The following is a 109872-nucleotide window of genomic DNA, read 5'->3' as shown; positions in this document are numbered from 1 at the left end:
CTGATATCGCCATTCGTGCCGACGCTTCGCGAAGTGTTCAAGATGAAATATCTTTGGGATCGGCCAGTCAGGCTCGTCAACGGCCGTCTACGGGCTATGCTGGGACACGAACCGCGCACGTCGTTGGACGATGCCGTTCGCACGACGCTCCGGGGAATGGGATGTCTTTAGACGGCTTCCCCCCGGCCTTGGCCGGGGGGTTGGACCGGACGTCAGCGCTTCGTCAGTTGGCGGCGCCCGTTTGCGCGTTCATCGTTCCGCGATCGGAGACCAGCGACGGCGCGGGGCCAGTTGCCGGACGCAGCGCCTCGCGCTCCGCTGCAGTCATCGGTGCGGACATGTCGGGGCGGAAATCGGCGACCGCACGGTCATCCGCATTGCGCTTTGGATCGAGCAGATCGGTCGGCACATGGCCCTCGGTTGCCGATCCCGACAATAAAGCCGCAATCCGTCCGCGGGACAGGAACGCCGCGATACCGGCGCCCGCGGCCAGGGCGAAAGCGCCGATCGACCACGCCTTCCCGGTGCTCATCGGCTTCGCGGCCTTGGGCGCAGGCTTGGCGTGCGGCTTGGGCGGGGCTTTGGGATGATGCTTGTGCGTCTTGCTCATGATGAACCTCTGTAAATCTGGAGGTCCGTCAACGGTTCATGACCGGGAGCGTTCCGGTCTGGCCGGAACGCGGCCCCCGTAAGGGGACCGCGTCCGTCCTGTCGTCAGCGGCAGCGCGTGTCGCCGCGATCCTTGTCGATCGCCTTGCCCGCAAGCGCACCACCGACGCCGCCGATCAGCGCGCCGAGCAGGCCCGAGCCGCCCGGTGCGATCGCTGCGCCCAGCGCGCCACCTGCGACGCCCCCGACGACCAGCCCGGTCGTGCCGTCGTTGCGGCGGCAGTAATAGCGGCCGTCGCTGCCACGATAGACGCGGTCGTTGTTGGCGAGACGACGCTCCTGATAGCGACGGCGATCATCGCGATAATAGCGCGACGCGTCATAGCCGTTATACGCCGGATCGGGCCGGTCATAATCATATTGGGCATAGCGATTATCGCCATAATAGCCCGGGCGACCACCACCATATTCGTCGCAGCCGGCGATCAGCGTGGAAGCAGCCAATAGGCCGAGGGTGAGTGCGCGCATCAGAGAGCCTCCTGTTCGTTACGCTACAGGAATGCACGGCCGCACGAATGGTTGCCGCGCCATCCTTTCGTGCGATAAAACGCGGGCGGTGGCGGTGGCGGACTCGCGCCCCCACATGGGTGGGATGGCAAAGCTCGGCGACTGGATCGATCCGCAACCCCATGGCATTCTGGTCAAGCCCGCCGACGTGTGGGTCGACCCGTCACGCCCCACCCCGCGCGCGCTGGTGACGCACGGCCACGCCGATCATGCGCGCGGCGGACATGGCGCGGTGTGGGCGACCCCCGAGACGCTCGCGATCATGGACGCACGCTATGGCGAACAGGCCGGGCACCCGGTCGCCTACGGCGAAAGCCACCAGTTCGGCGATGTCCGCGCGACCTTCGTCCCCGCTGGGCACGTGCTTGGGTCGGCGCAGATCCTGCTCGAATATCGCGGCGAGCGGATCGTCGTCTCGGGCGATTACAAGCGCCGCCCCGATCCGACCTGCACGCCGTTCGAGCCAGTGAAGTGCGACGTGTTCATCACCGAAGCCACCTTCGGGCTCCCGGTGTTCCGCCACCCCGACACCGGCGACGAGATCGACAAATTGATCGCAGCGCTCCACGCCAATCCGGACCGGTGCGTGCTGGTCGGTGCCTATGCGCTGGGCAAGGCGCAGCGCGTGATCGCCGAACTGCGGCTGCGCGGGCATGCGGCGCCGATCTACATTCACGGTGCGCTGGAGCGGTTGTGCGCCTTGTACCAGACGCACGGCGTCGATCTGGGCGAGCTGCGCCCTGCGACGACCGCCGCCAAGGCGGAGATGATGGGGCACGTCGTAATTGCGCCGCCGGGCGCGATGGCGGATCGCTGGTCACGCCGCCTGCCCGACCCGATCACCGCGATGGCGTCGGGCTGGATGCGGGTGCGCCAGCGCGCGGTCCAGCGCGGGGTCGAGCTGCCGCTGATCCTGAGCGATCACGCCGACTGGGACGAACTGACCGACACGCTGACCGAGATCGCGCCGAAGGAAGTATGGGTCACGCATGGCCGCGAGGACGCGCTGGTCCATTGGTGCGCCACCCGCCAGATGAAGGCGCGCGCGCTGGCGCTGGTGGGGTATGAAGACGAGGACGACTGAGCGCGCTCAGCATTCACCCGTCATCGCACCACGGTTGCACGAACCCCAGCCAGGCATAGAATGCCGCGGTCGCGTCGAACTGTCGTGACGGCAGGTTGGGGTGGCGAGATCCGCCGCCTGCAAGGCGCCCTTCATCCGGGAATGTGCGGGACGGGGTTGGGCGAACACCAGAGCGCATGCGCGATCAAGCGCGGCTGCGTGCACCCGCCGGCTGGCAGCGGGAGCGGCGATCCGGGATGCCACAGTGCGAGCCGCCGCTGGATCTCGGGCATTTCCGAATCGATCACGGCTAGGGCATTGCCGTCGCCATAGCGTGTCGCGCTGCGATAGCGCAGCACCTGCCGATAGGCATTGGTCGGATCGGGCCGGTCGACCGTCATCCAGAAGCCGAAGGGCGCATCGTCGGTCGGCTCGGCGGCGATGATCGCGCCCCGCAGCGGTCCGGCTGCAACGTACCGGATTTCCTGGTTGTTGTTGCGGCGAGTCTGCCTGGCATAGGCGGGCACGAAGCGATCCCGCGCCCGATCATAGCGCAGCGCGATCGTGGCGACGCGCTGATCCCCATTCCCGCCGTGCAGGCTGGCGACCTGGATCAGCAGCAGCGCGCGCCCCGGTGTGGGCTGAACGATGCGTGCATCGTTCAGAAAATGCGGTTGCGTAAACAGGTCACCGGGGACGCTGCTGGTGAGCATCCGGTCGAGCCCCGGACGACACGTCCGTCCATTGTCGGAACTGAGACAGAGCCGGATCGCGCCGGGGACGGTGTCGCTCGGTTCGCCGAACGGATCGGCCACGGTGCCGTCTTGCGTCACCTTCAGCTGCCACCCGGGATGCGCACCGAACGGCGCGGACAGCGCGATCGACGTCAGCAGATGCCCCGTCGACGGAAAGCTTGGCGTAGCAAAGGCGGACGTACCCGCCAGCGCCGACGACACCATCCCGAAAAGCCCGATCGCGACCCGCACCGTCATCGTCCCTTCTGCCCGACTCTCCAACCGGAAGCGCCGCTCTACCCCGCCCCCAGCGCCCGCGCCCGCCGACGCTGGACCGAGCTGCCGATCCCCAGCGCCTCGCGATATTTGGCGACGGTGCGCCGCGCGATATCGAAGCCCTTCGCTTTCAGCTGCTCGACCAGCGTATCGTCCGAGAGGATCGCATCCCCCTCCGCCGAGATCAGCGCCTTGATCGCAGATTTTACCGCCTGCGCCGAGACCGCGTCGCCACCGTCGGAGGACTGGATCGCGGAGGTGAAGAAGTACTTCAGCTCGTACAGCCCGCGCGCGCACGACAGATATTTGTTGCTGGTCACGCGGCTGACGGTCGATTCGTGCATCTCGATCGCTTCGGCGACCTGGCGTAGCGTCATCGGTTTGAGGTGCGCGACACCGTGGAGGAAGAACGCCTCCTGCTGCTTCACGATCTCGCCCGCGACCTTGATGATCGTGCGCTGGCGCTGGTCTAGCGCCTTGACCAGCCAGTTCGCGCTGGCGAGCATGTCACCGAGCCACGCCTTGGACGCCTTGTCGTTCTTCCCCGAAGACAGCTCGACGTAATAGGTCCGGTTGACCAGCACGCGCGGCAAGGTCGCGGCGTTGATCTCGATCCCCCAGCCGTCCTTGCGTTTGGCAACATACAGGTCGGGCACCACCGGCTGCGACGGCTCGCCGCCGAAACGCAGGCCGGGCTTGGGATCATAGCCGCGCAGTTCGCGGATCATGTCGGCCAGGTCTTCCTCGTCGACCTGACAGATCCGCCGCAGCCGCGACAGATCGCCGCGTGCCAGCAGATCGAGGTGATCGAGCAGTTTCTCCATGCACGGATCGTAGCGATCCGCCTCGCGCGCCTGGAGCGCGAGGCATTCCGCTAGGTCGCGCGCACCGACGCCGGTCGGATCGAAGGTCTGGATCGTCGCGAGCACTGCCTCGACCTGCTCGAGCGTAACGCCCAGTCGGCCCGCGATGTCGGGCAGCGGGGCGGCGAGATAGCCGCACTCGTCGATCTGGTCGATCAGATGCGCGGCGATAAACAGGTCGGCCCCGTCCACCGCGGTTCCCGCCTGCGCCAGCAGATGATCGGTCAGGCTGAGCGTGGCGCTGGTAAACGCATCGAGGTCGGGACCGTCCTCGCTGCCCGCGCCACCGCTGGTCGCGCCGTTGAGGCCGAGCGCGCCATCCATCCCCGCCCCGCCGGGCTGATCCGACACGCTGTCGTGGTGAAAGCTCTCGGCGGTGAAATCGACATCGAGCGAGGCTTCGCCGGTGTCGCCGCCCTGCATCAACAATTCGTCGGCGGGCGCGGGTTCGTCGCGCGGGGCGACATCGGCTTCGCGCTCCTGCGTGGGGCCGTCGTCGGTCGAATCACCGGTTTCGAGCAGCGGGTTGCGCTCGATTTCCTCGGCGAGAAACCCCTCGATCTCGAGATTCGACAGCGCGAGCAGGCGAATCGCCTGCTGCAACTGTGGCGTCATCACCAGCGATTGCGACTGGCGCAGGTCGAGGCGTGGCGCGAGCGACATCGCTAGCGGGCAGCGCTCGTGCGGATCACAGCGAGAAGCCCTCGCCGAGATACAGACGACGGACGTTGGCATCCGCCACCAGTTCCTCGGGCGAACCCGTGAACAGCACGCGGCCGTCGTAGATGATGTACGCGCGATCGACGATTTCGAGCGTCTCGCGGACGTTGTGGTCGGTGATCAGCACGCCGATCCCGCGCTGCTTGAGTTGGATGATCAGGTCGCGAATGTCCGCGATCGACAGCGGATCAATCCCGGCGAACGGCTCGTCGAGCAGCATGATCGACGGATTGGCGGCGAGTGCGCGCGCGATTTCCGCGCGGCGGCGTTCGCCGCCCGACAACGCCATCGCGGGCGATTCGCGCAGCCGGGTCAGCCCGAATTCCTCGAGCAGCGTATCGAGCCGGACCTTGCGCTCAACCGGATCGGGCACCGCGAGTTCGAGCACGCTCAGAATGTTCTGCTCGATCGTCATCCCGCGGAAGATCGAAGTTTCCTGCGGGAGATAGCCAAGGCCGAGGATCGCGCGGCGGTACATCGGGAGCCCGGTGATATCCTGCGAATCGAGCATGATGCGCCCCGAGTCGGGCTTCACCAGCCCCATCACCGAGTAGAAGCAGGTGGTCTTGCCCGCGCCGTTCGGACCGAGCAGGCCGACCACTTCGCCCTTGCCGACCGAGACAGACACATCGGTCAACACCGGGCGCTTGTCGTAGGACTTGGCGATCGAGACGACCGACAGGCCGTTCATCACCGGCGCTTCCGCGATCGGCGGCGCGGAGTCCAGCGTAAGGCCCGGCGTGGAAGTCAGCGTATCGCTCATTGCCCGTCCCTGCTCGCATTTCGGTCTTACCGAAGCCTTACCGTGCGGCATCTGGCAAGCTTCGTGCATAAAATTGTATGTGAGATCGCCCTACGCCACTCGCCCGTGTCGGGAAAGCGCTACACGCGCGGGGGACGGAGGGATCCGTCCGGAAACCGGATCAGTTGCGCTTGGGAACCGAGAAGGTGCCGGAGACGCGACCGTTGCTCGACGTGGTCGTGCCGGGGGCGCTGGTCGATCCGCCACCGCCGACCGACGATCCGTCGATGATCGCGCGACCGGTGTCGAGGTTGATCGTCAACCGACCGCCGTTGACGGTATTCCCCGCCTGGATCAGCGTCACCGACCCGAGCATCGTGATGACGCCCTTCTTGAGATCGTACACCGCGAAATTGCTCCGCGCGGTCTGCGTCGGCCGCGTGACGGTCACCCCGCCCGATGCATCGATCCGTTGCGCCTCGGGGGACGCGCCGGTGCTGATCTGCCCGGCGTAGCTGACCGTCATGCGCTGCGCGTTGAGCGTCATCTCGGCCTGCTTGACCACGACGTTGCCCGAAAACAAAGCGCGGTTGGCCTTGTCCTGCAGTTCGATGTGATCGGCGTTGAGATTGATCGGCGCCTGCGAATTGCGCCCCTGCGCGAAAGCCGGGCCGGCACAGGCGAGCGAAAGGGTCAGCAAGGTCAGGGTGCGGCGCATGGGGCTTACTTCGTCCTTCGCGGCACGATCCGCAAGCGGGCATTACCGTCGAGCTTGACGATATGGGTTTCGAGGTCCGCTTTCATGTGATTGGCGCTGAACGTCCCCTGCGGCACCGTCCCGGTCACCGCGCCGCCGCTCTGGATCGTCTTGCTCTTGAGATCGAGCGTCGCGTCGCGCGTGGTCATATGATAGCCGCCGCTGCTGTCGACCTTCAGCGGGCCATCGATCATCACCTGCTGCGTATCCATGTCGTAATGTCCACGGTCGGCGACGATGTTGGCGGGGCCGTCGGTCAAACCGATTTCGGCGGACAGCGTGTTGAGCCGGAGGATCGGCTCGGCCGAACTCTTCTGCACCGCCGAGCCGGCGTTGACCGCGAAGGGTTGCCCCTTGTCGTCCTGCCCGCGGTAGGTGGCCGACTGGATCCGGATCCGTTCCTGCGCGACTTCGACCTTCTTCTTGTCTAGCAGGAAACTCACGTCGCCGCCCGCATAGAGCGGCAGGACGACGACGAACGCCGCCATGATCCCGATCGCGACCGGCAGCAGGACGCGCAGCGTCGCGACCGTCCGGTCGTGGCTGCTCCCGGGCGCGGCCCAGCGCTGGCGTGCGCTCCGGATCGCGATGGCGTCAGGCATGCGCGAAGATGTCTGCCTCTGGCCAGCCGGCAAGATCGAGTTCGGCACGTGCGGGCAGGAAGTCGAAACAGGCCTGCGCCAGCTCCATCCGGCCTTCGCGGATCAGACGGCGATCGAGTTCCTCGCGCATCGCGTGGAGATAGCGCACGTCGGACGCGGCATATTCCTTCTGCGCTTCGCTCAGCACCGGGCCACCCCAGTCGGAGGATTGCTGCGCCTTGGAAATATCCTGCCCGAGGAGTTCGCGGACGAGTTCCTTCAGGCCGTGCCGGTCGGTGTAGGTGCGGATGAGCCGCGACGCGATCTTGGTGCAATAGACCGGCGCTGCGGTCACTTCGAGATAATGGCTGATCGCCGCGAGGTCGAACCGCGCGAAATGGTACAGCTTGGTCCGCGCGGGGTCCGCGAGCAGCGCGCGCAGATTGGGCGCCGCATAGTCGCTGTCCGGGCCGAAGCGGACGAGATGCTCGTCGGGACCGCCATCGGACAGCTGGACCAGGCAGAGCCGGTCGCGCGGCGTGATGAGACCCATCGTCTCGGTATCCACCGCAATGTCCACGCCGGGCGCGAACAGGTCTGCGGGAATGTCTTCTTCGTGGAGAGTTACGCTCATCGCCCGGCCCTAGCGGCGAATCGCCCGCCGCTCAATGCCCGGCCTTGTGCCCGCGACCACGGCGTGCCGCGATGTTGAGCCCCTCGACCACGCCCGAAAACGCCATCGCCGCATAGATATACCCCTTGGGCACATGCACACCGAAGCCGTCCGCGATCAGCACCGCGCCGATCATCAGCAGGAAACCGAGCGCGAGCATCACCACGGTCGGGTTGCGCTCGATGAAATTGGCGAGCGGGGTGGACGCGAGCATCATCGCGCCGACGGCGACGACCACTGCGACGATCATGATCGGCAACTGATCGGTCATGCCGATCGCGGTGAGGATCGAATCGAACGAGAAGACGATGTCGAGCAGAATGATCTGGACGATCGCATAGCCGAACGAAAGCGTCGCTGGCCCCTTCTGGTCGATCGCGTCCTTTTCCGACTCGTCGGAGTCATTCGGGTCGATCGTCTGGTGAATCTCGGTCGTCGCCTTCCACAACAGGAAGATCCCGCCCGCGATCAGAATGAGATCGCGTACCGAAAACGCGGTTTCGAACGACGGCTGGCCATGATCGTTGACCGCACCGGCCAAGCCGAGGTTAAACAGCGGCTCGGTCAGGCCGGCAATCCACGCAATCGTCGACAACAGAACAAGTCGCATGACAAGCGCGAGACTTATCCCGACACGCCGCACGCGGACTCGCTGGTTTTCCGGCAACTTGTTCGAAAGCAGCGAAATAAAGACGAGATTGTCGATCCCGAGCACCACCTCCATCACGATCAGCGTGGCGAGCGCGGCCCAGGCCGCGGGGTCTGACAGGAGCGAGAGGATGGACATATGCGCGCAGCCTGTGCCGCGCTTGCAACGGTTACGCAAGATCGGTGCGAGCCGTGCCCCAATTTGGACGAATTTGTTCGCAGCGATTATATTTTTAGGCTAACACGAGTCTGTGTCACGAGCGGTTTGGTGCACAAAGCCTTGCGTCTTTCGTCCGGTGCAATGGTTGTTATAATGATGTCGGACGAAGCGGGAAGACGAACAGGGCATGAGTTTCGATAAAGGACGCCGCGGCGATCGTGGCGGGCGCGGGCGCGACAAGCGCGACGGTTTCGGCGACAGCGGCGGCTTTGACAGCGGCTTCGGTGGCGGTGGCGGCGATCGCTTCGGCGGCGGCGGCGACCGTTTCGGCGGCGGCGGTGATCGCTTCGGCGGCGGCGGCGGTGGCGGCGGTGATCGCTTCGGCGGTGGCGGCGGCGGCGGCGGTTTCCGCAGCGGCGGCGGCGGCGGCTTCGGCGGTGGTGCCGGAGGCGGCGGTGGCCGCGGGATGCCCCCGCAGGTTGTCGGCGAAGGCACGGGCGTCGTTAAGTTCTTTAACGGCCAGAAGGGTTTCGGCTTCGTCGTGCGCGATGACGGCGGCGAAGACGTGTTCGTTCACATCTCGGCTGTCGAACAGGCTGGCCTGACCGGTCTGGCCGAAGGGCAGCCGCTCGGCTTTACCCTGGTCGATCGTGGTGGCCGTATCTCGGCAACCGATCTCAAGATCGACGGCGAGCCGATGGCCGTCACCGACCGCGGTCCGCCGCGTGAGCGTGATGCCGCTGCTCCCGGTGGTCGTCCGGCTCCCGGTGGCGCGCCGCAGCGCTCGCTGACCGGCGAGAAGGCAACGGGCACCGTCAAGTTCTTCAACGCGATGAAGGGCTTCGGCTTCATTCAGCGCGACGACGGCCAGCCCGATGCATTCGTGCACATCTCGGCAGTCGAGCGTGGCGGCATGACCTCGCTCAACGAGGGCGACCGTCTCGAGTTCGAACTCGAAGTCGATCGTCGCGGCAAGATGGCTGCAGTCAACCTGACGTCGATCGCGTAAACCCTACGCTTCCGACGTTGGTTCAGAAAACCCGGCAGGCTTTACGTCTGCCGGGTTTTTCATTGTCCTGGCTGTAGCGGAGGTCAGGCGTGCCTGACGGCACGACGCGGTCAGCCTTTGGCAAACCGGTCGGTGGCGCGAATCAACTGATCGAGGATGCCGGGCTCGCTATAGGCATGCCCCGCCCCCTCGATCAGATGGAAGTCCGCGTCGGGCCAGGCCTTGTGCAACGCATAGGCGTAGCGCGCCGGGCACGGCATGTCGTAGCGCCCGTGGACGATCGTCCCCGGAATCCCGGCAAGCCGCCCCGCGTCCCGCAGCAATTGCCCATCCTCGAGCCACGCATCGTGGACGAAGAAATGGTTCTCGATCCGCGCGAAGGCGAGCGCGAAATGGCCATCGCTGAACGCCGCGGACATCGCCGGATCGGGCAGCAGCGTGATCGTTTCGCCTTCCCAGATCGTCCACGCCTTGGCTGCCTCCAACTGCCGCGCCGGGTCGTCGCCCGTGAGCAACCGGCGATAGGCGTGCAGCATGTCGCCGCGCTCCGCGGGCGGGATCGGGGCGACGAAGCCTTCCCATTTGTCGGGGAACATCTCGGACACGCCGAACTGATAATACCAGGCGAGCTCCGCCGGGGTCGCGGTATAGATGCCGCGGAGGATCAGCGCGCTGACGCGATCGGGATGCGTCTCGGCATAGGCCAGCGCGAGCGTCGAGCCCCATGACCCGCCGAACACGAGCCAGCGCTCGACCCCGACCATCGTCCGCAACCGCTCGATATCGTCGACGAGATGCCACGTCGTGTTCGCCTCGAGCGCTGCATGCGGGGTCGATTGGCCGCAGCCACGCTGGTCGAACAGCAATACGTCGTAACGCGCCGGATCGAACAGGCGCCGGTGACTGGCGGAAATGCCGCCGCCGGGGCCACCGTGGAGGAACACCGCCGGGGTCCCGCCGGGCGTCCCGCAGCGTTCGTAATAGACGTGATGCCCATCACCGACGTCAAGCATCCCCGTCGCATAGGGTTCGATCTCGGGGTAAAGCTGGCGCAAATCGGTCATGGGCCGAACGGTACCCGCGGCCACCGGCGCTGTCACCTCACCGCATCGGGACGACCCGGCCCTCCACCATCACATAGCTGACGTGCGTCACTGCCGCCGGGTCGGTCAGCGGGTCGCCGGTCACCGCGATCAGGTCGGCGGACTTGCCCGGTTCGAGCGTCCCGGTCTCGCGCGACAGGCCGAGCAGATCCGCCCCGCCTTTGGTCGCCGCGATCAGCGCGTCGCGCGGTGTCATCCCGCCCTTGCTGACCATCAGCCCGACTTCCTCGCCGTTGCGGCCATGCGGGAAGACCGCCGCGTCGGTGCCGAGCGCGATCGGCACGCCCGCCTTATACGCGCGGTTGAGCGCCTTGCCCCACACCAGCAGCGTCTGGCGCGCCTTCGCCTCGGTATTGGCGGTATAAATGCCCTTGCCGAGGTACAGCTGGAGGCCGCTGAACGCCATCAACGTGCCGACATAATAGGTCCCGCGCGCCTTCATCAGCGCGACGTCGGCGTCGTCGGCGTAGGTCCCGTGTTCGATCGAATCGACCCCGGCCCGCACCGCCGCACCGATCCCCTTGGCGCCATGCGCATGCGCCGCCGCCTTCAATCCGAGCTGATGCGCGGTGTCGCAGATCGCCTTCATTTCCTCGTCGGTAAAATGCTGTTCGAGGCCGATCTTGCCGTCGTCGAGCACCCCGCCGGTCGCGTGGAACTTGATCGCGTCGACGCCGTAGGACGCGATTTTGCGGACCGCCTTCTCGCATTCGAGCGGGCCGGTGCAGACCCAGAACTGTTCCCCGGTCGCATCGACCGCGGCGCGCAGGTTGGGCGAGAGGCCGACCGTCGAATCGCCATGCCCGCCGATGATCGACAGCGCGGGGCCGGCGACCTGAATCCGCGGCCCCGGGAAGCCGCCTTCGCTGATCGCATCGCGCATCGCGATGCTGGCCAGCGCCGGACCGCCGAGATCACGGACCGTGGTGAACCCCGCGCGCGCGGTGATCAGCGCGTTGCGCAGGCCAATCGTGGCGGCATAGGGTTCGGAATATTTCGGGGTCAGCCCCTGATACCACGGCTCGCCCGAATTGCTGGTGAGGTGGACGTGGACGTCGATCATCCCCGGCATCACGGTCTTGTCGTGGAGGTCGACCACGGTCGCGCCGGCGGGTGCGGTCGCGCCATCCTCGATCCGGACGATCTTGCCGTCGGTGACGATCACGGTGGCGGCGCCGCGCGCGGGCCGCGCCGCGTCGGTGATGACATGCCCCGCCTGGATCGCGAACGTCTCGGCATTGGCGGCGGTGCCCGCCAACATCGTGGCCAAGGCCACGATGAGCTTCTTGTGCATGATAGTCCCCCTTTTTCAGGGCAGACTATCAGCGCAGCGACCGGTGTCGAGAGGTCAGACGATCAGGCGCTTGAGGCCTTCCAGCGTATCGGCCTCGGCGGCGGGCTTGTCGGTACGAATCCGCGAAATCCGGGGGAAGCGCATCGCCACCCCCGACTTGTGCCGCTTCGATTCGTGGATCGAATCGAAGGCGATTTCGAGCACCAGCGTCTTGTCCACTTCGCGCACCGGGCCGAACCGCCCCGTCGTATGATTGCGCACGAAGCTGTCGAGTTGCTTCAATTCCGCATCGGTGATGCCAGAATAGGCCTTGCCAACCGGAAGCAGCGTTCCGTCCGTGGTCCAGCAGCCGAAGGTATAGTCGCTGTAGAAGGAAGACCGCCGCCCGCTGCCGCGCTGCGCGTACATCATCACGCAATCCGCGGTCAGCGGGTCGCGCTTCCATTTGTACCACAGCCCGGTCTTGCGCCCGCCGACATAAGGGGAATCGCGGCGCTTGAGCATCACGCCTTCGATCGCCCCGTCACGCGCGCCTGCGCGAATGCCTTCCAGCGCGGTGAAGTCCTCGGCCGCGATCACCGTGCTGAGGTCGAACCGCTCGGGGTCGAGCCGCGCGGTGAACGCTTCCAGCCGCGCACGCCGATCGGTCCAGGGCAGCGGGCGGAGATCCTCGTCGCCGTCGAACAGGATATCGTAGAGCCGGACGAACGCAGGCGACTCCGCCAGCATCTTGGCCGACACCAGCTTGCGCCCGAGCCGCTGCTGCAACGCATTGAAGCTGGCGGCCCCGCCCTCTTCGGTCGACGCGCCTTGCGCATCGCCTTTCACCATCAACTCGCCGTCGACCGCGCCCACGGTCGTGAAATCGCGCGCGACTTCCGGGAAACTGGCGGTGATGTCGTCCCCGGTGCGGCTGTAGAGCCGGGTCTCGCCCGCGACATGGACGATCTGCACGCGGATCCCGTCCCATTTCCATTCCGCCGCATAGTCCGCCAGATCGACTCGCCCGTCCTCGAGCGGGTGCGCCAGCATGAACGGGCGGAACACCGGCACGTCGGCGGCGGTCGGCTGTGCGCCGCGCCCTTCGGCCCAGTCGAACAGCGCGGTGTAGGGCGGGTCGATCCCGTGCCACACTTCTTCCACCGCCTCGACATCGAGGTCGAACGCCTGCGCCAGCGCGGTCTTGGCGAGGCGGGACGACACGCCGATCCGCAAAGCGCCCGTCGCCATCTTGAGCAGCGCGAACCGCTCGTCCGAATCGAGCTGATCGAGCATCTTGCCGAGCACCGCCGGCGTATCCGATCGCGACAACCGCGCCAGCGTATCGACCGCCTGCGCCATCCCCAGCGGCGCCTCGACCACCGTCCCCGGCGGAGTCGGCCAGAGCAGCGCGACGGTTTCGGCGGTGTCGCCGACATAGTCGCGGCTCATCCGGAACAGCACCGGATCGACGCGCGTCTCGATCAGCACGCGGATCATCGCCGGCTTGACGCCCGGCAAGTCGAGCTCGCCGGTCAGCGCGGCCATCGCCCAGCCGCGATCCGGATCGGGCGTGACGCGCAGATAATCGACGATCAGTCGCAGCTTGGCGTTGCGCGACCGCGTGTAGATCAATCGATCGAGGAGGTCCGCAAAGGCGCGCATCGCATCACAACATGGGCGCGCGGTGGTTGTTCCACCAGCGGGATGATCGCTGGTGAGGACGACGACCCCACGCTAGGCCGACGCCATGGCCTTTCTCCGCGCCTGCGCCCTGCTCGGAATGATCGTGATGGTCACGCTGTTTGCCTGGGCGCATCATAATGCGCGGATTGATCCGATCGTCCGGACCGCGCGGATCGGGTTCCGCGATTGGCCCGCAGGTGCACGCCCGGTGAGCGTTGCGCTGTTGAGCGACATTCACATGGGCAACGAAGCGATGGACGCCGCACGGCTGAGGCGGATCGTCGGCCAGGTAAATCGGGTGAAGCCCGACCTCGTCATTCTCGCAGGGGATTATATCGCGGGCCACCGCGCCAGCGTCGCGCACGCGTTCGCACCGCAACTGGTCGAGCCGTTGCGCGGGGTACGCGTCCCGCTCGGGGTGGTCGCGGTGATGGGGAACCACGATTACGATACCGATCCCGCTGCCATTCGCCGCGCTCTGCGGGCCGCCAACGTCCGCGTGCTCGACAACGAGGCAGTCTCACGCGGCGCGCTGACGATCGCCGGGCTCGACGATCTTTTCCATCACCGGGACGACGTTCCCAAGACGATGGCAGCGGTCCACCGGTTGCCGGGACTTCCGATTGCGATCAGCCACGGCGCCGCTCGTCCATTCCTGCTCCACGAGATCACGCTCGAGCTGGTCGGCCATACGCATTGCGGGCAAGTGGAATTGAAGCCGCTCGGGATTCGCAACCCGTTCACGGGCGCGAATTACCCGTGCGGGATCACGCGGTCCGGCAAAGGGATTACGCTGGTGACCGCCGGGGTGGGAACGAGCCTCGTCCCCTTCCGCGTCAACGCGCCGCCGGACCTCTGGCTACTGACCATCGGTCCGGCACAACACTGACGGAACACTCGGGCGATCAGCCCTCGCGGCCAGCCTCGAACAGGAACCATGCGCGGCGTTCGGCCTGATCGGTCCAGTCATCGATCATCGCGCTGGTCGCATTGTCCTTGGCCCCGTCGGCCAGGTCCTTTGCGGCCCGCAGGGCCTCGACCAGCTTGAGGTTGTCATCGCGGAGTTCGCTCAGCATCGCCTTGGGGCCGACGAACTCGACGTCATTGTCGACGATCGTCTGGTGCCGGGCAATGTCGCCGATCGAGCGCAGCGTGGTGTTGCCGGTCTTGCGCACGCGCTCAGCGATATCGTCGGTGCCCGCGAAGATTTCGGCGGCCTGCTCGTCGAGCATCAGGTGATAGTCGCGGAAATGCGGGCCGGACACGTGCCAGTGGAAATTCTTGGTCTTCATATAGAGCGCGAACGAGTCCGCGAGAATTCCGTTGAGCGACTCGGCGACGGTGCGAGTCGCGTTGGTCTTCAGGTCGGTCGGCGTGTTCAGGGCATCGTTTGCCATAAGCTCGGTCCTTTTTGGGTTCGTTGCGGGAACGGTCCAATACCGCTTTGGCTCCCCAGCGCGCGACGCTAATTTTCGCTTTCTACGATCGAAGAGCTAGATCAGACCGATCGCAGCGAGCGCCTGAACCGTCCCCACGAGCGTCAGCAGCAGCGCTGCGACAATTTGAACGGGCCGCAGCGGGAGGCGCCGCAGCCACCGCTCCCCCAGCACCACCGCGGGCAGATTGATTGCAACCGCGCCGAGGATCGCACCAACAGCCGGCAGCACCGGTGTTGCGCTGCGCGCGGCGAGTGCCGCCGTGATGAACTGCGTGCGATCGCCGATCGCAAGCAATCCGATCGTCACGAACGTCGCGGGGAATGCGCCGAGCCTGGCGGGACTGGTCCGCCCGGTGACGGGCCACAGACCACTGATCCCGGCGGACAGCAGGGTCAGCGCCACCAGCAGATCGCTCGCCGGCGGAGAAAGATACGGCGCCAGCAGGGAACCACCGAACGCGCCGACCCCGTTGCCGATCGCGAGCGCCAGCACCATGCCCGCGACACAGTGCGCCTTCTGGGCAAAACGCGTTCCCAGCATCGCGCTCGTCAGCAAGGTGCGGTCACTCGCTTGAACCAGCAGCGCCGCGACCAGCGCAACCATCAACGCGTCCATGCGACCCGCAGTCAGCCGATGCGTTGAAACGCGCTGCTCGAGATATGCGAGTCGCGCGACCGCAAATCGAACCGGCCGGGTAGCACCGCACTTCGCAGAACGTCGAGCCAAGCACCAATCAGCACGCTCCGCTCGCCGCGCTCGAGGGCAGCGGAAATCGCCTGCAGAATCGCCGCGCCCTGAAAATGACCGCACGCGATCGCAGCGTGGCGCGCGCCGTCGACTTCGGTCGCCAGCATCGCGAGCGGCATGGAATCCGCCTGGAACGCCAGCATGCTGACGCGTTCGACCAAGCTGACCGGATCGGGCGAGTCGGTAACGGATGCTGGCGTCATGACACGATACTCCTTGGACGGCATAGTGCCGCCGGGGAGGTAAAGGTGGGGTTAAATCCGCCCACAACAGCGTCCCATGGTCACGTTCTGGTTGACATTCCCGGGCGTGTCCGCCATCGGACGACGCTTGAGAGCGGCGACCGGTTCGCCGCTTTTGCATTTTCAGATCACAGGAATTCAGGTCATGGCAAAGCCGACCACGGTCAAGATCAAGCTCGTCAGCACCGCTGACACCGGATTCTTCTATACCACGAAGAAGAACCCGCGCACCAAGACCGAGAAGCTCAGCTTCAGCAAGTACGATCCCGTCGTGCGCAAGCATGTCGAGTTCAAGGAAGCCAAGATCAAGTAAACCGCGTCAGCGGTTTGCCGTCCCCGGGGCTTGCCTTGGGCCAGAGGTCGCGGGCGCGAGCCCTGCGGCCTTTCTGCGTTTGCGGTTTCGGCGTGTCGTTGCGGGCTGCTACAGCAACGCGGCGACCGCATCGACGAAGCGGACGAGCGAGATCGGCTTGGACACATAGGCGTCCGCCCCGGCAGCGCGAATCCGCTCCTCGTCCTCGCGCCCGGCATAAGCGGTGACCGCCATGACCGGGATGTCCCGCAGCGCCGGATCCGCTTTCAACTGCAGGATCAGACTGTAGCCGCTGACGTGCGGCAGCTGGATATCCATCACGATCAGGTCGGGCAGAAAGGCGCGCGCGCGCACGACCGCTTCGCGCCCGTCCCGCACGCCCTCAGTTACATATTCATGCGCCTCCAGGAGGTCACAGAAAAGTTTTAGGTTGAGTTCGTTGTCCTCGACAACGAGCACCCTTTTTGCCACGCCAGCGTTTCCCCATTTACGGACCTTACGAATACGCAATGCGTGCCTCGCTGACAAACAACGATCCAGCGCAGCTTGCGCTCCGTGCGCTGGTATGGACGCTAGGCGAGCCAGATCGCGCCACGCGGCTGCTGGACGTGACGGGGATGACGCCGATAGACCTCCGCACGCGCGCGGACGATCCCGTCGTGCTTGCGGCGATGCTCGCCTTTCTGGAGGCGCACCAGCCGGACCTTATTGCGTGCGCCGAAGCGCTTGAGGTGCGTCCGGAGGACCTTGCCGCTGCGCGTCGGGCGTTGGAAGGCCCGGACGATTTTGGAGACTATGCTTGAAGGGCTTGTTGATTTGCGATTGCGACGAAGTGCTGCTGCACATGGTGCGGCACTTTGGCGTGTGGCTGCGCGAGGCGCACGACATCACGTTTGCGATCGAAAATGGTGACTTCGCCAATAGTATGACGCGCGCCAACGGCGCCCCGCCCCCGACGCGGGACGAGATGTGGGCGTTGCTCGATGGGTTCTTCCCCAACGAGATGAGCCGCCAGACGCTCGTTCCGCATGCGCGCGAGGCGCTGTCCGCCTTGTCCGACGTGGCGGACGTCGTGATCCTGACCAATTTGGGCGATCACAACCGCCAGCCGCGCATCGCGCAGTTGCTCGGGCACGACATGGATTACCGGGTCGAAACCAACCAGGGCGGCAAGGGCGATCCCGTGGCACGGCTAATGGCAGAATTTGGCAATCCGGTGACCGTGTTCGTCGACGATCTCGCGGTGCATCACACTTCGGTCGCCACGCATGCCCCGGCTGTGCATCGCCTCCACATGATTTCCGAACCCGATCTCGCGCGCCATATGCCGCCCGCCCCCGATGCGCACGTTCGCATCGACGATTGGCAGGTTGCGCAGACGTGGATCGCGAATCGCTTCGCTGCCGGGTTGCCGGCCTGAAACCCCTTACTCCCAGGAGCCTGTTCATGACCGACCGTATCGACCACAAGCTTGCCGAGCTCGGCCTAACGCTGCCCGCCGCCGCTGCCCCCGTCGCCGCTTATGTACCGACCGTCGAGGTCAACGGCCTGCTGCACATTTCGGGACAGTTGCCGTTCAAGGATGGCGCGGTCATCACGGGTCGGTTGGGCGAAGACGTCAGCCTGGAAGACGGCGCGGCGGCGGCTCAGGCCTGCGCGCTGATGCTGGTCGCGCAGGTCAAGGCGGCGCTCGGCGGATTGCACCGGGTCGAGCGGATCGTGAAGCTGGGCGTGTTCGTCAATTCTACCGCCGATTTCACCGACCAGCCCAAGGTCGCGAACGGCGCGTCCAACCTGATGGTCGAACTGTTCGGCGACGCGGGGAAGCATGCCCGCAGCGCGGTTGGCGTGAGCGCCCTGCCGCTTGGTGCAGCGGTCGAAGTCGACGCGATCGTTCAGATCTCGATGCCGTAAAGGCGGAACGCGCGGACCGTTCCGGACGGGAACGGTCCGCGCGCCATCGTCATCCGACGGTCGGCTTGCGCGTGAAGACGCCGTAGCTGGCGATCACCAGATAGCATAACGCCGGGACCAGCAGCGCGAACTGCAACGACGACTGGTCCGCCAGAACCCCCGTCAGCGGTGGCACGATCGCCCCGCCCACGATCGCGGTCGCGATGATACCCGATCCTTCCGCGGCCCGCGCGCCGAGCCCTTCGCTGGCAAGGCTGAAGATCGTCGGGAACATGATCGAATTCATCAGCCCGATCGCCAGCAACGACCAACCCGCGACCGCACCTGTGCTGTGTGTCGATACCGCGATCAGCGTGACCGCACCGATCGCGACCCCCGCGAGCACCTTGCCCGGCGACACGACTCGCAGCACGAACGCGCCGATGAACCGGCCGACCATCGCGCCACCCCAATAATAAGCGACGTGCTTCCCCGCGGTGACCGCGTCGAAGCCCATCGTGCTGGACTGTTCGAGATAGCTGACGATCAGCGACCCGATCGCGACTTCCGCCCCGACATACAGAAAGATGCACGCCGTCCCGAACGCGAAGCGCGGGCGCTTGAGCAAGTCGAACGCCTGGAAGATGCTGCCATGCTGTTCGACCGTATGCGGCAGGCGCTTGCGCCGCGACCACACCACCACCGCGACGAGCACCAGCGCGAGCGCAAGGCCGAGATAGGTGTGGACGACGACCTGCGTCTCCGCGGTGCGATGCGCGTCGAGCGCGGCGCCGGTCAGCGTCTTCGAATCGACCTTGGCCAGGCTGCCGAGGATCAGGATCGAGCCGACGATCGGGAAGATCGTCGTGCCGAGCGAGTTGAAGAATTGCGCGAAGGTCAGCCGGCTGGACGCGGTCCGCGGCGCCCCGAGTAGGCTGATCAGCGGGTTGGCGACGACCTGCACCGTCGTGATGCCGATCGCGAGCACGAACAACGCCATGAGGAACACGACGAAGGTGCCCGACGACGAAGCGGGGATGAACAGCACGCAGCCGATCGTCATCAGCAACAGGCCGATCGCGGCGGTCTGCATATAGCCCATCCGCCGGACGATTGCCGCCGCCGGAAGCGAGAAGACGAAATAGGCAGCGAAGAAGGCGGACTGTACCAGCAACGCCTGCCCATAATTGAGCGTGAACAAGTCCTTCAGTTTCGGGATGATCACGTCGTTGAGACTGGTGATCCCGCCGAAGATGAAAAACAGCGCGAAGACGAAGACCTGCAGATCGGGCGCGTTGACGCCGTGATCGGCATCCCCCGCCGCGGTTGTCCCGGCGGGCTTTGTGCCCGGGTTCAGTGCCATGAAATGCTCCACTTTCGGACCGGCGCGATGCGCCGCGCCGCCATATGGCGCACCGTCTGCCACCGGTTCGGAGCCGGGTACAGCGCGTTAACGATCCCGTGTAGCGACCCTGTAGACCCGGACCGGCCGGGCGTCGCGCTAGCCGCCGTCGCGGACGCGCTCGTGGTGACGAATCACTTCGTCAATGATGAACCGCAGGAACTTCTCGCTGAAATCGGCATCGAGCTGCGCATCGTTGGCCAGACCGCGCAACCGTGCGATCTGCGATTCCTCGCGACCGGGGTCCGCCGGGGGCAGTCCAGCCGACGCCTTGTAGCGACCGACCGCCTTGGTCACCTTGAACCGTTCGGCCAGCATGAAGACCAGCGCAGCATCAATATTGTCGATACTCTGACGGTATCCGTTGAGCGTTTCGTCGGACACCAGCGTACTCCTATCCCGTGATGGGCCTATTTGAGCGACACACGTGCGCCGTGCAACCCGCAAAGGGTTGCGTTTGCGGCGCCGCGCGGCCACATCGCAGTCCACATGACCGCCACGATCCACCGCCTGGGCGATACCCGGCCCGCCCCGTCGCTCGAACCCATGGTTCAGCTCGTCACGGGCGACATGAACATGGTAAACGCGGTCATCCTGTCGCGAATGCAATCGCAGATCCCGCTGATCCCCGAACTTGCCGGACATCTGATCGCGGGCGGCGGCAAACGCATGCGCCCGATGCTCACGCTCGCGAGCGCGCGGCTGCTCGGCTATTCTGGCACGCGCCATCATCGGCTCGCCGCGGCGGTCGAGTTCATTCATACCGCGACGCTACTCCACGACGACGTCGTCGACGGCTCCGACCTGCGGCGCGGCAAGCGCACCGCCAATCTCATCTGGGGCAACCCGGCGAGCGTCCTCGTCGGCGATTTCCTGTTCAGCCGATCGTTCGAGCTGATGGTCGAGGATGGCTCGCTCAAGGTGCTCGGCATTCTGGCGGGCGCGAGCGCGATCATCGCGGAGGGCGAGGTCAACCAGCTGACCGCCGCCCGCCGGGTCGACACGCCCGAGGAACGCTATCTCGACATCATCGGCGCGAAGACCGCCGCGTTGTTCGCCGCCGCGTGCCGCGTATCGGCGGTCGTCGCGGAACGGCCCGAGAGCGAGGAACTCGCGCTCGATGCTTATGGCCGCAACCTGGGCATTGCGTTCCAGCTGGTCGACGACGCGATTGATTACGTGTCCGACGCGGGCACGATGGGCAAGGATGCGGGTGACGACTTCCGCGAGGGCAAGGCGACGCTTCCAGTCATCCTCGCTTATGCGCGCGGCAATCCGGAAGACCGTGTGTTCTGGAAGGCCGCGATCGAAGGCCACCGCAACCGCGACGAGGATTTCGCGCGTGCGATCGCTTTGGTCCGCTCGACGCGGGCGGTCGAGGACACGCTCGCGCGGGCACGCCATTATGGCCAGCGCGCGATCGACTCGCTTGGCGTGTTCGCCAACGGTCAGGCGAAGGACGCCATGATCGAAGCGGTCGAATTCGCCGTAGCGCGAGCGTACTAGGCCGCGATACCGTAGTCCTACGGATGGCGTGACTCACGCGGACACAAGGTTCCCCGTCCAGAACCTCCCCGCACGATCAGCAGGGAGTCACCGTCCGTGAACATCTGGAAGAACCATCGCGGGGCGACCGCGATCGAATATGGCTTGATTGCCGCGCTGATCGCGGTGGCGGCGATCGCCGGGATGCAGTCGCTCGGGACAAAGGTTTCCACCGCCTACAAGAACATCGGCGCGGTGATGTAGCTTACGCGCCGGTGCAATCGGCCGCTTCGGACGCGCAATCGGCCTCGAGCTCGACTTGCAGCGTCGCATGGCCGATCCCGAAATGGTCCTTCAACATCGCCTGCGCGCCGTGGAGGAACGCATCCCCCGGATGCCCCTGCGGCATGACGAGATGCGCGGTGAGGACCGTTTCGGTGGTGCTCATCGGCCAGATATGGACGTGATGCACCTGCGCGACCCCCGGAAGCGCCTGGAGGTCAGTGCGGACCGCATCCGAATCAATCCCGCGTGGAACGGCTGCCAGCGACATCTCGACCGATTCGCGCAGCAACCCCCAGGTCTGCAGGAAGATCAACACCGCGATGACGATGCTGACCACCGGATCGAGCCAGATCGCCCCGGTCCACCAGATCAGCAGCCCCGAAACGACCACCCCCGCCGACACCATCGCGTCGCTCGCCATGTGGAGATAGGCGCCGCGGATGTTGAGATCGTCCGCGCTCCCGCGCAGGAACATCAGCGCGGTCGCGCCATTCACCAGAATGCCGACCCCCGCGACCCACGCCACCATCGGGCCATCGACCGGGGCGGGAACCGCGAGCCGCTGGATCGCCTCGAGCAGGATCGCCCCCAGCGCGACGAGCAACAACAGCGCGTTGAGCAGCGCGGCGAGGATCGTCGAGCCCTTCAACCCATAGGTGAACCGCTTGGACGGCGACCGCCGCCCGAGCGCGATTGCCGCCCATGCCGCGCCAAGCCCCAGAACATCCGACAGATTATGCCCGGCGTCGGCAAGCAACGACACCGAATGCGCCATCAGCCCGAACACGACCTCGCCGACGATGAAGCTGAGGTTGAGCGCAATTCCAACCGCAAAGGCGCGATCGTGCCCGCTGGCCGGTGCGTGGCTGTGCCCATGCCCACCGTGGCTATGGCCACCGTGGCCATGGCCCCCATGATTATGCCCGCCATGGTCATGCCCATGGTGCGCGTGGCTATGCCCGGCCATCAGAAGTCTCCGCGTTCGATTTCAGCCGCCTAGCATCGCGTGATCGTGAGATACTAGGACGCACGCGATGACAAAGCCGTCATCCCGCGCGATCCCTCCCACGGGATGACACGCTTCCATCCGCGGCAACCTGCGGTAGGGAAGCGGTGTGACACACGCCCTGCCCATCCATGCCGTCCTCCCCGCGCTGCTCGACGCGTTGCGGCAGTCCGCGAACGCGGTGCTGGTGGCGCCACCGGGTGCAGGCAAGACCACCGCCGTCGCACCCGCGCTGCTCGCCGAACCGTGGTGCAGCGGAGAGATCCTGTTGCTCTCACCCCGCCGCCTGGCGGCGCGGGCGGCGGCCGAACGGATGGCGGCGCAAGCGGGCGAACCCGTCGGCAAGACCTATGGTTATGCCACGCGGATGGATTCGAAGCGCTCCGCCGCAACCCGGATCACCGTTGTGACGGAAGGGATCTTCGTTGCGCGGATCCAGGACGATCCCGAACTCGCGGGCATCTCCGCCGTGCTGTTCGACGAAGTCCATGAACGCAGCCTCGACAGCGATTTCGGCCTTGCGCTCGCGCTCGATGCGCAAGCCGGGCTGCGGCCCGATCTGCGCTTGCTGGCGATGTCGGCGACGCTCGACGGTACGCGCTTTTCGGGGCTGATGGGGAATGCCCCCGTCGTCGAGAGCGAAGGGCGGATGCATCCACTGACGCTGCGCCATCTCGGTCGCGCGAGCGAAGCGCGGATCGAGGATTCGGTCGCCGCCGCGATCAAGCTTGCGCTGCGCGAGGAAACCGGCGGCGTGCTCGCGTTCCTGCCGGGTGTCGCGGAGATCGAGCGCACCGCCGAACGGCTCGACGGGCTTGGCGCGGGAATCGTGCTGCACAAGCTCCACGGCAGCCTCGATCCGGCGTTGCAGCGCGCGGCGATCGCGCCCGATCCTGCGGCCGCGCGCAAGATCGTGCTGGCGACGTCGATCGCGGAGACCAGTCTCACGCTCGACGGCATTCGCGTGGTGGTCGATTCGGGGCTCGCGCGCCGGCCACGCTATGACCGCGCCGCCGGGATGACCCGGCTCGTGACCGAACGTGCGAGCCAAGCCGCGGTTACGCAACGCGCGGGGCGTGCCGCGCGGCAGGGGCCGGGGGTCGCCTATCGCTTGTGGGAGGAAGCCGCGACCGCGGGGTTGCCGCGGTTCGACCCGCCCGAAATCCTCGAAGCCGATCTGTCCGCGCTGACGCTCGACTGCGCGCTGTGGGGGGTCGCCGACCCGCGCGCGCTCGGCTGGCTCGATCCGCCGACCGAAGCGGCAGTGCAGGAAGCGCGCGCGCGGCTGATCGCGCTCGACGCGATCGACTCCGATGGCCGCCCGACCGCGCACGGCAAGGCGATCGCACGGTTGCCGATCGCGCCACGGCTCGGACACATGCTGGTGCGCGCGGGTGCGCTCGGCATGAGCGGGGCGGCGGCGGAAGTGGCGGTGCTGCTCGGCGAACGCGGGCTCGGCGGAAACGACGTCGATCTCGACGCGCGCCGACGCCGCTGGCGCGGGGAGCGCGGACAACGCGCCGACGCCGGGCGCAAGCTCGCGCGGCGCTGGGCCACGCTCGTCGCATCCGCCCCCAAAACCGAACCGACGACCTTGGACGGCGAAACCGCGACGGCGATTTCGCTGGCCTTCCCCGATCGCATCGCGCGGCGGCGCGACGGATCGGGCGAGACCTGGGCGTCGGTCGGCGGGCGTGGGTTCAAGCTCGACCCGACCAGCAGCCTCGCCCGCACCGAATGGCTCGCGGTCGCCGAGACGCAGGGGCTCGCTTCGGGCGCGCGAATCCTGTCCGCCGCCGCGATCGACCTAGCGACGATCGAGCGCTTGTTCGGCGACCGCATCGTGACGCACCGGGACGCAACGTTCGACCCGGCCACGGGCGGCGTGGTCGCGCGGCGCGAACGGCGGCTGGGGGCGCTCCGCCTGTCGAGCGGGCCGGACGCAAAGGCCGACGCAGGCGCGATCGCCGCGGCGTTGCTGGAGGGGGTCCGGACGCATGGGCTTGCGCGGCTGCCGTGGAGCGACGCGGCGCAAGCGCTGCGTCACCGTGCCGCCTTTGCCGCAGCGCACGGCGGCGCGGACCTCGCGCTCGATGACGACGCGTTGCTCGCGCGGGCGGAGGAATGGCTGGTGCCGTTACTCGACGGCAAGCGGCGGCTCGATGCGATCGACCCGGGCGCGTTGACCGATGCGCTGCGCGGAGTGATCGGTTGGGATGCGCTGACCGCGATCGACCGGCTTGCGCCAACGCACTTCCACAGCCCGGCGGGGAGCGGCCATGCGATCGACTATGCGGCCGAGGGCGGCCCGCGCGTCGAGTTGCGGCCGCAGGCGCTGTTCGGGCTTGCCGTCCATCCAATGGTGGGAGGTGGCCGCGTTCCGCTGGTGCTGAGCCTCACCTCACCCGCGGGTCGACCGATCCAGACCACGCGCGACCTGGCCGGCTTCTGGGCCGGAAGCTGGGCCGATGTCGCGCGCGAAATGCGCGGGCGCTATCCCCGCCATCCGTGGCCGGACGACCCTGCCTCCGCCGCCGCAACGCTCCGGACAAAAAACGCAGATGCGCGCGCGCGCGAAGCACGATAAGGAGCCCTCATGTCGACCGCCCGAATCTATCAGCGCCCCAAGAACGCCATGTCCTCCGGACGGGCTCGCACCTCGACCTGGGTGCTGGATTTTGCTCCCGCAGAAGCCAAGCAGCCGGACCCGCTCACCGGCTGGGCCGGATCGGGCGATACGCGCGATCAGGTTCGCCTGACCTTTCCGACGCAGGAAGCCGCGGTCGCTTATGCCGAGCGCGAAGGCCTTGCCTTCACGATCGTCGCGGCACCGCAGCGCACGCTCAAGCTGCAAAGCTACGCGGACAACTTCCGCTAACGATCAGCGTGCCGGGTAGTCCCGGCGCTATCGGTTTCCCGGTCCGGGCGACGCTTAGCCGTCGGCCAGCATCCCTGCGCCCAGCAGCAGTAACAGTTTCACATCCATCCCCAGTCCCGCGGCGCGCTTCTCGGCGACGAACGCCGCGAGATGCGCAACCGGGACGCGGTGGACGGTGATCCCCTCGCCCTCGACCCCGCCGCCGACACCGATTCGCTCCAATCCGCGCGCGCGGACGAGCGTGAAGCCTTCCGACACCATGCCGGGGGAGGAGTGGAAGAAACCGAGCGATTCGACCGAGTCCGCACGGTAGCCGGTTTCCTCCTCCAGCTCGCGCGCCGCGGAGGCGAGCACGCTCTCGCCGGCGTCTTCATCCCCGACCAGACCGGCTGGAAGCTCGAGGCAGCGCTTGCCGAGCGGCACGCGATACTGTTCGACCAGTAGGACATGCCCATCGTCGATCGCCAGGATCACCGCCGCCTGGATGCCGCGCGCGCGCCCGACATATTCCCAGGTGCCGTCCTTGATGACCTTGATGTACTTGCCGCTCCACACCGTCTCTGCGGTCATAATTCGATCAGCCTGTCGGGAAGTTCGTTGCGGTCGGTTTCGGTCTTGGGGAAGGTTTCAGCCAGGATCAGCCCGATCTGCTCGACCGCCGCCGCCATGCCCGCGCCCGGTTTTCCGCCGCGGGTTTCATGGACCAGCGCCGCCATCGCATCGCCCCAGCGTTCCGCCGGGACCGCGCGGTGGATCGCCTCGTCCGCGACGATCTCCGCCATCCGTTCGTCGCGCGACAAATACAGCAGGATGCCGACTCGCGACGCCGTCCGCCGTTCCGCACCGACCTTGAAATAGCGGATCGCCCGGGCGCGCACGCGGCGCCGCCGGATCGCCTTGGGCACCAGCGCGAGCCGCAAGGGCATGTGCGACAGGATCAGGCGCACGATCAGGAACATCAGCGTCTGTGCGACGAGGATCAGGCCGACCAGCAACCGAGGATCGGGCTCGGCATCCCAACCTTGCGTGAAACCGCTCAACCACCGCTCGACCCCCGCCGGATCGACCGTCGCCAACGCGGTGACGAGCAGCATTGCCAATATGGCGACCAGCAGCGCCGTATCGTCATAGCTGTCCGAGCGATCGGTGACGATCGTCACGATTTCGCCGTCGGTGCCGTCCTCGGCCCGCTGGACCGCCGCGAGCACGAGCGCATGGTCGTCGGCGCCGAGCCGTGGTGTTCGTGTCATCACCAATCCCCCGATGCGCCGCCGCCGCCGAACGACCCGCCGCCGCCGCCGGTAAAGCCACCGCCGCCCCAGCTGCCGTCCGACCCGCCGCCGGAACCGCCGCCACCGCCCCAGCCGCCGCCGGATCCGGCGCCGGTACCGCCGCCCCAGCCGCCCATCGTCGCGCCCCACAGGATCGCGGGTGCGATGCCGCTGCGATACTGACGACCGCCGCCGCCACCGCCTCCACCGCCGCCCCCGCCACCACCGCCGCCACCGCGACGGAGTACCGACAGGAGAACGAAGCCGATCACCATGCCCCAGAAGATGAGGCCGAACGGAATCCCGCCGCCATTGCCCGACCGGCGGTGCGTCTTGTCGAAGGCCTTTGCCGCCGCGTCGACTTCCGCCTTCGCTTCCTCGGGCGAGGCACGCAGTTGTGCGATCAGCGCGTCGGTGCCGGCTTCCATCGCACCGGGAATATCCCCCGACTGCGACAATTTGGGGATCATCTGATCACGGATCACGCGACCGGTGAACGCATCCGTCAGGATCGGCTCGAGCCCGTAGCCGACCTCGATCCGCGGCCCGCGATGGCCCTTGGGCTCGTTCGGCGCGATGAACAGGATCGCGCCGTTATTCGCATCCTTGAGGCCCACCCCCCAGGCGCGACCGAGGCCGACGCCATATTCCTCGAGCTCGCGGCCCTCCAGATTGGGGATCGTCGCGACGACGAGCTGGCGCTTGGTGTCCTTCTGCAACGCTTCGAGCTTCGCGGTCAGGTCAGCCTCGGTCGCGGGTGGCAGGACGTTGGCCGCATCCACCACCAGCCCGGTGAACTTGGGGTAGGTCTGCGCGCTCGCGGTCGTCGTGCCGAACAACACGGCGACCGCGAGCAGAAGCGATTTCAGGATGTGCATGAAACGGGCCCTCTGAGCCCCCCGATCAGTTGCTGTTGCCGAAGTTCACCGTCGGTGCGGCTTCCGCACCCGGCGTCGTGGCCTTGAACGGCACGAGCGGCTTTGCCCCGTAGAAGATCTTCGCACCGATCGCATCCGGGAAGGTCCTGATCGTGGTGTTGTAGCTCTGCACCGCGCCATTGTAATCATGCCGCGCGGTCGAGATGCGGTTCTCGGTGCCCTCGAGCTGATCCATCAGCGTCGCATAATTCGCCTGGCTCTTGAGCTCGGGATAGGCCTCCTGGAGCCGCTGGAGCGACAGCGTCACGTTCGACTGCGCCTTTTCATACGCCGCGACCTTCGCCGGATCGTTGAGCTGATCGGCCGAGAGTTTGACCTGGTTCGCGCCGGCGCGCGCCTGCGTCACTTCCACCAGGATGCTCTTTTCCTGTGCGCCAGCGGCCTTCACGGTCGCGACGAGGTTGGGGATGAGATCGGCGCGGCGCTGATAATAGTTTTCGACGTCGGCCCATTTGGCCTTGGCGTTTTCCTCTTGCGTCGGAACGCTGTTGAGCCCGCAGCCGGACAGCGACGCCGTCATCGCCAGACCGGCCGAAGCGACGAACAGGGTACGGTACTTCATTTGTGGGATCCCTCCAGACCTTGCACCCGCATGATAGCCGGGTACGATAGCGACACGAAATGAAATCGGTTGGGGAACGTGTATGTTCAAGGAGTTCAAGGCTTTCATCGCGCGCGGCAACGTGCTCGATCTGGCGGTCGCGGTGATTATCGGCGCGGCGTTCGGCAAGATCGTGTCGTCGCTGACCGACGACGTCATCATGCCGGTGATCGGCCGCATCCTGGGTGGCCTCGACTTTTCGAGCTACTTCGTCGTGCTCGGCAAGGTGCCGGCGGCGCTGGCAGGCTCGTCCGATTATGCCGCGCTCAAGAAGGCCGGCGTGCCGCTGTTCGGCTATGGCGCGTTCCTGACCGCGGCGGTCAACTTCCTGATCGTCGCGTTCATCATCTTCCTGATCGTCCGCGGCGTGCATCGGCTGATGCCCAAGCCACCGGAAACTCCAAGCGAGCCGGTCGAACCCGCCGACGTCACGTTGCTGCGCGAAATTCGCGACGAGCTGAAGCGGCGGCCGACCTCGTCCGGGGTTATCGACCGAATGTGAGAGAAGGGCGGAACGCTTCCTGTTCCCCACCCGCGCTGGCTCTGTGATTTCCCGCTAGAGTGGAATTCCAGAGCCAGGCAAGACAGCAGCTCAGGCGGCGACCAGATCTTCCGATACCGAATCGGCAAGGCTGGTCCCGTCGAGGATGCGGGCGGTCTCGTCGCGGACGCGCATCATCGCGTGACGGATCGCGCAGCTTGCCTCGTCCTTGCAATCCTTGCACGAGCGATAGGCGGTGCGGCTGACGCACGGCACCAGCGCAAGCGGCCCCTCGATCACGCGGATGATCTCGCCCAGCGAAATCAGGTGCGTCGGGCGCGCGAGGCAATAGCCCCCCATCTTGCCGCGATAGCTGTGGAGAAAGCCCGCTTCGCGCAGGTCGGCGAGGATCAGCTCGAGAAACTTGCGCGGGACGTTCGCCTCCAGCGCAATCCGGTTCATCGGGATCGGGGGGCTGTCCTTGGGAGCTTCAGCCAGGAACATCATCGCGCGCAGCGCATAGCGGGAACGTTGGGTCAACATGATACTATACCCCATGCACCGCTTTTGTGGCGAGTCAAAGGCGCTGCCCTATTTTATCGAGCAAATTGCAGGCTTCCCATTCCCGACCGAGCACCTATATCGGCTTTGCCGGGTTCGCCCGGCTATGGCGATAAAGTGCGGCGTGCAATAGATACAACGGACCCGGGGGCAGTACCCGGCGGCTCCACCACAACCGGCCACGGCTTTCAGCCAGACCGGTCATGACGGGGCCGAAGCAGGATCGACGTGTTTCGAAAAGCGCTGTTTTTTCCCGGGCTGAGTAACCTGCAAAAGGCTCAAAACCACAAGTGCAAACGATAACGAAGCACTCGCGATCGCAGCGTAACTCAAGGCCTCACGGTCTAGGTTACTAAGCTAAGCGCGGTTCGGGCCGCACCGGGCAACAGAAGCGGACACCGGCGGTACGGGGAGCACCGAGCAACAGAAGCTCCCCACCTCTTTCTCGATCGCGGCGGCGTGCTTGCCGCCGGACGGCCTTCTCATCCGCTGCCGGAAAGCCTATTTGGCGCGGATGAGTCAGTCCCCCAAGCATGAGACGCACGTTCCTTCGCGCGTATTCCCCGCCGCTCGTACCGATGCCGAACAGGCCAAGACCGGTGTCAGCACCCCCCAGACCGAAACCCCGGCGTATCGCCTCGCCTTCCAGGACATGGATTTCCTGTTGCGCGAGGATCTCCGCCCGATCCGTTTCCAGCTCGAGCTGCTCAAGCCGCAGCTGATCATGGACGAGGCCAACATCGCCTCGACCTTCGTGATGTACGGCTCCGCGCGCATCCCCGAGCCCGCCAAGGCGCAGGCGTTGCTGGACATTGCGCACAATGCCGAGGGCGACCGCGAGCAGGCGATCCGCATCGCCGAGCGGCTGGTCGAGAAGTCCAAATATTACGACGTCGCGCGCGAACTCGCGCAACTGGCGAGCGGATTTCCGCTCGATACCGAAGGCAAGCGCCACTTCGTCGTATGCTCGGGCGGCGGACCCTCGATCATGGAAGCCGCCAATCGCGGTGCCGCGGAAAGCGGGCATGAATCGATCGGGCTCAACATCGTGCTCCCGCACGAACAGGCCCCCAATCCTTATGTCACCCCGGCACTGTCGATGCAGTTCCACTATTTCGCGCTGCGCAAGATGCACTTCCTGCTTCACGCGCGCGCGCTGGCGGCGTTTCCGGGCGGGTTCGGCACGTTCGATGAATTGTTCGAGCTGCTGACGCTGATCCAGACCGGCAAGATCGCGCCGATCCCGGTGCTGCTCTACGGTCGCGACTTCTGGAACCGGGTCGTCAATTTCGACGCGCTGGTCGAGGAAGGCGTGGTCAGCGCCAAGGATCTCAAGATCTTCACCTTCGTCGAGACCGCGGAGGAAGGCTGGGAGGTCGTCCAGGACTTCTACCGCGACCGCGACTGATGCGGTCCGGGTCGGGCGGTGCCGATGCGCCGCCCGCCCCGCAACCCCTTACAGCGCCGGTTCGCGCAACAACGGCGCGTGCCGGTCGACCAGCGTCGCGCTGGCGGCGTTGAGCCCGATCACCTCGACCGCGATGTCATGCCGCCGCATCTTGGACACGACGTCCTCCAGCGCGCCGACCGCGGTAATGTCCCACAGATGCGCGCGCGTGAGATCGATCCGGGCATTGCGCGCGGTATCGGCGAGATCGAACCGGTCCGCGAAGATATCGGCGCTGGCGAAGAACACCTGCCCCGTCACGTCGTACAGCCGGGTATCGGTCGCTTCGTCGTAATCGACCGCAACGTCCATCAGCCGCGTGACCTTGAACGCGAAGAACACCCCGCTCAGCAACACGCCGACCGCAACGCCAATCGACAGATCGTGCGTCAGCACCGTGACCGCGACGGTCGCGAGCATCACCACGCCCGACACCTTGGGATGCCGTGCGAGATCGCGCAGCGAGCCCCAGGAGAAGGTACTGATCGATACCATGATCATAATCGCGACCAGCGCCGCGACCGGCACCTGCGCGATCCACGGGCGCAGCGGGACCATCACCACCAGCAGGAACACGCCCGCCGCCAGCGTCGACAGCCGCCCGCGCCCGCCATAGCGGACGTTGCCGACGGTCTGCCCGACCATCCCGCACCCGGCGATCCCGCCGAACAACCCTGCGGCAAAATTGGCGAGCCCGAGCCCGGTCGATTCACGCGCCTTGTCGCTCTTGGTCTCGGTCAGATCGTCGACCACGGTTGCGGTCATCATCGATTCGAGCAGCCCGACCGCCGCCATCGCCACCGCATAGGGCGCGATGATCGTCAGCGTGTCCCAGGTGAACGGAAGATTGGGGAGCGCGAAGGTCGGCAGCGACGCGGGCAGCTTCCCGAGATCCGCCACGACATGGACCGGCATTGGAAACGCGATGCTGATCGCGGTCAGCACGACGATGCAGATTAGCGGCGACGGGATCGCGGTCGTCACGCGCGGGACGAGGTAGATGATCGCCAGCCCCAGCGCGATCATCGCATAGGTATGCCAGCTCACCCCCAGCATCTGCGGCACCTGCGCGGAGAAGATCAGGATCGCGAGCGCGTTGACGAACCCGGTCCGCACCGAGCGCGAGACGAAGCGCATCAGCACGTCGAGCTTGAGCAGCCCGAACACGATTTGCAGCACGCCTGCGAGCAACGTCGCGGCGAGCAGATATTGCAAACCATGCGCGTGGACGAGCGCGGCGGCGACCAGCGCGACCGACCCCGCCGCGCCCGAGATCATCGCCGGACGCCCGCCCGCAAAGGCGATAACGATGCCGATGACGAAGGAGGCGAACAGCCCGACTTGCGGGTCGATGCCCGCGACGAAGGAGAAAGCGATGACTTCTGGAATGAGCGCGAACGTCCCCACCATGCCGGCGAGGACGTCGCGCCGCGCGCCGGTAAGGCTGGTGAACCATTCGGCGCGGTAGCGCGAAAGAGATAATGTATTCATGAAAATGAGGTCCGCATTGACCGCCGACACGCGTCGCTTCCTTGCGACACGCGGATGTTTGAATTGGCGGATTGCGTTGTCCGGCGGATCGGCGGCCGGAATAGCCACCCGGGTTTTCACCGGGTCCTTACGAATGTGGGGGCGGATAGCGGGAAATTTGGTGCGGTGCAACAGGCGGTTGGAGCAGAGGGGTAAATGCTCCTCCCGCGACACGTTCTTTTCGAGAGTGCCTCCTGCCAAATTATGGCAGTATCGCGCACGGAGAACACACGGCCATGTCCCGCGCGCAACGTCTTCTCGACTTGATACAAGTGCTACGCCAGCATCGGCGCGCAGTGGCGGGTGCCGTTCTGGCCGCAGAACTCGGTGTGTCGTTGCGCACCGTCTATCGCGACATCGAGACGTTAAAGGCCCAAGGCGCGCATATCGAGGGTGAAGCCGGCATCGGCTATGTCCTTCGACCGGGCTTCATGCTGCCGCCGCTGATGTTCTCCGAAGAGGAAATCGAAGCGCTGGTGCTGGGCTCGCGATGGGTTTCCGAACGGGCCGATGGCGTCCTGGGCAAGGCTGCGCGCAACGTGCTTGCCAAGATCGGCGCCGTCCTGCCCGATGATCTCAAGGCGGGCATCGAAGCTTCCGGGATGCTGATTGGGCCCGGCACACCCATTCCGGCACGGGATGACGAACTTGCCACAATCCGTCGGGCAATCCGGTCCGAACACAAGATACATGTTAGCTATGCCGACGAGCTCGGGAACGCCACCGAGCGGACCCTCTGGCCGATCGCGCTGGCCTTTTACGATCGCGTTCGTGTCCTCGTGGCATGGTGCGAGTTACGCCAGAGCTACCGCCATTTCAGGATCGACCGCATCGCCACACTCCAGGGCATTGCAGAGAAATATCCGGGCCGTCGCGCAAAACTGCTCAAGGAATGGCATGCCGTCCAGGGTGTGCCCGAACAATGACTGCTGACAGAAACTGACAGGGTGACGTCGTAGCCTTCCGTTCGTCGGCACCGATTCTGTGTGCCGCGCATACGAAAGGTGCTTCCATGCCGGACTTTACTTTCCTGCTTCTGCACGTCCAGGACCATGCGGCCAGCGCCGCGCTCTATCACGCGTTGCTTGGCATCCCCATCGTCCAGCAGAAAGCAGATATCGCGATCCTGCCCCTCCGCGACGGCGTCATGCTGGGCCTTTGGTCGCGTGCGACGGTGGAGCCGGAAAGCACGGGTCAGACGGGTGCGAGCGAGATCGCCTTTGCCGTCGCCGATGTCGCCACGGTGGAAGCAATGCATGCCGACTGGAGCCGCCGGGGCCTTTCCATCGTCCAGACCCCACACCGATGAGCTTCGGCACCACCTTCGTCGCGCTTGATCTTGACGGTCACCGGCTGCGCGTTTTCGCGCCCCCTCAAGCATGATCGATCGTTCCGGGTGGCTACATTTCACGCTGGTCACCCGGCCAATGCCTATCCGACTGCGAGGACCGCGTATTTCGGATGCCGTTAACACGGCCCCAGCGCCTCCTTCGCGGCATCCTCCAACACTCCAATCTCGGGGCCGGTGAGATAAAACAAACCTTCCGTGATCGGCACGTTCATCCGCGGTCGCGAGATGAGCTCCCCTCCCAGACGAACCGCCATAGGCGACCCTAAGTGGCGGCGCGTTATGGTCGCGTAGGCCTTGGCGGCAGCAGGCTTCAGCATGATTGACAGATGCCCGTCGTTACCGTCCCAGTTCTCAGCCTCGGGCCTGCCCTCTTGTCGATCAACGCGCGCGTCGCGCACCGTTTCGTGACACAGGTGCAACGGCCCGATCCACACCCCGGATCGCAACGCGACGGTCGCCATCGCGAACCCCTGCTCCGCCCTCGACAGGCCAGCGTCGGCTGCCAGAAGGGCTGCCCGGATCGACGTTCGCGAACATTTTGCCCTGCGCCCCGGGGGTCGATCGATCAACAAGTCCCCCTTCGGACGGCTCCAGATTTCGTACAGGCTTCGCTCAACTTGCGAATAGCGTCGCGCGCGCTGTGCATAATCGTCGTCCGCAGAATCGTGTAAACGGAGCTCCAGACAATTGTCGACGAATGCAAGCTGTCGATCGGCGCCTTGTAATGCAGCTATGACGTTGGAAGGCGCTTCTTCCGAGAGCAGTGTAGAGTCCGGAGGCTCGGCAAGTATTGACACTACAAAAACCCATGGAAAGACCATCACTCCCCCCTTTGGTCGTACGGTCATCTGCTGTTCGTCTGCTCGCGCACAGCGACTTGCTGTCCAATGCCAGACTATTGGATCGCGAACCAGCCACGTCCGCGCCAACCCCCTGTCCTTCATCCCCAAACCTGCCACCCTCCGCGCGCTCTTTCCCCCGGTCGACCCAGCCCCCGCTGTCGCCTCAGCCGACACCAGGCCGCCCGAAACCGCCCCAGCGACAAAAGACAACGCGTTTACCCCTAACTTCCCCCCTAACCTTCCGCGCGCACGCCACCCGCCGCCAAAGGCCGCTTTACGGATGGACCCCCCGCCCCGCCCGCATTAGGGCTGCACGCTTTGTCACAGACGATGTGTGGAACAGGCCGTGGGAAACGTAGCAGTAATCGGCGCCCAGTGGGGCGATGAGGGCAAGGGCAAGATCGTCGACTGGCTCGCCGAGCGCGCCGATGTCGTCGTGCGCTTTCAGGGCGGGCACAATGCCGGCCATACGCTCGTCGTGGGCGAGAGCGTCTACAAGCTGTCGCTGCTCCCCTCGGGGATCGTGCGCGGCACGCCGTCGGTCATCGGCAATGGCGTGGTGCTCGATCCGTGGGCGCTCAAGGCCGAGGTCGAGAAGCTCCGCGGCCAGGGCGTGACGATCACGCCGGACACGCTGATGCTCGCGGACACCTGCGCGCTGATCCTGCCGTTCCACCGCGATCTCGACGCGCTGCGCGAGGATGCGAGCGGTGCTGGCAAGATCGGCACCACCCGACGCGGGATCGGCCCCGCCTATGAGGACAAGGTCGGCCGCCGCGCGATCCGCGTGTGCGACCTCGCGCATCTCGACTCGCTCGATGCGCAACTCGACCGCCTGACCGCGCATCACGACGCGCTCCGCGCCGGGTTCGGCGAGCCGCCGATCGACCGCGACGCGTTGGTGCAGGAGCTCCGCGAGATCGCCGATTTCGTGCTGTCCTTCGCCAAGCCGACGTGGCGCGTGCTCAACGACGCCAAGGCGCGCGGCAAGCGGATCCTGTTCGAGGGTGCGCAGGGCGTGCTGCTCGACGTCGACCACGGCACCTATCCGTTCGTCACCTCGTCGAACACCATCTCGGGCACCGCGGCGGGCGGTTCGGGCCTCGGGCCGAGCGCGGTCGGCTTCGTGCTGGGGATCGCCAAGGCGTATACCACGCGCGTCGGTTCGGGCCCGTTCCCGACCGAGCTCGAGGACGCGACCGGCGAGCAGCTCGGGATGCGCGGGCATGAATTCGGCACCGTCACCGGGCGCAAGCGCCGCTGCGGCTGGTTCGATTCGGTGCTGGTGCGGCAATCGGCGGCGGTCGGTGGCATCACCGGGATCGCGCTGACCAAGATCGACGTGCTCGACGGGTTCGACGAGGTGAAGATCTGCACCGGCTACAAATTGCGCGGCGAGACGCTCGATTACTTCCCCGCGCATGCCGCCGATCAGGCCGAGGTCGAGCCGGTCTATGAAAGCATGCCCGGCTGGCAGGAGACCACCGCGGGCGCACGCAGCTGGGCCGATCTGCCCGCACAGGCGATCAAGTACATCCGCCGGATCGAGGAACTGATCAAATGCCCGGTCGCGCTGGTCTCGACCAGCCCCGAGCGCGAAGACACGATCCTGGTCCGCGATCCCTTCTCCGACTGACACGAAAAAGGCCCCGGTCGCTTGCGCGATCGGGGCCTTCTCCGAGCTTACCGAAGCAAGATTACATCGGGCGCTTTTTGGTGCGCTTCGACTTGGTGGTGGTCGTCGTGTCCGTCGATGTACCGGTCGTCATAGCCGAGTCGGTCGACGTCGCTGGGTCAGCGGTGGTCGGCGCCATCGGCGTGGCTGGCTGCATCGACGGGTCTGCCGGTGCACCGGTCGGCGCGCCAGGCATGGTCGAAGGTGCGCCGGGGCTGCCGGGCATCGAACCGGGTGCGCCTGGCATCGAACCCGGCGCGCCGGGCTGTGCGCCGCCTGGGGCTGGTGCCATCTGCGACACGGCTGCGGTGGAAAGTCCGAGAGCGGCAATTGCTGCCAAAGTTGCGATACGCATGGGTCTGGTCCTCTTCTGTGACGTGACCTTCGAATGGGTCGGGGTACAAACGACCCTAGTCGGCTTTAGTCGCTCTCTCCGTCTCCGATTTCGACCTACTTGTCGGTTTATTAACCAATTCCCCCGCCACACTGCGCGCGGTGGAGCAGTTTCTGGTCGGCCAGCACCAACGCCACCATCGCTTCGACCACGGGAACACCACGGATCCCGACACACGGGTCATGACGCCCCCTGGTGGCGATCTCGGCGGCTTCTCCGGTGGGGGAGATCGTCGCAACCGGCGTCAGGATCGAACTGGTCGGCTTGAATGCGACCCGCAGCGTCACCGGCTGGCCCGTCGCGATCCCGCCCGCAATGCCGCCCGCGTGATTGGCGAGGAATTCGGGACCGTCCGCGCCGGGGCGCATCGGATCGGCATTGTCCTCGCCACGTAGCGTCGCCGCGCCGAAGCCATCTCCGATCTCGACGCCTTTGACCGCGTTGATCCCCATGCACGCCGCCGCCAGTTCGGCGTCGAGCTTGGCATAAAGCGGCGCGCCCCAGCCGGCGGGGACACCCGTGGCAGCGCAAGCGACGACCGCGCCGAGCGACGAGCCCGACTTGCGCGCTGCATCGACCAGCGTCTCCCACCTTGCCGCCGCCTGTGCATCGGGGCAGAAGAACGGGTTGCGGCCGATCTCGGCAACGTCGAAATTGGCCGGGTCGATCGCATCGCCGCCGATCGCCTCGACCCAGGCGGTGATCGTCACTTCTGGGATCACGCACCGCGCGACCGCACCCGCCGCCACACGCGAAGCGGTCTCGCGCGCCGAGGAGCGCCCGCCGCCGCGATAATCGCGGAAGCCGTATTTGGCGTCATAGGCGTAGTCGGCATGGCCGGGCCGATACGCCTTGGCCACCTCGGAATAATCCTTCGATCGCTGGTCGACATTTTCGATCATCAGGCTGATCGGCGTGCCGGTGGTGCGCCCCTCGAACACGCCCGAGAGGATGCGGACCTGATCGGGCTCCTGCCGCTGCGTGGTGAAGCGCGAGGTGCCCGGGCGGCGCTGGTCGAGCCACGGCTGGATGTCGGTTTCGCTGAGCGGGATGCCCGGCGGGCACCCATCGACCACCGCCCCGATCGCGGGACCGTGGGATTCCCCCCAAGTTGTGAAGCGGAAGACGTGGCCAAAGGTGTTGAAGCTCATGCAGTCCCTGTCATCCGCCTGTGCGCGCGGGTCAAGCCTATGGGCTTTGTCGGCGCTGTGTCCGATTGGCGATTGGTTCGGGTGAACGGACGCCTTTGGCGGAAAGCAGTCGTTCCTTGTTGCAACGAAGTCGAATCTGACGGATCATCACGCCACGACAGGCCGCTGGTGCTTGTGGTGCAGGAAAGAACCAATCTATGAAGATTTTTATAGGCTTGGCGGCAGTGTTGACGGCGGTCTCAGCTTCGGCGCAGACTACGGTTTCCGGCACGGGTATGAACTCGCCCAATTACAGCAGCTATGTGCCTGGCCTGACTAATAGAGGCGGTATTGTGGAAACGCCGACGATGCAGGCTGAAAAGCTTAAACGGGCGATTGCGCTGCGAACCGAAGTGAGCGCTTTGGTAAAAAGTGATGGCGGCAAGCTTAGCCCTGGGCACGAAGCGTATGTGCGTCGGAAGGCCTGCCAGATCCTTGGGAAACAAAGCGCCACGATAGGAACGCTCGTTCCGCCGAGACACTGCAGCATTTAGCTCGCGGTCGACACACGAAAGGGATTTCCGCGCGTGGGCGTTCTCAGAGCGCCCGCTACGGCCAGCCCGACATACGATAAAGACAAACCCGCACAATCGCAGCTCAATCCAGCTGGATCAGCTCTAACCGGTTGCCGAACGGATCCTCGGTAAAGAACCGTGTGCGCCCGGGAATCGGCACGTCCTCGCCGATCGGGCACCCCGCGTCCCCCAAGCGCCCCCGCAACGTGGCAAGATCGTCGGTCGTCAGCGCGACATGCGCCTTGCGCGCCGGGTGAAAGTCCGCGTCCGCACCAAGATGCAACTGGTGCAGCCCGAGATCGTACCAACACCCGCTCCGCCCCGTCAGACTCGCGGGGCGGTCGAGTTCGCGCAAGCCAAGCAGCGCGCCGTAAAAGGCACGTGCTTCGGTCTCGCTCCCCGGCGGGATGGCGATCTGCACGTGATCCAGCGCGAACGCCATTACGCCAGCGCGATGTCCGGCGCGTCCTCTGCCTTCATCCCGATCACGTGATAGCCTGCGTCGACATGATGCGTCTCGCCCGTTACACCGCTGGCGAGGTCGCTGAGCAGATACAGCCCCGCCCCGCCGACGTCCTCGATCGTGACGTTGCGCTTGAGCGGCGAGTTGAGCTCGTTCCACTTGAGGATCAGGCGGAAGTCGCCGATGCCCGAAGCAGCCAAGGTCTTGATCGGCCCGGCCGAAATCGCATTGACGCGGATGTTGTCGCGTCCGAGATCGACCGCCAGATACTGCACGCTTGTCTCAAGCGCGGCCTTGGCGACGCCCATGACGTTGTAATGCGGGATGACCTTTTCGGCGCCATAATAGCTCAGCGTGAGCAACGATCCACCGTTCGGCATCATCGCCGCTGCGCGCTTGCACACCGCGACGAACGAATAGACCGAGATGTTCATCGTCATCAGGAAATTGTCGAGGCTGGTGTCGACATAGCCGCCGCGCAGCTCGTTCTTGTCGGAAAAGCCGATCGCGTGGACGACGAAATCGATCGTCGGCCATTCCTTCGCAAGATCCTCGAAGGTGGCGTCGAGCGCGGCCATGTCGGACACGTCGCAATCGAACAGGCGGGCCACGCCGAGCTGCTCGGCGAGCGGTCGCACGCGCTTCTCCATCGCCTCGCCCTGATAACTGAAGGCCAGCTCCGCCCCGGCTTCGCTCAATTTCTTGGCAATCCCCCAGGCGAGCGAGCGATCATTGGCCAAGCCCATGATCAACCCGCGCTTGCCCGCCATCAATTCCATCACGCCGTTACCGCCTCCTGTTGGTCTGATATGCTCTCTACCCCGTGTTGAGCGGGTTCCGCCAGTGCCGCATTGAGATGCGCCCCGAACACGATCCCCAGCCCGACCAGAAAGAAGAACAACAGCGCCACGATCACGCCCGCAAGGCTGCCATAGGTCAGATCGTAACTGCCAAGCTGCGACAGGACGAGCGGAAGCAACGCGGTGATGCTGACCCACCAGACGGTGGTAAACAACGCGCCCGGCCATTTCGGGCATTTGCTGAGCCGGTATTTGGACGGCGTAACTGACAGGAACAGCATGTATAAAGCGCCGAACATGACCACGCCCGGCACTGCGCGCGACAATCCAACCCAGCCCGCGATATCCTCCGCGAACGGCAGCAGCGCATAGATGAACCGCTCCGCCGCCGTCAGCACGCCCTGGACGAGGAACGACAGCAACGCGAGCACGACCGAAGCGATGATCACCAGCATCGAGCTGATCCGGTAATGCCAGAACGGCTTGCTCGACTTGACGCCATAAGCCCGCCGGAAGATGTCGCGAATCGTCTCGACGAAGCTCCCGACCGACCACAAGGCGACGAGCGCGCCGATCCACAGCAGCGATCCCGTCCGCGCGAGCAACACGTCGTGGATCGGTTTTTCGAGCAGTTCGGCGACGTTTCGCGGGAGTACGTGGAGGAACGACGCCACCGCACGCTGCGTCTCGGCACTCTGTCCGATCAGCGAGGCAATCGCCGCGGCCAGGATGAAGAATGGAAAAACGGTCAGCAGCGCCAGATAAGCAAGATTACCCGCGTGGATGAACCCATCGGTAAAAACGCCGATCAGCGCGCGCTTGGTGATTTCCCAGGCGCGGGCGGGAAGGCTGGCGGGCGTCGCGGACGGCTCGGTACAATTGCCGGTGCTGCCACGCAGCGCACGCTCTTCGGGGGATTCGGGGGAAACGTCACTCATTCGGGCTTAGACGCCCATGTCACCCCGGGGGTTCCCTAAGTCACGGTCTTTCCAGCCTTGCACGAACTCGATCAGCGCATCGTCGTTGACCGGAAGATCGACCATCAACGTCACGAGTTGATCCCCGCGCGTACCATCCTTGCGGTGGAATCCGCGCCCGCGCAGCCGCAGGACCTTGCCCGACGACGCGCCCTTGGGCACCGTCAGCATCACCGCGCCCTCGACCGTCGGCACGCGCACGCTCGCACCCAGCACTGCTTCGGACAGGCTGATCGGAAGGTCGAGCAACACATTGTCGCCATCGCGCTCGAAGAAGCGATGCGGCTCGATCCCGATGGTGACGATCCCGTCGCCATTGCCCCCCGGCCCGGGCTGGCCCTTGCCCGCAAGTCGCATCTGCGCGCCCGCTTTCGAGTCCCGCGGGAAGCTTGAGGTCGATCGTCTTGCCGTCCGCGAGCGTGATCCGCTGCGGCTTGGCGGCAGCGGCATCGGAGAAGGGGACGTCGAGCTTATAGAGCACGTTCGCGCCCTTGGGCTGTTCGCGGCCCCGCCCGAACCCGCCGAACCCGCCGGAAAAGCCGCCGCCACGTCCGCCGCCGGAGAACATGCCCTCGAAGATATCGCTGAGGTCGGGTCCGTCCGCCTGGAAGCCCTGCCCGCCGGGACCAGGGCGGAACCCGCCGCCACCGCCGGCTTGGCCACCGAAGCCAAACGGTGACGCAGGATTACCCTCGCCATCGATCTCGCCCCGGTCGAAGCGCGCGCGCTTGTCCTTGTCGTTCAGGATATCATAGGCTTGCGTCACCTTGCCGAAGCGGTCGCTGGCCTTGGGATTATCCTTGTTGCGATCCGGATGGAGTTCCTTGGCAAGCTTGCGATACGCCTTCTTGATGTCCGCTTCGCTGGCGGTGCGTTCGACGCCCAATGTCGTGTACGGATCGGCCACTTCTATCCCCGGTGTTGGTCTTTCCCCATAGTTGGGGAGTCAGTACGCCCAGCGCAAATACTGGGCGCAAATCTCAGGCGACCGTCTCTAGCACAGGTGCGACGTCGACGCTGACATCCATCTTCTGCGCGCTCGACCCGAGCACGACCCCGTCGATCGGCGCGATCTCGCCGTAATCGCGCCCGATCGCCATCACGATATGGTCGCCCGCCATCCAGATCCCGTTGGTCGGATCGACCCCGACCCAGCCGAGCTCCGGCCCGCACCACAGCAGCACCCAGGCGTGCGTCGCATCCGCCCCGACGAGCCGCGCCTGTCCAGGCGGCGGGATCGTGCGGATATAGCCGGAGGCATAGGCCGCGGGCAGCCCGGCGGCACGCAGGCCGGTGATCATGATCTGCGCAAAATCCTGGCAGACGCCGCCACGCTTGAGGAACGCCTCGTGCGGGGGCGTGTCGACCAGCGTCGCATGCGGATCGAACGCGAAGTCGTTCTGGATCCGCTGCGCCAGCGCGATCGCGGCGTCGAGCGCGGGTCGATCCGGGTCGAGATCGAGCGCGCAATAGTCCGCAATGTCACGATCGAGCGGAATCAGCGGCGACGGGAACAGATAGCTCGCGGGCCCCGCCGGGGACGGATCGCGACTCGCGCGCGCTGCGATCGCGATATCGTGGAGGCGTGGCGATCCGTCCGACGGCATCGGCACCGGCCGATCGATGTCGATCCGCGAGATGCTCTCGATCACGAGATGGCGGACGGGTTCATCGACCACCAGCCGCACGACATTGGCGAGCCCCGCCTCCGCGCGCGCCGGAGACACGCGCCCGGCGGGAGAGATGCGCAGGTCATAGTCGAGCAACTGCTGCCCCGACCAGTGGATCGGCTTGAGCCGCAGGTTGCACCGCGCGAACTTGACGTTGCCGCCATAATCGAAGCGCGTGACGTGGCGGATGTCGTAGATCATTGCATCGCCTTTCCCGGGACGGACGATGCCTCAGCGAATACCGAATTGTTCCCCTGCGAAAGCAGGAGCCTAGGAGTCCCAGACACGATCCACCGTTGGTTTGCGCAACCCTGGGTTCCTGCCTTCGCAGGAACACAGACGGTGGATCGAAATTGTAGGCTCACGCCAACACCATCCCCGCCGCGCGCAACGGCTCCGCGCCTTGTAGGAAATACCGCCGCGCGATCGCCTCAGACAATTGGAACAGCCGCCGCTCGACATCGCCGAGGATATCCGCATCCAGCGCCGCCGCAGTCGCGGTCGACACGATAGCGTTGAGCACGGTGCCCTGCGCCTGCTGCGGCTCCTCCATCCCGTCGTCCTCGAGCACGGGCAACTCCTTCAGATGCTCACAGATCCGCACGATCTGATAGGCCAGCGAGCGCGGGTTGTTCGGGTCGAGCGCGACCAGGTCGACCACCGGAACCCGCGCCATCCCGGTCAGATAGCGCTGGCGATAACTGATCTGGCTGTCGGCGAGGTCGAGCAGCGTCGACAGATCGTCGGTCGACGCTCGCGCCAGACCGAACGCGCGCACGGCGCGCGTCATCGTCGTCGCGCGCTCCAGCCGTCGGCCGAGATCATGAAACCGCCACGACGCGGTCCGCCCCATATGCTCCGCCGACAACCCCGACAAAGCCGCATAGCGCCGCTGGAGCGACCCCGCGCGGTCTAGCATCCCGCCCCGGCTGGGGAAGGGCGCGTCGAGCAAGCGGATCACGTCCGCCGCCAGCCGGTCGCGCGATCCCTGCCCGATTCCGCGCGCGAGCCGGTTGATCGTCCGCACGCTGTGCCAGTCGCTGTCCTCGAGCGCGGTGCGCGCGAGGGCGGCGAGATCCGCGCGGCGCAAGCTCGCCGGATGCGGCGCCCCGCCACCATTGACGACGAGCCCGACGAGCTTGCCGACCGTCTCCGCCGCGAGCGCCGCGCCCGCATCGGCATCGATCGAATTGCCCAGCATCACGCGGATGACGCCAAGCAACGCCTCGCCGCGCTCGAGATACCGCCCGAGCCAGAAGAAATTGTCCGCGACCCGGCTGGGCAACGTCCCCGGGTTGCGACGAACGTGAATCGTGTCGGCAGGCTGGAGCAGCGACACCGGCGCGACCGATTCCCCGCTGCCATGGACGACGACATCGGCGGACCACGTCCCCTGCCCCATCACCGACGCGCGGGGATCAGGATGCTCGCCAATCCGCGCAAACCCGCCGGGGAGCACGGTCCAGCGGCCATCGCCCCCGCGTGCGGCGAAGACGCGCAGCGTGAACGGGCGCGCCGCGAGCCCCGTGTCGGTCACCACCGGCATGGTCGAGAGGCGGACGATCTCCTGCCCGACATAGTCCTGCGGACGGCGTTCCAGATCGGCGAGCAACGCCGCGCGCGCCTCCCCCGTGATTTCAGTCCCGGGCCGCGCGACCCCGTCGGGCAAGCCCAACGGCGCGACCCCGAAGGCGGGGCCGATCAGCATCGTGTCGAGTTCCTCGATCACGCTGGCGCGCGCGGCATCCTGCCCGCACCACCAGGTCGCGATATTGGGGAGGATCAGGTCACGCCCCGTCTCGCGCGCCGCGATCCGCGGCAGGAACGCGCCGAATGCGGGCGATTCGAGCACGCCTGCGCCCGGTGCATTGGCAATCACGAGATTCCCCGCCGCCACCGCGTCGATCAGCCCCGCGACTCCGATCCGCGAATGCGAATCGAACGCGAGCGGATCGAGCAGCCGCGGGTCGATCCGGTGCCACAAGGCATCCACCCGCTTGAGCCCGCCGATCGTGCGGACATAAAGCTTGTCCTCGAGCGCGGCGAGATCCGGCCCCTCGACGAGCAGGAATCCGAGATAGCGCGCGAGATGCGCCTGTTCGGCATAGCTTGCGCTATACCGCCCCGGCGTCAGCAACCCGATCCGCGGCTCGACCCGGCGACATGCCGCCGCTAGCCCGTCGCGGAACGCCGCGAAGAACGGCGCGTGGCGCTCGACGTTGAGCCGCGCCTGCAATCCGCCGAGCGTCCGCGCGATCGCCAGCCGGTTCTCGAGCGCATAGCCCGCCCCCGCCGGCGCACGCAGATGATCCGCGAGCACGCGCCATTCCCCAGTCGGTCCGCGCCCGAGGTCGATCGCGACGAAATGCAGATGATGCCCCCCCGGCGGCACCAGCCCCGCCATCGGGCGCAGGAAATGCGGCGACCCGCCGACCAGCGCCGCCGGAAGCAGCCCGCGCGTGACCAGCGTCGCGTCGCCGTACAGATCCGCGATGATGGTTTCGAGCAAGTCGGCGCGCTGGACGATCCCCGCCTCGATATGCCGCCATTCGTCGCTGTCGATCAGCAGCGGGACGGGCGAGAGCGGCCACGGCCGTTCCTCGCTTTCTCCGATGATGCGGAAGCCGGTGCCGATGTCCTCGGCATGCCGCTGCACCCGGTCGCGCGCAGTGGCGAGGTCGTCGCCTGCGCCCGCCGCGAGTTCCTCGAACATCGCCGCCCAGGCGGGATCGGGCTGCGCGCCGAGCACGTCGCCCGCGCCGGCGCGTGCGCGATACTCCGCGATCCAGCGCGCGGCGTGGGTTCCGGCGTCGAGTAAGGAGGGGGAGGGAGAGGTCGCCATCAGTTCATCCGGCCTTGAGCAAGACATGCCCGAACGCAAGCGAGCGCTCCGCTGCCCGGCGCGGTGCGCCTGCCGACGCGTGGGAACGGCAAATGGATGGCGTGACGATCACTCGGGCCCCTTTGATCCCCGAAGGACTTGGCCACAAGTCCCTCGCATGCGCAACATCACAATCAAAGATCGGGCAGAACTTGATCGGCAACGCCCCATCCCGCCAATCCAGGCGACGCGGCGCGAGCAAGGAGCGCGTCCGCATCGCCAACGCTCCAGCGGTTCGCAGCCTCGATGTCGCGGAGTTCGGTCCACGACACCGGTGCCGCGACCGGCGCCCCGGCGCGGGCGCGCGCAACATAGGGCAGCACTGCGGTTGCGCCCCGCTGGTTACGCAGCCAGTCGATGAAGATCCGCCCTTTCCGCTTCGCCTTGGACATGGTCGCAACGAACCGTTCGGGCTCGGCCTCGCCCAGCGCACGCGCGAAACGATCCGCGAAGTCCTTGACCGCAGGCCATTCCGCATGCGGGGTGAGCGGCACGACGACGTGAACGCCCTTGCCGCCCGACAGCATCGCGAAACTCACCAGACCGAGTTCGGCGAGATGCTCCTTCAGATCCTCCGCCGCCTTCTTGACCACGTCGAACCCGAGGTCCTCGTCCGGGTCGAGATCGAACACCAGCCGGTCGGGCTGCTCGAGCGTCGCGACAGACGATCCCCAGCCATGGAATTCGATCGTCCCCATCTGGACGCAGGCAACCAGCCCATCGGCGTCGTCGACATAGAGGTAGTCTTCGGTCGACCCGTCTTTTTCGGGAATCGGCACCTTGTGCACGACATCGCCCTTGAAGCTCCCGGCGTCATGCTTCTGGAAGAAGCATTGTTTTGCGCGCCCCTGTGGACAGCGGACGAGGCTGATCGGCCGGTTGCCCGCAAACGGGAGCATGATTCCGGCGACCTTGGCGTAATAGTCCGCGAGCTGCCCCTTGGTGACGTTCGATTCGGGGAAGATCACGCGGTCGCGGTTGCTGACCTTGACGTTGGTCTTGGGGACTTCGCCAGTTTCGACGGGGGTTTCGACGGGCTTTTCCGCGACGACTTCGGACGCCTTCTTGTCTTCGCGCAGCCCCAGGAAGCTGGAATGGCGCAGCACGCCGTCGGGCGTCGTCTCGGCGAAGGCGACCTCGGCAACGAGCTTGGGGGTGACCCAGTGCGCGCCCTTCACCGCCGCGCGCGGAGCCTCGACCGTCGGCGTCTTGCGCTCGATCTTCTCCAACCGCTCGCGCAGGTCCAGCATCGTCGCGGTGTCGAAACCCGTGCCGACCTTGCCCGCATAGACCATCCCGTCCGGACCGTTGACGCCGAGCAACAGCGACGCAAACCCGCGTGACTTCGCGCTCGGGGTCCAGCCGACGATGACGAATTCCTGCCGCCGGGTGCATTTGATCTTGAGCCACGCCTGCGTCCGCTTGCCGCGATACGGCGCATCGGCGCGCTTGGAGACGACACCTTCATACCCCTCGCGGCACATCGTCTCGAACAGCGCCTCGCCCTGCCCGACGACATGTTCCGAATAGTGCACGCGCGCGTTTTTGCCATCGATCAGCGGCTGGAGCCGATCCTTGCGCGCGCTGTTGGCGAGCCCGGTCAGGTCCTCGCCGTCTACGCTGAGGAGGTCGAACGCGAAGAAGGTCATGTCCCCGCCCGACGCGATCGCGTTCTTGAGCGTCGAGAAATCGGGGCGTCCGTCCTTGAACGCGACGATCTCGCCGTCGAACAGCGCGGTGTCGACCGGGAGCTTCGCCACTGCGTCGGCAATCGCCTGGAACTTGTCGGTCCAATCGAGGCCCGAGCGGGTAAAGACCTTCGCCTTGCCTTTGGCGACCGCGATCAGCGCGCGATAGCCGTCGTACTTCACCTCGTGGAGCCACTGGTTCCCGGTCGGCACCGAGTCGACCAAGGTGCAAAGCTGCGGCTCCTGGAACGTCAATTCCTCCCCGGAACGGGGAGGGGAACCGCCAGCCTTCTTCAGGCTGGTGGTGGAGGGGTTGGAAGGCGAGCGCTTCGCCTGTTTCGAAACCCCTCCACCATCTGCTGAAGAAGCAGATGGTCCCCCTCCCCGTGCCGGGGAGGGTTTGGTTGGCTTCTTCCCCTCCGCAATTTCCACCATGGTCCTACCGGTAGAAACACTCGTCAGCCCGATCTCGACCAGCACATCGGTTCCGCCAGCCTCCGCATCGCCGACCTTTCGCAGCAGCCAGTTCTCGCCCTTCTCCTTGCCGCGCGGTTTCAGCCGGATCAGCATCCACTCGCCCTTCATCCGCTCGCCATCGAGGACGAAGTGGAGATGGCCGTGCTCGAGGTCCTTCGCGCTCTTGCCCGCGATCGGCGACCAGGTGCCGCTGTCCCACAGCATCACCGTGCCCCCGCCATATTCGCCCTTGGGAATCGTCCCCTCGAACTCGGCATAGGACATCGGATGATCCTCGGTCCGCACCGCAAGCCTTTTCTGGTCGGGATCGATGCTCGGCCCGCGCGTCACCGCCCAGCTCTTGAGCACGCCGTCGACTTCGATCCGGAAGTCCCAGTGGAGCCGGCTGGCGTCATGCTTCTGCACGATGAAACGATTGCCATGCCCCGGCGCAAGCGTCCCCGCAGGCTCCGCGGTCTTCGCGAAGTCCCGCTTGGAATTGTATTTCTCGAGCGGATCGAGCGCCATTTCTACTCCCCTCCCGGGAAGGGAGGGGTTGGGGGTGGGTCGCTCCGAAACGGGCGACCGGCTCCACCGCGGGCCAACCCACCCCCAGCCCCCTCCCTTCCAGGGAGGGGAGAAACAACCGCTTTACGCACGCTTCTTCGCCGGCGTCCGCTTGGCCGGCGCCTTCTTCGCCGCCGGCTTGTCCTCCGCCTTCGCCCCGCTCGCTCCCATCGACTTCTTCAGCGCCGCCATAAGATCGACCACGTTCGATCCCTTGGCGGGCGCATCCCCGCCCTTGTCCTCGATGATCTTGCCGCCCTTCGACTTGCGCTTGCGCTCGATCAGATCGCGGAGCGCATCGACATAGCGGTCGTGGAAATCCTGCGGATGGAACGCCCCGCTCTTCTTCTCGATCAGCGCCTCGGCCAGATCCATCAGGTCAGCGTCGGGCTCGTCGTCGGGAATATCGCGGAAATACCCCTGCGCCTTGTTGACCTCGTCGGCGTAGCGCAGCGTCTCGAGCACCATCCCGCGCCCGCACGGCTTCAAGCTGACGACATACTCCCGCCCGCGCATCGCAAGCTGCCCAAGCCCGACTTTCTTGGTCCGCCTGAGCGCCTCGCGCAGCACGATGAACGCTTCCTCCGCAAGATCATCGGCGGGCACCACGAAATACGGCTTCTCATAATACAGCACGTCGATCTCACTCGCATCGACGAACTGCGTCAGCTCGAGCGTCTTCTTCGATTCGAGCTTTACTGCGTCGATCTCGTCCTGCTCGAGCAGGACGTACGAGCCCTTCTCATATTCGAACCCCTTCATGATCTCATCGGTGTCGACCGGGCCGACCCCGGTGACGACCTTGTCATAATGGATCGGCTTGCCGCTCGGCTCGTGGATCTGCTTGAAGCTGACTTGCGCGCCCGATTTGGTCGCGCTGTAGATTTCGACCGGAATCGACACCAGCGCGAGCCGGATCTGTCCCTGCCAATAGGCCCGTGCCGCCATCGTCCGCGCTCCGTCGTTGCGAATGCGATTCAATCCCCGGACGGGGTAGATGTTCCGCATTCGGGTCATGTCCCGTTCTCGCAACACGCCAAGGGTGACGCACCGCCCGCGCCGCGTTACAGATCCGCGATGGCCGACACTCCCTTTACGCTGTTCGATGCTTGGTATGCCGAAGCGCGCGCGAGCGAACCGAACGATTCGAATGCGATGGCGCTTTCCACTGCTGATTCCACCGGGCGCCCGTCGTCGCGGATGGTGCTGCTCAAGGGCCACGGCCCCGACGGCTTCGTCTTCTACACCAACCGCGAAAGCCGCAAGGCGCGCGCGATCGCGGAGAATCCGCAGGTTGCGCTGCTCTTCCACTGGAAGTCGCTGCGCCGCCAGATCCGCATCGAAGGCGCGCTGGCACCCGTCAGCGACGCCGAATCCGACGCCTATTTCGCCACCCGTGGACGCGACTCGCAACTCGGTGCGTGGGCGAGCGAGCAATCGCGCCCGCTCGACACGCGCGACACGTTCGAGGCGGCCTTCACCCGCATGACTGAGCGGTTCGCCGGCAGCGACGTTCCGCGCCCGCCGCATTGGGGCGGATACCGCGTCGTCCCCGAACGGATCGAGTTCTGGCAGGATCGCGCACACCGGCTTCACGAACGCCGCCTGTTCACACCGGACGCCGACGGCAACTGGTCGGAAGGATTGCTCTACCCATGACCGAGGAACAGCGTCTCGCGATCCCGCATACGGTGCGCGCCGCGCTCGCCAGCGTGGCGATGGCGTGCGGGCTGATCGCGCTCAAGACCTACGCCGCCTGGACGACCGGGTCGGTCGCGATGCTCGGCAGCCTCGCGGATTCGGGGCTCGACCTGCTGGCGAGCTGCGTCACGCTGTACGGCGTGCGGCTGGCGGCACAGCCCGCCGACCACGACCATCGCTTCGGGCACGGCAAGGCCGAAGCGCTTGCCGCTTTGTTCCAGGTCATGCTGATCACCGCCTCCGCCGCCGGGATCGGGTGGCGCGCGGTGCTCGCCTTCGGGAGCAGCGAGCCGACCAAGGGCGCCGAGTTCGGCATCGGCGTGTCGATCATCGCGATCCTCGCGACGCTGGTGCTGCTTGCGTATCAACGCGCCGTCATCCGCCAGACCGGATCGGTCGCGATCGTCGCGGACAACGTCCATTACCAGTCGGACGTGCTGCTCAACGGCTCGGTCATCATCGCGCTCGTGCTCGACCAGTATCTCGGCTGGCGGAGCGCCGACCCGATCTTCGGGATCGTGATCGCGCTGTGGCTGGCGTACGGCGCGTTCCGCGCCTCGTCCAACGCGATCGACCAGCTGATGGACAAGGAATGGCCCGAGGACATGCGCCGCGACTTCATCGAGGTCGCTGCGCGCCAGCCCGGCATCAAGGGCATCCACGATTTCCGCACGCGGCATTCGGGCGCGCATGACTTCGCGCAATTCCACATGGAAGTCGCGCGCGACATGACCGTCGCTCAGGCACACCATGTCGTCGAGGGCGTCGAAGTCGCGCTGCGCCGCGCCTTCCCCAAGGTCGAGGTGCTGATTCACCTCGATCCCGAAGGGCATGTCGATACCGACAATCCGCTGGTCGAGGCGGACGTCACCCCCCACTGGTTCGGAAAACGGGTATGAAGCTCCCCATCGCGCAGATCGACGCGTTCGCGACCAAGCCGTTCGAGGGCAACCCCGCCGCCGTCATGCCGCTGACCGAGTGGCTCGACGACGCGGTCCTTCAGGCGATCGCCGCCGAGAACAACCTCAGCGAAACCGCGTTCCTCGTTCCCGACACGACCGGCGCGAGCGAATTCGAACTGCGCTGGTTCACCCCGACGTCGGAGGTCGTGCTGTGTGGCCACGCGACGCTGGCGAGCGGGCATCACGTGCTGACCAGCGACTCGGCGCTGACGACGGTGCGCTTCCGCACCCGCAAGGCGGGAATCCTGTCGGTGACGCGGGCGGGCGACGGCTATGAACTCGCGCTCCCCGCCTGGGCGGCCGACCCGAGCCCGCTGCCGCATATCGTCGCCGCGCTTGGCCTGACCACGGCGGTCGAGACGCTGTGGCACCCGAACCGCTATGCGTTGATCGTCCTCGAAAACGCCGCGCAGATCCGCGCGCTCGATCCCGACTTCCGCGCGCTCGGCCGTCCGTCCCCAGCGGACCCGGTGGTTTCGGGGAGCGCCGAACCCGACGTGCTGACGATCGTCACCGCCCCCGGCGACGACACCGACGTCATCAGCCGAGTCTTCGCCCCCGGTGCTGGGATCGACGAGGACCCGGTGACCGGATCGGCGCACGCGGTGATGACCCCTTATTGGACGAAACGGCTGGGCCGCGACCGGTTCACCGCCTATCAAGCAAGCGCGCGCGGCGGGCATCTGACGTGTCGGCTCGATGGCGACCGGGTCGTTCTCGGCGGCCAGTGCGTGACGGTGCTGGAGGGCGTCTTCTTCCTCTAGCGCGATACCGCGACGGGCACGTCGTCCCGTCCGATCCGCGACAGAAAGCCGACCGTGCGATTGTTTCGAAACCTCTTCAAGACCGAGCGCACCCCGCCGACGACGCCGCCCGACAGCCGCATTTATGCGATCGGGGACGTGCACGGACGGCTCGATCTGCTGCTGGATCTGGTGGACGAGATCCAAGCCGATCGCCGCGCCCGCCCGTGCGCGACCGAGCGCATCGTCTTCCTCGGCGACCTGATCGATCGCGGCCCGCATTCCTGTGGCGTCCTGCAGCTACTCTCGCGTAACCGCGCCAATCTGCCCGATCCGGTCTTCCTGATGGGCAATCACGAGGAAATGCTGCTGCGCGTCCTCGGCGCGGACGAGGACAGCATCTTCGACTGGCTGAGCTTCGGCGGGTATGAGTTCGCCGAAAGCTACGGCGTCGAGGTCGCTGCGTTCGCCACCTGTGATGCGGCGACCGTCGCGCGCATGATCCGCGCGGTGGTGCCGGAACGCGATCTCGCGTTCATCGCAAGCTTCGCGGACTCGTTTCGCTTCGGGGATTATCTGTTTGTTCACGCCGGGATCAAGCCGGGCGTCGCGCTGGAAGACCAGAAGGCCGCCGACATGCGCTGGATTCGCGAGACGTTCCTGGACAGCACGGTCCAGCACCCCGCCTTCGTCATCCATGGCCACACGATCAGCCAGACACCCGACGAACGCCCGAACCGGATCGGGATCGACACGGGCGCCTATGCGAGCGGCCTGTTGACCGCAATCTGTCTTGAGGGAACCGAGCACCGCTACATCACCGCGAAGCGCCCCGCCTGAAGCCGCACGGGCAGCGTCGGCGAAGGCGCCGCGCTGCCCGCGAAGGGTCTTACTTCAGCAAGTCGACCGCGAACACGCGGACCGTCTCGGCGATCTCGGGCCGGGTCAGCGCGACCGCGAGGTTCGCGGTCATGTAGCCCGCCTTGTCGCCGCAATCGTAGCGCTTGCCCTGGAAGGTCAGCCCGTGGAACGGCTGGTCGCCGATCATCCGTGCCATCGCGTCGGTCAGCTGGATCTCGCCGCCGGCACCCTTGCCCTGCGTCTCCAGGATCCGCATCACCTCGGGCTGGAGAATGTAACGCCCGATCACCGCGAGGTTCGACGGCGACGTGCCCGCTGCGGGCTTCTCGACCAGACCCTTGACCTCGGTCAGCGCGCCATCGCGCGCGCCCGGCGTGATGACGCCGTACATGTGCGTCATGTCGTCGGCGACTTCCTGCGCGCAGATAATGTTGCCACCGGTCTGCTCATAGGCCGCGACCATCTGCTTGAGGCAGCCCGGCTCGCCGACCATGAAATCGTCCGCGAGCAGCACCGCGAACGGCTCGTCACCGACGATGTCGCGCGCGCACCACACCGCATGGCCAAGGCCCATCGGCTCCTGCTGACGGACATAGGCGACTGCGCCCGGCGCAAGCCGGGTCTGCTCGAGGAGCTTGAGCGACTTGCCACGCGCGGACATCGTCGCTTCGAGCTCATAGGCAATGTCGAAATGGTCCTCGATCGCGGACTTGCCGCGGCCGGTGACGAAGATCATCTGCTCGATGCCGGCTTCGATCGCTTCGTCGACCGCATATTGGATCAACGGACGATCGACGACGGGGAGCATTTCCTTGGGGACCGCCTTGGTCGCCGGAAGGAACCGAGTTCCCAGGCCACCAACCGGGAAAACAGCCTTGCGCAGGGGTTTAATGGCCATCGAGAGATTCCTTCACGATCTTATGACGTCGCAAAGGCGTTACCGCGCTGCAGCACGGATTTAAAGGGCATTAACCAAGACAAAGCACCAATCGAGCTGCTTATACGGTAAAACTTTCGCCACACCCGCACGCGCCCTTGGCATTCGGGTTGTTGAACACGAACCCGGCGGTGAAGTCGTCCTCGACCCAATTCATCGTCGAACCAATCAGATACAGGATCGAACCACCGTCGACGAACAGCGTCCCGCCCGCCGTATCGATCCGCTCGTCGAACGGTTTCGCCTCGCTGACGTAATCGACCGAATAGGCGAGGCCCGAGCACCCGCGCTTGGGCGTCGACAGCTTGACGCCGATCGCCTCCGCCGGGGCGCGCTGCATCAATTCCGCGATCCGCGCCTCGGCCGACGGCGTCAGGTTGAGCGCGGCAGGCCGCGGGCGGGCGATCGTCGCCATTACAGCATCCCCAGTTCGAGTTTCGCGTCGTCCGACATCTTGGCGGGATCCCATGGTGGATCCCAGACGAGGTTGACCTCGGCCGAACCGACCCCGGGGACCGACCCGACGCGAAGCTCGACCTCGCCCGGCATCGACTCCGCGACCGGGCAATGCGGCGTGGTCAGCGTCATCATCACGACGGCATGGCCCGCCTCGGTCACTTCAACGCCGTAGATCAGGCCCAGGTCATAGATGTTGACCGGGATTTCCGGGTCGTAAATGTCCTTGAGCGCTTCGATCACGCCTTCGTACACCGCGCCGCCGGGCGCACCCGCAGCATCGGCCTGCGGCTTTTGCGTGAGAAAGCCTTCGAGATAGTCGCGCTTGCGCTCGAACGTCTCGGTTGCGGCTTCGACGCGGGCGCGCGGGGGCTGCTCGACGCCCGTCACCTCTTCGATCTCGATCCGGTCACTCATGTGAAAGTCCTACCCAAAAATTCGCGTCACGCGCTCGATCCCGCGGACCAGCGCCTCGACGTCTGCGGCGGTGTTATAGACACCGAAGCTCGCTCTAGCCGTCGCATCGACACCGAGCGATGCCATCAGCGGCTGTGCGCAGTGATGGCCGGCGCGAACCGCCACTTTCGCTTCGTCCAAGATGGTGCCGATGTCGTGCGGATGCACCCCCTGAATCGAAAAGCTAACGATTCCAGCGGAATCCTCAGGCCCGAACAGCGTCAGCGAGTTGATCTGCGACAAGGCCTCGCGCGTCATTGTGACGAGCGCAGTTTCGTGCGCGTGGATCTTGTCGAGCCCGATCGATTCGACATAATCGATCGCGGCATGAAGCCCGAGCGCGCCGACGATATGCGGCGTTCCTGCCTCGAACCGGCCCGGGGGCGGCGCGTAGGTGGTGCGTTCGAAGCTGACGCTGTCGATCATCGACCCGCCACCCTGATACGGCGGCATCGCCTCGAGCAGTTCGGGCCGCGCCCACAGCACGCCGATCCCGGTCGGGCCGTACAGCTTGTGCGCGGAGAAAACGAAGAAATCGCAATCGAGCGCGGCCATGTCGACCGTCATCCGCGGCACCGACTGGCACCCGTCGAGCAGGATCTTCGCGCCGACCGAATGCGCGATCTCCGCCGCACGCTTGCCGTCGAGCACCGAGCCGAGCACGTTCGAGACATGCGCCAGCGCGACGAGCTTGTGCTGCGGCGTGATCATCGCCGCCATCGCATCGAGGTCGATCCGGTGGTCCGCGGTCAGCGGGAGCACGTCGATATGCGCGCCGACACGCTCGGCGACCATCTGCCACGGCACGATATTGCTGTGATGCTCGAGCTGCGACAACAGGATACGGTCGCCCGCCTTGAGCTGCGTCCCCGCCCAGCTGTGCGCGACGAGGTTGATCCCCTCGGTCGCGCCACGGACGAAGACGATCTCGTCCGCGCTGCCCGCACCCAGGAAGCTCGCGACTTTGCGGCGCGCGGCTTCATAGGCGAGCGTCATGTCGGCGGAACGCTGGTACACGCCGCGATGCACAGTCGCGTAGGATGTGTCGTAGGCGCGCGTGATCGCGTCGATCACCGGCTGCGGCTTCTGCGCCGTGGCGGCGGTATCGAGATACGCCCAGCCGGTTGGGATGGCGGGGAAATCCGCGACATGGTCCAGCGCGGCGGTTGTCGATGCGGTCATCACGTTCATCTCCTCCCCTCCCTGGAAGGGAGGGGGCGGGGGTGGGTCGGCATGAGGGGAGAACGCGGCCCGTACAACGGACCAACCCACCCCCGGCCCCTCCCTTGCAGGGAGGGGAGCAGATCACGCGCGCTCACAACATCCGCTCCAACGCCGCCTGCGCCGCCGCCTCGACCCGCGCGCGCTCGGCCGGATCGTCGATCCCGTCGAACACCGACCCAATAAACGCGCCGAGCAGCATCACCTTGGCCTGCGCCGGTGCAATCCCGCGCGACGCAAGATAGAACAGCGCATTCGCATCCAGCTCGCCCACGGTCGCGCCATGCGCGCACTTCACATCGTCGGCATAGATCTCGAGCTCTGGCTTCGCATTCGCGGTCGCGGTGCGGCTGAGGAGCATCGCCTTGACGCTCTGCGACGCATCGGTCTTCTGCGCATGCCGCGCGACCGCGACCTTGCCGAGATACGACCCCGTCGCGCGCCCGCCGAGCACCGAGCGCACCACCTGGTTGGAAGTCGCGTTGGGCTCGATATGGTTGAGCGTGGTGACGATCTCGAGCGTCTGCTCCCCCGTCCCCAGCATCGCGCCGCCAAGCTCGAAATGCGCGCCCGAGTGACACGTCACGTCGATCGCAACGCGCCCGAAACTGCCGCCGGTGTTGAGCACATGAAACGTCGCAGTCGCGCCTTCGCGCAGGATCACGCGGTAATCGCGGATCGCGACGGTGTCGGTCGCGGCGTCCTGCACGATGACGCGCGCGATCGATGTGCCTGCGGGCACGTCGATCACTTCGGTCTGGACGGGCCAGACCGACGCGACCGCCTCGAGGTTGCTATAATGCCACGTCTCATCGCGGCGGGTCGGAACTGCCAAAACGGTCATCTCCCCTCCCCTTCAGGGGAGGGGCAGGGGGTGGGGGAAGCCTCGCAGAGAGTACCATCGGAATGCAGTGCACTGCACTGCCCCACCCCAACCCCTCCCCCGAGGGGGAGGGGCTTGCTGTTGCGCGCGCCGCTCACGCAACCACCCCGGCATAGCCTTCGCGCTCCAGCTCCGCCGCGAGTTCCGGCCCGCCCGAACGAATGATCCGCCCAGCCGACAAAACATGCACGAAATCGGGTGCAACATAGCTCAAAAGCCGCTCGTAATGGGTGATAAGGATCACCGTTTTGTCGCTTTTCCGCATGATTCGGTTGATGCCTTCACCAACAATCCGCAGCGCATCGATGTCGAGCCCGCTATCGGTCTCGTCGAGAATCGCGAGCTTGGGATCGACGATCCCCATCTGCACCATCTCGTTGCGCTTCTTCTCGCCGCCGGAAAAACCAACGTTTACCGGGCGCTTGAGCATCTCCTGATCCATGCTGAGCAAATCCGCCTGCGCACGCGCGAGCTTCAGAAATTCCGCGCCCGACAAAGGCTTCTCGTCCCGCCCCTTACGCTGCGCGTTGAGCGCCTCGCGCAGGAACTGGACGTTGGAAACGCCGGGAATTTCAACCGGATACTGAAAACCCAGGAACAGCCCCGCAGCAGCGCGCTCATGCGGTTCCATCTCGAGCAGATTCTGTCCGTCAAATTCGACGCTGCCGGACGTAACCTCATACCCCGGCCGCCCGCCAAGCACATAGCCAAGCGTCGACTTACCCGCGCCGTTCGGGCCCATGATTGCATGGACCTCGCCCGCATTTACCTGCAGGCTCAAGCCCTTGAGGATTTCCTTGCCATCGATTTCGGCGTGGAGGTCGGTGATTTTAAGCATCTGTCTTCCGCAAATTCGTATCAATATTTCCAGCGTCACGCCGGTGTGTGGCGAAGTTCACCCCACCGAGCCTTCGAGCGAGATCCCGAGCAATTTCTGCGCTTCAACCGCAAATTCCATCGGCAGCTGCTGCAGCACCTCCTTGGCGAACCCGTTGACAATCAACGCAACCGCGCTCTCCGAATCGAGCCCGCGCTGCATCGCGTAGAACATCTGGTCGTCGGAAATCTTCGAGGTCGTCGCCTCATGCTCGATCTGCGCCGACGGGTTGCGCACCTCGATATACGGCACGGTATGCGCGCCGCACTGGTCGCCCAGCAGCAGCGAATCACACTGCGTAAAGTTACGAACACCCTCCGCACCCGGCGCGACCCGCACTAAGCCACGGTAAGTATTGTCCGACCGCCCAGCTGAGATCCCCTTCGACACGATCGTCGAGCGCGATCCCTTGCCGTTGTGGATCATCTTGGTGCCGGTATCCGCCTGCTGGCGGTTGTTGGTGACCGCGACCGAGTAGAATTCGCCGACCGAATTCTCGCCGTTGAGCACGCACGACGGATATTTCCACGTGATCGCGCTGCCGGTCTCGACCTGCGTCCACGACACCTTCGAGTTTTTACCCTGACACAGCGCGCGCTTGGTGACGAAATTGTAGATCCCGCCCTTGCCGTTCTCGTCGCCCGGATACCAGTTCTGGACGGTCGAATATTTGATCTCGGCATCGTCGAGGGCAACCAGCTCGACCACCGCGGCGTGAAGCTGGTTCTCATCGCGCATCGGGGCGGTGCAGCCCTCGAGATACGAGACGTACGAACCCTTGTCGGCGACGATCAGCGTGCGCTCGAACTGGCCGGTGTTCTCGGCGTTGATGCGGAAATAGGTCGACAGCTCCATCGGGCAGCGGACGCCTTCGGGAATGTAGACGAAGGTCCCGTCGCTGAACACCGCGGCATTGAGCGTAGCGAAGTAATTGTCGGTCATCGGCACGACGCGCCCGAGCCACTTGCGGACGAGCTCGGGATATTCCTTGATCGCTTCCGAAATGCTGCGGAAGATGACGCCAGCAGCCTCGAGCTCCTTGCGGAACGTCGTCGCGACCGAGACCGAGTCGAACACCGCGTCCACGGCGACGCGGCGCTTGGGCTGGCCGTCCTCGCCAAGCTCCTCGACGCCCGCGAGCATTTTCTGCTCGGCGATCGGGATGCCGAGCTTCTCATAGACGCGCAGGATCTCGGGATCAACCTCGTCGAGCGAGCCGAGCTTTGGTTTCGGCTTGGGCTCGGCGTAGTAGAACGCGTCCTGATAATCGATCGGTTCGAGATTGAGCTTCGCCCAATCAGGCGATTCCAGCGTCTGCCACAGGCGAAACGCCTTGAGCCGCCAGTCGAGCATCCACTGCGGCTCGCCCTTCTTGGCGGAGATGAACCGGACGGTGTCTTCGCTCAGCCCCTTGGGCGCGAAGTCCTGTTCGATATCGGAGTGGAAGCCCCACTCATAGGTCTTGTTGACGGCCTCATAGGCCTGCGCATTCTTGGTAGCCATCATGCAATCCCTGCCGCGTGGCGGCGTTCAGCTAATCTAAAATTCTTCGTGGCTTTGTGGCTTTGTGCGAGAAAATCTGGGTCGCACAAAGACACTAAGCCACGAAGGCAGAAGGAGGTGGTGTCGGTCATGCCGGTGCCCTCGACAGGCTGGCCAGCGAGACGCCGTCGAGCGCACCACGGACCGCGCCGTTGACGACGTTCCAGTGCGGCTTGACCCGGCAATCGCCTTCCAGCGCGCAGTCGTGCCGGCCCTCGTCGACACAGGTCGTCATCGCGATCGGCCCCTCGACCGCCTCGATGATCTCCGCAAGCGAGATCGCCGCGGCAGGGCGCGCGAGGCGGAAACCGCCACCGGTGCCGCGCGTGCTCTCAATCAGCCCGCCCGCGGACAGGCGGCTGACGAGCTTCTGCACGGTCGGCAGCGGCAGCCCGGTCTCCTCGGCGAGTAGCGTCGCATTGAGCCGGCACGACGAGCCGCAATGTCGCGCAGCGGCGGACATCATCACGACGGCATAGTCGGCAAGGCTGGAAAGACGCATTAGCTCCAATCGGACGATATTGGTAGGATTGCAGATGGGGGTGCAGGGTGAGTCGGTCAACCCCTGTCGAAGGCTGGTGTCACCCTGAACTTGTTTCAGGGTCCACGGAGCCACGAGTCCGGTCCGTGCCCGTAGCGCGGTGGATGCTGAAACAAGTTCAGCATGACGGTAGCGAGGCGGGGGACGGCTCGCTACACACCGGCGCGCTTTGACGCGGGCCAGCACCAGTGTCATCAGGCCCCATGCTTTTCCCGCTCATCCGCCCCGCCCTTTTCGCGCTCGATGCGGAGCAGGCGCATGGCCTGACCATCGCGTTGCTGTCCAGATTCACCAGTAAGCCCCCCAAAAGCGCCCCGATCCTGCGGACCACCGTGGCTGGGCTCAATTTCGCCAACCCGCTCGGACTCGCCGCCGGGGTCGACAAGAACGGCGAAGCGATCGACGGCTTCTTCGGATTAGGCTTCGGCAGCGTCGAGATCGGCACGCTGACCCCCCTCCCGCAAGCGGGCAACCCGCGCCCGCGGCTGTTCCGCCTGGTCGAAGACGAAGCCGTCATCAACCGGATGGGGTTCAACAACGGCGGCATCCACGCCGCCCTCCCCCGCGCGAAGGCCGCGAAGCGGCGCGGGGTGCTCGGCATCAACGTCGGCGCGAACAAGGATGCGCCCGACCGGATCGCGGATTACGCCCACGGCGTCGCGGCGGCGGCACCGATCGCGGATTACGTCACGGTCAACATCTCGTCCCCCAACACGCCTGGCCTACGCGATCTCCAGCATGGCCGCGAACTGACCGACCTGCTCGCCGCCGCAGACGATGCGCGCCGGATCGGCAAGACACCCCGCCTGTTCCTCAAGGTCGCCCCCGATCTCGACGCGTCCGCGATCGACGCGATCGCGCGCGCGGCGATCGACCATCACGTCGATGCGCTGATCGTCAGCAACACGACGATCTCGCGCCCCGACCTGCGCTCGGCCAATGCGGGCGAGACGGGCGGCCTGTCGGGCGCACCGCTTGCACCGCTCGCCCGCCAGCGGTTGCGCGATTTCCGCAAGGCGACCGGGGGCACGATACCGCTGATCTCGGCGGGCGGGATCGACAGCGCGGACGAAGCCTATGCCCGCATCCGCGCCGGCGCGAGCCTGGTCCAGCTGTACAGCGCGCTGGTCTATCGCGGACCGGGCTTGGCACAGAGGATCACGCATGGCCTGGCAAAGGCGCTAGAACGCGACGGCTTTGCAAATGTGGCGGCTGCGGTTGGCGTCGACGGCTGATCGGCGCCGCTGCCATCCGCTTGAATTCTGGCTCGAACCCACCGATGCGCTGGCATGACGCCAGCCCGATGGATAGGGCGCGTTGATCCGCTTCGAAGGAATGGTCCGATGTCTGCACCCGAACTCATCCGCATCGCCACGCCGCATCTGTCCGCCGCGATCAATCCGCTCGGCGCGGAACTGACGCATCTCCACGATGCGGATGGCCGCGAATTGATGACGAACGCCGATCCGGCCTTCTGGGCGGGCCATGCGCCGTTGCTGTTCCCGGTCGTCGGGCGATTGAACGGCGACGTGCTCCACGTCGACGGCACCGCTTATCCGATGAAGCAACATGGCTTCGCCCGCCGCAGCCTGTTCAAGTTGGTCGAGCACGACGCGACGCGTGCGGTGTTCCTCCTCGAGGACAATGCGGAAACCCGCGCCGCCTATCCCTTCGCCTTCGCGTTGCGCGTGACCTACACGATCACCGACGCGACGCTGGCGATTTCGGTGGAGATCGAGAACCGCAACAACACCAGCCTCCCCGCGAGCTTCGGCTTCCACCCCGCCTTCGCCTGGCCGCTGCCTTACGGCTTGCCGCGGAGCGAGCACAGGATCGTCTTCGCCGCGGACGAACCCGACGCCCTGCGCGAACTCGCGGGCAATGCGATCATCGAACAGCGCCGCCCGTCTCCCCTCGACGGCCGCACGCTCGCGCTTGATGACGCGCTGTTCGAACGCGATGCGCTGATCTGGGATTCGGTCCGCTCGCGCAGCGTGCGCTATGGCGCGCCGACCGGGCCGCAGTTGCGGGTCGATTTCCCCGACATGCCGATGCTCGGGATCTGGACCAAGCCGGGTGCCGCCTTCATCTGTATCGAGCCGTGGCACGGCATCGCCGACCCGGCAGGCTTCGCGGGCGATATCCGCGAGAAACCGGGCATCGTCGAGATCGCGCCCGGTGCGACGCTGGCGTGCGCGATGCAGGTGACGTTGGAGGGCTGAGGCGCTACAGCGCAGCGATGAATCACACGTCCGACCGCCGCACCTTCGCGATCATCTCCCACCCAGACGCCGGCAAGACCACGCTGACCGAAAAGCTGCTGCTGTTCGGCGGCGCGATCCATCTTGCCGGCGAGGTCAAGGCACGCGGGCAGAACCGGCGTGCGCGCTCGGACTGGATGAAGATCGAGCAGCAGCGCGGCATCTCGGTGACGTCGTCGGTTATGACGTTCGAGCGCAACGGGCTGACCTTCAACCTGCTCGATACGCCGGGCCACGAGGACTTTTCCGAAGACACGTACCGCACGCTGACCGCGGTCGACTCCGCAGTCATGGTGATCGACGCCGCGCGCGGGATCGAGGCGCAGACGCGCAAGCTGTTCGAAGTCTGCCGGTTGCGTTCGGTGCCGATCATCACCTTCGTCAACAAGGTCGATCGCGAAGGGCGCCCGCCGTTCGAACTGCTCGACGAGATCGCCGAGATGCTCCAGCTCGATGTCACGCCGATGAGCTGGCCGGTCGGGATGGGGAGTGATTTCGAGGGGGTGTACGATCTCCACGCCAACAGCCTGAGCCAGCCAGAGGGGCCGAGCCGCGAGTTCCTCGGCAAGGCGCTGTCGTTCACCGGGCTCGACGATCCAGCGCTCGCTACGACGCTGAGCCCGGCGGGGCTGCAGTTGCTCCAGGACGAGTCCGAGCTCGCGCTTGGCGGTTATGGCGCGTTCGATGTCGAAGCGTATCGTGGCGGCGACCAGACCCCGGTCTATTTCGGCTCGGCGCTGAAGGAGTTCGGGGTCGCTGAACTGATCGACGCGCTCGGCCGCCATGCGCCGGGTCCGCGCCCGCAGCCCGCCGAGCCCGAGCAGGTGCTCCCCGAGCGTGCCGACGTCACCGGCTTCGTGTTCAAGGTCCAGGCGAACATGGACCCCAACCACCGCGATCGCATCGCGTTCATGCGGCTGTGTTCGGGCACGTTCAAGCGCGGCATGAAGCTGACCCCGACCGGACACGGCAAGCCGATCGCGATCCACTCGCCGATCCTGTTCTTCGCGCGCGAGCGCGAGCTCGCGGACGAGGCGTTTCCGGGCGACATCATCGGTATTCCCAACCACGGCACGCTGCGGGTGGGGGATACGCTATCCGAGCGCGCGGATGTGCGCTTCACCGGGCTGCCGAACTTTGCGCCCGAAATCCTGCGCCGCGTCGCATTGAAGGATCCGACCAAGACCAAGCAGTTGCGCAAGGCGCTCGACGACATGGCCGAAGAGGGCGTGACGCAGGTGTTCTACCCCGAGATCGGGTCGAACTGGATCATCGGCGTGGTGGGGCAGCTCCAGCTCGAGGTGCTGCTGTCGCGGCTCGAGGCGGAGTATAAGGTTGATGCGGGGCTCGAGATGGCGCCGTACGATACCGCGCGCTGGGTGTCGGCGAAGGATCCGGCGGATCTCAAGGCATTCATGGATTTGAACCGCACGTCGATGGCGAAGGATCGCGACAACAACCCCGTCTACATGGCGAAGACCGCTTGGGACGTGGGCTATGTCGCGGATCGCTACCCCAAGGTCACGTTCGCGGCGACGCGCGAACGCTAAGCCTTGAAGCAATAGCCAGCGTCCGTTCGGGCTGAGCGAAGTCGAAGCACCGCGCGTAAGGCAAGGGCCTTCGACTGCGCTCAGGCCGAACGGAGGCGGGTGAGTCCGGCGCGAGCGCCCTCAGGCCGCGGCGTCCTGCTCCAATGCCTCGACCAAGGCCTCGCGCACGGCGAGGATCGTGCCGTAACTCGCGGCGGGCAACGGCGCCCTGGCAGCGGGACGTTTGCGCTCCGCCATCAAGGCCTGCTGTACCCCGCGAATGGTATAGCCATCCTCGTTGAGCATCTTTGCGATGCGCTGCACCAGCGCCACGTCGGTCGGACGATAATAGCGCCGGTTACCAGCGCGTTGAAGTGGCCTCAGTTGCGGGAAACGCGTTTCCCAATAGCGCAGGATATGCTGCGGCAGACCCGTATCGCGCGATAGTTCGCCGATCGTACGGTAAGCCCCTTCCGCCTTGATCGGCGGCGTTGGCATTTCAGTCATGGTAAAGCTCAGTCTGCTTCGACGATGCGATCGCGCATCATCTGGCTGGCCCGAAATGTCAGTACACGACGCGGCGCGATGGGAACTTCGATTCCCGTCTTTGGGTTGCGACCGACCCGCTCCCCCTTGTCTCGTAGGACAAAGGTCCCAAACCCCGAGATCTTCACATTCTCACCCTTCGCGAGCGATCCGCACATGTGCGACAAGATCTGTTCGACCAGTCGCGACGAGTCCGCGCGCGACAGTCCGACTTGATGATGTAGTGCTTCGGCAAGATCTGCCCGTGTCAACGTTCCTGCAGGTGCCATTCCGGTATCCCTCCCCAAGCGGCAAGGCGTTGGTCTAACACACAGAAGGTGCAAACGGAAAGCTCTAGTTACAGAAGCGTAACAACGTCTGCCTCAAAAACGGACGACTGCGGCGCCCCAAGTGAAACCGCCGCCCATTGCTTCGAGCACGATCAAGTCACCCCGCTTGATCCGGCCGTCCTTTACCGCGGTGTCGAGCGCAAGTGGAACCGATGCAGCAGACGTGTTGGCATGTTGATCGACCGTGACGACGACCTTGTCGGGAGAAAGCCCCAATTTGCGCGCGGTGGCATCGAGGATCCGGGCATTGGCCTGGTGCGGCACGACCCAATCGACATCTTCGGCCGAAAGGCTACACGCTGCCAAGGTCTCGGTCATCACACCCGCCAAATTGACGACGGCGTGGCGAAACACTTCGCGGCCTTTCATGCGCACCTTGCCGACCGTTCCGGTGGTCGAGGGGCCGCCATCGACGTAGAGCAGTTCGTTATGCCGTCCGTCCGCGTGCAGACGAGTCGACAGGATTCCGCGCCCTTCCGCGCCCGCATCGCCATTGTCCTGACCTTCGAGAACGACCGCGCCGGCCCCGTCGCCAAACAGGACGCAGGTCGTGCGATCCTCCCAGTCGAGGATGCGGCTGAACGTCTCCGAACCGATCACCAGCGCACGGCGTGCCGAACCGGCGCGGATCATGCTGTCGGCGACCTGCAACGCGTAGAGGAAACCCGAACAGACCGCCGCGACGTCGAACGCCACGCAGTCGTTAATGCCCAGACTTGCTTGAACCTTGGTCGCGCTCGACGGAAAGGTCTGGTCCGGCGTCGCGGTCGCGAGTACGATCAGGTCGATGTCCTGTGCAGCCAGACCGGCAGCGCCAAGCGCGGCCCGGCACGCATCCGCCGCGAGCGTCGCAGTCGTCTCGTCTGGGGCGGCGATATGGCGGAACCGGATGCCGGTGCGCTCGACGATCCATTCGTCGGTCGTATCGACGGTTTCGGCGAGTTCCGCATTCGACACGCGCCGCGCCGGGAGGGCCGAACCGGTCCCGACGATTACCGAACGTATCATGCTGCCTTCGCCTCGAATTCACGCAAGTCCTCGACGATTCGCCGAGTCAGGTCATCCCGCACCATCTTGGCGGCGGCAGTGATCGCAGTCGCCACGCCAATCGCATTGGCGCTGCCATGACTTTTGACCACCAGCCCATTGAGGCCGAGGAAAACCGCGCCATTGTGATTGTTAGGGTCGAGATGATGCCGCAACAGGTCGGTCGCGGGCTTGGAGATCAGGAACCCGATCTTCGAACGAACCGACGACCGGAACGCCCGCTTGAGCAAGTCCGCAACGAATCGCGCGGTGCCCTCGGCGGTCTTGAGCGCGATGTTGCCGGAAAATCCGTCGCATACGATCACATCGACGTCGCCGCGCGACAGCTTGTCGCCCTCGATGAAGCCGGTGAACTGCAACGGGAGATGCGATGCATGGCGCAACGCCTGCGCCGCATCGCGGATCACGTCGGTCCCCTTCTGGTCCTCGCTGCCGATGTTGAGCAGCGCGACTCGCGGACGCGCGAGATCAAGCGAAGTGCGCGCGTACGCGGCCCCCATCACGGCAAATTGGATGAGGTTTCGTGCATCGCACTCGGTGTTGGCACCGAGATCTAGCACGACGGTATCGTTATTCCCCAGCGTCGGCATCAAACCGGCCAACGCAGGGCGATCGATTCCCGGGATCATCCGCAGCGACAGCTTCGCCATCGCCATCATCGCGCCGGTGTTGCCAGCGGAGACGCACGCGGCGGCCCTACCCTGCTTCACCAGATCGATCGCGATCCCCATCGACGTCTTCTTGGACCGGCGAATCGCCTGCGTAGGCTTTTCGCTGGACCCAACGACCTCGGGCGCATGCACGATTTCAACGTGCGGAGCGAGATCCGGATGCCGTTTGAGTTCGGCAGCGATCGCCTCCTCGTCACCGACGAGCAGGAAATGCATATCCTGGAACCGTTGGCGTGCGCGGGCGACCCCGGCCAGCACGACTGCCAGCCCTTCGTCGCCACCCATCGCGTCGATCGCGATACGGGAGCTGTTCGTCACGCTGGCAGCTCCCTATACACGCCCGATGGCACGATCCGTTGCCGATCCCGTCAGGATCAGCCTTCGACCGAGACGATCTCGCGGCCGTTATAATGGCCGCACGCCGTGCAGAGGTTATGCGGACGCTTCAGTTCGCCGCAGTTCGGGCATTCCTGAAACGACGCAATGGTCAGCGAGTCGTGCGAACGACGCATGCCGCGCTTGGACGGCGTGGTTTTTTCTTTTTGGGACGGCCATTTCGGCGAAACCTTATACTTGTCTAAACCGGTGCGATAAGCCCGAACCAGGTACGACGCAATCGACGTCATGGTCGACCGCGCAAGCGGCACCGGCGGCCAGACATCTCGCGAAGATGGCGGGCTATAGCGATTCTGCGCGGCGTTGCAAGCGCTGCCCGCGCGTGCGACGGGTTCGATCTGCGAATAAGGGGACAATTTGCGATGATATCCGGTTCAGACATGACGATCTCGCTCGCAACCGCGGGCGCTGCGGCGATTATCAACCTCTGGCTTGCGATTCGCATCGGGGCGGTCCGGACCAAGTCGAAGGTCATGATCGGCGATGGCGGCAACGAAATGCTGATTCGCCGGATGCGCGCTCAAGCCAATTTTGTCGAATACGCGCCTTTCATCCTGATCCTGATCGCCCTGATCGAGTTCACATCGGGCAGCTCGTGGTGGTTGTGGGCGGCAAGCGCCGCCTTCCTGATCGCGCGCATTCTGCACGCGCTGGGGATGGATGGCCTGAAGATCGGGCGGATGATCGGGACGATCGTGACCTTTGGCTTGCTGCTCGGGCTTGGCGGCTATGCCATCGCGGTGCCGCTGATGGGGCATCCTGCCACGCATGTCGTGGCGCCGAGCGTGGCCCCGGCGGGCTAAAGACTACGTCGTCCCGATCGGAAATCTGAGCGGTCGCGGGTATTCCCGCTCGACCGCTCAGGCCGACCGTGGCTCAGGCCGCCAGTGCGGCGTCGCTGACGAACATGTTGGTAGCCCGCTCGTGCGCGATCGTGCTTGCCGGGCCGTGGCCGGGCAGGAACGTCGTCTCATCGCCCAGCGGCCATAGTTTCGTGACGATCGATTCGATCAGTTGTGGATGGCTGCCGCGTGGAAAGTCGGTTCGTCCGACCGATCCGGCGAACAGCACGTCGCCGACGATCGCGAGCTTCGATGGGGCATGGTGGAAAATGACGTGCCCCGGCGTGTGCCCCGGCGTTTCGTAAACGTCGAGCACGAGATCGCCGACGGTCACCGTATCCCCTTCGACCAGCCAGCGGTCGGGTTCGAAATTGATCCCCGGAATGCCGTATTGCGCCCCACTCTCGGACAGGGTCGCGGTCAGGAAGCGGTCCTCTTCGTGCGGCCCCTCGATCGCTACGCCATATTCGTCCGCAAGCGGCTTCGCCTCGCCACAATGGTCGATGTGGCCGTGCGTCAGGATGACCTTTTCGATCGTCACGCCGTGCTGCGCCGCCGCCGCGCGCAATTTGGGCAGGTCGCCGCCGGGATCGACGAACGCACCGCGCATCGTCGCCGTACACCATAATAACGTGCAATTCTGTTGCAGCGGCGTAACCGGGACAATCGCTGCGCGGAGGGGTGGAATGCTCATCACCGATGGATAGGGTGCTGGAGCAAGTCGGGCAAGGATCCGCTAGCCTCGCACAAAGACCGTACGCCGGGGGTTGCCCCGGACGCGCCAAGCGGGGCATCTGGCAACCAGCCATGCTCAGTCTTCAGACCAAGCCCTTCGTATTGCTCGACGATGCCCGCGCAGACGGGGCGCCGGCCCGTCTGTATGTTGAGCCAGTTCGGATTCTTACGGCACAGACCCTGAACGAGATCGACGCGGTCCTGATGGCGCTGCGCGAGGCCCGCAAGGCCGGGCTCGATGCCGTGGGCTATTTTGCTTATGATGCCGCGGCCGCGTTCGAGCCCGCACTCGGTCGAGTGGCTCCGGAGGGAGACGTATCGCTCCCGCTGGCGTGGTTCGGGCTGTTTAACGGCTATCGCACGATCGCGCCCGAAGACGTTCCCGGTTTGCTCCCCGACCCCGCCGGTGCGTGGAACGCGCCCCCCGAACCCCAGATTGCGCTCTCGACCTACGACTCGCAGTTTGCGGCGGTGCAGGCGGAGATCGTCGCGGGCGGATTGTATCAGGCGAACCTTACCTATCGTGCGCGGATGCGGGTCCACGGCGACCCGTTGTCGCTCTACGCCCGGCTGCGGACGCGGGCGGGGGCCGGGTTCGGCGCGTTGATCGATACCGGCGACGCGACGATCCTGTCGCTGTCGCCCGAACTGTTCTTCGCGCTGGAGGGGGATCGACTAACCTGTCGCCCGATGAAGGGCACGGCGCGGCGCGAAGCTGGTTACGCCACGGATGCCGCAGCCGCCGCCGCGCTCACGCAGGACCCCAAGCAACGCGCCGAGAACCTGATGATCGTCGATCTGATGCGCAACGATCTGGCGCGAATCGCCCGCCCCGGGTCGGTCGCCGTGCCGAGCCTGTTCGCGGTCGAGAGTTATCCCACCGTTCATCAGATGGTTTCCACCGTCACCGCAGACCTTGCGGCAGGCTCTGATGCGGTCGACGTGCTCGCGGCGCTCTTCCCATGCGGGTCGATCACGGGCGCGCCCAAGATCGCCGCGATGCACGCCATCGCCCGGATCGAAGCCAGCCCGCGCGGGCTCTATACCGGCACGATCGCTCGCTTCGATGCGACCGGCGATGCGATGGCGAACGTTGCGATCCGGACCGTCGCGTGGCGCAAGGGTGCCGACACTGCAGACCTGGGCGCCGGCGGTGGGATCGTCGCCGATTCGAGTCCCGCGGCGGAATGGGACGAGGCGAAGGCCAAACTCGCGTTTCTGACGCACGACGTCCGGCGCTTCGACCTGATCGAGACGATGGCCTTCGACCCATACCAGGGTCTGTTGCTGCTGGAGACGCATCTCGCGCGCCTGGCGGAAAGTGCACGCACGTTCGACTTCGCCTTCGACCGGCATATCGCGCGCAACGAGTTGCAGGCCGCGACCTTCCGGTTGCGGACCGCTGCGCGCGTGCGGCTCGTGCTCTCGCCGAGCGGGGCGGTCGCGGTCGAAATCGGCGCGATGCCCGCCGCGCTCGCCGAACCGGTCAGCGTGGAGGTCGTGCCCCTGCCGGTCGCCCCGGCGGACATCCGACTGCGCCACAAAACGAGCGACCGAAGCTTCTACGATACCGCGCGACGAGACTCCGACTGTTTCGAGGTCGTGTTCGAACGCCCGGACGGCCGGTTGACCGAAGGAAGCTTCACCTCGCTGTTCGTGCCGCGCGGGGATGTGCTGGTAACCCCTCCCCTCGCCGACGGATTGTTGCCGGGGGTGTTGCGCGCCGACTTGCTGGCAAGCGGTCGCGCGGTGGAAGGGCATCTCACCCATGCGGACCTGACGAACGAATTTTTCATCGGCAACGCGCTTCGCGGACTGATTCGTGCGCGACGAACGGTTGCGGCGTCGCGCTTCGCACGATAAGCGCTCGCGCGTCCGTTGCCACCCGACCAAGGCTCATTGCTATGAATCCCTCCGCCGCGCTCAACCGTATCAAGCCGTCGCCGACGCTTGCCATCACGTCGCGGGTGCAGGAATTGAAGCGTGCAGGCGTCGACGTGATCGGCCTGGGGGCGGGCGAGCCCGATTTCGACACCCCCGATTTCGTCAAGGAAGCCGCGATCAAGGCGATCCGAGACGGCCAGACCAAGTACACCAACGTCGACGGCACGCCCGAGTTGAAGGCCGCCATCGTCGCGAAATTCGCGCGCGACAACGGCCTGACCTACGCGACCGACCAAGTCACCGTGAACGTCGGCGGCAAGCACACGCTGTTCAACGCGATCGTCGCGACGGTCGGGGCGGGTGACGAAGTCATCGTCCCCGCGCCTTATTGGGTCAGCTACCCCGACGTGGTGCTGTTCGCAGGCGGCACGCCGGTGTTCGTCGCGGCCGGCCCCGCGCAGGGGTACAAACTGCTCCCCGAGCAGCTCGAAGCAGCGATCACGCCCAAGACCAAGTGGGTCATCCTCAACTCGCCGTCCAACCCGACCGGCGCCGCCTATACCGCTGCCGAATTGAAGGCGCTCGGCGACGTGCTCGAACGTCACCCGCACGTCTGGATCTTCTCGGACGATATGTACGAGCACATCCTGTACGACGGTTTCGACTTCGCGACGATCGCGCAGGTCTGCCCGTCGCTCTACGAGCGCACGCTCACCGTCAACGGCTGCTCCAAGGCCTATGCGATGACCGGCTGGCGGATCGGTTATGCGGGTGGAGCATCGTGGTTGATCAAGGCGATGGCCAAGCTCCAGTCGCAATCGACCAGCAACCCCTGCTCGATCGCGCAGGCCGCGGCGGTCGCGGCGCTCAACGGCGACCAGTCGTTCCTCAAGGAGCGCGCGGCGGCGTTCCAGGTGCGGCGCGACCTCGTCGTCGGCATGCTCAACGCTGCCGAAGGGATCACCTGCCCCAAGCCCGACGGCGCCTTCTACGTCTATCCCGAATTCTCCGCGCTGATCGGCAAGTCGACTCCATCGGGCAAGCTGATCGACACGGACGAAGCGATGGTCGCCTATCTGCTCGACGACGCGAAGGTCGCGGCGGTGCAGGGCGCGGCGTTCGGCCTGTCGCCCGCGATGCGGATTTCCTACGCGACGTCGGATGCGTTGCTCACGTCGGCATGCGAGCGGATCCAGGCGGCGTGCGCCGCCTTGAGGTGAACCGCAGCCGAAACGATCGTTCAGCTTTCGGCAACGCTGAGTTTGCGAATTATCTCTTGTCGCGGTGCAGCATCAGGACGATGTGAGCCGTGACGCGATGGGCACTTTTGCCGTTGCGAAGAGGTAAGACGATGCGCAGCATCCTGAAGTCGGATTTCGTTTGGCAGTTCGTTGGCGGTTTCGCGCTGGGCGCGATCGCGCTTGTGACGCTGCATCCGGTCGAAGGTGCGCATGCCGCTACGCGCACGCAGGTTGCCGCGACGCGCTGAGCTTTTTGCGTCGTTCCCGCAAACAGTAACCCCGTCATTCCCGCGAAGGCGGGAAACCATTGATACTAGCGGCTTATAAGACGGGCACCGTCAGCCAGTATGGATCCCCGCCTTCGCGGGGATAACGAAAGTGGCGGGGATGACGGTGTGAGGAGAGGGGACGCCCCCCTTACCCTTCCAGACTCTTCGACGCCTGTTCGAACATGTCCTTAGACAGCCCCGGCGTTGCCACTATCCGCTCCAGTTCCGCCCGCATCAACCCGGCCCGCGCCGAATCGAACCGCCGCCAACGCCCGAGCGGCGGAATCAGCTTCGCCGCCGTCTGCGGATTGAGCTTGTCGAGCGCGATCAGCTGGTCCGCCAGGAACCGATAGCCCGCCCCCGACGCCGCGTTGAACGCGCGCTGATTGACCCCGAACGCGCCGATCAACGCCCGCGCGCGGTTGGGATTGGCCAGCGTGAAGTCGCGGTGCCGCGACAGCGCCTCGACCGCCGCGCCGGTATCGTCGCGCGGCGCCATCGCCTGTACCGAGAACCACTTGTCGAGCACCAGCGCATTGTCGCTGTAGCGGTTGTAGAAAATGTCGAGTGCGGGCTCGCGCTGCGGCGCATCCCCGCCGACCAGCGTCGCGAGCGCGCTTTGCCGGTCGGTCATGTTGTCCGCCGCCTCGAACTGCGCAAACGCGAGGTCGCCCGCATCCACCGCGCCCGATGCCGCGATATACCCCAGCGCGACCGCCTTGAGCCGTCGCTGGCCCTTCGCTTCGGGCGAATAGACATAGCCGCCGTCGCTTTGCGAGCGGTCATACGCTTCGCGCCATTGTGGCTCGAGCCCGCGCCCGATGTGGCGGCGCAGCGCCTCGCGCGCACGGAAGATCGCCTCGGGATCGACGATCGCCAACTGATCGCCGATGAAGCTCTCCGATGGCAGCAGCACTGCCTCAGCGATGAAAGCGGCATCGAGCGCTGCATCCGCAAGCGTTCCCCGCACCGCCGCAACCACGGCGGCATGATCCGCGCGACCGCTCGATGCACCCTCGACCAGCGTGTCGAGCATCAACTGCTGCAGCGCCTCGTAGCGCGCGAACGGATCGTCGTCATGCGCGCCGAGGAACGCGAGGTCTTCGGCGGTCCGGTCGGTCGCAATGATGGCAGGGGCGGAAAAGCCGCGGTTGATCGACAGGACGGGCCGCTCGGTGACGGTCTCGAACACGATCGTCTGCTCGGCATCGGTCAGCAGGATCGTCTGCTCGTCGGTCAGCGCATGGCCGGTCTCCGCGCCGAACAGCTTGATCTTGAGCGGAAGCACGACCGGAAGCTTGTCAGCTTGCCCCGGCGTCGGCGGGGTGCGCTGTGTCAGCACCAGCTCGGCACGCGCCGAGCCCAGATGGTGGGTCAACGACGCCGTGACGCGCGGGGTGCCAGCCTGCCCGTACCAGTTGCGGAATTGCTTGAGATCGACCCCGCTCGCGTCCTCGAGGCTCGCAACGAAGTCCTCGCAGGTCGCCGCCGTCCCGTCGAACCGATTGAAATACAGATCGGTGCCCGCACGGAACCGCTCCGCGCCAAGCATCGTCGCGAGCATCCGGATGATCTCGGCGCCCTTGTTGTAGATCGTCGCCGTGTAGAAATTCGAGATTTCCTGATACGCATCGGGCCGGATCGGGTGCGCAAGCGGCCCTGCATCCTCCGGGAACTGCGCCGCGCGAAGCCCGCGCACGTCCTCGATCCGCTTGACCGCGGCCGAGCCCTGGTCGGCGGAGAAGGTCTGGTCGCGATAGACCGTAAAGCCTTCCTTCAGCGAAAGCTGGAACCAGTCGCGGCAGGTGACGCGGTTACCCGACCAGTTGTGGAAATACTCGTGCGCCACGACTGCGGCGATCGCGTCGTAATCGTAATCGGTCGCGGTGTCGGGGTCCGCTAGGATGTAGCGGCTGTTGAAGACGTTGAGCCCCTTATTCTCCATCGCGCCGAAGTTGAAGTCGTCGACCGCGACGATGTTGAACACGTCGAGGTCATATTCGCGGCCATAGACCCGCTCGTCCCACGCCATCGACGTCTTGAGCGCATCGAGCGCATGATGCGTGCGCTGCAGATCGCCCTCGCGAACCCAGATGCCGAGCTCGACCGTCCGGCCCGAGCTGGTGACGAACGTGCCCCGGTTGACGGCGAGATCGCCCGCGACCAGCGCGAAGAGATAGCACGGCTTGGGGAAGGGATCGTTCCACTCCGCCCAATGCCGCCCGTCGCCTGCGTCGCCCTGCGCGACCGGATCGCCGTTCGCGAGCAGCACCGGATAGCGCGCCTTGTCCGCGGTCATCCGCACGCTGTAGCGGCTGAGCACGTCGGGGCGATCGGGGAAGAAGGTGATGCGGCGGAAGCCCTCCGCCTCGCACTGGGTGCAGAGATTGCCGCCCGAAGCGTAGAGCCCCATCAGCTGCGTGTTCCGATCGGGTGCGATCTCGACGACCGTCTCGACGACATGCGACGCGCCGGTCAGCGGCAGCACGAGCGCGCCGTCCTCGATCACCCATTCGTTGATCGCGACGCCGTCCACCATCACCGACAGCAGCGTCTGCCCTTCGCCGTCGAGCCGCAGCGGGCGATGATGCGCATCGCTGCGTTCCACCGTCAGCGTCGCGCGAACCTGCGTCCGCGCCGGGTCCAGATCGAAATCGAGCGAGATCTCGGGCACTTGCCAGTCCGGCGGCGTGTAATCCGCGCGACGAGTGACGTGCGGTTGGGCGAGGCTGGTCTGGATATCGAGCATGGTCAAAGATGTAGGCAGCGGAATGCCGCCATGCCACCGAAATCGCCTGCGCTACCCGCTTGCCTCCCGCCGCGCCGCTGCTACCCCGAGGGAATGATGCACAAAGCCCTTCTCGCGGTCCTCGCCACGCTGGTCCTCGCGCCCGCCACCTCTGCGCAAACCGCACCCGCGGCCTTGCCCGACGATCAGGCGCAGATGAAGGCGCATGTCCTGTTCCTCGCCTCGGACGCGATGCGCGGGCGCGAGGCGGCGAGCCCCGAATATGCCATCGCGGCGGAATATGTCGCGGCGCAATTCTTCGCGGCAGGGCTGGTCCCCGCCGGGCAGGACGGCGGCTATCTCCAGAAGGTCCCGCTCGTCGCCTATCGTGCCGCCGACCACGGCGACATCGTGCTGACGCGCAAGGGGTCCGGCCCGCGACCGCTGCTGTTCGGGGACGATTTCACCCCCGGCGCAGTTGCGGGTGCGGCGCGGACCACGCTCGATGCGCCGGTGGTGTTCGTCGGGCACGGGATCGTCGCGCCACGATATAAGCGCGACGATTATGCGGGCGTCGATGTGCGCGGCAAGATCGTCGCCTTCTTCGCGGGTGCGCCGGCCAGCTTCCAGAGCGAGGAACGCGCGCATTTCCAGAGCGGCGCGACCAAGGCGGCGATCGCCGCGGCGCATGGCGCGGTCGGTACGATCCTGCTGACACCCGCCGCGCTGCCCCCCGCAGGCGGCGCCTGGGATCGCGCGCGGACGACCTGGGCGAAGGCGGACGGCACCGGCGACATGGCGGGCGCACCGCAACTCGCGACGCTCAGCGCGACCGGCGCGGCGAAACTGTTCGCGGGCGCCCGCACGCCGTGGAAGACGATCCTCGCCAAGAGCACCGACGCCGAGGCGCGCTTCACCGCCGAACCCCTCGGCGCGAGCCTTGCGGTCGCGTTGCGGACGAGCTTCGAGCCCGGCACCAGCGCGAATGTCGCGGGCATGATCCGCGGCAGTGACCCCACACTTGGCAAGGAGGTGGTCGTCCTGTCGGCGCATCTCGACCATCTCGGGGTCAAAGCCGAGGGCAAGGGCGACCTGATCTACAATGGCGCGGAGGACAATGCGGTCGGCATCGCCGCGCTGATCGAGGAGGCGAAACGCTTCAAGGCGTCAGGCAAGCCGCCGCGCCGCTCGATCCTGTTCCTCGCGGTCACCGCCGAGGAAAAGGGGCTGGTCGGCTCGGATTACTTCGCGCGCCACCCGACCGTGCCGATCAAGAGCATCGTCGCCGACGTCAACCTCGACATGCCGATCCTGTCCTATCCGTTCGAGGACATGACCGTGTTCGGCGCGGATCGCTCGACGCTGGGACCGATCGTCGCGAAGGCGGTGGGCACGCTCGGGGTGACGATGTCGCCCGATCCCGACCCGGCGCAGGGGATCTTCGTCCGCTCGGATCATTACCGCTTCGTCCAGCAGGGCGTGCCGTCGGTATTCCTGTGGCCGGGGCAGAAGGGTCCGGGCAAGGCCGCGACCGCGGAGTTCTTCGCGCACCGCTACCACCAGGTGTCGGACGACCTGTCGCAGCCGATCGACTGGGCGCAGGGCATCCGCTTCGTCAACGCCAACTACGCGATCGCGCGCGAGATCGCCGATGGCGACGCCCGACCGCGGTGGAACAAGGGCGACTTCTTCGGGCTGCTGTACAACGGCTACGGCGCAAAGTGACGGGTCGAACCGGGCCAACCGCCAGAGTTTGATGCCCTGCCCTCTTCCCATTCCGTGAGAAGCCCCAAACAGCGCTAGCCCGCGCGATCCTGCAATAACGCGTCCGCGCTGCTCATCGGCGCGAGCGCACCGCGCGCGGAGACGGTCAGCGTCACCGCCAGGTCCATCACGACATTGCCCATCGTGCGGAAGATGTCGGGGATCGTCTCGACCGCGACGAGCAAGCCGAGCGGCGCGACCGGCACCCCCAGCGTCACCGCAATCGGCGCGATCGCGCCAATGAAGCTGATCTGTCCGGGCAGGCTGACCGACCCCAGCGACGTCAGCACCGCGACCGCGGTCGCCGCGCACAGCGTGGCGAAGCTGACCTCGACGCCGAACCAGTTCGCCACATAGACCGCAACCGCAAGGTTCATCGCTGGCCCCGTCGCACGCAGCATCGCCACTGCGATCGGCAGGACGACGCCCGAAGTCGCCACCGGCACGCCCATGTCCTCCGAACTGCGCAACATCGCTGGCAGGCTGGCGAGCGAGGATTGCGTGCTCATCGCCACCGCCAGCACGGGCGCCGCACCACGCACGAACCGGGTCAACGCGATGCGCCCGCCCAATATCGCGATTGGGAAGGCGAACAGCGACACCACCACCCCGACGCTCGACACGGTGACGATGTAATGCAGCAAAGCGCCGACCGCGGCGGTCCCGGTCTTCGCGGCGACCGTCACCGCAAGCGCGAACACGCCGATCGGTGCGATCCAGATGATCCAGCCGATCACCACCAGCATCGTGTCGCGGATCGCCGAGAAGAAGGTGATCAGCAACGCCCGCGGCTCGGGTGCGATCCGGGCGAGCGCAAAGGCGAACACCAGCGCGAACAGGATCAGCGACAGGAACCCGCCGTTCGCCGCCGCCGCGACGACGTTGCTCGGCACCATCCCGACCAGGAATTCACCAAGCGGCTGGACCGGGCCCGCCGGTGCCGTTCCCGCCAGCGCGGCGCGCAGCGCGACACCCGACGCGGCGGGCATCGGCGCGAGGTTCAGGAACAGCGGCGTCAGGATGGCGGCCATCACCGCGCTGAACACCATGACGCACAGGATCACCCCGATCGCGCGTGCCGCCACCGCGCCGCTGCGCGCCGCCTCGGCCGTCGCGGCGATCCCGGTGACGAGCAGCGAGAACACCAGCGGCAGCACCGTCATCTGCAACGCGTTGAGCCAAGCGGTCCCGATCGGTCCGGCGATCTCCACCGTCAGCGCCACTGCCCCCGGCGCCCAGCCCGCCAGCGCGGCGCCGACGGCAAGCCCGAGGATGAGCGACAACAGGATACGGCTGGATTGCGACATGCAGGCCCTTTTGCAGATGCGCGACGCGTTTCCGCCGCTTATGAAGTGAACGCCTGTAACCGAACGGATGCGCATTAGATGGCAAGAAAATATTTCGGCACCGACGGGATTCGCGGCCTGACCAACACCGCCCCGATGACCGCGGCAATGGCGATGCAGGTCGGCATGGCGGCGGGCGCGCATTTCCGGCGCGGCAATCACCGCCACCGCGTCGTGATCGGCAAAGATACCCGGCTGTCGGGCTACATGCTGGAATCCGCGATGGTCGCCGGGTTCACCAGCGTCGGGATGGACGTCGTCCTGCTTGGCCCGATGCCGACCCCGGCGGTCGCGATGCTGACGCAGTCGATGCGCGCCGACCTGGGCGTGATGATCTCGGCAAGCCACAATCCGTACGCCGACAACGGCATCAAATTGTTCGGTCCGGACGGCTACAAACTGTCCGATTCCGACGAAGCCGCGATCGAGACGCTGATCGACGGCGACATCCCGCTCAGCCCCGCCGCCGAAATCGGCCGCGCGCGACGGGTCGACGACGCGCAGGGGCGCTACATCCATTTCGCCAAGTCGACCTTCCCGGAGAACCTGCGGCTCGACGGCATGAAGATCGTCGTCGATTGTGCGAACGGCGCGGCCTATCGCGTCGCGCCGACCGCGTTGTGGGAACTCGGCGCGAACGTCGTCACGATCGGCGTCACCCCCAACGGCAAGAACATCAACGACGGCGTCGGGTCGACCGCACCCAAGACGCTGTGCGACACCGTGATCGAAACCGGCGCGCAGCTCGGCATCGCGCTGGACGGCGACGCCGACCGGTTGATCGTGGTCGACGAGAAGGGCCATGTCGTCGATGGCGACCAGTTGATGGCGACGATCGCCAGCGGCTGGGCGCGTGCCGGGCGATTAAAGGGCGGCGGGTTGGTCGCGACGGTCATGTCGAACCTCGGGCTGGAACGCCATCTCGCGACGCAGGGGATCGGACTGATTCGCACCAAGGTCGGCGATCGCCACGTGCTCGAGGCGATGCGCGCGCAGGGCTATAATGTCGGCGGCGAGCAGTCCGGGCACATCATCCTGTCCGATTACGCCACGACCGGCGACGGGCTCGTCGCGGCGCTCCAGATCCTCGCCGAACTGGCGCGGTCCGGCGTGCCCGCGAGCGAATTGCTCCACCGTTTCGAACCGCTCCCGCAATTGCTCAAGAACGTCCGCTTCGCGGGCGGCAAGCCGCTCGAGGCGGAGTCGGTCAAGGCGGTGATCGCCGACGCCGATGCCGAGCTGAAGGGCAAGGGCCGCCTGGTGATCCGTCCCTCGGGCACCGAACCCGTCATCCGCGTGATGGCGGAAGGCGACGACGCCGCGCAAGTCGAAGCGGTGGTCGACCGCATCTGCGACGCGGTGCGGACGGCGGCGGGATGACCGGGGGGCGGGTCGCGGCGGGGCGGACTGACGGCGCACCAATCCCCCCGTTTTCTCGCGAAGGCTGGACGCTGCGAAACCTTAGGTGTTCTTCCGCAAAGGCGAGCGTTCTGCAAAACCGTCCGTCATCCTGAACTTGTTTCAGGATCCAGCCCTCCGCGAGTCCGGACGATGCCTGATGTGCGGTGGATGCTGAAACACGTTCAGCATGACGGCAGCTTTTGGGGCCAGGGGTGACGATCAAACCTCCGATTGCCTTTATGCAGAGGTCTCGCGAAGACGGGACTCTAGAGCCAAGCAGAAAAACGGCGTGTAGCGCTCGCGACTCCTGGGCTCCCGCCTTCGCGGGAGAACGAAGCGTCTTGCCCCACATTCATCGTGCCGCGATCCCGCCCCGGGGTGACGCCGCGCAAAACCCCCGCTAAAACCGCTGCCATGCTCGAAATGCGCCCCGACTGCGAACGCTGCGGTACCGACCTCCCTGCCGACGAGGCGGGGGCGTTCATCTGCTCGTTCGAATGCACCTATTGCGCGCCGTGCGCCGAAGCACTCGATGACCGCTGCCCCAATTGTGGCGGCGAGCTGATGGACCGCCCCGCGCGCGTCGACGAGGCGCTCGCGCGGCATCCGGCAGGCACCGTGCGCTATCATCGCCCGGCGGCGGCACGCGGACAGGGCTGAGCCGCGGCGCGCCAGACCGGATGCGGAGGACCTGTCCTACAGGCGTGGTTTCGTGCGATGATCGTCGGATCATGCCGCCAATCCGCCTTTCTCGCCCGCTCCCCGCGCCAACCCCGCGATCGAGCGGCCGGATGCAGGATTGCAAACCGATTCCGCCTAACTTTCCCCTAACCTTCCGATCGCACCACCAGCCATGACCCCCCGCATTCTCATCATCGCAGGCTCGGATTCGGGCGGCGGTGCGGGCATCCAGGCCGACATCAAGACCGTCACGATGCTCGGCGGCCACGCGATGACCGCGATCACCGCACTCACCGCGCAGAATACGCGCGGCGTGCAGGCGGTGATGCCCGTGCCCGTCGAGATGGTCCTCGCACAAATCGATGCGTGCGTGTCCGACATCGGCGTGGATGCGGTGAAGATCGGGATGATCGGGTCGGCCGCCACCGCTGATGCGGTCGCAAAACGGCTCGAAGCGCTCGACGTGCCAGTGGTGTTCGACCCCGTCATGGTCGCGACCAGCGGCGCGACGCTCGCCGACCCGGCGACGATCGCGGCCTTCGCGCGGCTGATGCGGAGCGCCACGGTGGTCACCCCCAATACGCCCGAACTCGCGGCGCTGGGGGGCGAAGCCGCGATCCTTGCGCATGGCTGCCGGTTGCTCGCCAAGGGTGGCCACGTCGAAGGGGCAGACGTCATCGACCGTCTGATCGGGCTAGACGGAGAAATCGCGCGCTGGTCCGCCCCGCGGATCGAGACGTCGAGCACGCATGGCACCGGCTGCACGCTCGCCTCGGCGATCGCCACCCTGCTCGGGCAAGGACGATCGCTGCCACAAGCGGTCGAGGCGGCGCGTACCTTCGTGCGGCTGGCGTTGCGTGATGCGCCCGGCCTCGGGGGTGGACACGGTCCGATGGGGCATCAGGCGGTCAGGCTCGACCTCGGCGCGGATCTGCGGCTCAACCAAGTGACCGTGCGCAGCACCGATCACGCCGCATCGCGTGCCTTTTATGCGGCCCTTGGGCTTCGCCAGATCGTGGAAAGCGCAGACCATTACGCGCGGTTCGAGACGGCAGGTGGTGCGACGCTGTCGATCGAGCAGAAAGCGCAGGCAACGCTGTTCTTCGAATGCGACGACCTCGATGCCACCGTCGCACGATTGCAGGCGGCCGGGATCGTCTTCGATCAACTCTCGACCGACCAAAGCTGGCTGTGGCGTGAGGCGCGGCTGCGCGACCCTGCGGGGAATATGGTCTGTCTCTACCATGCTGGCGAGAACCGCCGCTATCCGCCATGGCGGTTGCCTGATGCCTAGCCTCAAACACGAAAAACTCTGCCTTGCACCCGTTGCGGGTGTCGACGAAGCGGGACGCGGTCCGCTCGCCGGGCCCGTCGTCGCCGCCGCGGTGATCCTGCCCTCCAAGGGCATCCCGCGCGGAATCAACGATTCGAAGAAGCTCTCCGCCGCCGAGCGGCTGCGACTTCACGACCGGCTGCGCGACTGCGCGACGGTCGGGATCGGGATCGTCGAGGCGGACGAGATCGACGTGCTCAACATCTATTGGGCGACGATGAAGGCGATGACGCTGGCGGTGGAAGCGCTCGGCTGCGCGCCGGGCCATGTGTTGGTCGATGGCAACCGCTTGCCCAGATGGGATTTCGCCGCCAGCCCGATCGTGAAGGGCGATGCCATCAGTCTGTCGATCGCCGCTGCCTCGATCATCGCCAAGCACACGCGCGACACGCTGATGCTCGATTATGCCAAGGCCTACCCGCACTATGGCTGGCACAGCAATAAAGGCTACGGCGCCCCGGATCACTTGCGTGCTTTGCGTGAACACGGACCGTGCCCGCTCCATCGGCGCAGCTTCGCGCCCGTTGCGGCGTCGTTTGATCTGTTACACACGCTGAGCCAACCCTGAGCATCGGAAATTAGGATATGAAGCGCCTCGGCCCCATCCTTATCGGCGCGTTCGTGCTGCTGGGTACCGACGCCTCGGGGCAAGTCCCCTCGCCAAAGCCCGTGACCAACCCGGCGCTCGATGCCTATGCCAGCGGCGTGGACTCGGTACGGTTGGCGGACGGTCGGACGATTCATCTGACCTGCATGGGTACTGGCAGCCCGACCGTGATCCTGACTGCCGGGTTGGGCGATTGGGGCGTGTCGTGGAGCTTGATCCAACCCGATATCGCAAAGCACACCCGCGTCTGCGCTTGGGATCGTGCCGGGTTTGGGTTGAGCAGCCCGAGCGAGGCGACGCAAACCGTCGATGCCACCGCCGCCGACCTCGAAGCCGCGCTGCGCCGGGGGCGGATCGCCGGGCCCTACGTGCTGGTTGGGCATTCGATGGGGGCGTATGAGTCGTTGCGCTTCGCCGACCGGCATCGCGGTCAGGTCGCCGGGATGGTGCTGGTCGATCCGAGCTTCCCGGGCCAAGCGGCACAATTTGCGCGCGAGCTTCCCGCTTTTAACGCGGCTGGTGCCGAATATGAGGCGGGCGGCCTGCGCGCGATGCGGCATTGTGCCGATCTGGTCGGCGGTGCCGATCATAGTTCGACCGAGGTCGGTCGCTGCGTGAAATATCCGGCGGACTTCCCGCCGCTGCTGCGCGCCACCATCACGCAGCGCAGTTATGACCCCGCGCGGTTCCGCAGCCAAGTGTCGCTGAGCGAATCGTTCGACCGCAGCAGCGCGATAGTGGTCGATCCGCGCCGACGGTATGGCGCGATGCCGCTGCGCGTGTTGACCGCATCGGATGGCCCGGACCTGCCGCCCGACTTGGTCGCCGCGCGCGCCGAGCTGCCCCGCATGGCAGCGATCTGGAGCGAGGAGCATGATCGATTGGCGGCGCTGTCGACGATCGGCACCAACCGCATCGTCGAGGGTACCTCGCATTACATCCACCGAATCAAGCCCGAGCGCGTCGTGGCTGAGGTCGACGCCGTGATCGACGCGGCCCGCGCGAAATCCCCGCGCAAATAGCGTCGGCCCGAGTCTTTTGCGTCACACCCCAGCGGTTGCGCCTGTGGATAAGTCCGGACTCAACATCTGGTCGCCTTCCCGAAATGTTCTGCAAGGCAAACGAATCTGCGACGAATCCGGTTAACGCATCGCCCCTTGACGCGAGTCCCCAGATTCGCAGGGATGCGCGCGACAGTGAATCAGGGGCGGCGGTTATGGGCGTGTTGGAAAAGATAAAGGTCGGCAATCGCCCGACGATCGTGCCGATGGCGGAGCTTCCGCTCGACCAGATCCTGCGCTCGGACTGCATCGCCGCGATGCGTGCGCTCCCGGCCAAGTCGGTCGACATGATCTTCGCCGACCCGCCCTACAATCTCCAGCTCGGCGGCGATCTTGCGCGTCCCGACGGCAGCCATGTCGACGCAGTGACCGACGCATGGGACAAGTTCGACAGCCTCGACGCCTATGACGCGTTCACCCGCGCGTGGCTGGCGGAAGCCAAGCGAATCCTCAAGGACAATGGCGCGATCTGGGTGATCGGCAGCTATCACAACATCTTCAAGGTCGGCGCCGCGATCCAGGATCTCGGCTACTGGATCCTCAACGACATCGTGTGGCGCAAGTCGAACCCGATGCCCAATTTCAAGGGCACGCGCTTCACCAACGCGCACGAGACGCTGATCTGGGCGTCGATGGGCGAGAAGGCACGCTACACCTTCAACTATCGCAGCATGAAGACGCTCAACGACGAGCTCCAGATGCGCAGCGACTGGGAATTCCCGGTCTGTGGCGGCCCTGAGCGGCTCAAGAAGGACGGGATCAAGATCCATCCGACGCAGAAGCCCGAGGCTTTGCTGTACCGTATCCTGCTGGCGTGCACCAAGCCCGGCGACGTCGTGCTCGACCCGTTCTTTGGCACGGGCACGACCGGCGCGGTCGCCAAGCGGCTTGGGCGACGCTGGATCGGCATCGAGCGCGAGCCCGATTACATTGCCGCCGCCGAGGAGCGCATCGCCGCCGCACTTCCGCTCGACGAGAGCATGCTCAAGACGATGCAAAGCCCCAAGGCCGCGCCCAAGGTCGCGTTCGGCGTGCTGGTCGAGAACGGCTTCCTCACCCCGGGCCGGTTCGTGGTCGACGCCAGACGCAAGCACCGCGCGATGATCCGCGCGGACGGCAGCCTGGAAAGCCTGTGCGGCGCGACGGGGTCGATCCACAAGCTAGGCGCGACCTTGCAGAATGCACCGTCGTGCAACGGCTGGACCTACTGGCATTTCGAGACGGGCGAGGGGCTGAAGCCGATCGATGCGCTGCGGCAGGAGTATCTGCTCGCGACCCAGCCGTAAGGCCCGACCGGGCGCGCTCCCGACATCGCCCGAACTTGCTTGCCCGATAAAGGCCGCTACGGTCACAACGATGTACAAGCCGTTCGTTACCCTCGCCCTCCTCCTGCTCGCGCCGACCGCGCTCGACGCGCGCAGGACTGACCCAAAGCCTGCCGCTGCCCAGGTCGGCACCGGCATGGTCAGCGCCGCCGACCCGCGCGCCGCCGCGGCGGGCGTCGAGATCCTGAAAGCCGGCGGCAGCGCGACCGATGCCGCAATCGCGACGATGCTCGCACTCAACGTGGTCGAACCGCAGAATTCGGGCATCGGCGGCGGCAGCTTCATGGTCCACCACGATGCGAGCGCCAACGCGACGACCAGCTTCGACGGACGCGAAGCCGCCCCCGCCGCCGCCGACGCACGCTGGTTCTATGGCAAGGACGGCCAACCCCTCCCGTTTACGCAAGCCGTTCCGGGCGGGCGCAGCGTCGGCGTACCCGGCAACCTGCGGATGATGGCGCTCGCGCACAAGCGTTACGGCGTGCTCCCCTGGGCACGGCTGTTCGCCCCCGCGATCAAGCTCGCGCAGCTCGGCTTCACGGTCACGCCGCGGCTCCACAACGGGTTGGCCCGGTTCAGTGACCGGCTCGATCCCGCCGCGCAGGCGCGGTTCTTCCCCGTCGGCGATCAACCCGTCGCGGTCGGCACGATCTTTCGCAACCCCGCACAAGCCGCGTTGTTCGCAAAAATCGCCAAGCGGGGCCCCGACGCCTTCTACAAGGGGCCGGTCGCACAGCGGATCGTGAAGGCGGTCAACACCTCGCCGCGCAACCCGTCCAAGATGACGCTCGCCGACCTCGCGGGTTACCGCGCGAAGGAACGTGCGCCGATCTGCGGCACGTACCGCGTCTACAAGATCTGCGGCATGGGACCGCCGGGATCTGGCGGGATCGGCGTGCTGATGATCCTCAAGCAGCTCGAACGCTTCGACATGTCGGGCCTAGGCAAGACCAGTCCGGTCGCGTGGCATCTGTTCGCCGAATCCGAACGCCTCGCCTACGCCGATCGCGACATGTATCTCGGCGACCCCGACAAGGTCGACGTGCCCGCCAAGGGCCTGCTCGATCCGGCCTATCTCGCAGAGCGCTCCGCGCTAATCGCGGCCGACCGCACGATGCCGAGCGTCAGTGCGGGTACGCCCCCTGGCGCCCCGCCGCGCCAGCTTGCCCCCAACGCCGACGTCCCCGGCACGAGCGATCTCGTCACGGTCGACCGGCGCGGCAACGTCGCCGAAGTCACCACCACGATCGAAAGCTATTTCGGATCGGGCCTTTCGGTCGATGGCGTGCAGCTCAACAACGAGTTGACCGACTTCGATTTCGTGCCCGAGAAGAACGGCAATCTCGTCGCCAACCGCGTCGCCGGGGGCAAACGCCCGCGCAGTTCGATGTCGCCGACGATCGTCTACAATCCCGACGGTTCGGTCCGCATTGCGCTCGGCGCCGCAGGCGGATCGACGATCATCGCGCAGGTGTCCAAGGCGCTGATCGCGGTGCTCGACTGGAAGATGTCGGCGCAGGATGCGATCGCGCTTGGTTTGCTCTATGCTCCGGGTCAGACTGCGGCGGCGGAAAAGGGCACGCAGCTCGACGCGATGATCCCGGCGCTCCGCGCGCTCGGCGAACGCGTGGTGAGCGCGCCGCTCGGGCTGAAGGCGAATGCGATCGAACGAGTCGATGGCCGTTGGGTCGGTGCGGCCGATCCGCGCAGCGAAGGCGTCGCGATCGGCGAGGACGGAAGCAGGACCGAGATCGTCCGGGTTGGCGCGCTCGCCAACCGTCCGCCAGAGTAAGCTGCCCGAAGAATCACGCGCAGTCGAACACGACGCGCCAAAGGGAGAGACCGATGCGTACTCTTGAGACCTTCCCCAACCTCGTCGCGATGTTCCTTGCCCGCGCGACCCAGCAAGGCGACGCGCCGTTTCTCTGGCACAAGGCGGGCGGCACCTGGCGCTCGCGTAGCTGGACCCAGACCGCGCGCGAAGTCGCCAGCCTGTCGGCCGCGCTGAAGGCGATCGGGCTGGTGCCGGGGGACCGCGTCATGCTGGTTAGCGAGAACCGCCCCGAATGGTGCATCGCCGATCTCGCGATCATGGCGGCGGGGTGCATCACCGTGCCGACCTACACGACCAATACCGAGCGCGACCACACCCACATCATCGAGAATTCGGGCGCGAAGGCGGTGATCGTCTCGACCGCGAAGCTCGCCAAGACGTTGCTCCCCGCCGCGATCCGCGCATCGACCGCGAAGATCGTGATCAGCATCGAGGATCTTCGCAGCGGCCAGCAAGGCGCGCTTGAGTTCCACCATTGGGACAAGTTGCTCGCGGACCATGCCGCCGAACCCTCGACGATCCGCACCACCGCGACGCGCGACGATACCGCGTGCATCATCTACACCAGCGGCACCGGCGGTGCACCGCGCGGGGTGATGCAGCATCACGGCGCGATCCTTCACAATGTGTTCGGCTGCTGCACGATCATCTCGGAGGATTTCGGCTGGGACGACGAGATCTTCCTGTCGTTCCTGCCGCTGAGCCACGCCTATGAACATAGCGGTGGGCAGTTCTTCCCAATCGCGCTGGGGTCGCAGATCTATTATTCCGAAGGCCTCGACAAGCTCGCCTCGAATATCGAGGAAGTCCGCCCGACGATGATGGTCGTCGTGCCGCGGTTGTTTGAATTGCTCCGTGCGCGCATATCGAAGGCAGTCGAGAAACAGGGCAAGCTCTCGACCTATCTGCTCGGGCGTGCCGAGGCGCTCGGGAGCAAGCGGGCGGCGGGCAAGGCCGGGTTGCTCGACAAGCCGATGGACCTGCTGCTCGCAGCGACGCTCCGTCCCAAGATCCAGAAGCGGTTCGGCGGGCGGATCAAGGCGATGGTCTCAGGCGGCGCGCCGCTGACGCCGGAGGTCGGCACCTTCTTCGACGCGATCGGGATTACGGTACTGCAGGGCTATGGCCAGACCGAGTCCGCGCCGGTCATTTCGTGCAACCGCCCCAAGGTCGGGATCAAGATGGACACGGTCGGCCCGCCGCTTCCCAACACCGAAGTGCGCATCGCCGAAGACGGCGAGATCCTGGTGCGCGGCGAACTGGTGATGAAGGGCTATTGGCGCAACGACGCCGAGACTGCGCGTGTGCTCAAGGACGGCTGGCTCCATACCGGCGACATCGGGGTGATCGATGCCAAGGGGCGTATCCAGATCACCGATCGCAAGAAGGACATCATCGTCAACGACAAGGGCGAAAACGTCGCGCCGCAGAAGGTCGAGGGGATGCTGACGCTGCAACCCGAGATCTCGCAGGCGATGCTGTTCGGCGACCGGCGGCCGTACATGGTCGCGGTGATCGTCCCCGACCCCGAATGGACCCAGCAATGGTGCGCGCGGAACGGCGATGCGTGCAACTTCAAGCGTCTCGCCGAGAACAGCGAATATCGCACAGCGCTCGGTCACGCGGTCGAACGCGTCAATGCCGAACTGTCGCTGACCGAACGGATCCGGCGCTTCGTGCTCGCGGACGAGCCGTTCGGGATCGAGAACGAGCAGCTGACCCCCTCGCTCAAGATCCGGCGGCACGTGCTGAAGCAGGTGTATGGCGCGCGGCTGGAGGGACTGTACAAGTCCTAACATACTGAAATTTTAACGTTTTAATCTGACCGTCGGTGGTGGCTGGACGTGCGTCGAGGTGGATGCGAGGATGCCGCACCATCCGCCATATCCGGACATCGCCCATCGTGTCGTATCAGCTCTCCCTGCCCGACCCCGCCGAACACGTACTGACACACCCCACCCGCCGCACGATGATCGGCGGCATGGCCGCGCTCGCCACGATCCCTGTCTGGTCGGGCACGGCGGCAGCCGCGAGCACCGAACCGACACTCGAACGGCTGTCCCCGCTGGCGGACCGCTTTCTCGCGCCGGGCACCAGGATCGAGACGATCGCGAGCGGGATCCGTTGGGCCGAGGGTCCGGTGTGGATTCCCGCGAGTAACGCCTTGCTGTTCTCCGATCCTCCCGCCAATCTGATCCGCCGCTGGACCCGCGCCGGCGGTGTCACCCCGTTCCTGTCGCCCTCGGGTCTCGCCAATCCCGACCCCAAACTGTTCCGCGAGGCAGGATCGAATGGGCTTGCGCTCGGTCGCGACGGCGCGTTGGTCATCGCCGATAGCGGCAGCCGCGCGCTGATGCGCTACGACTTCGCGAGCAAGAAGCGCACGCTGCTGGTCGATCGCTATCAGGGCAAAAAGTTCAACAGCCCCAACGACCTCCACATCGCACGGAATGGTGCGATTTACTTCACCGATCCGTCGTATGGCCTGGTCGACGGCGCCACATCGCCACTGCGCGAGCTACCGCACAACGGTGTGTACCGCTGGACACCGGGCGGAGACGCCGTGCTGATCGACGGCACGCTGACCTATCCCAACGGGGTCGCGCTCTCGCCCGACGAGCGCACGCTCTATGTGTCGGTATCGGACGAAAAGGCCCCGCGGATCATGGCCTATGACCTCGACGCGCGCGGGCTGCCGCTCAAGCGTCGGGTGTTCTTCGATGCGTCGGTGCTCAAGGGACCCGGCCTTCCCGACGGGATGAAGGTTGCGGCAGACGGGACGCTGTTCTGCAGCGCGCCGGGCGGGTTCTACCTGATGACCCCCGAAGCCGAACCGATCGCGCGGTTCGCGCATGGCGGACCGATTGCCAATGGCGCGTTCGGCGAGGGCGGGAAGACGTTGTTTTTGACCGGGAACGACCGCGTGATGCGGGTGCCGCTGGCGAGATCGGCGACGGCGCGGGGGTAGCGGCTCGACCGTTCCGCGAAGTAGAACCTTCCCGGCGTCACCCTGAACGCGTTTCAGGGTCCACCGCGCAGCAAGTCCGATCCGGGCCCGTTGCGCGGTAGATGCTGAAACGAGTTCAGCATGACGGAAGGAATGGGAGCGGCGTTACTTCCCCTTGGGCACCACCTGCATCGTCCAATCGCGCTCCGGACGCAGATATTTCGCTGCGGTTTCCTGCAACTGCGCGGCGGTCATCGTCGAAATGTCGCTGTAAAGACGCATCAACGCGACGATTCGTGCCGGATCATAGGTCGCCCCGTCGAGCTGATTCATCCAGAACTGGTTGCCCGTCGATTGCCGCATGATCGATTGCTGCATCGGCCCGATCGTCCGCTTGAGCTCATCCGCATCGACCGGCTTGGACACCAGTTCCGCCGCGATCTCGCGCGACAGCTTGAAGAACAGCGGGACGTTCGACGGCGCCACCTGCCCGATCGCGAGAATCCGTCCGCCGCCCGGCTGCCCCACCGGCCAGCTGCTCGACACGTTCGGGCTGTAGCTCGCACCCGCCTGCGACCGCAGCCGGTCGAACAGCCGGTCGCTGAAGATCGCCGCGAGCACGTCGAGCCGTCGGGCATCGGTCAACCCGGCGACGCCGCTGCCGGTCGGCCAGGCGATGACTGCCGCAGCCTGGTTCTCGGGACCGTCATGCGTACGGACCACCGGAGTCTGGTTGTGCGCGGGGAAGCGGACCGGGGGCGCGACGAAATTGGGCGTCGCAGGACGCGGCGGGAGCGCGCCCAGCGTCTTCTGCACCGCGGCGATCGCGACGTCGGCCTTGATGTCGCCGAACACCATCACTTCGACCGGACCGGTCTTGAGCAACGGCTCCCACAAGGCGCGGAAGTTCGCAGGGGTCGTCCCCTCGATCGCGGGCAGGCTCGGCGTACCCCAGCGCGGGTCGCCATCGTGCAGCAACCGCTCCAGGTCGCGCTGCAACACGCCGTCGGGCGATGAGCTATACCCCGGATAGGCCGATACGGCGACGCTGCGCGCCCGCGCGACGGGCGCCGGATCCCAGCCCGGCGCCGAGATCGCCGCCGCAATGATCCGCAACTGATCGGACAGGTCGGTCGGCGAGGTCAGCGCGTTGTAGGTGAAGGCATCCTCGTCGATCCCGAAGTCGAGGCCGATCCGCCGCCCCGTCGTCAATGCATCGAGATCGCCCTGGTTGAGCTTGCCGATCCCCCCCGCGGTCAGCGCGAGGTCGGCGGCCCACGCGGGCGATTCCTTGTCGACCGGCAACGCATTGTAGCCATTGCCGAAGCGCACGCGGACATAGACCCGGCTATCCTCGGACGTCGTCGGATACACCAGCACACGCACCCCGTTCGACAGCGTATATTCCTGCATGTCGAACGGCTTGATCGGGGTGGTCGACGCGATCGTGGCGGGCGCGCCGAGCTTGGGCAGCTTGTCGAACGAGACCGCACCCTGCCGCCGGCGTTTGGTCGCCAGCCCCTTGACGTTGGCCTTCAACGCATTGGCGAGCGAGGTCTCGATCCCCTGCTCCGCGGTCGGCGTGGAGATGAGCGCGCGCGGCGGCGTCCCTTCGAAGATACGACGGGTCGATTCGAGGATCTTGTCGGGCGCGAAGAAGCCTTTCGCCACCGCATCCTCGAACACCTTCTGGATCACCGCGGGCGAGGTGGTCGTCTCGCGGATGTCGACCGCCTGGACCATGTCATCGGCTTCCTTCGCGCCCGCTTCGGCGCGATAGGTGTCGACCTGCGTGCGGAACTGGACGCGCTGCTCGGCGAGTTCGCGCTCGACTTCGGCCTTGGTCGGCGGCGTTTTCTGCGCATCCGCGATCACCGCGCGGACATCCTTGAGCGCAGGTTCCCACGCATTGCCGACCGGCAAGATGGTCACGAACGTGCCGTTGGCGGAGCGCGACGGATCGTCGAGCCGCACCGCCGCGGCGATGAAGCTCCCGCCCGAGCGCGCGAGCGTTTCAAGCCGGCGGTTGATGATCGACAGCCCCAGGAAGTCGACGAGGCGCTTCTGGTTGAAGATCACCGTATCGTCATTGTACTGCCACGGCCGCAGGATCGCCATTTCGATCCGGGAGGCGATGCCGGGTTCGACCACCGCCTTGGTGGTCGGCTGCTTGGGATCGGGCTTGCCGAAATCCGGGTCCTTGGGCGCCGCACCGGTCCCGCGCCAGTCGCCGAAATTCTTGGCGACCATCGCTTCGAGCTGTGCCGGATCGAAATCGCCCGCGACGACCACGACCGCACGTTCAGGGCGGTACCAGCGATCATGGAACGCCTTGACGCTTTCCGCGGTCGCGGCTTCGAGCTCCTTTACATGACCGATCGGCGAACGATCCGCGAGCGGCTGTCCAGCGAAGAAGGTCGCGTTGAGGGCGTTGACGAAACGCACCTGCGGCCCCGGGGCCTCGCGCTGTTCGGCAAGCACGGCCGGGCGTTCTGCGTTGAGCGCGGTCGGGGTGATGTTGGGGCGCGAGACCATGCCCGACAGGATCTTGAGGCTCTCGTCGATCCCGGCGGCAGTCGCGCTCGGCAGATCGAGCTTGTAGACGGTCTGCGTCGTCGTGGTCTGTGCGTTGGTGTCGGACCCGAAGGTCGTGCCCATCCGCTGCCAGATCCGCTTCGCCTCGCCATCGGGCACATATTGCGATCCGCGGAACGACAGATGCTCGATCATGTGCGCATAGCCGCGTTCGGCATCGGTTTCGTACAGCGAGCCGACGTCCATCCGCACCCGCACCGCGATCTGGCCGGGCGGGACGCCATTCTTGCGCACCGCGTAGCGCAGTCCGTTCTTGAGCGTGCCGAACTTCCATTCCGCATCCGGGGTGATGTCGCTGCCCTTGTACAGCCATGCATCGCGGTTCGCGATCGCCGCTTCGCCGGCCTGCGCGATCGATGCGGCGCTGGCGGGCGGCGCGGCGGAGGGGGTGGTCGCCGGAGCGGGCGCGGTTCCCGCCGGAGGAGCTTGCTGGGGTGCGGCACCGATGATGAGGGACGACAGAAGGGCGAGGCGCATCTTGCGCTGAAGCGATGTCATGCCCTGACGATAGCGGGGAAATTCGGTCACCGCCAGCATTGGGGCTGCCGCTACAGGCGCGCGCTCGGGAATTGGATCGGCGGCGATCATCCCTTGCGATCCCCGCCCCTGCGCGCCACATGGAACTCATGCTTATCGAAACAGAACTGACGCCGAACCCGGCGACGCTCAAATTCCTGCCCAACCGCACGGTGATGGCCGCAGGGACGCGCGACTTCGCGACGCCCGAGGATGCGGAAGCATCGCCGCTGGCCGACGCGCTGTTCGGGCTGGGGGACGTGACCGGGGTGTTCTTCGGCAGCGACTTCGTTTCGGTGACCGCGGCGGCGGGGACCGACTGGAGCGCGCTAAAGCCCGACGTGCTCGGCATCCTGCTCGATCACTTCAGCGCGGACATGCCGCTGTTCCGCCCCGGCAGCGCCGGCGAGATCACCGTTGCGAGCGACACGGGCTTTGCCGATGATCCCGAGGACGCCGACATCGTCGCGCAGATCAAGGACCTGATCGAGACGCGGATCCGCCCGGCGGTCGCGAACGACGGTGGCGACATCGTCTATCGCGGGTTCGAGAAGGGCAAGGTCTATCTGGCGATGCAGGGGGCCTGCGCGGGCTGTCCCTCGTCGAGTGCGACGCTCAAGAACGGGATCGAGCAATTGCTGCGCTATTACGTTCCTGAAGTCACCGAAGTGCGCGCGATCTGATGAACCCGCTCGACGACGCCGCGCTCGACCGGATCTTTCGCACCGCCCGCACCTACAACGGTTATACCGACACCCCGGTCGGAGAAGACGCGTCGCGCGCAATCTGGGACCTGATGAAATGGGGCCCGACCTCCGCCAACCAGCTTCCGGCGCGCCTCGTGTGGTGCACGTCCGATGCGGCCAAGGCGAAGCTGGCAGACTGCGTCTCGGCCCAGAATGCGCCGAAGATCCTCAAGGCGCCGGTCAGTGTCATCGTCGGGATGGACCGCGAATTTCACGAACATCTCCCCATGCTGTTCCCGCATGTCGACGCGAAGGCGTGGTTTGACGGCAATGCCGAGCTGCGCGCGGCATCGGCGTTTCGCAACTCGTCGCTGCAAGGCGCATATTTCATCATCGCGGCGCGCGCGCTCGGTCTCGATACCGGGCCGATGTCGGGCTTCGACGGCGGCAAGATCGACAAGGCGTTCTTCGCGGATACGCCATCGGTAAGCGTCAACTTCATTTCCACCCTCGGCCACGGCGATCCCGCGACGGTTTACGACCGTTCGCCCCGGCCCGCGTTCGAGATGTTCAACACGATCGCCTGATCGATGCGGACGCTCGTCATCGAAACCGCGACCGCGGCGTGTTCGGTTGCGCTGATCGACGCGGACGGCGTGGTCGCGCATCGGCATGAAGTCGTCGGGCGCGGTCATGCCGAGCGCTTGATCGCAATGGTCGCCGAGCTGCCCGACGGTGGCCGCGCGTCCCACATCCTCGTCGATTGCGGCCCCGGCAGCTTCACCGGTATCCGCGTCGGGATCGCCGCCGCGCGCGGGCTGGCGCTCGGTTGGGGCGCGGCGCTGTCCGGATACACGTCGCTGACGCTCCTCGCGGCCGCTGCATTCGGCAGGGATCCGGCCTGTTCCGAACTTGCGGTCGTGCTGGAAGGCGGGCATGGCGAAGTCTTCATGCAACAGTTCGCCGCCCCCCTCCGCGCGATCGCTCCCTTTACTTCGCTTCGCCCTGAAGCGGCCCTCGAGATCCTGTCGCCGGATCTTGCACTGTTCTGTAGCGGCGTCCGCTTCATTACCGCGATCGATCCACAGCGCCGTGTGCACGACGTGTTGCCCGACGCCGCGGATGCAGTGCTGCTTCCACCGCAGGACGCAGGCTTGCCGCCGGTGCCGATCTATGGCCGCGCGCCCGATGCCAAGCCCGCAGCGCCGCGATTACCGATGACGGGCGCTCCCGCATGAGCACGATGGTGCGGGTCGACCTGCGCCACGGCGTGGTGGCCGACCTGCCGATCGTCGATCAGATGATGCAGGCCGCGTTCGACCCTAGGTTCGGCGAGGCATGGACGCGCAATCAGGTACTCGGCCTGCTGGCGATGCCTGGCGTGTGGCTGACGATCGCGACGATCGATGACGTCCCTGCGGGGTTCGCGCTGTCGCGACGCGTGATCGACGAAGCGGAACTGTTGTTGCTGGCAACCGTGCCAACGGTGCGTCGTCGCGGCGTAGCGGGAGCGTTGCTGCGCGCGGTCATTACGGACTCGGCAAGTCAGGGTGCACTAACGCTGCACCTCGAAGTACGAAGTGGCAACGAAGCGATCAAATTGTACCGCTCCGCGGGGTTCGAAAAAGTCGGCGAGCGTCATCAATACTATCGAGGGCCGGCCGGTCAGGCATTCGACGCCCTGACATATCGACGCAATCTATAATGGCGCTAAGGTCATCTTCGTAATTGATCCTTGCATTCTATTGAGTGCAGGACGATAGCCCGCCACTGCCACGGACTGTAATCGTGCGCAATAGAGTGTGAAAGGATTCCCATGGACATCAACAGCGAGCTTCAGGACACCCTGATCACGCTTACCGCAGACATCGTCGCGGCCCACGTCAGCAACAATAGCGTCGCGGTTTCGGACCTCCCTGTGCTCATCGCCAATGTACACGGTGCCTTGACGTCCCTTGGTGGCCCTGCACCGGTCGCTGAAGTTCGTCAGGAACCAGCCGTTTCTGTCCGTTCGTCGATCAAGCCTGACTTCATCGTGTGCCTTGAAGACGGCAAGAAGCTGAAGATGCTCAAGCGCCACTTGATGACGCATTACCAGATGACTCCCGAACAGTATCGCGCCAAGTGGAACCTTCCCGCGGACTATCCGATGGTTGCCCCCAACTATGCGGAACAGCGCCGGACTCTTGCCAAGAAGATCGGTCTCGGCACCAAGCGCCGCAAGCCGGTCACGCGCTGACCTTACGCGACAGGCCCTTCCCCGCGCCGAGAAGGGCCTGTTGCGAGTCACTATCCTCTTTCGCAATAATTCGAAGACGCCTACATCGGCGGCATGCCCCGTCATATTGATCTCGAAGCGCTGTGTGCCGAAAAGGGACTGCGTATCACCGACCAGCGTCGCGTCATCGCGCGCGTCCTGTCCGATGCCGAGGACCATCCGGACGTCGAAAAGGTGTATGAACGCGCCTCGGCGATCGACCCCGGTATTTCGATCGCGACCGTCTACCGCACCGTTCGCCTGTTCGAGGAAGCCGGTATCCTCGACCGTCACGATTTCGGCGATGGCCGCGCGCGCTACGAGCCCGCGCCCGAGGCCCATCACGATCATCTGATCGACGTCGAGAGCGGCAAGGTGATCGAATTCGTCGATCCCGAATTGGAACAGTTGCAGAAGGCGATTGCCGAGCGGCTGGGGTTCCGGCTGGTCGACCACCGCATGGAATTGTACGGCGTCGCGCTTGACCGCAAGGGCTGAAGCCGCTGCCGCGCGCGTGGCCGCGCGCGCCGATGCGGCGGCCGGGCGGCCACCCCCGATCAATCGGCTCGGCTGGATCCGGCTATGGACGCGCGTGGCGTTGCTCGCGGTCTCGCTGCTGTTTGCGATCCCGCTGCATTATTTGTGGCGCTTCGTTCGGCTTTCGTCGCCCTGGCCGCGGCTGTTCCTGGGAACCGCGGCGCGGATCTGCGGCGCACGCGTCCGCGTGGTCGGCGTGCCGCTCAAACGCGACGTCTTCTATATCTCCAACCATGTCAGCTGGGTCGACATCTGCGCGATTGCCGGCGCGAGCGGCACCGCGTTCGTGGCGAAGGCGGAAATTCGCGAGGCCCCCGTGGTCGGCTGGCTAGCGACGCTCAACCGTACGGTGTTCGTCGCGCGCGAGGATCGGCTCGGGGTTGCCGAACAGATCAACGCGCTGCGCGAAACGCTGGCGGAGAATTGGTCGGTGACGGTCTTCCCGGAGGGCACCACCACCGACGGGCGATCGCTGCTGCCGTTCAAGACGTCGATGCTCAAGGTCCTCGAGCCCCCGCCGCCGGGGGTGATGGTCCAGCCGGTATTGCTCGATTACGGCCCGGTCGGCGCGGACATCGCGTGGATCGGTGAGGAAAGCGGCAAGGCGAACGCGATGCGGCTGCTCGCACGCAAGGGCGGATTCCGCGTCGCGGTGCATTTCCTCGAACCCTTCTATCCGCGCGATTTCCCGGGACGAAAGGCGATCGCGGCGGAGAGCAAGCGTCGCATCGAAGTTGCGCTGTCGGTCGTCATGTGCGGCCCGGTGCCGCTGTTCATCGGGCATGACGTATGGGCCGGCAAGGGCCCGACCCTCCCCGCCGCGCTCGACATCAAGGATCATGCGCGCGCGCCCAACGGCTAGGGGTTCAGTCGCGCCGCGATTGCGCCTATAGCCGCGCCGATCATGACACCGGCCCCCAAACTCCCGCACAAAGCGCCGCAGACCTTCGCGGTCAAATCCTTCGGCTGCCAGATGAACGTCTATGACGGCGACCGCATGGCCGAACTGATGGCGGCGCAAGGCATGACGCAGGCCGATCCCGCCGACGCGGATCTGGTCGTGCTCAATACCTGCCACATCCGCGAACGTGCGACCGAGAAGGTCTATTCGGACATCGGTCGCCTGCGCAAACACGGCAACGATCCGATGATCGCGGTGGCGGGCTGCGTCGCGCAGGCCGAGGGGGCGGAGATCGTCCGTCGCGCGAAGGTCGACGTCGTCGTCGGGCCGCAAGCGTATCACAACCTGCCCGCGCTCGTCGCGCGCGCCGCGCGCGGGGAATCCGCGCTCGACACCGACATGCCGGTCGACATGAAGTTCGGACATCTCCCGGCCCGCCGCCGCGTTCCGCCGAGCGCGTTCCTGACGGTGCAGGAAGGGTGCGACAAGTTCTGCACCTATTGCGTGGTACCCTATACGCGCGGTGCCGAAGTCAGCCGCGGGTTCGCGCAGATCGTGGACGAAGCGAAGTCACTGGTCGATGCCGGTGCGCGCGAGATCACGCTGCTCGGGCAGAACGTCAACGCCTGGGCCGATGAGACGCGCGGGCTGGAACATCTGGTCGCGACGCTCGCCGAAATCCCCGACCTCGCGCGGATCCGGTACACGACCAGCCACCCCAACGACATGACGCAAGGGTTGATCGATGCGCACCGCGACATCGAGAAGCTGATGCCGTTCCTCCACCTGCCCGTGCAGGCGGGGAGTGACCGGCTGCTCAAGGCGATGAACCGCAGCCACAGCCGCGATTCCTATCTGCGCATTCTCGATCGAGTCCGCGTGGCGCGCCCTGATATCGCGCTGTCGGGGGATTTCATCGTCGGGTTCCCCGGAGAGACCGACGCCGATTTCGCGGAGACGCTGAGCCTGGTCGATGCGGTCGGCTATGCGCAGGCGTTCAGTTTCAAATATTCGCCCCGCCCCGGCACGCCTGCCGCGACGATGGCGGATCAAGTCCCGGCGGACGTGATGGACGACCGGCTGCAGCGCCTCCAAGCGGCGCTCAATCGCGATCAGGCGGCGTTCAACGCCGACAGCGTCGGGCGACGCTGTCAGGTGCTGATCGAGCGCGCTGGCAAGCTGCCCGGTCAGATGCTGGGCAAGTCGCCATGGCTGCAATCGGTGCACTTGGTTACGGACGCGGCGATCGGGGATCTGGTGACGGTCGATATCGTCCAGGCGGGGCCGAACTCGGTGTCAGGCGCGGCACCAACGGAAGTCGTCGCCTAACAGTCCTGGTCGCGCGCAGGCTCCGGCCCGTGCGCACTATCGGCAAGCGCTGTCGTCAGCCGAGTGCGGCGACCACGGCGACGGCTCCGGTCACGACCACGCCCCACAACGCCAGCGATGCGCCGACGATGACCAGCGCGCGCGTGCGCATCGGCAGGCGACGGAATTCGGGGAGTGCTTCGGACGTGGCATCGCCCGTTGGGAGCGGGTCGCCGGCGATGGCGAAAGGCACGACGGTCTCGACCGCGCGTGCCGCCTGAATCGCGGAATCGCTCAGCGGCTGGTCGAACGCACATCCGTAGCGCGATCCGTTGCGCCGGACGATCTGCGCGGAGACGCGACCGATCCCGGCGATCCCGATGCTGATGCCCGATGGAACCGCGATCGTGCCGTCCACGACGATCAGGCAGCCCGTGGTGGATATGTCCACGACCTTGGCGTCGATCGGTCGGGCGTCCTTGTCGCGAATCGTAGCACCGGCGTCGACCGGCCGACGCGGCGCCTGACGGCCGCTAACCCCCTGCTCGAGCGCGGCATCGTCTTCCTGTAGAAAGAGCTGTGCAGTTAAAACCATGTGCCGTTCTCCGAGTGCGGCAATCTTTCGCAGGAGAGTCCTAACATTTGGTAACGCTGTTCTTGGCCGCCGACAGTCGACGGCAAGTCGCGATCCAACGGGTCGCGGTATCCGATGGCGACGATCGGACGGCTACCTGGGCTGGATCACCACACATCCCCTCGACAAACCCGCCGGTTTCGAGCAGCATCATCGCGATGTTCCCGGACCCCGCCCCCTCCGATCTCGCGCCAGGCCAGTGGAAGCCGAACCCACCCGCCTTGTGGGTCTACATCATGCTGGGAGTCGGGCGAATCCTCCTGTCCGGGGCGGATCTCGTGTTGACGCGCATCGGCGTGCGGCGCTGAGCCTGCGGCCGCAATCACCCACCGGGGCATTTGCTCCACGATCTGTCGCCGCGACGATCGTTTCAGGTTCCCCCGCCCCTGTGCTCGCCGATCTTATCCTTGCTCGTCATGGACTTGCCGGAGGTGGGATCACTCCCCATGTTCGCGTTCCGTTCAACGCCATTGTCCGTGGCGTCCCTCGTCTGCCGTTTCCCAGCAAAGGAATTGCATGAGCCGTAAGCCAGTCCCCGCGCAGTCCGGCGATCGCAGCCGCACCGAAGTCCTGTTCGATCGTCCGCAACTGATGGCGCAACTGTTTGGCGAGTTCGACCAGAACCTGCTGGCGCTCGAGAACAAGTTGGGCGTGTACATCACCGCGCGGGGCAACAAGGTCGGGCTCGAAGGCACGGCCGAGGCGGTAGCCCAGGCGCGCGACGTGCTCCACGGTCTGTACAACCGGATCGCGCGCGGTGAAGTGGTCGACACTGGGTTGATCGACGCGGTGATCGCGATGTCGAGCGAACCGACACTCGCGGGGATCCTGCAGGCAGATGCAGGCGGCGGCGCCGTGCCGCAGATCATGATCCGCACGCGCAAGAAGACGATCGTCCCGCGCACGATCGCCCAGGCGCATTACATGCGGCAATTGCTGGGCAACGACATCATCTTCGCGCTCGGGCCGGCAGGCACCGGCAAGACCTATATCGCGGTCGCACAAGCGGTCGCACAGCTCATCACCGGCAGTGTCCAGCGGCTGATCCTGTCGCGCCCGGCGGTTGAAGCGGGCGAGAAGCTCGGGTTTCTGCCGGGGGACATGAAGGAGAAGGTCGATCCCTATCTCCGTCCGTTGTACGATGCGCTCAACGACTGCCTCCCCGCCGAGCAGGTCGAGCGCCGCATCGCCAGCGGCGAAATCGAGATTGCGCCGATCGCGTTCATGCGCGGACGGACGCTCGCAGACGCGTTCATCATCCTCGACGAAGCGCAGAACACCACGCCCGCGCAGATGAAGATGTTCCTCACCCGCTTTGGCGAGAACAGCCGGATGGTGATCTGCGGCGATCCCAAACAGACCGATCTTCCCGGTGGCATGAACGCTTCGGGCCTGAACGATGCGGTCGGGCGGCTCGAGGGAGTCGAAGGGTTGTCGATCTGCCGCTTCGGTTCGGGCGACGTCGTGCGCCATCCGATCGTCGGGCGAATCGTCGAGGCGTATGAGGGCAAGTCGGATTGACCCTGGGGATATCCCGAAGATATATTTGGGATATCCCGGAGGCTGCGATGGCGTCGCTCTACATCAAGAACCATGACACCGCAGACCTGGCACGCGAGGTCGCCGCATTGCTGGGGACCAGCAAGACCGCGGCCGTCCACGACGCGCTCGAACATCGCAAACGCGCCCTGCAGGCCGAACGGAGCGGCAGCATCCACGATCGACTCGAAGCGTGGCGCGCGGCCCATCCGCTAGGGGAACCGACCGGTCTCGACGCCGACAAGGCGTTTTACGATTCGCTGAATGACGAGGACGGGGATTGATCCTCTTCCTCGATGCATCCGCAATGGTCGCGATGATGACCGGGGAGCCGGGGTCACCCGCGATCGAGGAACGGTTCGGCGCGGCCGACCAGATATTGTGTTCCGCGATCTCGCTGTGGGAGGCGGCGCGCGCCGTCGCCAGGAAAAGGACCGTTCCGATCCCGCTCGCGTCTTCCGAAATCGAGCGCTTCGTTGCCGACTTCGCGATCCGCCTGGTTCCGATCGGCGCCACCGAAGGTCGCGCCGCGGTCGAGGCGTATCATCGCTACGGCAAGGGCGCCGGTCATCCCGCCAGGCTCAATATGGGCGACTGTTTTGCGTACGCTTGCGCCAAGACCAACGCCGCCACCCTGCTCTACAAGGGCGACGACTTCCTCCATACGGATCTTGCCTGATGCTTGAAATAGCCCTCTCCCACGAAGACGTCTGGCCCGAACACGACTGGGAGGCGCTTGCCACCCGCGCCGCGCTGGCGGCGATCGGACGGACGCCGCATGCCGAGCTCGCGACCGGCGCGGCAAGCGTCGAGATTTCGGTGCGCCTGACCGACGACGCCGAGGTGCAGACGCTCAACGCGCAATACCGCCACAAGGACAAGCCGACCAACGTCCTGTCCTTCCCGATGGTCCAGTCCGACCTGCTCGACACGATCGCGCAGAATTCGGACGATGGCGAGGTGCTGCTCGGCGATATCGTCCTTGCCTATGAGACGTGCGCGCGCGAGGCGGCGGAAAAAGACGTGACGGTCGAAAGCCACGCGACGCATTTGATCGTGCATGGCACGCTGCATTTGCTAGGGTATGATCACATGGACGATGACGAGGCGGGGGCGATGGAAGCGATCGAGATCGCGGCCCTCTCCGCGCTGGGCATCGCCGATCCGTATCTAATCGCTGAGGACTGACGTAACCCCATGCCCGACGGCCAAAGTACCACCGGCACCGCCACGCAATACGGCGGTGTCACCCATGCCTCCCCGGGGCATGAGACGAGCATCTGGCGGTCGTTCCGCAGCTGGATCTCGGGTCATTCGGGCGACGAATCGCTCCGCGCGACGCTCGAGGAAGCGATCGACGCGCATGAGGACGACCCAGCGCCCGACGCCAAGGGGGATCTTTCCCTGCTCGAGCGGACGATGGTGCGCAATTTGCTCCACTTCGGCGAGCGCGACGCAGGTGACGTAGGCGTGCCGCGCGCGGACATCGTCGCGGTCGAGGAAACGACGAGTTTCGCAAACCTCGTCGCCTTGTTCGCCGAGGCCGGGCACAGCCGCCTGCCGGTCTACCGCGAGAAGCTCGATACGATCATCGGGATGGTCCACATCAAGGACGTGTTCCAGATCCTCGCGACCGGCGCGGAGCATCCCGACAGCATCGCGCCGCTGATCCGGGAGCCGCTCTACGTCCCGATGTCGCGCGGCGCGCTCGATCTGCTCGCGGACATGCGGCAGAAGCGCGTCCATCTCGCGATCGTGCTCGACGAGTATTTCGGGACCGAGGGGCTCGTTACGATCGAGGATTTGATCGAAGAAATCGTCGGTGACATCGAGGACGAGCATGACGACGCGCCGACCGCGCTGCTCGTCCCGCTCGACGGCGGCGCGTGGGACGTGGATGCGCGTGCCGAACTCGAGGATGTCGGCGAGACGATCGACGAGCGACTCGCCGAGGTCGATGGCGACATCGACACGATCGGCGGCTTGGCCGCAGTGCTCGCGGGGCATGTGCCCAAGGTCGGCGACTGTATCGTCCACGACAGCGGCTGGACGCTCGAGGTCATTGCGGCGGACACGCGCCGCGTGCTGAGCCTGCGGCTCCATCCGCCAAGGCCGGAGCCCGAAGGCCGCGACGACTAGGACGATCCACCTTTACCCCTGGGGGCGGCACGGGACCAATACGATGCGAGACTGGTGGACCGCCCCGCCGCAATAATCACCCAGCCGATCACTCTCTTCGGATTAATGCATTTCATCGATCGCTTGGTTCATGGCAAACTCTCCTCCGAAATTACGAAGAGTCGATTGGAGAGACCCATGGACGCAATTACCTCCGGCAGCCCGCTGAGCGATCCGAACAAGGAGCCCGCTGCGCTGCGGTCGCTGCTCGGCCGCACCAACCGCGATTGGTGGCCCAACCAGCTCAGCCTCGAAATCCTCCAGCAGAACGGTCTGTCGGCCAACCCGATGGGCGACGATTTCGATTATGCAGAAGCCTTCAACACACTCGATTACGCAGCCGTAAAGCGCGACCTGACCGCGCTGATGACCGACAGCCAGCCGTGGTGGCCGGCCGACTACGGGCATTACGGCCCGTTCTTCATCCGCATGGCATGGCATTCGGCCGGCACCTATCGCACCGGTGACGGGCGCGGCGGATCGTCGTCGGGTTCGCAGCGGTTCGCGCCGCTCAACAGCTGGCCGGACAACGGCAACCTCGACAAGGCCCGTCGTCTGTTGTGGCCGATCAAGTCGAAGTACGGCAAGCAGCTCAGCTGGGCCGATCTGTTCATCATGGCGGGCAACGTCGCGATCGAATCGATGGGCGGACCCGTGTTCGGCTTCGGTGGCGGACGCGAGGACGTGTTCGAGCCGATGAAGGACATCTACTTCGGTACGGAAGAAGAATGGCTCGGCGATACGCGAATCGACGAAGAAGAGGGCCGTGCGCTCGAGAGCCCGCTCGCCGCGATCCAGATGGGCCTGATCTACGTCAACCCGGAAGGCCCCGGCGGTTGCCCCAACCCGATGGGCTCGGCGCGCGACATGCGCGAGACCTTCGCGCGCATGGGCATGAACGACGAAGAGACCGTCGCTCTGACCGCGGGTGGCCACACCTTCGGCAAGGCGCATGGCGCAGGTGACGCATCGCTCGTCGGCGTAGAGCCGGAAGGCGCCGACATCGCGACGCAGGGCCTCGGCTGGGTGTCGAAGCACGGCACCGGACTCGGCGACGACACGATCACCTCGGGGATCGAAGGCGCCTGGACGCCGACGCCGATCACCTGGGACCAGACCTATTGGGACATGCTGCTCGACCACGAATATGAGCTGGTGAAGAGCCCGGCGGGCGCGCACCAGTGGCAGCCGGTCGGCAACCCCGAGGAAACGCTTGCCCCGAAGGCGCATACCCCGGGCGTCAAGGTCCCGACGATGATGACGACCGCCGACATGGCGCTCAAGAAGGACCCGGCTTACCTCGAGATCAGCAAGCGCTTCCAGAAAGACCCGGCGGCGTTCGCCGATGCCTTCGCACGCGCCTGGTTCAAGCTGACTCACCGCGACATGGGGCCGAAGGTCCGCTATCTCGGCCCCGACGTTCCGGCCGAGGACCTGATCTGGCAGGACCCGATTCCCAAGGCGGACTATCCGCAGATCGACGCGGGCGACGTGCCCGGCCTCAAGCAGGCGATCGCCAATTCGGGGCTTTCGGTAGCCGAGCTGGTAACGACCGCCTGGGCGTCGGCCTCGACCTATCGCCAGTCGGACCACCGCGGTGGGGCGAACGGCGGCCGCATCCGGCTCGCGCCGCAGAAGGACTGGGAGGTCAACCAGCCGGAGCAGCTCGCCAAGGTGCTTGGCGTCTATGAGGGCATCAAGTCGGACTTCGACGGTCAGGGTAGCAAGAAGGTGTCGATCGCGGATCTGATCGTGCTCGGCGGGTCGGTCGGGATCGAGGCGGCGGCGAAGGCTGCCGGCAAGACGATCGAAGTGCCGTTCCTGCCAGGCCGGACCGATGCGTCGGCCGAGCAGACCGATGCCGCGAGCTTCGACGTGCTCGAACCCAAAGCGGACGGCTTCCGCAACTATCTGTCGGTCAAGTTCAGCGTTCCGACCGAGGAACTGCTGGTCGACCGCGCGCAGTTGCTCGGGCTGAGCGGCCCGCAGATGGCGGTGCTGGTGGGCGGGTTGCGCGTGATCGGCGTGAACCATCCCAAGGCCGGGGACCACGGCGTATTCACCGACCGCAAGGGTCAGCTGACCAACGACTTCTTCGTGCATTTGCTCGACATGCAGACCGCGTGGAAGCAGCTCAGCGACGACAGCGACGAGGAATATCTCGGCACGCTGCGCGAGACCGGCGAGAAGAAGTGGACCGCTTCGCGCACCGACCTGGTGTTCGGCGCCAACTCGCAACTCCGCACGGTGGCGGAGGTCTACGCCTCGTCCGACGCGGGCGACAAGTTCGTCAAGGACTTCGTCGATGCGTGGGTCAAGGTGATGAACGCGGACCGGTTCGACGTCGCGTCGGGCCATGTCGAAGGCGAGCCTGCGGTCGCGTAACGTCGACCGTGCTCCTGCGCAGGCAGGAGCCCAGAGCTACGGGCATACCGCTTGTAACCCTGGGCTCCCGCTTTCGCGGGAGAACCCGCTGATTGCAACGTGGCGGTGGCGCTAGCGCCACCGCCATTTTTCTACATCAGGGGATTCCCCCTGCCCTGGCTGCGGGGATGACGCGCACCCCCAACTCTAGCCCTTCCACCGAGCGACGCCGCGTCCTATCAAGCGGCTATGCGCAAACACATTCTCATCATCCTCGGCATTCTGGTCGTCGTCGGGGTCGCGGTCCTCTGGTGGATGTTCCAGCCCGAGCCCGCTCAGCTCCCGATCACCCAGGTCGAAGGCGAACGCCCGGTAATCTCCGCACCGCGCGAACAGACGATCCCGACGACCAAGGTCGCCAAGGCGGTCGGCTGGCCCGCGGGGGCGACTCCGGTCCCCGCAGCGGGGCTCAAGGTTGCGGCGTTCGCGCAGGGGCTCGAGCATCCGCGCTGGCTCTACCGCCTTCCCAATGGCGACGTGCTGGTCGCCGAGACCAACTCGCCGCCGCGAAAGGGCCGCAGCATCACCGATACCGTGATGCGCTATCTGCTCGGGCGCGCAGGCGCGGGCGTTCCCTCCGCCAACCGCATCACCCTGCTGCGCGACGGCAATGGCGATGGGGTTGCGGAACAGAAGACCGTGCTGATCGGCGGGCTCAACTCGCCCACCGGCATGGCGCTGCTCGGCGGCTATCTCTACATCGCCAACACCGATGCGCTGGTCCGCGTGCCGTTCAAGCCCGGCGAGACCAAGATCACCGCGACGCCAGAAAAGATCATCGCGCTCAACGGTGGCGGCAACCATTGGGCGCGCACGCTGCTCGCGGATCCGAACGGGAAATATCTCTACGTCGGCGTTGGCTCGTCGTCGAACATCGCCGAAAACGGGATGGACGCCGAGAAATATCGCGCCAACATCCTGCAAGTCGATCCGCAGGCGAAGACCTTCCGCGTGTTCGGCGCGGGCTTGCGCAATCCGCAGGGGATGGCGTTCGAACCCAAATCGGGCGCACTGTGGGTCGCGGTCAACGAACGCGACATGCTGGGGTCGGACATCGTCCCCGATTATATCACGCGCGTCGGACTCGGGGATAACTTCGGGTGGCCGTGGTATTATTGGGGCGGCTATCCAGACACGCGCGTGAAGCCCGGGAACCCGGCGTTGCAGGAATATTCCAAGCGTCCCGATTTCGCGATGGGCCCGCATGTCGCGGCGCTCGGACTGACCTTCGCGACCGACGCGAAGCTGGGGGCGGCGTACAGCAACGGCGCGTTCGTTGGTGAGCATGGCTCGTGGAACCGTGTGCCGGTGTCGGGCTATAAGGTCGCATTCGTACCGTTCGGCGATCTCGGCTTTCCCAAGAAAGGCGCAAAGCCGGTCGACGTGCTGACGGGCTTCCTCAACGCCAAGGGCGAGGCGCAGGGACGCCCGGTCGGCGTGACGTTCGATCGTGGCGGCGCACTGCTGGTCGCGGATGACGTGGGCAACACGGTGTGGCGGGTCAGCGCGAAGTAACCGTCCCCTCCCTGGAAGGGAGGGGCCGGGGGTGGGTCGCTCTGGGGCGGGCGCCGGACTCTCTTCAAACGGACCCACCCCCAACCCCTCCCTTCCAGGGAGGGGAGACTCGCGTAGGGGGCGCTACTCCAGCATCTTCGGCGCTTCCTTCGCCAGCTTGGCGCGGATCTTGTCCGCGAACAGCGCGAGAAACGGCGGCAAGTCGACCTCGGCGCGGACCGAGGCCTCCGCCACCGTCAGCTTGCTCGCGACGCGCTGCCCCAGCGCGGCGACGGTGAAAAACATCGTGTCCCCCTCCCAGCGATGATCGACCGCGGCGCCGCCCGGGAACATCCCCGCCAGCTTGCCGATCCCGCCATCGACGCGCGCCCGCGCCGCCGCCAGACCAAGCTTATGGGGGATTTCGACGACGATCGGTTCACTCATGGCAGGTCCTTCACGCCTTGGCGTATCATTGCGCGAACAGCATCGCGTCGTCGGCAAACGCCTTGAACTCGAGCGCGTTGCCGCTCGGGTCATAAAAGAACATGGTCGCCTGCTCACCCGGCTGTCCGACGAAGCGGGTGTGCGGCTCGATCCCGAAGCGAGTCCCCGCCGCGGTCAGCCGCTCGGCGAGCGCGTGCCAGTCGGGCATCGTCAGCACCACGCCGAAATGCGGGACCGGCACGGCGTGCCCGTCGACCGCATTCGACACCGCGACCGGCTTGGCGGCGGGGTCGAGATGCGCGACGATCTGATGGCCGTAAAGGTCGAAGTCGATCCACGCGTCCGAGCTGCGCCCCTCGGTGCACCCGAGCGTCCCACCGTAAAAGGCGCGCGCGGCGGCAAGATCGTGGACCGGGAAGGCGAGGTGAAAGGGCCGAGTCATGCAACCGCCCTACCAAATCCTCCCCCGCAGGGGGAGGGGGACCCTGAGCATTCAGCAAAGGGTGGAGGGGGCGTGCCACTCTCGCATCGCTTGTGCCGCACTCCTCCACCACCAGCCGGAAGGCGGCTGGTGTGCGAGCGAGAATGTGTCCCCCGGACACATTCTTGGCCTGCCGGGGGCAGGCCAACGCTCGCACACCCCCTCCCCGTTCCGGGGAGGATCGAAGCACGACGTTGCGTCCCCTCCCTGATCACGCGATAGCCACCCGATGACTCAGCGCCCCGCCCTTTTCTCCTTCCTGCTCGGCGGGATCGCCGCGGTCGGCTTCGCCCCGCTTGCGCTGTGGCCCGTCACGCTCGGGTGTTTCGCCGCGTGGATGTGGCTGGTGCACCAAGCGCCGACGCGACGCGCGGCGTTGTGGCGCGGGTGGCTGTTCGGCTTCGCGCATTTCACCATCGGCAACAACTGGATCGCCAAGGCCTTCAGTTTCCAGGATGCGATGCCGCATGCGCTCGGCTGGTTCGCGCCCGCGCTGCTGTCGCTGTATCTCGCGATCTTCCCGATGGCCGCGGCGGGGGTCGCGTGGAAGCTCAGACGCCAGACACTGGACGCAAGCTATGTCCTGATCTTCGCCACCGCCTGGATCGCGACCGAATATCTGCGCGGGACGTTGCTGACCGGCTATCCGTGGAATCCGCTGTCCGAACTCTGGCTCCCGACGCCGGTCGCGGCGAGCGGGCGGTATCTCGGCACGTACGCGCTGTCAGGAGTCGCCGTACTGGTCGCGGGCGCGTTGCTGCTCGCGACACAGCGGCACCGGCGCTTTCCGCTCGCGGTCGCCGGCGTCACGGGGCTGCTCGCACTGTCGGCGATCGACACGACTCCCGCCGCCCCCACGCCCACCAACGCGCCACGGGTCCGCGTCGTCCAGCCCGATCTCGACCAGGAGCAACGCCCGCGCGACGATTATGCCGAGACCAACCTGCGCGCGCTCGCTGGCCTCAGCGGAAGCCCGCGCGCCGCGCCGCGGCTGATCGTCTGGCCAGAGGGCGCGCTGCGCTATCTCCCCGAGGATGGCTATCCGCCGCAATATTACGGCGAGTCCGCGCCGTTCCTGACCCGCGCGCGGATCGCGGCACTGCTCGGCCCGCGCGACGTCGTGCTCACCGGCGGAAACGCGCTGCTGTTCGATGCCACGGGGCAAATCCGGTCGGCGACCAACGCGATCTTCGCGATCGACGCGGAGAAGCGGATCGTCGCCCGCTACGACAAGGCGCATCTGGTGCCGTTCGGCGAATATCTCCCGCTGCGCCCGCTGATGTCCGCGATCGGCCTGTCGCGGCTCGTCCCCGGCGATCTCGACTTCGCCCCCGGCAAGGGCCCCGATGGAGTCGACCTCCCCGGTATCGGGCGGGTCGGTTTCGCGCTGTGCTACGAGATGATCTTCTCAGGCTCGATCGTCGACCGCAAGCATCGCCCCGCGCTGATCTTCAACCCCTCCAACGACAGCTGGTATGGCAGCTGGGGCCCCGCGCAGCATCTGGCGCAGGCACGGCTCCGCGCGATCGAGGAAGGCCTGCCGATCATCCGCGCGACGCCGACCGGCATCTCCGCGATCATCGACGCGCGCGGTCGCGTGCTCGCCTCGATCCCGTGGGAGACCCGCGGCGCGATCGAACTGCCGATCCCGGCGGCGGCACCACCCACCCTGTTCGCGCGTATGGGCAACCTGATGGCGCTCCTGGCCGGCGCCCTGCTGGCGCTAACGGCAATTGCCATCCGCCGACGGGCACGATAGGAGCACATATAAGGAAAGCTTTATATGCCTGTCCCGGTCACGCCGGGTCGTGCCAAGACGAGGGTTTCACCGAATGCGCGCATCGTTTCTCTTCACCTCCGAGTCGGTCTCGGAAGGTCATCCCGACAAGGTCGCCGACCAGATTTCGGACACCGTCGTCGACCTGTTCCTGAGCAAGGACCCCCAGGCACGCATCGCGTGCGAGACGCTGACCACGACCAACCTCGTCGTCCTCGCGGGCGAAATCCGCTGCAAGGGCGTGTACGAGAACGGCGCCTGGGCCGATGGCGCGCTCGCCGAGATCGAGGCTGCGGTGCGCAACACCGTCAAGGAAATCGGCTATGAGCAGTCGGGCTTCCACTGGGAGAACTTCCGCTTCGAGAACAACCTTCACGGCCAGTCCGCCGAAATCGCGATGGGCGTCGACGAGGGCGCGAACAAGGACGAGGGCGCCGGCGACCAGGGCATCATGTTCGGCTACGCGACCGACGAGACCCCGGGCCTGATGCCCGCGACGCTCTATTACAGCCACAAGATCCTCGAGCGGATGGCCGCCGACCGTCATTCGGGCGCCGCCCCGTTCCTCGAGCCTGACGCCAAGAGCCAGGTCACGCTGGAATATCGCGACGAGAAGCCGGTCCGCGCGACCGCGCTGGTCGTCTCGACTCAGCACAAGGCAGGCTATTGCCTCCAGGGCGACAACGCCAACCCCGCGCTGTACGAAGAACTCCGCAGCTACGTCGCTGGCGTGATGAAGGATACGCTGCCCGAGGGCTTCGTGACCGACGCGACCAAGATCTACATCAACCCGACCGGCGCATTCGAAATCGGCGGTCCGGATGGCGACGCTGGCGTGACGGGTCGCAAGATCATCGTCGACACCTACGGCGGCGCAGCCCCGCACGGCGGCGGCGCGTTCTCGGGCAAGGATCCGACCAAGGTCGATCGCTCGGCCGCCTATGTCTCGCGCTATCTCGCGAAGAACGTCGTTGCTGCCGGCCTCGCGCGCCGCTGCACGATCCAGCTCAGCTATGCGATCGGCATCGCCGAGCCGCTGTCGCTCTACGTCGACCTGCACGGCACGGGTACGGTGCCGGAAGCAAAGATCGAGGAAGTGCTCCCGCAGCTCGTTCGCCTGACGCCTAAGGGCATCCGCGAGCATCTCAAGCTCAACGCGCCGATCTACAAGCGGACTGCTGCGTACGGCCACTTCGGGCGCGAGCCCGATGCCGATGGCTTTACCTGGGAAAAAACCGATCTGGTCGACGCGCTCAAGGCTGCCGTCGCCTGATGATGCTCCGGGCGCGGTGATGCCGCGCCCGGACCCTCAATTCGCGCCAACCCGACGAACGCTACCGCTGCGTGGCGGAAAAAGCGGCCGGGTCGAAGCGCGCGGGCAGGACCCGTTCCGCCGAACCGCTACCGTCCGAAAGCGCCGATGCGGCCTGCGCGTCCGCCGCGACCGAAAAGCGCAAATCCTCGGCAAGATACCCGGTCAGCAGCGTGTCGGCGGGCAACCGCCCGCTCGTGCCGTGAATGAACATCATCGGCCAAGCGATCACCAGCGCACCGCCGATCGCAAGCACCCCCTGATCCAACCCCTTGCGTCCAGTCCGCCCGGACAGGCGCACCGGCCCGCTCGGTGTCTGGATCGACAGCAGCCGGACGTCGAGTTCCCCCTTCTTGCCGAAAAGACCGTTGCGCTCAGCGCGCATGACTTCGCCGACGGCGATCGCACCGACCGGAACCACCACTTGTCCGCGATAGGCGATAGGCTCCGCGACCTCGAGATAGAAGCGGTCGCCCGCACGAACGTCCTTGGTATTGAGTTCTGCGCGCGTTGCCAGCCGTACCGGTGTTCCCATCGGGAAGGAGGCGGTGCGGTCGCTCGGGATCGCCGGGGCGTCCCAGTGGATAAGGTCCTGCGCGATGGCCACCGTCGGGGTCAGCAAGGCGAGCGCAAGGCACGCGGACAACGCCAGTTTCATGCAGACTTCCCCTGTTCGACATCGAACCGTGTAAATCTGCAATGTTGACCGAGACTTAGCGTTTATGGTGAACGCCGGATCGGCCAGCGGGATCAGCGCCGGACGGAAGGCCGATTACTTCCGCCGCTGGACCGCGCGGACGATCGTGCGTTCCGCCACCCGCACCGCCGCGCTAGCGGCCCGCTGCGCCACGAAGCCGACGGCCGCACCCGCGATCGTGTCGAGCAGGTAATGCTTGCCGCGCGGGAGCTGCATCGCGGCAACCCCACCCGCCAGCGCGTAAGCGGTCGCGCCGACCACGGGCGCGTCCTTCGCAAGCGCACCGGCAACCGCGACAGCGCCGGCAGTATGACCCGACGGGAACGAACTCTGGTCGTGGTCCTTGCTGTCGCCCGGCTCGAACTTGTGCTCACCGCTCTCGATCGCCTTCTTGGGCCGCGTGCGGTCCACCGATCGCTTGATCGCCGACTTGATCCCGGTCGCGATGATCTCGCTCGCGAGCATCCGCGCTCCGGTGCGCAGCATCACCGGCTGGCGCAACAGCGCGCCGACGACGAGCGTCCCCGCGCCCAGCAGTAGCAACGGCGGCTGGTCCGCGCCTTCGCTGAGCGCGCCGAGCACCTTCACGCCGGGTTTATCGCGATGTTTCGCGGCGTCGTGCGTGACCTTGCGGTCGATGCGGGTCAACGCCTTGGCTGCCTTGGTCACTTTACCCATCG

113 protein-coding genes, 1 other RNA gene, 2 pseudogenes and 1 other annotated feature (1 of these 117 cut by a window edge) are annotated in these 109872 nt (G+C 65.9%); of the genes and pseudogenes, 58 read left to right on the top strand and 58 right to left on the bottom strand.

The window, feature by feature from the left end; genetic code table 11:
* Window positions 1-171, top strand: partial view of an NAD-dependent epimerase/dehydratase family protein gene (locus tag ABIC16_RS04295; protein ID WP_354290154.1) — the end only. 777 nt of this gene lie to the left of the window's left edge; only the last 171 of its 948 coding nucleotides appear in the window; its start codon lies off the left edge, out of view; the stop codon is at window positions 169-171.
* Between the two features lie 52 nt (window positions 172-223).
* Here the strand turns inward: ABIC16_RS04295 and ABIC16_RS04290 are convergent, their stop codons facing one another.
* Both ABIC16_RS04290 and ABIC16_RS04285 read right to left on the bottom strand, forming a co-directional pair.
* On the bottom strand, window positions 224-610 hold the full coding sequence (locus tag ABIC16_RS04290) for a hypothetical protein (RefSeq protein WP_354290153.1): 387 nt from the start codon (window positions 608-610) through the stop codon (window positions 224-226).
* A gap of 104 nt (window positions 611-714) precedes the next feature.
* Window positions 715-1137 carry a hypothetical protein gene (locus ABIC16_RS04285; protein ID WP_277971118.1) on the bottom strand — a complete coding sequence of 141 codons (423 nt, stop codon included), beginning with the start codon at window positions 1135-1137 and terminating at the stop codon, window positions 715-717.
* Between the two features lie 124 nt (window positions 1138-1261).
* On the opposite strand from ABIC16_RS04285, the gene ABIC16_RS04280 reads away from it, so the two are divergent.
* Window positions 1262-2260, top strand: coding sequence for a ligase-associated DNA damage response exonuclease (locus ABIC16_RS04280; RefSeq protein WP_277971145.1), 999 nt, complete (start codon window positions 1262-1264; stop codon window positions 2258-2260).
* Between the two features lie 131 nt (window positions 2261-2391).
* Here ABIC16_RS04280 and ABIC16_RS04275 read toward each other — a convergent pair whose 3' ends face one another.
* From ABIC16_RS04275 to ABIC16_RS04245, 7 genes are all read right to left on the bottom strand, one after another.
* Window positions 2392-3231 (bottom strand): hypothetical protein, encoded by an 840-nt coding sequence (locus ABIC16_RS04275; protein WP_354290152.1) that lies wholly within the window; start codon window positions 3229-3231, stop codon window positions 2392-2394.
* Between the two features lie 38 nt (window positions 3232-3269).
* Window positions 3270-4775 (bottom strand): RNA polymerase factor sigma-54, encoded by a 1506-nt coding sequence (gene rpoN / locus ABIC16_RS04270; RefSeq protein WP_354290151.1) that lies wholly within the window; start codon window positions 4773-4775, stop codon window positions 3270-3272.
* 25 nt (window positions 4776-4800) lie between these two features.
* Window positions 4801-5523: an LPS export ABC transporter ATP-binding protein gene (lptB, locus tag ABIC16_RS04265; protein ID WP_277971146.1), complete on the bottom strand. Its 723-nt coding sequence runs from the start codon at window positions 5521-5523 to the stop codon at window positions 4801-4803.
* A 232-nt stretch (window positions 5524-5755) separates the two neighbouring features.
* Window positions 5756-6292, bottom strand: a complete 537-nt coding sequence (locus ABIC16_RS04260; protein ID WP_277971121.1) for an LptA/OstA family protein — start codon at window positions 6290-6292, stop codon at window positions 5756-5758.
* A gap of 5 nt (window positions 6293-6297) precedes the next feature.
* Window positions 6298-6933, bottom strand: coding sequence for an LPS export ABC transporter periplasmic protein LptC (gene lptC, locus ABIC16_RS04255; protein ID WP_277971122.1), 636 nt, complete (start codon window positions 6931-6933; stop codon window positions 6298-6300).
* Complete coding sequence (locus ABIC16_RS04250; RefSeq protein WP_354290150.1) at window positions 6926-7546, bottom strand: ribonuclease D; 621 nt, start codon at window positions 7544-7546, stop codon at window positions 6926-6928. Before ABIC16_RS04250 ends, lptC begins: the two co-directional genes overlap by 8 nt.
* A gap of 31 nt (window positions 7547-7577) precedes the next feature.
* Window positions 7578-8372: a TerC family protein gene (locus ABIC16_RS04245; protein ID WP_354290149.1), complete on the bottom strand. Its 795-nt coding sequence runs from the start codon at window positions 8370-8372 to the stop codon at window positions 7578-7580.
* Between the two features lie 208 nt (window positions 8373-8580).
* On the opposite strand from ABIC16_RS04245, the gene ABIC16_RS04240 reads away from it, so the two are divergent.
* Window positions 8581-9402 carry a cold-shock protein gene (locus ABIC16_RS04240; RefSeq protein WP_354290148.1) on the top strand — a complete coding sequence of 274 codons (822 nt, stop codon included), beginning with the start codon at window positions 8581-8583 and terminating at the stop codon, window positions 9400-9402.
* A gap of 110 nt (window positions 9403-9512) precedes the next feature.
* Here the strand turns inward: ABIC16_RS04240 and pip are convergent, their stop codons facing one another.
* From pip to ABIC16_RS04225, 3 genes are read right to left on the bottom strand one after another with little or no spacing between them, the layout of a single operon-like run.
* On the bottom strand, window positions 9513-10466 hold the full coding sequence (pip, locus tag ABIC16_RS04235) for a prolyl aminopeptidase (protein ID WP_354290147.1): 954 nt from the start codon (window positions 10464-10466) through the stop codon (window positions 9513-9515).
* A 37-nt stretch (window positions 10467-10503) separates the two neighbouring features.
* Window positions 10504-11799, bottom strand: a complete 1296-nt coding sequence (locus ABIC16_RS04230) for a metal-dependent hydrolase family protein (RefSeq protein ID WP_354290146.1) — start codon at window positions 11797-11799, stop codon at window positions 10504-10506.
* Between the two features lie 54 nt (window positions 11800-11853).
* A complete protein-coding gene (locus ABIC16_RS04225; protein ID WP_354290145.1) occupies window positions 11854-13443 on the bottom strand; it encodes a cisplatin damage response ATP-dependent DNA ligase in 1590 nt (529 codons plus the stop codon).
* An 85-nt stretch (window positions 13444-13528) separates the two neighbouring features.
* Between ABIC16_RS04225 and ABIC16_RS04220 the strand changes: the two genes are divergently transcribed.
* A complete protein-coding gene (locus tag ABIC16_RS04220) occupies window positions 13529-14353 on the top strand; it encodes a metallophosphoesterase (RefSeq protein ID WP_354290144.1) in 825 nt (274 codons plus the stop codon).
* Window positions 14354-14369: 16 nt separating this feature from the next.
* Here the strand turns inward: ABIC16_RS04220 and ABIC16_RS04215 are convergent, their stop codons facing one another.
* From ABIC16_RS04215 to ABIC16_RS04205, 3 genes are all read right to left on the bottom strand, one after another.
* Window positions 14370-14861, bottom strand: coding sequence for a Dps family protein (locus tag ABIC16_RS04215; protein WP_277971129.1), 492 nt, complete (start codon window positions 14859-14861; stop codon window positions 14370-14372).
* Between the two features lie 96 nt (window positions 14862-14957).
* Window positions 14958-15518: a TMEM165/GDT1 family protein gene (locus ABIC16_RS04210; RefSeq protein WP_354290143.1), complete on the bottom strand. Its 561-nt coding sequence runs from the start codon at window positions 15516-15518 to the stop codon at window positions 14958-14960.
* 11 nt (window positions 15519-15529) lie between these two features.
* A complete protein-coding gene (locus tag ABIC16_RS04205; protein WP_354290142.1) occupies window positions 15530-15853 on the bottom strand; it encodes a hypothetical protein in 324 nt (107 codons plus the stop codon).
* 184 nt (window positions 15854-16037) lie between these two features.
* Here ABIC16_RS04205 and rpmG point away from each other — a divergent pair, with 184 nt between their 5' ends.
* On the top strand, window positions 16038-16205 hold the full coding sequence (gene rpmG / locus ABIC16_RS04200) for a 50S ribosomal protein L33 (protein WP_010162189.1): 168 nt from the start codon (window positions 16038-16040) through the stop codon (window positions 16203-16205).
* A gap of 108 nt (window positions 16206-16313) precedes the next feature.
* Here rpmG and ABIC16_RS04195 read toward each other — a convergent pair whose 3' ends face one another.
* Window positions 16314-16676: a response regulator gene (locus tag ABIC16_RS04195; protein ID WP_354290141.1), complete on the bottom strand. Its 363-nt coding sequence runs from the start codon at window positions 16674-16676 to the stop codon at window positions 16314-16316.
* Between the two features lie 38 nt (window positions 16677-16714).
* On the opposite strand from ABIC16_RS04195, the gene ABIC16_RS04190 reads away from it, so the two are divergent.
* The 3 genes from ABIC16_RS04190 to ABIC16_RS04180 are packed head-to-tail and all read left to right on the top strand — an operon-like array spanning window position 16715 to window position 18119.
* Entirely contained in the window at window positions 16715-17008 is a 294-nt protein-coding gene (locus ABIC16_RS04190; protein ID WP_354290140.1) for a DUF3572 domain-containing protein, read from the top strand.
* Window positions 17005-17625 (top strand): HAD family hydrolase, encoded by a 621-nt coding sequence (locus ABIC16_RS04185; protein WP_354290139.1) that lies wholly within the window; start codon window positions 17005-17007, stop codon window positions 17623-17625. The genes ABIC16_RS04190 and ABIC16_RS04185 overlap by 4 nt, the downstream gene beginning before the upstream one ends.
* 26 nt (window positions 17626-17651) lie before the next feature.
* The gene (locus ABIC16_RS04180; protein WP_277971135.1) at window positions 17652-18119 is read left to right on the top strand and encodes a RidA family protein; all 468 of its coding nucleotides are present in this window, start codon (window positions 17652-17654) and stop codon (window positions 18117-18119) included.
* A gap of 49 nt (window positions 18120-18168) precedes the next feature.
* Here the strand turns inward: ABIC16_RS04180 and ABIC16_RS04175 are convergent, their stop codons facing one another.
* Together ABIC16_RS04175 and ABIC16_RS04170 are read right to left on the bottom strand one after the other, a co-directional pair.
* On the bottom strand, window positions 18169-19461 hold the full coding sequence (locus ABIC16_RS04175; RefSeq protein ID WP_354290138.1) for a sugar MFS transporter: 1293 nt from the start codon (window positions 19459-19461) through the stop codon (window positions 18169-18171).
* Window positions 19462-19599: 138 nt separating this feature from the next.
* A complete protein-coding gene (locus tag ABIC16_RS04170) occupies window positions 19600-19884 on the bottom strand; it encodes a chorismate mutase (protein WP_277971137.1) in 285 nt (94 codons plus the stop codon).
* A gap of 105 nt (window positions 19885-19989) precedes the next feature.
* Between ABIC16_RS04170 and ABIC16_RS04165 the strand changes: the two genes are divergently transcribed.
* Window positions 19990-21006, top strand: a complete 1017-nt coding sequence (locus ABIC16_RS04165; RefSeq protein WP_277971138.1) for a polyprenyl synthetase family protein — start codon at window positions 19990-19992, stop codon at window positions 21004-21006.
* A 96-nt stretch (window positions 21007-21102) separates the two neighbouring features.
* Window positions 21103-21249 carry a Flp family type IVb pilin gene (locus tag ABIC16_RS04160; protein ID WP_354290137.1) on the top strand — a complete coding sequence of 49 codons (147 nt, stop codon included), beginning with the start codon at window positions 21103-21105 and terminating at the stop codon, window positions 21247-21249.
* A 1-nt stretch (window position 21250) separates the two neighbouring features.
* Here the strand turns inward: ABIC16_RS04160 and ABIC16_RS04155 are convergent, their stop codons facing one another.
* A complete protein-coding gene (locus tag ABIC16_RS04155) occupies window positions 21251-22237 on the bottom strand; it encodes a cation diffusion facilitator family transporter (protein WP_354290136.1) in 987 nt (328 codons plus the stop codon).
* Between the two features lie 148 nt (window positions 22238-22385).
* Between ABIC16_RS04155 and hrpB the strand changes: the two genes are divergently transcribed.
* On the top strand, window positions 22386-24863 hold the full coding sequence (gene hrpB, locus ABIC16_RS04150; RefSeq protein WP_354290135.1) for an ATP-dependent helicase HrpB: 2478 nt from the start codon (window positions 22386-22388) through the stop codon (window positions 24861-24863).
* 9 nt (window positions 24864-24872) lie between these two features.
* Window positions 24873-25154, top strand: coding sequence for an ETC complex I subunit (locus ABIC16_RS04145; RefSeq protein ID WP_277971142.1), 282 nt, complete (start codon window positions 24873-24875; stop codon window positions 25152-25154).
* 54 nt (window positions 25155-25208) lie between these two features.
* Here ABIC16_RS04145 and ABIC16_RS04140 read toward each other — a convergent pair whose 3' ends face one another.
* From ABIC16_RS04140 to ABIC16_RS04125, 4 genes are read right to left on the bottom strand one after another with little or no spacing between them, the layout of a single operon-like run.
* Entirely contained in the window at window positions 25209-25724 is a 516-nt protein-coding gene (locus tag ABIC16_RS04140) for an NUDIX hydrolase (RefSeq protein WP_354290134.1), read from the bottom strand.
* The gene (locus ABIC16_RS04135; protein WP_354290133.1) at window positions 25721-26404 is read right to left on the bottom strand and encodes a TPM domain-containing protein; all 684 of its coding nucleotides are present in this window, start codon (window positions 26402-26404) and stop codon (window positions 25721-25723) included. The genes ABIC16_RS04140 and ABIC16_RS04135 overlap by 4 nt, the downstream gene beginning before the upstream one ends.
* Window positions 26404-27303, bottom strand: a complete 900-nt coding sequence (locus ABIC16_RS04130; protein WP_354290132.1) for a TPM domain-containing protein — start codon at window positions 27301-27303, stop codon at window positions 26404-26406. The genes ABIC16_RS04135 and ABIC16_RS04130 overlap by 1 nt, the downstream gene beginning before the upstream one ends.
* 25 nt (window positions 27304-27328) lie before the next feature.
* Window positions 27329-27925, bottom strand: a complete 597-nt coding sequence (locus tag ABIC16_RS04125) for a LemA family protein (protein WP_354290131.1) — start codon at window positions 27923-27925, stop codon at window positions 27329-27331.
* A gap of 82 nt (window positions 27926-28007) precedes the next feature.
* Here ABIC16_RS04125 and mscL point away from each other — a divergent pair, with 82 nt between their 5' ends.
* Complete coding sequence (gene mscL, locus ABIC16_RS04120; RefSeq protein ID WP_354290130.1) at window positions 28008-28466, top strand: large conductance mechanosensitive channel protein MscL; 459 nt, start codon at window positions 28008-28010, stop codon at window positions 28464-28466.
* 90 nt (window positions 28467-28556) lie between these two features.
* On the opposite strand, the gene ABIC16_RS04115 is transcribed toward mscL, so the two are convergent.
* Window positions 28557-28988, bottom strand: a complete 432-nt coding sequence (locus ABIC16_RS04115; RefSeq protein WP_277971297.1) for an RrF2 family transcriptional regulator — start codon at window positions 28986-28988, stop codon at window positions 28557-28559.
* 69 nt (window positions 28989-29057) lie between these two features.
* Between ABIC16_RS04115 and ssrA the strand changes: the two genes are divergently transcribed.
* Both ssrA and ABIC16_RS04105 read left to right on the top strand, forming a co-directional pair.
* Window positions 29058-29406: a transfer-messenger RNA gene (gene ssrA / locus ABIC16_RS04110) on the top strand.
* A 114-nt stretch (window positions 29407-29520) separates the two neighbouring features.
* Entirely contained in the window at window positions 29521-30414 is an 894-nt protein-coding gene (locus ABIC16_RS04105) for an LOG family protein (RefSeq protein ID WP_354290129.1), read from the top strand.
* A 48-nt stretch (window positions 30415-30462) separates the two neighbouring features.
* On the opposite strand, the gene ABIC16_RS04100 is transcribed toward ABIC16_RS04105, so the two are convergent.
* The gene (locus ABIC16_RS04100; RefSeq protein ID WP_354290128.1) at window positions 30463-31944 is read right to left on the bottom strand and encodes a SulP family inorganic anion transporter; all 1482 of its coding nucleotides are present in this window, start codon (window positions 31942-31944) and stop codon (window positions 30463-30465) included.
* 74 nt (window positions 31945-32018) lie between these two features.
* Window positions 32019-32074, bottom strand: a sequence feature (sul1 is cis-regulatory element that is thought to sense ions involved in sulfur or methionine metabolism; They are found in Alphaproteobacteria).
* Window positions 32075-32219: 145 nt separating this feature from the next.
* Here ABIC16_RS04100 and ABIC16_RS04095 point away from each other — a divergent pair.
* Window positions 32220-32909, top strand: a complete 690-nt coding sequence (locus ABIC16_RS04095; RefSeq protein WP_354290127.1) for a helix-turn-helix transcriptional regulator — start codon at window positions 32220-32222, stop codon at window positions 32907-32909.
* 86 nt (window positions 32910-32995) lie between these two features.
* Window positions 32996-33292, top strand: coding sequence for a VOC family protein (locus ABIC16_RS04090; protein WP_354290126.1), 297 nt, complete (start codon window positions 32996-32998; stop codon window positions 33290-33292).
* Between the two features lie 158 nt (window positions 33293-33450).
* Here ABIC16_RS04090 and ABIC16_RS04085 read toward each other — a convergent pair whose 3' ends face one another.
* Window positions 33451-33795 (bottom strand): SecDF P1 head subdomain-containing protein, encoded by a 345-nt coding sequence (locus ABIC16_RS04085; protein ID WP_354290125.1) that lies wholly within the window; start codon window positions 33793-33795, stop codon window positions 33451-33453.
* 727 nt (window positions 33796-34522) lie between these two features.
* Between ABIC16_RS04085 and ABIC16_RS04080 the strand changes: the two genes are divergently transcribed.
* On the top strand, window positions 34523-35812 hold the full coding sequence (locus ABIC16_RS04080) for an adenylosuccinate synthase (RefSeq protein WP_354290124.1): 1290 nt from the start codon (window positions 34523-34525) through the stop codon (window positions 35810-35812).
* 61 nt (window positions 35813-35873) lie between these two features.
* On the opposite strand, the gene ABIC16_RS04075 is transcribed toward ABIC16_RS04080, so the two are convergent.
* The gene (locus ABIC16_RS04075; RefSeq protein ID WP_354290123.1) at window positions 35874-36206 is read right to left on the bottom strand and encodes a hypothetical protein; all 333 of its coding nucleotides are present in this window, start codon (window positions 36204-36206) and stop codon (window positions 35874-35876) included.
* A 110-nt stretch (window positions 36207-36316) separates the two neighbouring features.
* Window positions 36317-37396, bottom strand: a complete 1080-nt coding sequence (gene aroC, locus ABIC16_RS04070; RefSeq protein ID WP_354290122.1) for a chorismate synthase — start codon at window positions 37394-37396, stop codon at window positions 36317-36319.
* Window positions 37397-37593: 197 nt separating this feature from the next.
* On the opposite strand from aroC, the gene ABIC16_RS04065 reads away from it, so the two are divergent.
* The gene (locus ABIC16_RS04065; RefSeq protein WP_354290121.1) at window positions 37594-37929 is read left to right on the top strand and encodes a hypothetical protein; all 336 of its coding nucleotides are present in this window, start codon (window positions 37594-37596) and stop codon (window positions 37927-37929) included.
* Window positions 37930-38032: 103 nt separating this feature from the next.
* Here ABIC16_RS04065 and ABIC16_RS04060 read toward each other — a convergent pair whose 3' ends face one another.
* The 8 genes and pseudogenes from ABIC16_RS04060 to ku all read right to left on the bottom strand — a co-directional run bounded on the left by ABIC16_RS04060 (window position 38033) and on the right by ku (window position 48400).
* The gene (locus ABIC16_RS04060; RefSeq protein ID WP_354290120.1) at window positions 38033-38392 is read right to left on the bottom strand and encodes a VOC family protein; all 360 of its coding nucleotides are present in this window, start codon (window positions 38390-38392) and stop codon (window positions 38033-38035) included.
* Window positions 38392-39183, bottom strand: a complete 792-nt coding sequence (fabI, locus tag ABIC16_RS04055) for an enoyl-ACP reductase FabI (RefSeq protein ID WP_277971301.1) — start codon at window positions 39181-39183, stop codon at window positions 38392-38394. The genes ABIC16_RS04060 and fabI overlap by 1 nt, the downstream gene beginning before the upstream one ends.
* A gap of 8 nt (window positions 39184-39191) precedes the next feature.
* Window positions 39192-40151 (bottom strand): YihY/virulence factor BrkB family protein, encoded by a 960-nt coding sequence (locus ABIC16_RS04050; protein ID WP_354290119.1) that lies wholly within the window; start codon window positions 40149-40151, stop codon window positions 39192-39194.
* 6 nt (window positions 40152-40157) lie between these two features.
* Window positions 40158-41097, bottom strand: a pseudogene (locus ABIC16_RS04045) (DnaJ C-terminal domain-containing protein).
* A gap of 73 nt (window positions 41098-41170) precedes the next feature.
* Window positions 41171-42061, bottom strand: coding sequence for a transglutaminase family protein (locus ABIC16_RS04040; RefSeq protein WP_354290118.1), 891 nt, complete (start codon window positions 42059-42061; stop codon window positions 41171-41173).
* 160 nt (window positions 42062-42221) lie between these two features.
* Window positions 42222-44702: a circularly permuted type 2 ATP-grasp protein gene (locus ABIC16_RS04035; protein ID WP_354290117.1), complete on the bottom strand. Its 2481-nt coding sequence runs from the start codon at window positions 44700-44702 to the stop codon at window positions 42222-42224.
* A 173-nt stretch (window positions 44703-44875) separates the two neighbouring features.
* Window positions 44876-47413 carry a DNA ligase D gene (gene ligD, locus ABIC16_RS04030; protein ID WP_354290116.1) on the bottom strand — a complete coding sequence of 846 codons (2538 nt, stop codon included), beginning with the start codon at window positions 47411-47413 and terminating at the stop codon, window positions 44876-44878.
* A gap of 123 nt (window positions 47414-47536) precedes the next feature.
* Window positions 47537-48400, bottom strand: coding sequence for a non-homologous end joining protein Ku (gene ku, locus ABIC16_RS04025; protein WP_354290115.1), 864 nt, complete (start codon window positions 48398-48400; stop codon window positions 47537-47539).
* Between the two features lie 129 nt (window positions 48401-48529).
* Between ku and pdxH the strand changes: the two genes are divergently transcribed.
* From pdxH to ABIC16_RS04005, 4 genes are read left to right on the top strand one after another with little or no spacing between them, the layout of a single operon-like run.
* A complete protein-coding gene (pdxH, locus tag ABIC16_RS04020) occupies window positions 48530-49111 on the top strand; it encodes a pyridoxamine 5'-phosphate oxidase (RefSeq protein ID WP_354290114.1) in 582 nt (193 codons plus the stop codon).
* Complete coding sequence (locus tag ABIC16_RS04015) at window positions 49108-50052, top strand: cation diffusion facilitator family transporter (RefSeq protein ID WP_277970943.1); 945 nt, start codon at window positions 49108-49110, stop codon at window positions 50050-50052. Before pdxH ends, ABIC16_RS04015 begins: the two co-directional genes overlap by 4 nt.
* The gene (locus tag ABIC16_RS04010; RefSeq protein WP_354290113.1) at window positions 50049-50879 is read left to right on the top strand and encodes a PhzF family phenazine biosynthesis protein; all 831 of its coding nucleotides are present in this window, start codon (window positions 50049-50051) and stop codon (window positions 50877-50879) included. The genes ABIC16_RS04015 and ABIC16_RS04010 overlap by 4 nt, the downstream gene beginning before the upstream one ends.
* A 54-nt stretch (window positions 50880-50933) precedes the next feature.
* Window positions 50934-51698, top strand: coding sequence for a metallophosphoesterase (locus ABIC16_RS04005; protein WP_354290112.1), 765 nt, complete (start codon window positions 50934-50936; stop codon window positions 51696-51698).
* A gap of 49 nt (window positions 51699-51747) precedes the next feature.
* Here ABIC16_RS04005 and galU read toward each other — a convergent pair whose 3' ends face one another.
* The 8 genes from galU to ABIC16_RS03965 form a co-directional block, all read right to left on the bottom strand.
* On the bottom strand, window positions 51748-52617 hold the full coding sequence (galU, locus tag ABIC16_RS04000; protein ID WP_277970940.1) for a UTP--glucose-1-phosphate uridylyltransferase GalU: 870 nt from the start codon (window positions 52615-52617) through the stop codon (window positions 51748-51750).
* Window positions 52618-52717: 100 nt separating this feature from the next.
* Window positions 52718-53071, bottom strand: a complete 354-nt coding sequence (locus ABIC16_RS03995; protein WP_277970939.1) for a HesB/IscA family protein — start codon at window positions 53069-53071, stop codon at window positions 52718-52720.
* Window positions 53071-53529 (bottom strand): SUF system Fe-S cluster assembly protein, encoded by a 459-nt coding sequence (locus tag ABIC16_RS03990; protein ID WP_010162122.1) that lies wholly within the window; start codon window positions 53527-53529, stop codon window positions 53071-53073. Before ABIC16_RS03990 ends, ABIC16_RS03995 begins: the two co-directional genes overlap by 1 nt.
* Window positions 53530-53538: 9 nt before the next feature.
* Window positions 53539-54759 carry a cysteine desulfurase gene (locus ABIC16_RS03985; protein WP_354290111.1) on the bottom strand — a complete coding sequence of 407 codons (1221 nt, stop codon included), beginning with the start codon at window positions 54757-54759 and terminating at the stop codon, window positions 53539-53541.
* Between the two features lie 124 nt (window positions 54760-54883).
* Window positions 54884-55633, bottom strand: coding sequence for a SufD family Fe-S cluster assembly protein (locus tag ABIC16_RS03980; RefSeq protein WP_354290110.1), 750 nt, complete (start codon window positions 55631-55633; stop codon window positions 54884-54886).
* A gap of 133 nt (window positions 55634-55766) precedes the next feature.
* Window positions 55767-56510: a Fe-S cluster assembly ATPase SufC gene (sufC, locus tag ABIC16_RS03975; protein WP_354292259.1), complete on the bottom strand. Its 744-nt coding sequence runs from the start codon at window positions 56508-56510 to the stop codon at window positions 55767-55769.
* A 57-nt stretch (window positions 56511-56567) separates the two neighbouring features.
* Complete coding sequence (gene sufB, locus ABIC16_RS03970) at window positions 56568-58052, bottom strand: Fe-S cluster assembly protein SufB (protein ID WP_131530406.1); 1485 nt, start codon at window positions 58050-58052, stop codon at window positions 56568-56570.
* Between the two features lie 127 nt (window positions 58053-58179).
* On the bottom strand, window positions 58180-58593 hold the full coding sequence (locus ABIC16_RS03965; RefSeq protein ID WP_131530404.1) for an SUF system Fe-S cluster assembly regulator: 414 nt from the start codon (window positions 58591-58593) through the stop codon (window positions 58180-58182).
* Between the two features lie 242 nt (window positions 58594-58835).
* Between ABIC16_RS03965 and ABIC16_RS03960 the strand changes: the two genes are divergently transcribed.
* The 3 genes from ABIC16_RS03960 (at window position 58836) to ABIC16_RS03950 (ending at window position 62443) form a co-directional block, all read left to right on the top strand.
* Entirely contained in the window at window positions 58836-59867 is a 1032-nt protein-coding gene (locus ABIC16_RS03960; RefSeq protein ID WP_354290109.1) for a quinone-dependent dihydroorotate dehydrogenase, read from the top strand.
* 108 nt (window positions 59868-59975) lie between these two features.
* Complete coding sequence (locus tag ABIC16_RS03955; protein WP_354290108.1) at window positions 59976-60854, top strand: aldose 1-epimerase family protein; 879 nt, start codon at window positions 59976-59978, stop codon at window positions 60852-60854.
* 17 nt (window positions 60855-60871) lie between these two features.
* A complete protein-coding gene (locus ABIC16_RS03950) occupies window positions 60872-62443 on the top strand; it encodes a peptide chain release factor 3 (protein WP_354290107.1) in 1572 nt (523 codons plus the stop codon).
* A gap of 120 nt (window positions 62444-62563) precedes the next feature.
* Here ABIC16_RS03950 and ABIC16_RS03945 read toward each other — a convergent pair whose 3' ends face one another.
* The 5 genes and pseudogenes from ABIC16_RS03945 to rpmF all read right to left on the bottom strand — a co-directional run bounded on the left by ABIC16_RS03945 (window position 62564) and on the right by rpmF (window position 65570).
* On the bottom strand, window positions 62564-62929 hold the full coding sequence (locus tag ABIC16_RS03945) for a MerR family transcriptional regulator (protein WP_354290106.1): 366 nt from the start codon (window positions 62927-62929) through the stop codon (window positions 62564-62566).
* Between the two features lie 8 nt (window positions 62930-62937).
* Window positions 62938-63237 carry an integration host factor subunit alpha gene (locus tag ABIC16_RS03940; RefSeq protein ID WP_277970930.1) on the bottom strand — a complete coding sequence of 100 codons (300 nt, stop codon included), beginning with the start codon at window positions 63235-63237 and terminating at the stop codon, window positions 62938-62940.
* Between the two features lie 93 nt (window positions 63238-63330).
* The gene (locus tag ABIC16_RS03935; RefSeq protein ID WP_354290105.1) at window positions 63331-64305 is read right to left on the bottom strand and encodes a beta-ketoacyl-ACP synthase III; all 975 of its coding nucleotides are present in this window, start codon (window positions 64303-64305) and stop codon (window positions 63331-63333) included.
* On the bottom strand, window positions 64302-65333 hold the full coding sequence (plsX, locus tag ABIC16_RS03930; protein ID WP_354290104.1) for a phosphate acyltransferase PlsX: 1032 nt from the start codon (window positions 65331-65333) through the stop codon (window positions 64302-64304). The genes ABIC16_RS03935 and plsX overlap by 4 nt, the downstream gene beginning before the upstream one ends.
* Window positions 65334-65389: 56 nt before the next feature.
* Window positions 65390-65570 (bottom strand): annotated as a pseudogene (rpmF, locus tag ABIC16_RS03925) (50S ribosomal protein L32).
* A 221-nt stretch (window positions 65571-65791) separates the two neighbouring features.
* On the opposite strand from rpmF, the gene ABIC16_RS03920 reads away from it, so the two are divergent.
* Window positions 65792-66214 (top strand): MAPEG family protein, encoded by a 423-nt coding sequence (locus ABIC16_RS03920; RefSeq protein ID WP_277970947.1) that lies wholly within the window; start codon window positions 65792-65794, stop codon window positions 66212-66214.
* Between the two features lie 73 nt (window positions 66215-66287).
* On the opposite strand, the gene ABIC16_RS03915 is transcribed toward ABIC16_RS03920, so the two are convergent.
* Window positions 66288-66947, bottom strand: coding sequence for an MBL fold metallo-hydrolase (locus ABIC16_RS03915; protein WP_277970926.1), 660 nt, complete (start codon window positions 66945-66947; stop codon window positions 66288-66290).
* 113 nt (window positions 66948-67060) lie between these two features.
* Between ABIC16_RS03915 and pabB the strand changes: the two genes are divergently transcribed.
* From pabB to ABIC16_RS03900, 3 genes are all read left to right on the top strand, one after another.
* Entirely contained in the window at window positions 67061-68851 is a 1791-nt protein-coding gene (gene pabB / locus ABIC16_RS03910; protein ID WP_354290103.1) for an aminodeoxychorismate synthase component I, read from the top strand.
* 41 nt (window positions 68852-68892) lie between these two features.
* Complete coding sequence (locus tag ABIC16_RS03905) at window positions 68893-70092, top strand: pyridoxal phosphate-dependent aminotransferase (protein ID WP_354290102.1); 1200 nt, start codon at window positions 68893-68895, stop codon at window positions 70090-70092.
* Between the two features lie 131 nt (window positions 70093-70223).
* Window positions 70224-70361 (top strand): hypothetical protein, encoded by a 138-nt coding sequence (locus ABIC16_RS03900; protein ID WP_277970923.1) that lies wholly within the window; start codon window positions 70224-70226, stop codon window positions 70359-70361.
* Between the two features lie 169 nt (window positions 70362-70530).
* Here ABIC16_RS03900 and pepN read toward each other — a convergent pair whose 3' ends face one another.
* Entirely contained in the window at window positions 70531-73131 is a 2601-nt protein-coding gene (pepN, locus tag ABIC16_RS03895) for an aminopeptidase N (RefSeq protein ID WP_354292258.1), read from the bottom strand.
* Window positions 73132-73227: 96 nt separating this feature from the next.
* Between pepN and ABIC16_RS03890 the strand changes: the two genes are divergently transcribed.
* Window positions 73228-74835, top strand: a complete 1608-nt coding sequence (locus ABIC16_RS03890; RefSeq protein WP_354290101.1) for a M28 family peptidase — start codon at window positions 73228-73230, stop codon at window positions 74833-74835.
* A gap of 74 nt (window positions 74836-74909) precedes the next feature.
* On the opposite strand, the gene ABIC16_RS03885 is transcribed toward ABIC16_RS03890, so the two are convergent.
* Entirely contained in the window at window positions 74910-76181 is a 1272-nt protein-coding gene (locus ABIC16_RS03885) for a dicarboxylate/amino acid:cation symporter (RefSeq protein WP_354290100.1), read from the bottom strand.
* Window positions 76182-76259: 78 nt separating this feature from the next.
* Here ABIC16_RS03885 and glmM point away from each other — a divergent pair, with 78 nt between their 5' ends.
* The 9 genes from glmM (at window position 76260) to ABIC16_RS03840 (ending at window position 87430) form a co-directional block, all read left to right on the top strand.
* Entirely contained in the window at window positions 76260-77600 is a 1341-nt protein-coding gene (gene glmM, locus ABIC16_RS03880; RefSeq protein ID WP_354290099.1) for a phosphoglucosamine mutase, read from the top strand.
* Between the two features lie 435 nt (window positions 77601-78035).
* A complete protein-coding gene (locus ABIC16_RS03875; protein ID WP_354292257.1) occupies window positions 78036-78281 on the top strand; it encodes a DUF1272 domain-containing protein in 246 nt (81 codons plus the stop codon).
* Between the two features lie 193 nt (window positions 78282-78474).
* The gene (gene thiD / locus ABIC16_RS03870; RefSeq protein WP_354290098.1) at window positions 78475-79596 is read left to right on the top strand and encodes a bifunctional hydroxymethylpyrimidine kinase/phosphomethylpyrimidine kinase; all 1122 of its coding nucleotides are present in this window, start codon (window positions 78475-78477) and stop codon (window positions 79594-79596) included.
* Window positions 79589-80203: a ribonuclease HII gene (gene rnhB, locus ABIC16_RS03865; protein ID WP_277970917.1), complete on the top strand. Its 615-nt coding sequence runs from the start codon at window positions 79589-79591 to the stop codon at window positions 80201-80203. The genes thiD and rnhB overlap by 8 nt, the downstream gene beginning before the upstream one ends.
* Before the next feature lie 17 nt (window positions 80204-80220).
* Window positions 80221-81264 carry an alpha/beta fold hydrolase gene (locus ABIC16_RS03860; RefSeq protein WP_354290097.1) on the top strand — a complete coding sequence of 348 codons (1044 nt, stop codon included), beginning with the start codon at window positions 80221-80223 and terminating at the stop codon, window positions 81262-81264.
* Between the two features lie 194 nt (window positions 81265-81458).
* Window positions 81459-82589 carry a site-specific DNA-methyltransferase gene (locus ABIC16_RS03855; RefSeq protein ID WP_354290096.1) on the top strand — a complete coding sequence of 377 codons (1131 nt, stop codon included), beginning with the start codon at window positions 81459-81461 and terminating at the stop codon, window positions 82587-82589.
* Window positions 82590-82659: 70 nt separating this feature from the next.
* Window positions 82660-84420 (top strand): gamma-glutamyltransferase, encoded by a 1761-nt coding sequence (gene ggt / locus ABIC16_RS03850; protein WP_354290095.1) that lies wholly within the window; start codon window positions 82660-82662, stop codon window positions 84418-84420.
* Between the two features lie 53 nt (window positions 84421-84473).
* A complete protein-coding gene (locus ABIC16_RS03845; RefSeq protein WP_354290094.1) occupies window positions 84474-86258 on the top strand; it encodes an AMP-dependent synthetase/ligase in 1785 nt (594 codons plus the stop codon).
* Between the two features lie 173 nt (window positions 86259-86431).
* On the top strand, window positions 86432-87430 hold the full coding sequence (locus ABIC16_RS03840) for an SMP-30/gluconolactonase/LRE family protein (protein WP_502958338.1): 999 nt from the start codon (window positions 86432-86434) through the stop codon (window positions 87428-87430).
* Window positions 87431-87574: 144 nt separating this feature from the next.
* Here ABIC16_RS03840 and ABIC16_RS03835 read toward each other — a convergent pair whose 3' ends face one another.
* On the bottom strand, window positions 87575-90502 hold the full coding sequence (locus ABIC16_RS03835; protein WP_354292255.1) for a M16 family metallopeptidase: 2928 nt from the start codon (window positions 90500-90502) through the stop codon (window positions 87575-87577).
* Between the two features lie 128 nt (window positions 90503-90630).
* On the opposite strand from ABIC16_RS03835, the gene ABIC16_RS03830 reads away from it, so the two are divergent.
* From ABIC16_RS03830 to miaB, 8 genes are all read left to right on the top strand, one after another.
* A complete protein-coding gene (locus tag ABIC16_RS03830) occupies window positions 90631-91203 on the top strand; it encodes a NifU family protein (protein ID WP_354290093.1) in 573 nt (190 codons plus the stop codon).
* Window positions 91203-91793 carry a malonic semialdehyde reductase gene (locus ABIC16_RS03825; RefSeq protein ID WP_354290092.1) on the top strand — a complete coding sequence of 197 codons (591 nt, stop codon included), beginning with the start codon at window positions 91203-91205 and terminating at the stop codon, window positions 91791-91793. Before ABIC16_RS03830 ends, ABIC16_RS03825 begins: the two co-directional genes overlap by 1 nt.
* 3 nt (window positions 91794-91796) lie before the next feature.
* On the top strand, window positions 91797-92444 hold the full coding sequence (tsaB, locus tag ABIC16_RS03820) for a tRNA (adenosine(37)-N6)-threonylcarbamoyltransferase complex dimerization subunit type 1 TsaB (RefSeq protein ID WP_354290091.1): 648 nt from the start codon (window positions 91797-91799) through the stop codon (window positions 92442-92444).
* Window positions 92441-92911 carry a GNAT family N-acetyltransferase gene (locus ABIC16_RS03815; RefSeq protein ID WP_277970654.1) on the top strand — a complete coding sequence of 157 codons (471 nt, stop codon included), beginning with the start codon at window positions 92441-92443 and terminating at the stop codon, window positions 92909-92911. Before tsaB ends, ABIC16_RS03815 begins: the two co-directional genes overlap by 4 nt.
* A gap of 111 nt (window positions 92912-93022) precedes the next feature.
* A complete protein-coding gene (locus ABIC16_RS03810; protein ID WP_277970655.1) occupies window positions 93023-93445 on the top strand; it encodes a Ros/MucR family transcriptional regulator in 423 nt (140 codons plus the stop codon).
* Window positions 93446-93538: 93 nt separating this feature from the next.
* Window positions 93539-93961, top strand: a complete 423-nt coding sequence (locus ABIC16_RS03805) for a Fur family transcriptional regulator (RefSeq protein ID WP_010162106.1) — start codon at window positions 93539-93541, stop codon at window positions 93959-93961.
* On the top strand, window positions 93945-94862 hold the full coding sequence (locus tag ABIC16_RS03800) for a lysophospholipid acyltransferase family protein (RefSeq protein ID WP_354290090.1): 918 nt from the start codon (window positions 93945-93947) through the stop codon (window positions 94860-94862). The genes ABIC16_RS03805 and ABIC16_RS03800 overlap by 17 nt, the downstream gene beginning before the upstream one ends.
* A gap of 42 nt (window positions 94863-94904) precedes the next feature.
* A complete protein-coding gene (gene miaB / locus ABIC16_RS03795) occupies window positions 94905-96230 on the top strand; it encodes a tRNA (N6-isopentenyl adenosine(37)-C2)-methylthiotransferase MiaB (protein WP_354290089.1) in 1326 nt (441 codons plus the stop codon).
* Between the two features lie 55 nt (window positions 96231-96285).
* Here the strand turns inward: miaB and ABIC16_RS03790 are convergent, their stop codons facing one another.
* Window positions 96286-96804: a PilZ domain-containing protein gene (locus ABIC16_RS03790; RefSeq protein ID WP_354290088.1), complete on the bottom strand. Its 519-nt coding sequence runs from the start codon at window positions 96802-96804 to the stop codon at window positions 96286-96288.
* A 197-nt stretch (window positions 96805-97001) separates the two neighbouring features.
* Between ABIC16_RS03790 and ABIC16_RS03785 the strand changes: the two genes are divergently transcribed.
* The 8 genes from ABIC16_RS03785 to ABIC16_RS03750 all read left to right on the top strand — a co-directional run bounded on the left by ABIC16_RS03785 (window position 97002) and on the right by ABIC16_RS03750 (window position 104499).
* The gene (locus tag ABIC16_RS03785; protein ID WP_354290087.1) at window positions 97002-97151 is read left to right on the top strand and encodes a hypothetical protein; all 150 of its coding nucleotides are present in this window, start codon (window positions 97002-97004) and stop codon (window positions 97149-97151) included.
* 208 nt (window positions 97152-97359) lie between these two features.
* Entirely contained in the window at window positions 97360-98364 is a 1005-nt protein-coding gene (locus tag ABIC16_RS03780) for a PhoH family protein (RefSeq protein ID WP_277970660.1), read from the top strand.
* 47 nt (window positions 98365-98411) lie between these two features.
* Window positions 98412-98666 carry a type II toxin-antitoxin system VapB family antitoxin gene (locus ABIC16_RS03775; RefSeq protein ID WP_277970661.1) on the top strand — a complete coding sequence of 85 codons (255 nt, stop codon included), beginning with the start codon at window positions 98412-98414 and terminating at the stop codon, window positions 98664-98666.
* Entirely contained in the window at window positions 98663-99061 is a 399-nt protein-coding gene (locus ABIC16_RS03770) for a type II toxin-antitoxin system VapC family toxin (protein WP_354290086.1), read from the top strand. The genes ABIC16_RS03775 and ABIC16_RS03770 overlap by 4 nt, the downstream gene beginning before the upstream one ends.
* The gene (gene ybeY / locus ABIC16_RS03765) at window positions 99061-99570 is read left to right on the top strand and encodes an rRNA maturation RNase YbeY (protein ID WP_354290085.1); all 510 of its coding nucleotides are present in this window, start codon (window positions 99061-99063) and stop codon (window positions 99568-99570) included. Before ABIC16_RS03770 ends, ybeY begins: the two co-directional genes overlap by 1 nt.
* A gap of 9 nt (window positions 99571-99579) precedes the next feature.
* Window positions 99580-100521, top strand: coding sequence for a hemolysin family protein (locus ABIC16_RS03760; protein ID WP_277970664.1), 942 nt, complete (start codon window positions 99580-99582; stop codon window positions 100519-100521).
* A 177-nt stretch (window positions 100522-100698) separates the two neighbouring features.
* On the top strand, window positions 100699-102945 hold the full coding sequence (gene katG, locus ABIC16_RS03755) for a catalase/peroxidase HPI (protein WP_354290084.1): 2247 nt from the start codon (window positions 100699-100701) through the stop codon (window positions 102943-102945).
* Between the two features lie 228 nt (window positions 102946-103173).
* Window positions 103174-104499, top strand: coding sequence for a PQQ-dependent sugar dehydrogenase (locus tag ABIC16_RS03750; protein WP_354290083.1), 1326 nt, complete (start codon window positions 103174-103176; stop codon window positions 104497-104499).
* A 123-nt stretch (window positions 104500-104622) separates the two neighbouring features.
* Here the strand turns inward: ABIC16_RS03750 and ABIC16_RS03745 are convergent, their stop codons facing one another.
* Window positions 104623-104925, bottom strand: coding sequence for a polyhydroxyalkanoic acid system family protein (locus ABIC16_RS03745; RefSeq protein ID WP_354290082.1), 303 nt, complete (start codon window positions 104923-104925; stop codon window positions 104623-104625).
* A 25-nt stretch (window positions 104926-104950) separates the two neighbouring features.
* Window positions 104951-105367 (bottom strand): VOC family protein, encoded by a 417-nt coding sequence (locus ABIC16_RS03740; RefSeq protein WP_354290081.1) that lies wholly within the window; start codon window positions 105365-105367, stop codon window positions 104951-104953.
* Between the two features lie 268 nt (window positions 105368-105635).
* On the opposite strand from ABIC16_RS03740, the gene lnt reads away from it, so the two are divergent.
* Together lnt and metK are read left to right on the top strand one after the other, a co-directional pair.
* Window positions 105636-107165 carry an apolipoprotein N-acyltransferase gene (gene lnt, locus ABIC16_RS03735; protein WP_354290080.1) on the top strand — a complete coding sequence of 510 codons (1530 nt, stop codon included), beginning with the start codon at window positions 105636-105638 and terminating at the stop codon, window positions 107163-107165.
* A gap of 73 nt (window positions 107166-107238) precedes the next feature.
* A complete protein-coding gene (gene metK / locus ABIC16_RS03730) occupies window positions 107239-108456 on the top strand; it encodes a methionine adenosyltransferase (RefSeq protein WP_277970670.1) in 1218 nt (405 codons plus the stop codon).
* 61 nt (window positions 108457-108517) lie between these two features.
* Here metK and ABIC16_RS03725 read toward each other — a convergent pair whose 3' ends face one another.
* Window positions 108518-109153: a hypothetical protein gene (locus ABIC16_RS03725; protein ID WP_354290079.1), complete on the bottom strand. Its 636-nt coding sequence runs from the start codon at window positions 109151-109153 to the stop codon at window positions 108518-108520.
* Window positions 109154-109267: 114 nt separating this feature from the next.
* Window positions 109268-109870, bottom strand: coding sequence for a phosphatase PAP2 family protein (locus tag ABIC16_RS03720; protein ID WP_354290078.1), 603 nt, complete (start codon window positions 109868-109870; stop codon window positions 109268-109270).
* Between the last annotated feature and the right edge of the window lie 2 nt (window positions 109871-109872).

The sequence above is a fragment of the Sphingomonas sp. PvP055 genome (assembly GCF_040546365.1).
Lineage (GTDB): Bacteria > Pseudomonadota > Alphaproteobacteria > Sphingomonadales > Sphingomonadaceae > Sphingomonas > Sphingomonas echinoides_A.
Note: the sequence above shows the minus strand (reverse complement) of the source record. Positions and strands in the feature narration are given on the sequence as shown.

Bases quoted from the DNA above. Each gene is read 5' to 3' on its own strand.
- metK (WP_277970670.1), top strand. From the start codon at position 107,239: ATGCGCGCATCGTTTCTCTTCACCTCCGAGTCGGTCTCGGAAGGTCAT.
- ABIC16_RS04215 (WP_277971129.1), bottom strand. From the start codon at position 14,861: ATGGCAAACGATGCCCTGAACACGCCGACCGACCTGAAGACCAACGCG.
- ABIC16_RS03960 (WP_354290109.1), top strand. From the start codon at position 58,836: ATGCTTTTCCCGCTCATCCGCCCCGCCCTTTTCGCGCTCGATGCGGAG.
- ABIC16_RS04135 (WP_354290133.1), bottom strand. From the start codon at position 26,404: ATGACACGAACACCACGGCTCGGCGCCGACGACCATGCGCTCGTGCTC.
- ABIC16_RS04260 (WP_277971121.1), bottom strand. From the start codon at position 6,292: ATGCGCCGCACCCTGACCTTGCTGACCCTTTCGCTCGCCTGTGCCGGC.
- ABIC16_RS04095 (WP_354290127.1), top strand. From the start codon at position 32,220: ATGTCCCGCGCGCAACGTCTTCTCGACTTGATACAAGTGCTACGCCAG.
- ABIC16_RS04240 (WP_354290148.1), top strand. From the start codon at position 8,581: ATGAGTTTCGATAAAGGACGCCGCGGCGATCGTGGCGGGCGCGGGCGC.
- ABIC16_RS03720 (WP_354290078.1), bottom strand. From the start codon at position 109,870: ATGGGTAAAGTGACCAAGGCAGCCAAGGCGTTGACCCGCATCGACCGC.
- glmM (WP_354290099.1), top strand. From the start codon at position 76,260: ATGGCAAGAAAATATTTCGGCACCGACGGGATTCGCGGCCTGACCAAC.
- ligD (WP_354290116.1), bottom strand. From the start codon at position 47,413: ATGGCGCTCGATCCGCTCGAGAAATACAATTCCAAGCGGGACTTCGCG.
- ABIC16_RS04085 (WP_354290125.1), bottom strand. From the start codon at position 33,795: ATGGCGACCGTCGCGTTGCGATCCGGGGTGTGGATCGGGCCGTTGCAC.
- ggt (WP_354290095.1), top strand. From the start codon at position 82,660: ATGTACAAGCCGTTCGTTACCCTCGCCCTCCTCCTGCTCGCGCCGACC.
- sufB (WP_131530406.1), bottom strand. From the start codon at position 58,052: ATGGCTACCAAGAATGCGCAGGCCTATGAGGCCGTCAACAAGACCTAT.
- ABIC16_RS04175 (WP_354290138.1), bottom strand. From the start codon at position 19,461: ATGGCACTGAACCCGGGCACAAAGCCCGCCGGGACAACCGCGGCGGGG.
- ABIC16_RS04115 (WP_277971297.1), bottom strand. From the start codon at position 28,988: ATGTTGACCCAACGTTCCCGCTATGCGCTGCGCGCGATGATGTTCCTG.
- ABIC16_RS03955 (WP_354290108.1), top strand. From the start codon at position 59,976: ATGTCTGCACCCGAACTCATCCGCATCGCCACGCCGCATCTGTCCGCC.
- katG (WP_354290084.1), top strand. From the start codon at position 100,699: ATGGACGCAATTACCTCCGGCAGCCCGCTGAGCGATCCGAACAAGGAG.
- ABIC16_RS03810 (WP_277970655.1), top strand. From the start codon at position 93,023: ATGGACATCAACAGCGAGCTTCAGGACACCCTGATCACGCTTACCGCA.
- ABIC16_RS03825 (WP_354290092.1), top strand. From the start codon at position 91,203: ATGAACCCGCTCGACGACGCCGCGCTCGACCGGATCTTTCGCACCGCC.
- ABIC16_RS03760 (WP_277970664.1), top strand. From the start codon at position 99,580: ATGCCCGACGGCCAAAGTACCACCGGCACCGCCACGCAATACGGCGGT.
- ABIC16_RS03940 (WP_277970930.1), bottom strand. From the start codon at position 63,237: ATGGCACCTGCAGGAACGTTGACACGGGCAGATCTTGCCGAAGCACTA.
- ABIC16_RS03790 (WP_354290088.1), bottom strand. From the start codon at position 96,804: ATGGTTTTAACTGCACAGCTCTTTCTACAGGAAGACGATGCCGCGCTC.
- ABIC16_RS04015 (WP_277970943.1), top strand. From the start codon at position 49,108: ATGACCGAGGAACAGCGTCTCGCGATCCCGCATACGGTGCGCGCCGCG.
- ABIC16_RS04285 (WP_277971118.1), bottom strand. From the start codon at position 1,137: ATGCGCGCACTCACCCTCGGCCTATTGGCTGCTTCCACGCTGATCGCC.
- pip (WP_354290147.1), bottom strand. From the start codon at position 10,466: ATGACCGATTTGCGCCAGCTTTACCCCGAGATCGAACCCTATGCGACG.
- ABIC16_RS04230 (WP_354290146.1), bottom strand. From the start codon at position 11,799: ATGCACAAGAAGCTCATCGTGGCCTTGGCCACGATGTTGGCGGGCACC.
- ABIC16_RS03845 (WP_354290094.1), top strand. From the start codon at position 84,474: ATGCGTACTCTTGAGACCTTCCCCAACCTCGTCGCGATGTTCCTTGCC.
- ABIC16_RS03990 (WP_010162122.1), bottom strand. From the start codon at position 53,529: ATGAGTGACCGGATCGAGATCGAAGAGGTGACGGGCGTCGAGCAGCCC.
- fabI (WP_277971301.1), bottom strand. From the start codon at position 39,183: ATGGCGGGCAAGCGCGGGTTGATCATGGGCTTGGCCAATGATCGCTCG.
- ABIC16_RS03920 (WP_277970947.1), top strand. From the start codon at position 65,792: ATGACGATCTCGCTCGCAACCGCGGGCGCTGCGGCGATTATCAACCTC.
- pabB (WP_354290103.1), top strand. From the start codon at position 67,061: ATGCTCAGTCTTCAGACCAAGCCCTTCGTATTGCTCGACGATGCCCGC.
- ABIC16_RS03985 (WP_354290111.1), bottom strand. From the start codon at position 54,759: ATGAACGTGATGACCGCATCGACAACCGCCGCGCTGGACCATGTCGCG.
- ABIC16_RS04100 (WP_354290128.1), bottom strand. From the start codon at position 31,944: ATGAATACATTATCTCTTTCGCGCTACCGCGCCGAATGGTTCACCAGC.
- ABIC16_RS04090 (WP_354290126.1), top strand. From the start codon at position 32,996: ATGCCGGACTTTACTTTCCTGCTTCTGCACGTCCAGGACCATGCGGCC.
- ABIC16_RS03875 (WP_354292257.1), top strand. From the start codon at position 78,036: ATGCTCGAAATGCGCCCCGACTGCGAACGCTGCGGTACCGACCTCCCT.
- ABIC16_RS04250 (WP_354290150.1), bottom strand. From the start codon at position 7,546: ATGAGCGTAACTCTCCACGAAGAAGACATTCCCGCAGACCTGTTCGCG.
- ABIC16_RS04165 (WP_277971138.1), top strand. From the start codon at position 19,990: ATGACCGCCACGATCCACCGCCTGGGCGATACCCGGCCCGCCCCGTCG.
- ABIC16_RS03785 (WP_354290087.1), top strand. From the start codon at position 97,002: ATGTTCCCGGACCCCGCCCCCTCCGATCTCGCGCCAGGCCAGTGGAAG.
- ABIC16_RS04275 (WP_354290152.1), bottom strand. From the start codon at position 3,231: ATGACGGTGCGGGTCGCGATCGGGCTTTTCGGGATGGTGTCGTCGGCG.
- ABIC16_RS03950 (WP_354290107.1), top strand. From the start codon at position 60,872: ATGAATCACACGTCCGACCGCCGCACCTTCGCGATCATCTCCCACCCA.
- ABIC16_RS03980 (WP_354290110.1), bottom strand. From the start codon at position 55,633: ATGACCGTTTTGGCAGTTCCGACCCGCCGCGATGAGACGTGGCATTAT.
- ABIC16_RS04130 (WP_354290132.1), bottom strand. From the start codon at position 27,303: ATGCACATCCTGAAATCGCTTCTGCTCGCGGTCGCCGTGTTGTTCGGC.
- thiD (WP_354290098.1), top strand. From the start codon at position 78,475: ATGACCCCCCGCATTCTCATCATCGCAGGCTCGGATTCGGGCGGCGGT.
- ABIC16_RS03935 (WP_354290105.1), bottom strand. From the start codon at position 64,305: ATGATACGTTCGGTAATCGTCGGGACCGGTTCGGCCCTCCCGGCGCGG.
- ABIC16_RS03840 (WP_502958338.1), top strand. From the start codon at position 86,432: ATGATCGGCGGCATGGCCGCGCTCGCCACGATCCCTGTCTGGTCGGGC.
- ABIC16_RS04180 (WP_277971135.1), top strand. From the start codon at position 17,652: ATGACCGACCGTATCGACCACAAGCTTGCCGAGCTCGGCCTAACGCTG.
- lptC (WP_277971122.1), bottom strand. From the start codon at position 6,933: ATGCCTGACGCCATCGCGATCCGGAGCGCACGCCAGCGCTGGGCCGCG.
- rpmG (WP_010162189.1), top strand. From the start codon at position 16,038: ATGGCAAAGCCGACCACGGTCAAGATCAAGCTCGTCAGCACCGCTGAC.
- ABIC16_RS04140 (WP_354290134.1), bottom strand. From the start codon at position 25,724: ATGACCGCAGAGACGGTGTGGAGCGGCAAGTACATCAAGGTCATCAAG.
- ABIC16_RS03835 (WP_354292255.1), bottom strand. From the start codon at position 90,502: ATGACATCGCTTCAGCGCAAGATGCGCCTCGCCCTTCTGTCGTCCCTC.
- ABIC16_RS04155 (WP_354290136.1), bottom strand. From the start codon at position 22,237: ATGGCCGGGCATAGCCACGCGCACCATGGGCATGACCATGGCGGGCAT.
- ABIC16_RS04220 (WP_354290144.1), top strand. From the start codon at position 13,529: ATGGCCTTTCTCCGCGCCTGCGCCCTGCTCGGAATGATCGTGATGGTC.
- ABIC16_RS04145 (WP_277971142.1), top strand. From the start codon at position 24,873: ATGTCGACCGCCCGAATCTATCAGCGCCCCAAGAACGCCATGTCCTCC.
- ABIC16_RS04050 (WP_354290119.1), bottom strand. From the start codon at position 40,151: ATGAGTGACGTTTCCCCCGAATCCCCCGAAGAGCGTGCGCTGCGTGGC.
- ABIC16_RS03885 (WP_354290100.1), bottom strand. From the start codon at position 76,181: ATGTCGCAATCCAGCCGTATCCTGTTGTCGCTCATCCTCGGGCTTGCC.
- lptB (WP_277971146.1), bottom strand. From the start codon at position 5,523: ATGAACGGCCTGTCGGTCGTCTCGATCGCCAAGTCCTACGACAAGCGC.
- ABIC16_RS04280 (WP_277971145.1), top strand. From the start codon at position 1,262: ATGGCAAAGCTCGGCGACTGGATCGATCCGCAACCCCATGGCATTCTG.
- ABIC16_RS03995 (WP_277970939.1), bottom strand. From the start codon at position 53,071: ATGGCGACGATCGCCCGCCCGCGGCCTGCCGCGCTCAACCTGACGCCG.
- ABIC16_RS04225 (WP_354290145.1), bottom strand. From the start codon at position 13,443: ATGCGCGCCTTTGCGGACCTCCTCGATCGATTGATCTACACGCGGTCG.
- mscL (WP_354290130.1), top strand. From the start codon at position 28,008: ATGTTCAAGGAGTTCAAGGCTTTCATCGCGCGCGGCAACGTGCTCGAT.
- aroC (WP_354290122.1), bottom strand. From the start codon at position 37,396: ATGAGCTTCAACACCTTTGGCCACGTCTTCCGCTTCACAACTTGGGGG.
- ABIC16_RS04010 (WP_354290113.1), top strand. From the start codon at position 50,049: ATGAAGCTCCCCATCGCGCAGATCGACGCGTTCGCGACCAAGCCGTTC.
- ABIC16_RS04190 (WP_354290140.1), top strand. From the start codon at position 16,715: ATGCGTGCCTCGCTGACAAACAACGATCCAGCGCAGCTTGCGCTCCGT.
- ABIC16_RS04125 (WP_354290131.1), bottom strand. From the start codon at position 27,925: ATGAAGTACCGTACCCTGTTCGTCGCTTCGGCCGGTCTGGCGATGACG.
- ABIC16_RS03745 (WP_354290082.1), bottom strand. From the start codon at position 104,925: ATGAGTGAACCGATCGTCGTCGAAATCCCCCATAAGCTTGGTCTGGCG.
- ybeY (WP_354290085.1), top strand. From the start codon at position 99,061: ATGCTTGAAATAGCCCTCTCCCACGAAGACGTCTGGCCCGAACACGAC.
- ABIC16_RS04040 (WP_354290118.1), bottom strand. From the start codon at position 42,061: ATGATCTACGACATCCGCCACGTCACGCGCTTCGATTATGGCGGCAAC.
- ABIC16_RS04105 (WP_354290129.1), top strand. From the start codon at position 29,521: ATGAGTCAGTCCCCCAAGCATGAGACGCACGTTCCTTCGCGCGTATTC.
- ABIC16_RS03805 (WP_010162106.1), top strand. From the start codon at position 93,539: ATGCCCCGTCATATTGATCTCGAAGCGCTGTGTGCCGAAAAGGGACTG.
- sufC (WP_354292259.1), bottom strand. From the start codon at position 56,510: ATGCTTAAAATCACCGACCTCCACGCCGAAATCGATGGCAAGGAAATC.
- ABIC16_RS04060 (WP_354290120.1), bottom strand. From the start codon at position 38,392: ATGGCGTTCGCGCTGGATCACGTGCAGATCGCCATCCCGCCGGGGAGC.
- ku (WP_354290115.1), bottom strand. From the start codon at position 48,400: ATGGCGGCACGGGCCTATTGGCAGGGACAGATCCGGCTCGCGCTGGTG.
- ABIC16_RS04075 (WP_354290123.1), bottom strand. From the start codon at position 36,206: ATGCGTATCGCAACTTTGGCAGCAATTGCCGCTCTCGGACTTTCCACC.
- miaB (WP_354290089.1), top strand. From the start codon at position 94,905: ATGACACCGGCCCCCAAACTCCCGCACAAAGCGCCGCAGACCTTCGCG.
- ABIC16_RS03775 (WP_277970661.1), top strand. From the start codon at position 98,412: ATGGCGTCGCTCTACATCAAGAACCATGACACCGCAGACCTGGCACGC.
- ABIC16_RS03905 (WP_354290102.1), top strand. From the start codon at position 68,893: ATGAATCCCTCCGCCGCGCTCAACCGTATCAAGCCGTCGCCGACGCTT.
- ABIC16_RS03915 (WP_277970926.1), bottom strand. From the start codon at position 66,947: ATGAGCATTCCACCCCTCCGCGCAGCGATTGTCCCGGTTACGCCGCTG.
- ABIC16_RS04035 (WP_354290117.1), bottom strand. From the start codon at position 44,702: ATGGCGACCTCTCCCTCCCCCTCCTTACTCGACGCCGGAACCCACGCC.
- ABIC16_RS03780 (WP_277970660.1), top strand. From the start codon at position 97,360: ATGAGCCGTAAGCCAGTCCCCGCGCAGTCCGGCGATCGCAGCCGCACC.
- ABIC16_RS03830 (WP_354290093.1), top strand. From the start codon at position 90,631: ATGCTTATCGAAACAGAACTGACGCCGAACCCGGCGACGCTCAAATTC.
- ABIC16_RS03750 (WP_354290083.1), top strand. From the start codon at position 103,174: ATGCGCAAACACATTCTCATCATCCTCGGCATTCTGGTCGTCGTCGGG.
- ABIC16_RS03900 (WP_277970923.1), top strand. From the start codon at position 70,224: ATGCGCAGCATCCTGAAGTCGGATTTCGTTTGGCAGTTCGTTGGCGGT.
- ABIC16_RS03815 (WP_277970654.1), top strand. From the start codon at position 92,441: ATGAGCACGATGGTGCGGGTCGACCTGCGCCACGGCGTGGTGGCCGAC.
- ABIC16_RS03965 (WP_131530404.1), bottom strand. From the start codon at position 58,593: ATGCGTCTTTCCAGCCTTGCCGACTATGCCGTCGTGATGATGTCCGCC.
- ABIC16_RS03945 (WP_354290106.1), bottom strand. From the start codon at position 62,929: ATGACTGAAATGCCAACGCCGCCGATCAAGGCGGAAGGGGCTTACCGT.
- ABIC16_RS03740 (WP_354290081.1), bottom strand. From the start codon at position 105,367: ATGACTCGGCCCTTTCACCTCGCCTTCCCGGTCCACGATCTTGCCGCC.
- ABIC16_RS03725 (WP_354290079.1), bottom strand. From the start codon at position 109,153: ATGAAACTGGCGTTGTCCGCGTGCCTTGCGCTCGCCTTGCTGACCCCG.
- rnhB (WP_277970917.1), top strand. From the start codon at position 79,589: ATGCCTAGCCTCAAACACGAAAAACTCTGCCTTGCACCCGTTGCGGGT.
- lnt (WP_354290080.1), top strand. From the start codon at position 105,636: ATGACTCAGCGCCCCGCCCTTTTCTCCTTCCTGCTCGGCGGGATCGCC.
- pepN (WP_354292258.1), bottom strand. From the start codon at position 73,131: ATGCTCGATATCCAGACCAGCCTCGCCCAACCGCACGTCACTCGTCGC.
- ABIC16_RS04205 (WP_354290142.1), bottom strand. From the start codon at position 15,853: ATGACGCCAGCATCCGTTACCGACTCGCCCGATCCGGTCAGCTTGGTC.
- ABIC16_RS04290 (WP_354290153.1), bottom strand. From the start codon at position 610: ATGAGCAAGACGCACAAGCATCATCCCAAAGCCCCGCCCAAGCCGCAC.
- ABIC16_RS04245 (WP_354290149.1), bottom strand. From the start codon at position 8,372: ATGTCCATCCTCTCGCTCCTGTCAGACCCCGCGGCCTGGGCCGCGCTC.
- ABIC16_RS03855 (WP_354290096.1), top strand. From the start codon at position 81,459: ATGGGCGTGTTGGAAAAGATAAAGGTCGGCAATCGCCCGACGATCGTG.
- ABIC16_RS03860 (WP_354290097.1), top strand. From the start codon at position 80,221: ATGAAGCGCCTCGGCCCCATCCTTATCGGCGCGTTCGTGCTGCTGGGT.
- ABIC16_RS04065 (WP_354290121.1), top strand. From the start codon at position 37,594: ATGAAGATTTTTATAGGCTTGGCGGCAGTGTTGACGGCGGTCTCAGCT.
- galU (WP_277970940.1), bottom strand. From the start codon at position 52,617: ATGGCCATTAAACCCCTGCGCAAGGCTGTTTTCCCGGTTGGTGGCCTG.
- ABIC16_RS03890 (WP_354290101.1), top strand. From the start codon at position 73,228: ATGCACAAAGCCCTTCTCGCGGTCCTCGCCACGCTGGTCCTCGCGCCC.
- rpoN (WP_354290151.1), bottom strand. From the start codon at position 4,775: ATGTCGCTCGCGCCACGCCTCGACCTGCGCCAGTCGCAATCGCTGGTG.
- pdxH (WP_354290114.1), top strand. From the start codon at position 48,530: ATGGCCGACACTCCCTTTACGCTGTTCGATGCTTGGTATGCCGAAGCG.
- ABIC16_RS04210 (WP_354290143.1), bottom strand. From the start codon at position 15,518: ATGGACGCGTTGATGGTTGCGCTGGTCGCGGCGCTGCTGGTTCAAGCG.
- tsaB (WP_354290091.1), top strand. From the start codon at position 91,797: ATGCGGACGCTCGTCATCGAAACCGCGACCGCGGCGTGTTCGGTTGCG.